Origin of the sequence: Brevundimonas naejangsanensis DSM 23858 (genome assembly GCF_000421705.1) — a bacterium.
GTDB lineage: Bacteria > Pseudomonadota > Alphaproteobacteria > Caulobacterales > Caulobacteraceae > Brevundimonas > Brevundimonas naejangsanensis.
Window position 1 is genome coordinate 613,890 of the sequence record NZ_ATXN01000002.1, and the last position, 113,888, is coordinate 727,777.

The following is a 113,888-nucleotide window of genomic DNA, read 5'->3' on the forward strand; positions in this document are numbered from 1 at the left end:
GAACATCAGGCTGGTGGCGAACACGGACGAAATCACCCCCGCCCAGATCAGCGTGCCCCATACCAGCGGCGTCGCGGCCTTGGCCGCTTCCCACTGCCCGTTCTCGAACAGGGCCGACCCCAGGGTCAGCACCGGAAATGCCATCAGGGCCAGCAGGCCCTGCATCTTCAAGGGCGGGATCGAGGTCGTCCGGCGCGCGATCACTGTCGTCAACGCCCAGGCCGATGCGCCCAGCGCGCCCACCAGAATGGCCTTCCAGTCGTTCAGGGCGTGGGGGTCCAGCGTCATCCACGCCACGCCTGCAAAGGCGATGACCAGGCCGACGGCGGCCATTCTCGAAATCCGCTCTCCCAGCATCAGGAAGGCGAACAGGGACGTCAGGGGAATCCACAACTGGGTGGCGATGGTCACCGGGCTGACGTCATGAGCCAGCCAGAAGGCCAGGTAGATCAGCCCATAGTGGATCGGGCCGCCCACCACGGCGATGATCAGCAGGCTTTTCCAGTTCGGGAACGGCGGCCGCACGAACCAGACCAGACAGGCGGCGGCGATGGCGAAGCGCAAGGCGCCCGTCATCAGCGGCGGAAGCATCTCGGTGGCGACCTTGGCGGCGGCGTTGTTCACGCCCCAGATGACCAGAACGGCCACGATGGCGGCGATTTCAAGCGGCGTCAGCGCGTGCGGGGAGGAGGAGGAGGAGCTGGACACGCCTCCATGCTTGCCACAAGGCGCGACGTTTTGCCTCTCACGAAGCATGACCACAGGTTACCCTGCCGCACGTCATGCCCCACGACCGCGAACCGGCTATAGAAACCGCTATGAAGATCCCTGCCCTGTTGTCCGCCCTCGCCGTCCTGACCGTCTGCATCAGCGCTGCGCCTGTGAGCGCCGAGCCGACCGTCGTGGTTTCGCCTCAGCCCCTGCCCATCGACAACGACCGTCCGCGCGTCTTCCTGGGCGGCAGCATCGACATGGGCGGCGCGCCCGACTGGCAGGGGGCGCTGACGCAGGCCTTGTCCGACATGGACGTCACCGTACTGAATCCTCGCCGCCCCGACTGGAACCCCGCCTGGCGGCCCGAAGCGGACGAGCCTGAATTCCTGCGTCAGGTCGAATGGGAGCTGGCCGCGCTGGAAAGCGCCGACGTCATCGTCATGTATTTCGCGCCTGGCACGCAAAGCCCGATCAGCCTGCTGGAAATGGGCCTGCACGCGCGCGGCGGAAAGCTGATCGTGCTGGCTCCCGAAGGGTTCTGGCGCAAGGGCAATGTCGACATCACCGCCCGCGCCTATGGGGTGCGTCAGGTGCAGAGCATGGACGAACTGACCGCCGCCGTCCGCCAGTCCCTGACCGAAGCCGCCGAGAAAGGACGCTTCGCGCGCTAGAAAACCGGCTTGGCCACCATCAGCCAATAGATGCCGATCACGCCCGCAAAGGCGGGCCAGCCCAGGATGAACCAGCCCCAGAACAGACGATAATAGGCGGCAGGCAGAGCCTCGCCCGCGTCCGCGGCCGTCTGCGCCAGGCGCGCCATCTTCATCTGCATCCACACCACCGGCAGCCAGCAGACGCCGATCAGCACATAAAGCGCGTAGGCCGCCAGCAGCCACGGCTCGGTCAGGCCGTATCCCTGCAGGTGGATCAGGCCCAGCCCGCTGAGCGGCTGAACCACCACGGCGCTTGCGGTGAAGACGAAGTCGGCCAGCACGACGATCTTGCCCACCGAAGCAATGGTCGCAACGTTGCGGCTCATGTGGGCGCACAGCATGAAGAAGGCGATGCCCGCTCCCGTGCCGAACAGCACCGCGCCCGACAGAATGTGGATGACCTTCAAGGTCAGGTACAGCATCAGCGCCTCGCGTCCGTCGCCGCCACGAACAGGCACAGGGCCATCATCGGCAGCACCTTGAGCCACGGCCCCAGCGGGTCGATCCAGTAGTGCGGCAGGCTGAGCGTCCCGGCGATCAGATAGCCGACCGTGGCCAGGCACATCAGGATCGCCACGCGCGCCGTCCACGGCCGCACGAACAGCGCCAGCCCCAGCACCACGTCCAGCAGCGCGCCCCACCAGGCGATCGCCCCGGCCCAGCGACCGAAGCCGCCTTCATGAAGGATGGCGATCGCCCCGCTCCAGCCCGGCCCAAAGCTGATCAGGCCGGTGATCAGCCAGAACAGGCCCAGCGTCAGGATGGAAATCGGCCGTACGAACCACAGCCGTGCGTGCCACACGTCCTGAACCGATGCAGGCGTTTCGGCCAGGAAACGGCGAAAACCCCGCGCCTTGACGCCCAGACACTCGGCCCAACCATTGTCGACGCCTGACACGTCGTGATCCATCTGGCGCATCGCCGTGGTGCGAATCGGCGAGGACCAGCCCAGCCGTCCCAGCAAGTCGCCGATCATCAGCGCAGGCCCAGCCAGAACGCGCGGAACCCGCACGACCGGCGCAGGTGAAAGACCCAGCCAGCCGCGATACAGACCGACCGTCTCGATCATGCTGACCGCCTCCGGCCCCGGCATATCGAACGTCTCATGCACCGGCGCGCCGGGTTTCAGCGCCGCGACGACCGCCTCGCCCAGATCGGACAGGACGATAGGACGGAACAGTTGATCTCCGCCCACCACCGGGCTGAACAGCGGAAATGCCGCCAGCGCCCGGATCAGGCCGGTTCCGCCGAACGCCGCCCGATCGACCACCAGCGACGGGCGCAGGATCAGCCAATCCAGATCGGCGGCGCGGACCAGCCGCTCGGTTTCGGCCTTGGTGCGCGCGTAGGCCGTGCCCGCGGCATCATCGGCGCCCACGGCGGAAATATGGATCAGGCGACGCACGCCCGCGCGCTTACAGGCCTCAATGAGCACGCGCGGCCCTTCGACATGGGCCAGCGTCGTGTTGTCGCCCGCACCATCCTGCAACACGCCGACACAGTTCACCACAGCGTCGACGCCGTCCAGCAGCGGGGCCCAGGCTTCGGGCGTCTTCAGCTGTGCGAAATCCGCCTTGATCCAATCAAACGTCGGCGCTCGGCGCGCAGCCTCATCGGGCCTACGCGCCCCGGCTCGGACCCTCCAGCCCGCAACCGACAGAGCCGCCGCCAGGTGCGATCCGATGAAGCCGTTGGCTCCCAGAACCAGAACGCATGCCGTCATGATCTCACCCCAGAACCCGATCGGTCATGTCTACGCCTTCAGGCGGCATGGCGCACCAGGCCTCACCAGGAAAGCGCCGCCTATGCCGCGCGACCCAGCCATAAAGCCCATCCCGTACGGGCCGAGGGATCAACCGCCCCGCCGTCGCCAGTCGATAGGGAAACGGCATGGACGCCGCCAGATGCAGCACGCCGTCAGAACGGCCGACGGCGCGACCGTCTTCGATCACCAGCATGGTCGAGGGGTCATCCGGCGAGAGGCCGTAATGTCGCAACAGGGCCCGTCCCAACTCCGACTGTGTCGGCGCCAGACGGAAGCGGGCCCCATGCTTCAGCAGCGTTCGTGCGGAATGGGAGCACAGGGCGCAATCGCCATCGAACAGGACCAATGGCCGATCGTCCGGAAAGGACGGCACGGCCGGGTCATCGCGATAGCTATAGGCCCCCTGCCCCACGCCGCGCCCTTTCGCGCCGGGCTTAGAACGGAATGTCGTCGTTCAGGTCGTAGCTTTCCTTCGGACCCGAGGGCTTGTTGGCGCCGCCGGTCGAGAAGCCCGAGGAATAGTCGTCGTCGCGACCGCCGCCGTAGCCGCCGCGATCACCGCCACCCTGGCTGTCGCCACGGCCGCCCAGCATGGTCAGCTGGCCGTTGAAGCGCTGGATGACGATCTCGCTCGTGTATTTCTCGACGCCCTGCTGATCAGTCCATTTGCGGGTCTGCAGCGAACCTTCGATGTAAACGGTCGAGCCCTTCTTCAGATAGTTCTCGACCACCTTGACGATGTTGTCGTTGAAGATGACCACCGAGTGCCACTCGGTCTTTTCCTTGCGCTCGCCGGTCGACTTGTCGCGCCAGGTCTCCGAGGTGGCGATGCGCAGGTTGGCGACGCGGTCGCCGTTGTTCAGCGAACGGATTTCCGGATCGCGGCCCAGATTGCCGATGAGGATGACCTTGTTGACGCTGCCCGCCATGACGAATGTCCTTTTATGTTCTTGCGCCGAGTCCTAGCGGATTTCGACGAGATGTTCCAGTTTTGTTCACGCCCAATTCCGGGCGCTGAAATCAGTTCGGAGCGACCGCGACCGGGCTTCCGTCGATCTGTCGCTGAATCGCGCCGGGAATGGCCAGGCGGCCGTCCCCGGTGCGCGCCAGGGCGAAGAACCGGGGGCCGTCCAGGCTCTTGCCGAACTTGACCCCAGCGCGGTCGATGAAGATGAACTGCCCCTGATAGGCGCCGACCATCTCGGTCTTGCTGCCGCCCAGACGCAGGAATTTCAGACGCATCTCTTCCAGTCGCGCGGCGCAGAACTCGATCTGCGGCTGATCGCGGGCGACGACGTTGAAGCGCACGCCCCCGCCCTCGGCGTCCTGTCCCATATGGTAGCAGACGCCCGTCCCGCCCGGCGCCTCCGCCTTCTTGGCGCAGGCGCTCAGAGCCGCAGACGCCGCGACAATCGCCAGCAGGGTGATCGAAGCGCGGCTCATGCTCACAGCTCCGGGAACTGACATTGGCGGTCCTGCTGGGCCAGGGTGCGGAAACGGTTGTTGTCGGTCGACTGCTCCACGCGGCGCGGGACCAGACGCAGGGTCGTGTCGCCCCACCGCCCGTAACGCGCCTCGCCCGGCGCGACGCAGGTTCCCGAATAGAGAGCCTGAACACAGGCCGCCAGGCTCATATTGCCCGACACCTGGCGCCATTCCGAACCCGTGTGACGCAGGCAGGCCGTGCCCGAGGTAGAAGGCGCCGCGCGCGTCTCCTCGGCGGCGCCCGGCTGGCCCGCAGGGGCGATCTCGACGGCCGGGGTCGAAGGCAGTTCCGGCGGCGGCGCGAAGGAGGCCGTCGGCGCCGCGACCAGCGAGCCGGAAGCGTCCAGCCCCACATCCAGGGCGCTGGTGGCCACGCCGTTGCGCTTGGCGCAGTCGGCCAGGGTGGCCAAGCCGACGAACTGGCCGTCCACGAAGCAGCGCAGTTCGCGGGTCGGCTCCAGCGTCGGGGCCTCGGCCACGTCGATGGTCAGTCCGCCCTTGGACGCAGGCGGCGGCTCAGATGGCGCGCCCTTGCCTCCGCTGAAGACCAGGGCGGCGGCCACGGCGCCGACGACGGCCAGACCCGCGCCGACGATCAGAACCGTACGATTGTCTTTCGAAAGGGCCATGCAGCTCTCAACGCGCCAAAGAAGGCCCCACTAACCCCGAGCGCCCCACAGCCGTCAACCGAAAGCGCCCTCAACCCCGGCTTAGCCTGTGAGTCTCGCCAGAGCAGCCTGATAGTTGGCCAGCTGCGCCTGCAGATAGGCCGGAGCCTGGCCTGTCACCTTGGGCTTGTCGCTTGCGGGGTCCAGGGCGCGATAGGCGTCGCGCATGGCCTTGATCGCCAGTTGCACCTGATCCCGCGACTTGGCGATGGCCTCTGCGCTGGACAGGTTCAGCAAGGGCGACAGGTCGATCCCGAAGGTCTTGGTCTTGTCCTGCGTCTTGCCGATGAAGCCGGGCGTCAGGCCCAGTCCCGCCAGGGCGTCCCGCCCCGCCTCGCCCGGCGTCAGAACAGCTCCGGCCCTCCCGTCGGCGCTGGTGATGGAAAGGCGTTGGACCCCGCCGCTGGTCACCCGTGCGTCGCCGTCCATGCCGGTCACATAGTCGCGGTCGGTCTTGATCGTGACCTTCAGATAACGCCCCGACGCCATTTCGATCTTGCGCGCCAGCGACTGCAGCGTGTCCTTGGCGTCGATCGTCACGGCCGTCTTCCGGCCGGTCAAAGGGTTCTGCACATAAAACCGGTCGCCCGCTCGGACGGCCGTCGCATCCACCAGGGTCTTGGACTGGCTCTGGCTGATCTCGCCCTGCGGCAGGCCCAACCGATCCAGCACGCTGGCGCCGCCCGAAGACACGGTCAGGGCCAGGGGCTTGGCCTGGCCGTCAGCCGCCGTCCATGTCTGGCTCCACTCTACCTGCCCCGTCTGCACGTCCAGTCGCGCCAGATAGCCGCGCGAGGGGTCTTCGGCCTTGGCCCCGACGGCGCGGTCCGACACGCCGGTCAGCCAGACCTTGCCGTCGTGCACCTTGACGTCGGCGGCGGTGTCGTCGCCCGCCCCGCCGTAATAGGTCACCCGATCCGCGCCCGAGGCGGCCAGGTCCGTGGACAGGACAGCGACAAAGGCGTCCTGACCTCCGGCATGAGCATTGGCGACCTGGCCCGCATTCAGGGCGCCGTTGCCGGTCGCGCCCGAGATAATCAGTCGCCCGTCCGCCACCGCAAGGCCAGCGATCTCGCCGCCCGAAGAGGAGCCCAGATTGCGCACGCTCAGAAGCTCGGGCGCGCCCGTCGCGCCGATACGGAAATGACGCACGACAAAGGCGCCGTTCTCGACGCCCGCCGTGTAGAGATTGTCGCCGTCGACGACCATGGCCTGGACGTTGTCGTCGCCGGCCGTGCCGAACTGGGTCGCACCTGTCGCCGTCGCCGTGATCGGCGCCAGACTGTGGATCTGACTTTCGCTGAAGGCCTGAACATAGCCGTCCCAGCCGCCCACGGCCAAGGTCCCCGGCATGGCCGACTTGGCCCGCCCCGCCACATAGACCCGCCCGTCGGCGCCGAAGGAGACGGCGGTCGCTTCATCCTCGGCCTTGGCGCCGCGCCTCTGGGTCCACTGTTCGCGCCCCTGAGCGTCGAAGACGGTGACGAAACTGTCGGCCGTCGTGGCGGAGGCGCCTGCCTCGCCGGGCACAAGAGCGCCGATCACCGATCCGGCCACGGCCACCCGCCCGTCCGCATCCACGGCGATGGCGTAGCCGCTGGCCTTGGACGCCGCGCCCAAAGCGCGACTGACGACCACATTGCCCGCCGAATCCAGCTTCATCAGAACGACGTCGCCCTGCCCCTTGATCGGCTGGGTCGAGGCGCCGGCGCTGACATCGGCCACAATCCACATCGAACCGTCCGGCCCGGCCGCGCTGGCCCGCACCGTCTCGACGCCGTCCGGCAGGGACGAGACGCCGCTGCGGCCCTCGACCCAGAACCCGCCGCCGGAGCCCGCCACCGGATTGCCGTCCGGGTCGAACTTCAGCACCTCATGGGCGCCCTTGCTGCCTGCGCCCTGTACGACCTGAATCGAATCCCGCGCCTCGGCGGGGGTGAAGCTGATCGTCTCCAGCGAGACGCCGGCGACCGTCAGCCCCCAGCGCGCCGGCCCGGCCGGAAGGGTGATGGTCTTGTCGCCCGCCTTGACCGTGCGCGGCTCGGCCTCAATCGTCTGCCGATGGATGCGGGTCTGCACGCCCGCCTCTTCCAGCTTGCCGTTGATGTGCTGCACCACCGCATCCATCGTACGCGGCGTCGCCCCCATCTCAGCCAGGTCGATATCGACCGTCTGGCTTCCGGTCGTGGTCTTCACCGTGATGCCGAAACGCACATCGCCTTGGAAAGCCGCGACCTCGTCGGTCAGGGCGCCGTCGTGAATCGGGCCGGTCAGATATTTGGGATTGTCGCGCGGCACCGCCGCTGTCGACTGGCTCTGCGAGGCCGAGACGCCCTGAACCACGCGCACGCCTTCGAACTGAGCGGAATTCAGGAAATCCATCACCTCCGTCATGCCGGAAGCGAACCGTCGAGACAGTTGCTCGGATTCCATACGGGTGACCCCGCGTTCGCCCGCGCGGTTCGTCAGGGCCTCAAGCATGGTCAGCCCCTGATACAGGGCGAAAATCTTGCGGTAGTCGCTTGAGGAGACGCCCTTGACGTCAAGAACGGCATTGTCCTCGTTGACGAGCTTTCGCCCGCTCAAGGCCGTACGCAGAAGGTCCGACTGGCTGGGCTTTTCCTTGCCGCTCAAGGTCCACGGCGCGGTCGGTTGCGTCTTCGGCTTGGGCGCGGACTGCGCGGACGACGAGGCGCCCGCTCCTCCGGCGAGACCGTAAAGGCCCAGCAGATAGCTGTTGTTGATCACCGCCACGAAAGCCTCCGCAGGCCAGCTTGCCGCAGGCACGGTAACGAATTGTTTAACCCCCGCACGCAACCGCCCCGCGTCAGCCGCAGTTCACTCTTGTCTGCAGCCTGATGTGGAGATGTTCATGTCGCGCGTACGCTGGCTTTTAGTGCGGCTGATGAGCCTTTACGGCCTGATGCCCCGCCCCGCGCCGCGCCGCCGGCGCCCGCCCGTCACTCTGGGCTATGGGCCGACCCGGCGAATGGGTTAGCGGCTTCAGCCCTTGAACAGCGACAGGATGATCTGCGGCGCCTGGTTGGCGATCGACAGAGCCTGAGCGCCGAGTTGCTGCTGCACCTGCAAGGCCTGCAGACGTGCGCTTTCACGCGCCATGTCCGCGTCCACCAGATTGCCGACGCCGACTTCCAGCGAATCCATCAGCTTGGTGACGAACAGGGTGTGCTTCTCGATCTGCTTGGACTGAGCGCCCAGTTCAGCGAGCTTGCCGCTGGCGCCGGTCAAAGCGGTTTCAACCAGAGCCAGCGCAGCCTCAGCGTCCGCCTGCGTTAGCAGCTCAGGCATAACGTCCGGGTCCGTCGGCGCAGCGCCCGCGACAGCTAGACCAAGCCCGCGCAACGACAGGTCCTGCCGGTTCATGGTGATGGTTTCGGACGCATCCGCATTCGCCAGGAAGTTCAGCGGCGTCAGAACCCCCGGAGGCGTTGCCGAGTAATCAGGCCGCACCCCGCCGACCTTGCCGTTCAGGATATTCTCGCCATCGAATGAGGCGTTATCCGCAAACGACTGCAAGGACTTCAGCAGCGACTGAAACTCATCGTTGTAAGCCTTGCGCGTCGCATCCGACGCCGACGGATCGGCCGCCGCAGTGGCTTTCTGACGAAGTTCGACGAGGATATCTGAAATCTGCTGACCGGCCGCCAGGGCCACATCGGCGACCGAGGTCGCCCGGTTCAGGCTGGTCTTGACCGATTCAAGCGCGTTCATGTCGGCGCGCTGGTTCTGGGCGATGGCCCAGGTGGCGGCGTTGTCCTTGGCGCCCTGGACCTTCAGCCCGGTGTTCACCCGGCTCTGGGTCGCCGCCAACTTGGAGTTGGTGGCGTTCAGATTCTGAAGCGCGATAAGCGCCGACGCATTGGTGATTACGCTGTTGGTCATGGCCGTTCTCGCCTCAGATCCGATTCTGGCGAGTAGTAATGACGCTGATTCCTGAGCGTATGGTTAACAGCGCCGCAACGCCTGTTAACGCCGCCCGGCGCCGCCGAGGGGCGTCAAGCCGCCTTCCGTCGCCCAGACCGCCGCTCAGATCTCGGTCTTGATGATCTTGCCCACGTCATAGGCCGGGCTCTGACGCAGCTTCAGGACTTCTTCACGAGGGAACTGGCGAACCACCTCCCCGGTAACCCGATCCAGGGTCTTATAGACGTAGCCGGTCGACTCGCGCTCGATCGTCAATCGGTAACGACCTGCGTCGTCGCTATCTTTCTGCGCGCCCTGCACAGGTTGCTGCGCCTCGATAGCGCCGCCCTGCGGCTCGCGATCGAGGTAGGTTACGCTGGACACTCCCGCGACATTGTCAGCCATATCCTTTCGCGCGGACGCGCCGCGCCTCCCGTATCGAACGACACGAGAAAGGGGCGAACCTTGCGGCCCGCCCCCTTCCTAATCGCGTCGGATTAGCGGAACAGGCCCAGCAGGATCGAGCTGGACTGGTTCGCAATCGACAGCGCCTGCACGCCCAGCTGCTGCTTGGTCTGCAGAGCCGTCAGGCGAGCGCTTTCCTTGGCCAGGTCGGCGTCGACCAGGTTGCCGATGCCAGCTTCAAGAGCGTCCTGGAGCTTGCTGGTAAAGGTCAGCTGACGATCCAGAGACTTCGACTTGGTGCCGAAGTCGGCCAGAGTAGCCGTGAAGCTCTTGATAGCATCTTCCACGGCGGCAACCGTTCGCGTCCCCGCCGCAAGGCCGAGACTGGTGGCATCGGTTGCATCCGCAGCGATTGCCTTCAGCTCGAATTTGCTCGTGGTCGAGTTGGTGATTTCGATCTCGGCAGTGTTGGCGGCAAAGAGATTCACGCCGTCAAAGTTAGCGCCGCCCAACGCATCGCCGATTTCCTTAACGATCGCGTCAAAATCAGCCTCCAACGCCAAGCGGGTCGCGTTAGCCTCTCCGGCCGTATCCGGATCGGTTGGGTCATAATCATCCCCGTGCGCTGGCGCGTCAGCTATAGCCACGGCCAGGCTTTTCAACTCCGTCAGAGCAGCCGTAACCGTGTCACCCGCCGCCATGGCGACATCGACGATCGATTGACCGCGCTGGATGGATTGCTTGACCGCGTCCAGAGCGCCCATTTCAGCACGCTGGTTGGTGGCGATAGCGAAAATCGCCCCGTTGTCTTTGGCGTTCGCAACCTTGAAGCCGGTGTTGATGCGATTTTGGGCAGTTTCAAGCGACTTGTTGGTCGCGTTCAGGTTTTGCAGCGCAACGAGGGCGCCAACGTTCGTGTTGATGCTGTTAGCCATTTTGGCTGTCCTTTGTCTTCAGACGATGTCCGACGCCATTTTGGCTGCCGGGAGCTTTCTGCTCGGAAGGTCAGGTCGCAAGTGGCGGGCCAACAGAGCGTCGCTGGTTCCAAAAGCCAGCGCATTGATTTTTCAATGTTAGATTCTGGAAACCATATCAGAACGCCCGGCACTTCCTGCCGTCAGCGAGCGTAGGCGGCAATAAGTGCCGGGCTTATCGGCAAAAAATGCCGCCTGCTGTCCTATCGAAAAGACAAACTCACGGACGGGAATGCACCCATGCGTCGATCAGGGCGCGTTCGGCCTGAAGCGTCTCAACCGCCAGTCGCCGCGCCGCATCGCACGTCAGGATCTGCCCGCCGCGCCGTACATAGGCCTCCTCCAGATCCGCAGTCTTGGCCGCCTCGGGCAGCACCGCCAGATCACAGGGCCGCGTCACGGCGTCAGGAAGGATCAGACGCGGCGGCGCAACCGGCGACGGCTGGGGCAAGGCGGCACAGCTCGCGGTCATGATCACGCAGGCGCTGAGCGCGAGCGGGATCCAGAGGCGTATCGGCGTCATCGGCGGTCCTTGCTCGGGTTTCGGCCGTCGCGGTCGCCCGCGCCACGGCCTCGGCATGATGGTGAAAGGCGTCCAGAGCCTCGACCTGGCGACCGCGCGCGGCGGCCTCCAGGGCGCGGGCGGCCGCCAGGGCCTCGGCCTGATCCGCGCGGCGCTGAACAGTTTCAAGACGGCGCGCCTGCAGATGCAGCGGATCCCACCGCACCCCGAGTCCTCGCCCGACGATCAGGATCAGGACTACGACGACGCCGAACGCCGCCAGCCAGCCCAGCGGCGTCAGGGTGCGAAGAACGCCGCCGCTCATGGATAGGCCCCCCGGTCCAGTTCGAAATGCGGGCCGTCGCGCAGACGCGGCCAGTCGCCTCCCCAAATCAACCGCACGCCCCGCCCTTTCGCCGCCGCCTTGAAGGCCTCGGCGATGCGCGGATAAAGCGGCCAGTCCCAGCGGACCTGCCCATCGACCCAGGCGGCCACATCGATGGCGTGCCCGGTCAGGTGGCGCGAGTTCAGCGTCCGGCTGGCCCCTGCCCGCACCAGTTCCGCCTGACGCGCCGCCGTGCGCAGGCCCTCGGTGACCATGAAATCCACCGGCGTCAGCTCGATGGCGGCCTCGACCACGGCCACCAGGTCGGGATGCACCCCCTGCAGCGCGGCGCGCGAGCGTTGCGAAAGCCGGAAGCTCATGGCCGCCCGCCCGCGCGCAGGCGCATCATATTGACGATCTGCTGGGCGCTTGGCGCCACCAGATAGAGCAACAGCATCAGGGCGATCAGTCCCATCAGGCCGTCAGCAATACGCGGCAGGTCCGAGGCCTCAGCCCGGTTCACCGCCAGCCGCAGCAACAGCCACAGGGCCAGGCTGGCGCCATAGACATAGATCCGCCGCCACAGCCAGCGGCCCTCAGCGAGATCATGCGTCGGTTCCTTGGGCGTCATCATTGGTCGTCCTCCGGATCAAATGGCGCGGCGGAGACCCGCCAGTCGGCGCCCAGATGGTCGAAACAGTCGTCGGCGCTGAGCCGGTCAGGCGCGGACCAGGTCTCCTCGTCCGGCAGTTCAGGCAAAGGAGGCGCGGTCTCGTCCCACGGCTCCACAGTTTGAATGATGCGATGCAGGCGCTGGATCATGACGTCACCCGATCGCCGTCAGCCGGACCACGCCGGGCGCGCCCGCGCCGCCTGCGCCCGCCGCCGTCACGCCCGCGCCGCCCCCGCCGCCGCCGCCGCCGTAAAGGCCCCCGTCGCCCCCTGCACGCCCGGCTCCGGACGCCTGAGCGCCGCCCCCCGCGCCGCCGCCGCCCGCCCAGTGCAGATCGTTCAGAGGCGCGTTCTGTCCGGCGTTTCCGACGCCAGCGCCGCCCGCCCCGCCGGTCGCCTTGACCGACAACAGGCCGCCATCTCCCCCGGCGCCGCCCGACTGGATGATATTGGCCGCGCCGACGCCCCCTCCGCCGCCGCCGCCGCCCGGTCCATCAGGCCGCGCGCCGGACTGGCCAGCCATGCCCATCGCCGTGACCGAAGAGGCTCCGCCCCCATTGGATGCCATCAGGCCGCCGCCGCCGGCGCCGCCAAGCCCGGCCGCGGACGCGCCGCCCGCCCCGCCGCGCCCGCCCTCGCCGGTCAACAGCGTCACGCCGCCCAGCGTGATGCGGCTATCGGCCCCCGGCGCGCCCGCAGCGGCCGAGCCGGAACCACCGCCCCCGCCTGCCCCGACGACGATGCTCAATCCGGCGCCTAGCGCCTCGACAGGCCAAAGGGCGCTCATCACCCCGCCCGCGCCGCCGCCGCCGCCGCCGTGGCGGCTTGTCCCGGCCGGACCGGCCAGCCCGGCCCCGCCTCCTCCGCCGCCGCCGACGCAGACCGCTTCGACCCAGCGCGCCCATTCAGGCGGGGACCAGGCGCCATCGGTCGTCAGGGTCGTCGTCTCACGTCGCGTCGCGCCGCGGGCGAACCAGGCGCGGCCGGTGTGCCGGTCGGCCATCAGCACCTCGCGCCAGGTCCCGCCGTCCGCGCTGACCTTCAGCCGCAGATCGTCGTCGCCGATCAGGCCCAGTTCGGCCCGGCCGCCCCAGCCGCTCTGGAACAGCAGGGACAGCACGTCCGCGGATGTCTGCTTGTTGAAGGTGAAGCGCAGGTCGCCGTCGCCGCCGCTCTCGCTTTCCAGCGCGGTCCACAGGGCCTTGTTCGCCCGCACCGTCACCACGTTGGTCGCATCCGCCGTGGCGTTCACGCCCAGGCGGGTGATCTGCTGCAGTTCGTCCGGCGTCGCGGTCTGAAGGGGCGTCCAGTCGCCATCACGGCGCACGACGATCTCTTCACTGTCCAGCACCACGGCCAGATGTCCATCCGGCGTGGGCGCCACGGTCCAGCCGCCCATCTCATGACGCATCAGCGCCCCCGCCGCCCGGCCCGACCAGTCATCGCCCGTCGCGCCTTCCGGCAGAATGTAGAGGTCGCCGTCCGACGCCTCGGCCGGCTGGGTCGCCGTGGTGCGGCTGACCACCGCCGTCTGGGTCAGGGCGTCCAGAAAGGTCAGCGCCTCGTTCAGAGTGACGTGCTTCTGCAGTTGTCCGGCCGCCAGATAGGGCAGGCCCAGCCGCGCGCTGGCGTCGATGCTCATGTTCAGTCTCCGTGGATCAGGAGACGTCAGTCTGGGCAGAGGTCCCATGCAGGTGCGTCGATACGGTCGAGGCGTCGCCAAAGCCGGGAATTTTCAGGCATCGGCGTATTCAGTCGCGATAGCCGCGCCGTTTCTGCGCGCGGAACGGCCGCCTAGACAGCGCCCGTATCGGCGGCTAACCGGAACAGCCCTCTGCCGCCTTTCGCGATCTGCTGCATGACCCTGTTTCAGGCCCTGACGCGCCTAGCCGCCTTGGCCGTTCTGGCGCCGCCCGCACTGGTCGCGGTCTCAGCGCTCAGCCGTATCGGCCACCGGCTGCCTGATCTGCTGACGCAGTTCACCGCTCCGGCCCTGATCGCGACGGTGGCGGTGTGCGGGGTCTTCCTGTTGCTGAGGCTGTGGGACATGGCGGCGCTGGGCGGGGTCGTCGCAGGACTGCTGCTGGTCGCCGTCTGGCCGCAGTGGGCGCCGCCGCGCGGGACGCCTGCCGATGGCGCCGAAACGCTCACCCTCTATTCCGCCAACCTGTGGGCGCGGAACAATGATGCGGACGCGGTCGCCCGCTCCATCGCCGCCGCAGACGCCGACATCGTCATGCTCATCGAGCTGGGCGACGGCCCCAACGCCCGGCTGGACGAGGTTCTGGCGGGCTATCCCCACCGCGTCGCCACCCCGCGCAAGGATCGGCCCAGCGGCGCGGCGCGCTCGGTGATCGCCTCGAAACGGCCGCTGCACCGCGTGCGCGACGCCGACGGTCAGGGGCTGGCCGCCCTGGTCGCCGAGGCCGAGACGGCGCTGGGGCCGGTCCATCTGATCGCCGTCCACATGACCCGCCCTTGGCCCTTCCAGCATCCCTATGGCCAGATCAGCCAGGCTGAACGGCTGGCCGGACTACGCCAAGGACTGACAGGGCCGGTCGTCATCGCCGGGGACTTCAACAGCGTTTCCAGCGGTCGCATCGGCCGTCAGATCAAGGCGCAAACCGGCCTGATCCCCGCCCCGGCCTGGCCCGGCACCTGGCCCGCCGTGGCGCCCTCGCCGCTGGGCGTCACCATCGACCATGTATGGCGCTCACCCGATCTGGCCCTGCTCGACCGGCGGCTGGGCGACAGGACCGGCTCGGACCACCGTCCCGTCATCGTCGAGCTTACGCGGGCGACGTAATAAGCGCCTTCAGCCGCGCCTCATGACCCTGATCGGGAAAGTCGTCGGCGATCCAGCCGTCTTCAAAGGCCTTCAGGACCCGCCCTGTCTCGGGGCCCGGTTTCAGACCCAGTCGCGCCAGATCACGCCCGCCGACCGGCAGCTTCGGCGGCGTCCAGTCGGCCGCGAGGGCCAGCAACGCCTGCATCCTCGCCGCCTCGGCGCCCCCCGCCCAGGCACGCATCACGCGATCCTCGAACGCTTGTCGCCCCTCGCGCCAGATGACGGCGCGCGCGCGCGCGTCGCTAATATCCGGGTCAAGCGGCGCTCTAGCGGCGGCGATCAGCCGGTCCTTCTGGGCGTTGGACAGCCGCAGCCGGTTCGCGGATGCGCGCACCGTCTCAACGTCCGCCGGCAACAGGGCCGACAGCCGCAGCACCGGGTCCGGGCTGACCCCGACCATCGCCTCGAACAGCGTCACGCCTTCGGGTTGCGGCACAATACGGCCCAGCACACCCGCATCCTGCATCAACCGCACCGCCGGGCGCGGATCGGGCGCGGCCAGCAGCTTGAGCATCTCCTTCGACACCCGCTCGGCCGACAGCCGCTCGACCCCTTCGGCGAGGGCGGCGCAGGCGGCCACCGCCGCCGCATCCGGCGCGCCTCGCCCATACCAGGCGAAGAAGCGATAGAAGCGCAGAATGCGCAGATAGTCCTCTTCGATGCGCTGTTCCGGCTCGCCGACGAAGACGATCCGTCCCGCCAGAGCGTCGTCATAGCCCGCCCCGGTCGGATCGAGGATCACGCCTTGCGCATCGGCATAGAGGGCGTTCAGGCGGAAATCCCGCCGCGCCGCGTCCTCGGCCCAGTCGTCGGTGAAGGCGACCGTGGCGCGCCGTCCATCCGTCGAGACGTCCCGGCGCAGGGTGGTGATCTCGAACGGCTGGCGCTCCGATATGGCCGTGACCGTGCCGTGCTCCATGCCGGTCGGCACGCTCTTCAGCCCCGCCGCCTTCAGCGCCCGCACCACCGCCTCGGGCGTCAGGACGGTGGCGATGTCCACGTCGTCGATCGGCGCGCCCAGCACGGCGTTGCGCACGCAGCCCCCGACGAAGCGGGCGCAGTCCGCCCCGCCCGCCGCCGCCAGAGCCGCCATCACTGCACGCGTGGCGTCGGCCGTCAGCCAGTCCTGCCCCTCAAGGACGCGGCTCATCCCACGCGCTCGCTCGCGTCGGCCTCGGCGGCCTGATGCGGCGCGGCCTCCTCGCCATAGAGGCGGTTGAACAGCCCCTTCAGAATGCCCGCCGTCACGCCCCAGATGTAGCGCTCGCGATAAGGCATGGCCCAGAACCAGCGGCGCGGCCCGTTCTCCTGATCATAATAGTCGCGGCGATGGTTCACCGGGTCCATCAGGAAGTCCCACGGCGCCTCGAACACCTCGGCCACCTCGGCGGGCGACGGCGTAACCAACGGCGGCGCCGTCAGCCAGCCGACCACCGGCGTCACCAGAAAGCCGGTGCCCGTCTCATACGGATCGCCCAGCCCCAAGGGCTCGACCACGGCCGGGTCCAGCGCGATCTCCTCCCACGCCTCACGCAAAGCCGCGTCCAGCGCCGTCTCGCCCGGATCGAGTCGTCCGCCCGCAAAGGCGATCTGCCCCGTATGGCTGGCCAGACTGTCGGATCGCCGCGTCAGCAGGACGCTGGGGCCGTCCTCGCGCGCGATGATGGGGATCAGCACCGCCGCCGGTCTCAACTTGACCTTCGGACGGCTGAAATCGGGGTTCAGGTCATAGTCGGACCGCACCGCCCCACGCTGCGGCGACCACGCCGATACCGGGTCCAGCCTCTGTTGCAGCCGCGACTTCAAGCCGGAACAGGTCAAAGCCCCGCCCCTTCCGGCCCCAGCGGAAACGTCACCCCGCCCGAACGCACCGCCAGCCGTCCGTCCGTCTCCTGCGCCCGCTCGACCAACTCATAGAAGACGGGCCGCGCGATCCGCGCCCACAGATCGCCGCGCACATGAACACGCGGCGCAGGCTCGCCGGTCGCCGCGTCCGTCTCGACGATGATGGCGTGATCGGAACCCGCGACGGCCTCATCCCCCTGATCCGTGATGAATACCAGCGCCTCACCCTCTTCGCGCACGGCTACGGCGCGGAACGGCAGATCCTCGACCGCGATCTTCAGCTTCTCGACCGGCGTGACCAGGTGATAGCCGTCCGGATCCTTCCTCAGCACCGTCGAGAACAGCCGCACCAGCTCGGACCGGCCAATGGGCGATCCTTCATGCGTCCACACCCCGTCGGCGCGGATCAGGATGTCGATCTCGCCGCAATGTTCAGGATGCCACAGATGCACGGGCGGCAGCCCCCTGCCCGGCGCCTGACGGGCAGCCTCGGCCACGCCTGTCAGACCCGAGGATGTCGGTGGGTTCGTCATGTCTCAACTATGGGATGCGTCGCCCTGCAAAGGAAGGCCGCGCCCGGCTCAGGCGTCGGGGCGCACCGCTCCGACCGGCGCCGCATCAGTGAAAGGCAGCCACATGACCCGGCGCTGGTCCACCGGCCCCGGCAGCACGGCGTCCGGCGCCGGCTCAAACCCGAAGCGCGAGAAATAGGGCGGATCGCCGACCAGCAGAATACCGTCCAGCCCGAGCGCCTTCGCCTCTTCGATGCAAGCGCGCACCAGTTCTCCGCCCAGCCCCGTGCTGCGGCTGGCCTTGTCCACGGCGATCGGCCCCAGAAAGACCGAGCGCGCCTCGCCCGTCAGGACCGACCACAGCCTCACCGAACCGATTAGGCGGCCGTCTTCATGCAAGCAGAACCCGGCCGCCAGCGGCGCCCGCTCGCGCAGACGCTCGGCCGTCTTGGCGAAGCGGCCGGGGCCGAAGGCGGCGATGACAAGGGCGTCGACAGCGGCCGAATCGGCTGTCGTCTCACGCGTGATCGGCCCCGCGATCTGCGGGTCGTCTGAAGAAGCGGAGGCGGGCGCGGCGTTCATGCGCGGCCCCTAGTCCCCCGCGCCCGCCGAATCAATCGCGATCTTCGGCGAAACCGCGAGAAATCAGCCCAGTTTGGAGAAGTCCGGAGCCCGCTTCTGGCTGAAGGCCATGAAGGCCTCCATCGCCTCGGGACTGCGCATCTGAGAGCCGAACGCCTTGGCTTCCATCTGCATCACGCCCCACAGGGCCTCGGCGTCGCGCATCAGGGCCTTGGTCTTGCGGATGGAGTTGGGCGCCCGCGCCGCCAGCTTGCTCGCCAGATCCGCCGCCGTCGTCTCGACCTGATCGGCCGGAACCGCGCGGTTGGCCAGCCCCCAGGCCAGCGCCGTCTTGCCGTCGATCGCCTCGCCCAGGGCGAACAGTTCAAACGCCCGCTGATGCCCCAGCACGCGCGGCAGCAACAGCGACGACGCCGCCTCCGGCGCCAGCGCCAGATTGACGAAGGGCACCGACAGCAGGGCGTCTTCGGCCGCCACCACCATGTCGCAGTGCAGCAGCAGCGTCAGGCCGATCCCCACCGCCCGGCCGCGCACCGCCGCCACAGCAGGTTTGTCCAGATCGGCCAGCGCCTTCAGGAAGCGGAACACCCCCATCTCAACCAGATCGCCTTCGGTCTGGCCTAGGGAAATGAAGTCGGCGATATCGTTGCCCGCCGAGAAGGAATCGCCCTCGCTTCGGAACAGGATGACTCGGACGGCGTCGTCGGCCTTCGCCTTCTCCGTTGCATCGGCCAGCGCCGTATACATCGCTTGCGTGATGGCGTTCTTCTTGTCGGCGCGATCGAAGACGACCGTCAGGACGCCGCCCTCTAGATGGGTCCGAATATGTTCGCTCATTGGCCTGTCTCCGAAAGGCTCCACCAGTCCACGCCGTCCCCGTCCCGCTCGCGGCGGACACGTCCCTGGCGTTCAAGATAGTTCAGGTGCGCCAGCGCCTCGCCGGTCGCCATGCCCAGCACGGCGTCGCCCACCGGCCGCGCGAACAGGGCGCCGAACACGTCCACGGCGCGGCACGGCGTCCGCAGCGTCTTCTCCAGCCGCTTCAGCGCCACCTCATGCCCGCGCATCAGCGCTTCCAGCCGCAGGGTCACGCCATAGAACGGCTCCCCATGCGCCGGCAGCGCCAGCAGATCGCCCGGCAACCGTTCCTTCAGCGCCGCCAGCGACCGGAGCCAGTCGCCCAGCGGATCGGCCAGCGGCTCCGTCGGCCAGATCGAGATGTTGGAGGAAATGCGCGGCAGGATCTGATCGCCGGCGATGAAGACGCCGTCCTTCTCACGCCACAGACAGACGTGTTCGGGGCTGTGGCCCTCGCCGACCACCACGCGCCATTCGTCGCCGCCGATGATCAGCGCCTCGCCGTCCTGCACCCGACGATAGTCGCGCGGAAAGTCCTGCACCATGCGGCCGAAACCGCCATAGCCGTCGCGCCAGCGCGCCACCTGCTCGTCCGACCAGCCAGCCGCCCGATAGAAGGCCTCAGCGCTCGCTGGAGGCCCCAGGGCCTCGTCGCCGATCAGCAGTCGCGCGGTCACATACTCCGTCCGCGACATCAGCAGCGGCGCGTCGAACCGCTCGCACAGCCAGCCCGCCAGCCCGATGTGATCCGGGTGCATATGGGTGCAGATCACCCGCGTGATCGGCCGCCCTCCCAGCACGCCCTCCAACGCCGTGTTCCACCCGTCGCGCGACGCATCCGTCGCCAGCCCCGCATCGACGACCGCCCAGCCCTCGCCATCTTCGATGGCGTAGAGGTTGATGTGGTTCAGCGCCATCGGCAGCGGCAGGCGCAACCACAGGACGCCAGGCGCCACGACGGTCGCTTCGCCCGCTGCGGGCATCGCCAGGGCGGGATAAGTCAGACCGCGCTCCGTGCGGGTTCCTGCAAGGGTTTCGCCGTCAGACAAGTCCGTCTCCAATCGCAACTATGGTTCTTATGACGGATTCCAGGTCGCGTCTATTCTTGACCCGAGGCGTCAGCGCGGTCAGGGATATGCAACTTTCTCAAGGAGCGCCCCCGTGTCCCGTAATGCTCGTACTATGATCGCTGTGACCGCGGCGGTCCTGATCTCCGGCCTGACCTCGCCCGCCTTCGCCCAACGCTCCGCCCAGGATCAGGACGGCGTCCGGGTCACCGAGGCGCAGAGCCGCACTTCACGCAACCGCGAACGCCAGCCGCGCAACCAGCCCAAGCCGCCCAGCGCCGAAGAAATTCAAGCCGGCGCCCAGGCCGTGCTGACGGCGACCAACACCAACTGCCAGATGACCGAGTCCAAACTGCTCGGTCAGTCCGCGGCCAAGGAGTCGTTGTACGAAGTGTCGTGCGCCACCGGCCCCGGCTATCTGCTGCTGACCTCGACGCCGCCGCAGGCCACGGACTGCCTGGTGCTGGCCTCCTCGGCCGAACAGGCCCGCGCACGCGACCCCAACGCCGATGTCGGCTCGCAGTGCACCCTGCCCGCCAACGACAACGCCATGGCCGTCTTCACCGCCTTCGCTCAGGAAGCCGGTCTGACCTGCACGGTCGACGAGGGCCGCATCATCGGCGCCAAGCCGGGCGGCGCGGTGGTCTATGAAATCGGCTGCGCCGGCGTCGACGGCGCCCAGATCAACAAGAGCGGCGCCGGCTGGGAAGTCGTGGACTGCCTGGAACTGGCCTCGGCCGGTTCGACCTGCCGCTTCACCACGGAGCAGGAGCAAGCCGCCACGGTCAAGACCATGCTGGTGGGGTCGGACGCCGCTTCGTGCGACGTGACCCAGGTCCGCTACATGGGCAAGAACGCCAACGGCGCCTTCTATGAAGCCGCTTGCAACGGCGCCGACGGCCTGATCGCCCGCGTGAACACCGAGAACGCCGTGCAACAGGTCTACCCTTGCGAAACCGCCTCCCAGATCGGCGGCGGCTGCAAGCTGACGACCACGCCTCCGGCCGCAACGCCGAACAGCTGATCCTTCGCATCAGACTGAGGTTTCAGACGCCGCCGGAGCGATCCGGCGGCGTCTTTGTTTTGCGCGCCCCTCTTCCCGAAAGGGGCGGCTCACCTTAGCCTTGCGTCTCATGCGTATCGCCACCTGGAACGTGAACTCGGTCAACGCCCGCCTGCCTACGGTGCTGGAGTGGATTCAGGCCGCCAACCCCGACGTCGCCTGCTTCCAGGAGATCAAATGCGTGGACGAGAAGTTCCCGCGCGAGGCCTTTGAAGACCTGGGCTACAACGTCGAGACGCACGGCCAGAAGAGCTACAACGGCGTCGCCCTGCTATCGAAGTATCCGCTGTCGGACGTGCGGCGCGGCCTGCCCGGCGACGGCACGGACGAACAGGCCCGCTATATCGAGGCCCTGATCGAGGCGCCCCGGCCGATCCGCGTCGCCTCCATCTACCTGCCCAACGGCAATCCCATCGGGACGGAAAAGTTCACCTATAAGCTGGCGTGGTTCCAGCGGTTGCAGAATCACGCGCGCGAACTGCTGGCTCTGGAAGAGCCGCTGGCCCTGTGCGGCGACTACAACGTCATTCCCGAGGCCGAGGACGCCAAGAACCCCGTCGCCTGGGCCGAGGACGCCCTGTTCCAGCCGCAGAGCCGCGAGGCGTTCCGCGCGCTGAAATGGCTGGGCCTGGCCGATTCACACGAACTGGGCCGCGAACCCGCCGGAACCTTCACCTTCTGGGATTATCAGGCAGGAGCCTGGCGTCGCGACCATGGCATCCGCATCGACTTCGCCATGCTGTCGCCTCAGGCCGCAGACCGCTTCCGCGCCATCGAGACGCACCGCGACGCGCGCGACATGGACAAGCCCAGCGACCATGTCCCCGTCGTGGTTGATCTGGATCTGGAGGCCTGATCCATGGGCGACACGTTCAGGGCTATTCTGCTGATCGCCCTGATCGCCGCCTTCCTGACCACCGGCGTCCTGCTGTTTTCCTGGTGGATGGAGTCCGAGCGGCGACTGCGGCGGGCGATGAAGAAGGCGCTGGGCGCCCCGGCCGACACCGTGGCTCTGTCGGCCCATGAAGGCCGCGCGGCCGGGCTGGACCTCGAAGGCGGCCAACTGGTCGTGCTGTGGAACCGGGGCGCAATGGGCCTTGTCTACGCCTTCGAAGAAGTGCTGGGCGCAGAGATCATCGTCGACGGCCATGTCGTCGCCCGCGTCCTGCGCGGCCAGATGCGCAAGGAAATCAACCTGGACGCGCCCGACGCCGAACTGGTCGTGTTGCGGCTGATCTTCAGCGACCCGCACAACGCCGAGTTCGAGCTGGCCCTGTGGAACGGCACGCGCACCGCGCCCGCCTCTGAGGCCGAAAAAACCAGCGGCGCCCGCTCGCCGGGCGAGGGTCTGCGGCTGGGGCGCCGCTGGTTGTCGCACGTCGAAGCCCTGATGCAACGCTGATCGCCCTTCACGGCTTGAGTCCGGGCGGCTAGAACCCCTCGTCCTGCCTTTTACTTTCTTTCATCAGGAGCCCCCGTGGCCCGCCTTTTCGACGCCTACATCATCGCCAACTGGACCGCCGCCGAAGGCAAGAAGCTGGGCGAACAGACCCTGTGGGTCGGCGTCGCCAAGCGCGACGTGCGCTTCCGCCTCTATGCCGAGACGCACAACGTCGCCACGCGCGCCGAGGGCGAAAAGCTGATCGCCGACCTGCTGGCCGAACACCGCAAGCGCGGCGACCGCGTGCTGGTGGGCTTCGACTTCGACTTCGGCTTCCCGGCCGGGACGGCTGCGCGTCTTAAGCTGGACGGCCGTCCGTGGGACGCGATGGGCAGGTTCCTGGCCGCCAACATCGTCGACAAGGCCGATAACGCCAACAACCGCTATCAGGTCGCGGCCAAGATGAACCGCCTGATGACGGACGAGCCCTGGCCCTTCTGGGGCGCGCCCGCCAGTCAGGCCCAGCGCTGGCTGACCACGACCAAGCCGCCCGAAGGCGCCGGCGCCGACATCCCCGAGTTCCGCGCCACTGAACTGGCCGCGCGCAAGGACAAGCTGCCGCCCAAGAGCGTCTGGCAGATGCACGGCGCGGGCGCGATCGGCGGCCTGACGCTGGTCGGCGTGCCCATGCTGCGCCGCCTGCTGGACACTCTGGGCGCCTCTGCGGCCGTCTGGCCGTTCGGCACCGGCTGGCGCGAACTGACCGAGGCCGACATCGCGCCCCTGTCGGCCGTCGTCGTCGAGGTCTGGCCCGCCCTCTATGAAGCCAAGCGCAGCGTCAACGCCGAGGGCGTCAAGGAATACAAGACCCAGGCCCAGGTCCGCGCCGCCGCCGAGGCCTTCGCCCGCATGGACGACGCCGGAGAAATGCAAAAGGCGTTTGCGCCACCTGCGAGCGCGGACGACGCCCTGATCGCTCAGGTTGAGAGTGAAGAGGGCTGGATTCTGGGAGTCTGAGCCTTCCTTCTCCCCTTGTGGGAGAAGGAAAGGGTCAGCCGATCAGCACCCGCGCCGCCGCGCGCGCCTCATCGGTGATCTCGGCGCCGGACAGCATCCGCGCGATCTCTTCCTGACGCGGGCCCTCCTGCAGCACGTCGATGGAGGTCCGCGTATGGCCCTCCACGTCGGCCTTACGCACCTTCCAGTGGGCGTGGCCGCGCGCCGCGACCTGCGGACTGTGCGTCACCACCAGCACCTGCGCCCCGCGCGACAGGCGTTGCAGGCGTCCGCCGACGGCCTCGGCCACGGCGCCGCCGACGCCCTGATCCACCTCGTCGAAGATCATGACCGGCTGGCGCTGGTCCTCACGGCTGGCCAGCGCCGCCTTCATCGCTAGCGCGAACCGCGCCAGTTCTCCGCCCGAAGCCACCGTGTCCAGCGGGCCGAAGGCGGTCCCGGCGTTGGTCGCCACCTCGAAGCGCACCGTCTCGACGCCCATCGGGCCGCGACGCCCTTCGACCGGCTCCAGCGTCACGCGGAACCGCGCCCGCTCCAGCTTCAGCGGACCAAGCTCGTCCATGACGGCGGCGACCAGGCGATCGCCCGCCGCCTCGCGCGCCGAGGTCAGCAGCAGGGCGGCGACGTCATAGGCTTCGATCGCCGCAGCGACGTCGCGGCGGGCCTTGGTCAGGGCCTCTTCCCCGTCCTCGATCAGGCGCAGTTGCTCGCGCAGTTTCACCCGCAGCGCCGGCAAAGCCTCGACCGTCGTGTTCAGTTTGCGTGCGGCGGCGCGCAGGGCGAACAGCCGCTCCTCAGCCTTGTCCAGACGGCCAGGCTCGAAGTCGAAGGCGTCGGCGGCGGCGTCGACGCAGGCCACGGCCTCGGTCGCCTCGACCAGGGCGCGGTCCACCGCTTCGGCGGCCTGGGCCAGTTTGACGATGATGGGGTTGTCGCCCTCGGCGCCCGCCTGCACCGCCCGCTGGCGCGCGTGCTCCACTGCACGCAGGGCCGAAGCCAGACGCTGGCTCAGCTTGTCGCCGCCCAGCAGATTGCGCGCGTCGGCCAGATCGGCGACCGCCTTTTCCGCCGCGCCGAGGATGGCCCGTTCGCCCGCCAGTTCCGTCTCTTCGTCCGGCTTGGGGTCCAGGGCGTCCAGATCCGCCAAATTCAGAGCGATTTCCTCAGCCTTGGCCGCCGCCTCGGCTGCGGACGCCTCAAGCTCGTCCAGATGAGCCTGCGCCGTTTTCAGGCGCTCGGCCGCCCCCGCCACGCCCGTCAGCTGCGGCTGTAACCCGCCATAATTGTCGAGCAGGGTGCGGTGCGTCTTCCAGTCCAGCAGGCCGACCGTCTCATGCTGGCCGTGCACCTCGACCAGCAGGGCGCCGATCTCGCGCAGAGCCGTCACTCCGGCAGGCTGGTCGTTGACATAGGCGCGACTGCGGCCGTCGGCAGACACCACCCGGCGCAGGATCAATTCCTCGCCCGGCGCGACCTCGAAGCCGCGTTCGGACAGCAGGGCGATCAGGGCTTCATCATCAGGCGCTGTGAAAACAGCCGTAGCCGAGGCCTGTTTGGCGCCGTTGCGCACCAGTCCGGCGTCGGAGCGGGCGCCCAGCGCCAGGCCCAGCGCGTCAAGGATGATGGACTTGCCTGCCCCGGTCTCGCCCGTCAGCACAGTCAGGCCGTCCTCGACCTCCAGGTCCAGGGCGTCGACAAGAACGATGTCGCGGATCGAGAGCGTGGTCAGCATGGACGATCTGATTCTAGGTTTCGCCGCATCCTAGCCGGAAACAGAACAGGAACGCAGCGACTTAATCACCGCGCGCCTGTTTTGCTGCGACCGGATCAGGCGCCGCCGGGAATCAGGCGTTGCAGCCAGGATTCGCGCTTGCCCTCAGGCTTGACGTCAAGGCGCTGACCCCGCTCGTTCAGCAGGGCGTAAGCCTCGGCGTACCAGGGGCTGCCCGGATAGTTGTGGCCCAGGACGGCGGCGTTGCGCGTCGCCTCCTCGGTCAGGCCAAGACTCAAATTGACCTCAACCAGACGGTAGAGCGCTTCGGGCGTATGCGAGGTGCGCTGGAAGGCCTCGTTGTTGATCACCGCCTTATAGCGGTTCAGGGCGCCCAGCGGCTGATTGGCGCGCTGATAGAAGCGGCCCACGGCCATTTCCTTGCCGGCCAGCTGGTCGTTGACCATGTCGATCTTGACCCGCGCATCGGTGGCGTAGGTCGAACCGGGATAGCGGCGCACCACATCGCGCAGGCCCGCCAGAGCGGCCTCGGCGTAACCCTGGTCCCGGCCCACATCGACGATCTGCTCGAAGTTGCAGACGGCCTTCATGTAGAAGGCGTAGCCCGCCGAGGGATTGCCGGGGAACAGGGCGATGAAGCGGTCCGCCGCCGCGATCGCGTCCTGATAGGCGTTGTTCTGATAATAGGCGTAGACCTGCATCAGGATCGCCCGGCGCGCCCATTCCGAATAGGGGTGCTGGCGTTCGACTTCCTGGAAATAGTCGACGGCGTCCATCCAGCGCCTGGACTGCAGCCGCTGATAGCCCGTGTTGTACAGGGCCTCGACCGGACGCTCTTCATAGGCCAGGCGCTGGCGGGGCTTGGTGCCCGAGCAGGCCGAGACCGTCAGGACCGCAGCAGCAGCCGTCAGCAGGATCAGGCCGGACCGGGTTTTCGAAGCGAGCCGAGTGTTCGAAGCAGGCAAGTGCGACCTCATCAAGATGCCTTCGGGACGCGGACACGCGACACGCGCCCTCGTTAGCAGGATGCGTCCTCTATAACAGCGCCCGCGTCCAAGCCAATCGGCTGAAATCGAAGATACGTCCGGAACACGGCTGGACGCCGCCCCGTTCGCCGCCTAGAGAGCGCGTCCAGAAACGCCTCCGCGACTATTGGCGGGGCGATGACGGCGAAAGGATGACCGGTCAATGAAGCTGCTCGCAGGCAATTCGAACCGGACGTTGGCCCAGGCCATTGCTTCCCATCTGGACATGCCGCTGACCAAGGCCCAGGTGAAGCGTTTCGCGGACAATGAAGTGTTCGCCGTCGTCGAGGAAAACGTGCGCGGCGAGGATGTCTTCATCATCCAGTCGACCTCCTATCCGGCCAACGACAACCTGATGGAAATGCTGATCATGACCGACGCGCTGGTGCGCGCCTCGGCCAAGCGGATCACGGCCGTCATGCCCTATTTCGGCTACGCCCGTCAGGACCGTAAGACCGGGGGCCGCACCCCGATCTCGGCCAAGCTGGTCGCCAATCTGATCACTCGCGCGGGCGCCGACCGCGTCCTGACCATGGACCTGCACGCAGGCCAGATTCAGGGCTTCTTCGATATCCCCACCGACAATTTGGTGGCCACGCCCGTGCTGGCGCAGGACATCAAGGAAAACTATCCGCGCGGCGATGATCTGATGATCGTCTCGCCCGACGTCGGCGGCGTGGTGCGCGCCCGCACCCTGGCCAGCCGCCTGGACGCCGACCTGGCCATCGTCGACAAGCGCCGCCCCAAGGCGGGCGAGAGCGAGGTCATGAACATCATCGGCGACGTCGAAGGGCGCCGCTGCATCCTGTTCGATGACATCGTCGATTCGGGCGGCACGCTGGTGAATGCGGCCAAGGCGCTGATCGACCGGGGCGCCACCGAGGTTTCGGCCTATATCAGCCACGGCGTCCTGTCCGGCCCGGCGGTGGATCGCGTCACCAACGGCCCGCTGAAGGAGCTGGTGATCACCGACTCCATCGAACAGCCTGACGAAGTTTTGAACTGCCCCAAGATCCGCCGCGTGTCCGTGGCGCCGCTGATGGGCGAGGCCATTCGGCGCATCGCCAACGAAGAGTCGGTCTCCAAGCTGTTCGATTAAGGTTCGGCTAACCATTCCCTCGGCGATATAAGGGCCTGTAGTCTGAGGCGGCGCGCGCCTCGGACGCTTGTCCAAGTGCGTATCGCTTAATCAAGGGAAGACCGCCGATGACCCAGGCCTTCTTGCGCCACGGCCTCTCTGTCGCCGCCGTCGCCGCAGCCGCCGTCCTGGCCAGTTGTTCGACGCCGGAACCGGAAGCCCCGCCGCCGCCGCCTCCCCCGCCGCCGCCTCCGGCGCTGGCGCTGAATCAGAGCGTGGCCGAGGCCGCATCGGTCTATGTCGCCTTTGTGCGCGAAGTCCGCTCGATCCAGGCCGGTTTCCCTGACGCCGAGACCATTCAGGCGGCTGTGCGCAAGGGCGCCGCCGTTGAGGCGAGCCAACTGTCGCGCGGCATGATCGCCTACGGCGCCATCCTGGCCCTGCAGTCGCCCGAGTATGTCGCCGGCGTTCGCCAGTACGCTGCTGATCCGGCCCAGCGCCAACAGATGGTGGCGCGAATCGTTGCCGATCCCGCCTACGCCGCCACCCTGCCCGGCGCCGAATCAGCCGCAGGCCTGATCGCCAGCACCATGGGCAAGGACGCCGAAATCATGACCGCCCTGGCCGAGGCGGTCGAGACGGACGCCTATACGATTCAGGAGCGCACCGACCCGCGTCGCCGCTGGGCCACCCAGCCTGTCGCCGACCGCAACGGTCGGCTGGAGAGCGCCAAGTCCCTATCGGCCGTGCCTCGCCTGCCCTCGGCCGAGGATAGCGCCCGCCTGTTCGCCGCCGCCAACAGCGGCTCGGGCCTGAACCTGTCCGCCGCCCAGCGCGGCGCGCCCTTCACCCCGGCCATCGTCAACTCCCTGGCCATTGCAGCCCTGGCGGCGCTTGGCGCGGCGGGCGAGGACGCCAAGGCGAACACCGACGCCCTGACGACCGAATCGAACAATGAGTTCTGCCTCAGCATGTCCAAGCTGATGCTGTTCCAGTGTCTGGCGGCGGCCAAGCCGAACTATGAGGACATCTTCTGCGCCGGTCGCCACATCGTGCGCGACATGGCTCAGTGCACGGCCCAGTACACAGGCCCCATGCCGACCATTACCGTGGCCGTGCCGCCTGCTGGCGCGCCCACGCCGATGGCGCAGGCGCAGAACCAGTCGGCGCCGACGCCTTCGCCGCACGGTTGAGGCTGAATATCGCTGCGGGCTGAACCGGGGCGGTTGCGTCCGCCCCGTGTTCCGTGTAATAGCCCGCCCTCTTGAATTCGAAGGGTTCATGACCCCGCCGCGCGGGCCCCGGTTCCGCGCAGGCGTTTACTTGTATTGAAGGCGAGCCCGATGGCCGAGATCATTCTGAACGTTGATGTCCGCGAGAACGTGGGCACCGGCGGCGCCCGCGCCGCGCGTCGCGACGGCGCTGTGCCCGGCGTCCTGTACGGCGGCGACAAGGCCCCGGTGGCCATCTCCGTGAACGAACGCGAGTTCCGCAAGTCGCTGTACACCGGCAAGCTGATCGGTCACCTGGTGACCCTGAAGCATGGCAAGGAATCGCAGCCGGTCATCGCCAAGGACATCCAGTTCGACCCGGTCAGCGACCGCCCGCTGCACTTCGACCTGATGCGCGTCGGCGCCAAGGAAGAGATCAAGATCGAAATCCCGGTCGCCTTCGTCAACGCCGACGAAGCCCCCTACACCCGTCAGGGCGGCATGCTTGAAGTCGTGCGCCATACCGTCGAGATCATGGTCCGCGCCGACCGCATCCCGTCGGAACTGGTCGTCGACCTGAAGGGCCGCGAGATCGGCGAGAACATCCGCATCTCGGACATCCAGCTGCCGGAAGGCGCCGCGCCGACCATCGCTGACCGCGACTTCATGATCGCCGCGATCAAGAACTCGGCCGCTGGCCAGTCGGACGTCGGCGACACCACCGCGGAAGCCGAAGCCGAAGAGGCCTGATGTTTCTTCCCCTATCGCCCTGCGCGCGGCGCAGGGCTGCTTGAGGGGTTTGAACAACAAGACACAGCCCCGCCGGGTTCACCCGGCGGGGCTTTTCTTTGTCTGAACCTCGGGGCATGAGGACCGCATGATCATCATCGCAGGCCTGGGCAACCCCGGCGCCAAATACGAAAAGAACCGCCACAACATCGGCTTCATGGCCGTGGACGAGATCGCCAGCCGCTGGCGCTTCGGCCCGTCGCGCGCCAAGTTCCAGTCGATCGTCGCCGACGGCGAGGTCGATGGGACCAAGGTCCTGCTGATGAAGCCCCAGACCTATATGAATGAGAGCGGCCGGGCCGTGGGCGAGGCGGCGCGTTTCTACAAGGTGAAGCCCGAGCACGTCATCGTCTTCCACGACGAGATCGATCTGGCGCCCGGCCGCTTCCGCATGAAGCAGGGCGGCGGCGCAGCGGGCCAGAACGGCGTGCGCAGCCTGATCAGCCACCTGGGCGCCGACTTCCGCCGGGCCCGCATGGGCATCGGCCACCCCGGCGAGCCGCAGTTGGTCATGCACCACGTCCTGGGCGACTTCCATAAGGCCGACAAGCCGTGGCTGGACGCGCTGCTCCAAGCCTGCGCCGACGCCCTGCCCTTCGCGGTGAAGGGCGACGACGAGCGCTATCAGGGCGAAGTCATGCGCCTGGCCCCCGCGCCGAAGTTCAGCCCCAGACAGGCGGCCAGGGGCGAGTAGTACAAAGCCTCTCCCTCCCCTTCATGGGGAGGGTGGCTGAGGCCGTAAGGCCGAAGTCGGGTGGGGGCGGCGAGAGGCTGAGGGTCGATCGCCTAGCCCTCCCCACCCGGTCGCTGCGCGACCACCCTCCCCATGAAGGGGAGGGAGAAACACAGCTCAATCCGTCGTCGTCCACGCCGCCTTCAGCGTCGCCGCGCCGTTCGCGGGCACGGTCAGCGTCCACACCGGATAGCCGGTGTCATCCACCCGGCTGCGCACCGACTGACTGCGGATGCGGAAGCCACGCTGCATGGCGGCGTTGGCGACCAGTTCCACAGTGACCGCCTCCGAGCGGGCGTTGGTGACCGTAGTCTCGATTTCGGAACGCTGCGTCGTCACCGCCCCCCGTCGGGAACTCTCGCTCTTCACCAGCCGCGTCTGCACCTGCACATCCGGCGACTGGCCGAAGTTCAGCCGTACCGGCAGGCCCACGCCCTTGTCCTCGAATCGGTCCTGACCGGCCAGCAGCACGCCGCCCGCGCCATCCGGCTGCATCACCGCCACCGAGCCGCCCGGCAGGGCCACGCCGAGCCCCGCGCGGGTCTCATTACGCAGCTTCAGGACCACGCCCATCGGACGGGATTCCTCGTCCTGATCCAGCAGTCCGGCGCGATAGACCCGCTCATAGGCCACGCTGTCGCGCTCTAGGAAACGCACCTGCTTGGTCTGGCGCGCCGCGACGGTCGTCGGTTCGGGCAGGGAGTAGATCTTGTAGTCGCCCAGTTCGCCTTGCCGGGCGATCCGGCTTCCGGTCACAACCACTGCATCCATCGCCTCATTGGCGACCATCCGCAGCATGGGAGCAGAAGGCGCCGGAGGCGGCGGAGGCGGAGGTGGCGGAGGAGCCCCGCCATAGCCCGCGAACTGTCCCGATCCGAACGTCGTCGTCCCCTGTGGCCAGCACTGGTTCTGCTGATATCGGACCAGAGGCTCGACCGGCGTGGTGCCCGCATCCTTCCTCAGCGTCCCCGCCACCACCTGCACCGGGGCGTCGGGGAATCCCGTGCCGCCGAAATTGGCCAGCGTCACCCAGCCGGCCAGGTCCAGCGTGCCGTCCGTGGGGTCCAGACGCGCCACATAGTCGGCCGACCACTGCAGCCCCGTCGTCAGATAGGCCAGAGTCACCGTGTGCCGCCCCGCCCGCTCCGCGCGCGTGCGCACCGACAGGGTCGGCTGGTCGCCCAGCCCCTCGGGGATGCGGTCGAACACGACCCGCTCGGTCTGGCCAGAGCAGTCCAGCGCCTCGAACTGGCCGTCGATCTCCAGCACCGTCCCTTGGCCGCCCGCGCGGATGACGGCGGCCTTCTCGACCTGTTCGCCGGTCGCAGGGTTGGTACGGACGACGCGCACCACCTCGCCCACCGACTTCTCCATCAGGCTGGCGGGCGACAGAAGGTCGAAGTCGGCGTTGCGCTCGACCACATGGGCGGGCAGCCCCTCCAGCACCGCGCTCTGCGGCACGACGCCGGTGGCCAGTCCGCGAAAGCGGATGATCCCCTCCCCGGCGGGAAGATCGACCGTGCGCGTCTCGACGATCAGGGCCAGCCCCTGCCGGTCCAGCCGGTTCCACGACTGCCGCGACTGTTCCATCAGGGCGACCGTATCGACCGGCTGGTCGCGATAGATGACCACCGTCGCCCCGTCGGGACGCGCGGACACGCTTTCCGTCTGCGCCCATGCGGAGGGCGCCAGAAAGCTCAGCGCAGTGGTTATCGCCAGAAGGCGGCGCACGGGTCAGCCGCCCGTCGTGATGGTCGCGGTCAGCCTGGTCTCGCTGTTGGCGGGTACGGGCACACGCCAGACGACGGTGCGCGCGTCGCGCATCTCGCCCTCGATGCTCTGGTCCGTCAGCTCCGTGTCGCGGCCCAGACCGCGCTGGCGCACCTCGACCGTCACCGGCTCGGGCCGGGCGTTGCGGACGGTGTACTCCATCGCATAGCGGGTGCGGAAATAGTCGACCAACCGCTTGGACACCCGCTCGGACGACACCAGACGCGGCTGCACCGTCACGTCGAAGGCGTCGCCGGTCGTCACCACGATCTCGGACCCGGCAGGCGAGTGATCAACCTGGCTTTCGCCGATGAAGCGCGGCTCGCCCGCCTCATCCTTCACATAGACGCGGATGACGCCCGCAGGCAGGGCGCGCGCCGCGGCGCCTGATCCGTTGGCGAAGATGACCCCGACCTCGGCCGCTATCGGCTGTTCGGCGGTGGAGAAGCCGTTGATGACCCGCAGATAGCGCTTGGTCGCCGGCACGCCGGCCGCGTCGATCAAGCCGACCTGCTTGGTCTGGTTGTTGGCGACCGTCACCGCCTCAGGCAGCGGATAGACATAGACGTCAGCCAGAGCGCCTTCTCCGCCCGACTGGGTTCCATTGCCGCGCACGCCGCCGCCGCGAACCGGCTGGCGCGGATTATAGCCGCCCTGATTGCCGATCAGATTGACGTCGCCCGCCACCACCCGCGTCTGGGCGTTGCTGAAGGTCGCGCCGGAATTGTTCGTCAGCGTCACCCAGCCGGTCAGGTCCAGCTTGCCCGCCTTCTCGTCGAAACGGGCGACATAGTCCGCCTTCCACGTCAGGCCCGAGGTCAGATAAGACAACGTCGTCTCGCGCCGCCCTGCCCCTTCGGCGTCCAGAGTGACGCTGAGCGTCGGGCGGGGGCGCAGGTTCTGCGGCACCCGGTCGAAGATGACGCGCGTCGGCACGCCGTCGTCGCGCAGCACCTCGATACGGTCGCCGATCTGCAGCACCACGCCTTGATTCGCCGCCAGCACGCGCGCGCGCTCGGTCGTTTGCGCCCCCGAGCCGGGGTTGGTGCGGACGATGCCGATCTCATTGCCGACAGCGCTTTCCATCAGCTTGCCGGGCGTCAGCAGGTCATAGTCGAAGTTCTGCTCGACCACCGACAAACCGCGCCCCGACAGCCCCACCGTCTCGGGCCGGATGCTGGCGGATACGCCCGGAAACTCCTGGCGAGAGCGTCCGGCGGGCACGTTCAGGTTCCGCACGTCCTCAACCAGGGCGATGTTCTGATTATAGACCGTCAGGGAGACGCGGTCGGGACCGCCCGGCCCCTCCTCCACCTGTTGCGCGTTTGCGGGCGCCGCGAGAAGCAGGGCGAGAGCGAAGGGTCCGATGGCGCGGATCATGCGTATCCTCGATGGCTGTTCGACCGCCACGCTGGCACGGGTAAAGCGGCATTGTCGAGGCGCCGCGCGACCGTCGGTCGCTCCGCATGGTCTGGCTTCCCCGTATGGGAAGGTTTAAGGGGCCTGCATCGTGACCCGCTCTCAGGCAGAAAACTGGTCGACCTGGCGCTCGCTGGCCTTCCTGGCCGCGACGTTCGCCATCGTGATCGGCAGCCTGATGCCGTTCGCGGCTCTGGCGGCCTCCACGCCCGGCCAGCCCATCGTCATCTGCTCGGCCGACGGTCCCCAGACCATCCAGTCCGGCGGCGTCGATGGCCCGATCAAGGCCGAGATGGGCGCCAAATGCGCCGCCTGCGTCATGCCCTTGCTGGCCGCCCTGCCTGCGCCTCCTGCGCCGGAGCCGTCGCCGGTCGTGCGTCTGTCGCAGGCCGTCGTCTACGCCCCCTTCATCGCCAGCCCGCCGCCCCCGGCCCGGGCTCCGCCGCGTCCGCCGTCGCGCGCGCCGCCTCACGCCTGAAAACCAGAAACCCCTGCCGCCTCGCCCGCGTCCAATAGCGACGCCTGCGACTGCACCTCTGTTCTCAGGACTTCAGTTTCATGTTTCTCAAGACCGCTGCGGCGCCGTGCGCCCTGCTGATCGGCGCCTGCCTGGCGCCCGCCCTCGCCCACGCCGACGACCTGCCCGGCGCTGACAGCCCCACCGTCGTCGACAGCATCATCGTCACCGGCCGCCGCAACGCCGAAGACCCGACTGTCGTGGCCGAGGCCCGCGATCGTCTCAGCCGCACCCCCGGCGCCGTCGCCGTGGTGTCGGCCGAAAGCTATTCCGACCGCTTCGTGCAGGGCTTTTCCGACACTCTTCGCAATGTCCCCGGCGTTCTGGCGCAAAAGCGGTTCGGCGAGGAAAGCCGACTGTCCATTCGCGGCTCGGGCATCGCCCAGGGCTTCCACCAGCGCGGCGTCCTGTTCGCCCAGGACGGCGTGCCCTTCGCCGACGCCGACGGCTTTTCCGACTTCCAGAGCGTGGACTCCCTCAGCGCCCGCTATGTCGAGGTGTGGAAGGGCGCCAACACCCTGCGCTTCGGCGGGGCGCAACTGGGCGGGGCGATCAACCTGATCACCCCCACCGGCCGCACGGCGAACCAGCGCGCCCTGATGCAGGTCGAGGGCGGCAGCTACGGCTTCGTGCGCGCCCACGGCGCCGTCGCCGAGTCCTATGGCGACTGGGATGTCTACGCCGCCGCCACCGCCATGCAGGGCGACGGCTGGCGCGACCACAGCCAGCAGTCGCAGGGGCGGCTGACGGTCAATGCGGGCCGCTCGTTCGGCGAGGACCGCGAGGTGCGCCTGATCGCTCAGGCCGCTGGCATCAAACAGGACATGCCCGGCTCCCTGACCCTGAAACAGGCGCTGGAGACCCCGCGCATGGCCTCGGCCAGCGCCCTGTCCGGCGATCAGGCCCGCGACCTGACGGTCAAGCGGCTGACGCTGCAGACCCGCTGGCGCTTCAATGAATCCACCCTGTTCGAGGGCGCCGTCTGGGGCTGGGAGAAGTCACTCTATCACCCGATCTTCCAGGTGATGGATCAGGACAGCACGACGCGCGGCGCCTTCGCCCGCATCGACTGGACCGGCCAGATCGGCGGCCTACGCGCCGACGCCTTCTATGGCTTCTCATGGCGCGACGGACAGACCGAGGCCCTGCGCTATGTAAACCTGGCGGGCCAGCGCGGCGCCCAGACCGCTGATGCGCGTCAGGACGCCTCTGGTCTGGACGTCTTCGCCGAGGGGCGGCTGTTCGTCACCGACCAACTGGCGCTGGTCGCGGGCGGCTCCTGGGGACGCGCCACGCGCGATTATCTGGACCGCATGACCCCGGTCAACGACGCTAGCCGGGACTATGAGTGGTTCTCGCCGCGTCTGGGCCTGTTGTGGGAAGCCGAGGACGGCGCCCAGATCTTCGCCAACATCACCCGCTCGGTCGAACCCCCGACCTTCGGCGCCCTGGTGCAGGCGCCGCTGACCGGCTTCACCCCGGTCGAGGTTCAGGACGCCTGGACCGGCGAGATCGGCACGCGCGGCCGTCGCGGGCCTCTGGCCTGGGATCTGGTCGCCTATCGCAGCCGGATCGAGGGCGAGATGCTGAACTTCATCACCGGCCCCGACATTCCCGCCGCCACCTTCAACGCCAAAAAGACCATCCACCAAGGCGTCGAGGCCGGGCTGGACTGGACCCTGCCGGTCGAACTGGCGGACGGGTCGCTGATGCTGCGTCAGGTCTATAACTGGAGCGACTTCCGCTTCGACGGCGACGCGCGCTGGGGCGACAACCGCCTGCCGGTCGTGCCTGAGCACCAATACCGGGCCGAACTGACGTGGCGCCATCCGACGGGCGTCTTCGTCACCCCGTCGGTCGAGTGGCGGCTGTCCAGCCCCTATGTCGACTACGCCAACACCATGAAGGCGCCGGACTACGCCGTGCTGGGCCTGACCGGCGGCTTCAGCATCGGCCCGAACGCCTCGGTCTACATCGACGCGCGCAACCTGACCGACAAGCGCTACGTCGGCGAGTTCTCGGCTGTGACGGACGCCAGCACAACACAGACGGCCGTCTTCTTCCCCGGCGAGGGCCGTTCGGTCTTCGTCGGCCTGCGGTTGGCCTACTGATGACCATCTCTCTCAAGAACAAGGCGCCGGACATGATGTCCGGCGCCTATCGGGCCGTCTGGCGCTGGCACTTCTACGCCGGAGTGCTGGTCATGCCGTTCCTGATGCTGCTGACGCTGACGGGCGGCCTTTATCTGTTCAAGGACGAGATCGACCACGCCGTCTATCGCTCCATGATCCAGGTTCCGGTCAGCGCCCAGCAGGCCGGTCCCGATCAGTGGCTGGCCGCCGCCGCGCTTGCAGGCGAAGGCCGGGCGGCGAATGTGCTGGTCCCTGACCGCGCCGATCAGGCCGTGCGCGTCCGCGTCGACCGGCCCGACGGCGCCCAGCGCACCGTCTTCGTCGATCCGCATACGGCCACGGTCACCGGCGTCACCGCCTATGGCGGCGTGACCGAGACGATCAAGAAGCTGCACTCCCTCAGCCTGTTCGGCGGCCCCATCGGCACGGCGCTGAACATTCTGGTCGAGATCGTCGCGGGCTGGGCCATCATCCTGTGCGCCACCGGCCTCTATCTGTGGTGGCCGCGCCGCCGCGCCGGCGCCGTGCTGAAGCCCAGCGAGACGGACGCCCGTCGACGTCCCTTCTGGCGCGATGTCCACGCCCTGACCGGCTTCTACGTCGGCGGGGTGATCATCTTCCTCGCGGCCACGGGGATGCCGTGGTCGGCCGTCTGGGGCGATCAGTTCATGGGCGTCATGCGCGGCACCGGACTGGGCCGCCCGCCCGCGCCCGCCGCCGCCAGCCCCTGGAGCCATGCCAAGCCTCACGACGCCCCGGCAGGCGTGGGTTGGACGCTGGAGAACGCCGTCCTTCCCGCCCATGGACACCTACATGACCATGCAGCCCCCAGCCTGAGCCGCGTCCTTCAAACAACGCGCGAGCAAGGCCTGCTCCGGCCCTTCACCGTCAGCATCCCCCAATCGTCCGATCTGGCCTGGACCGTCGCCCACCAGACTCGCAAGGCCGAGGACGCCCGCAGCCTCTATGTCGACGGCGTCAGCGGGGCTGTGAAAGCCGACCTGCGCTGGAGCCAGTTCGGCGTCATGGCCAAGGGCTTTGAATGGGGCATCGCCGTCCACCAGGGGATGCAATACGGCTGGATCAACCGCATCATCATGCTGATCGGCTGCATCGCCGTCTGGCTGCTGGCGATCAGCGGCCTGATCATGTGGTGGAAGCGCCGCCCGCCCAGCCTGTCGCGCCGCCGCTCCGGCGCTCCGACGGCGCCGCCCGGCCCGCGCGCAAGAATCGCCGTGCTGTGCATCGTCATCCCCCTGTCCATCCTCTATCCCTTGACGGGACTGAGCCTCGTGGCCGCCCTGCTGCTCGACCGGGCGGTGCGTGCGTTCACCGGGTCCAAGCCCGTCGCAGCCTCTTGATAAGGAGCTTCAACATGAAACGTCTGTTCGCCCTGACCGCCCTGTCGGCCGCCGCCCTCACACTCGTCGCCTGCGGCCAGCCCGCCGAGAAAACGGCCGAGGTCGTCGATGCGACGGTCGCCCCCGGCACGGTCCAGGTCGCCGACGCCTGGTGCCGCCCCACGCCCAACGGCGCCAAGGCCGGGGGCTGCTACCTGACCCTGACGGCGGGTTCCGACGACCGTCTGGTCAGCGTCTCGACCGCCCTGGCCCAGTCGGCCGAGGTGCATGAGATGAAGATGGAGAACGGCGTCATGAGCATGGCCCACCTGCACGACGGCCTGCCCCTGCCCGCCGGAACGCCGGTCGAGCTGAAGCCGGGAGGCAACCACATCATGCTGATGGGCCTGCGCGAACCTCTGGTCGACGGCCGGATCGCCTCCTTCACCCTGACGTTCGAAAAGGCCGGTCCGATCAGCGTCCACGCGGCGATCAAGCAGCCCCCGGTAGTGGATTCGGAGGAGTAAGCCTCTCTCTTGAAGGCGCGAGCCTGACAAACCGGCCCGAACCGGCTAAAGGCTCGCGCTCACGAGGAATACCATGGCCCTGAAAGTCGCGATCGTCGGCTTGCCCAACGTCGGCAAGTCCACCCTGTTCAACGCCCTGACCAAGACGGCGGCGGCCCAAGCGGCCAACTACCCGTTCTGCACCATCGAGCCGAACACCGGCGACGTGGCCGTGCCGGAACCGCGCCTGAACATCCTGGCCGGCATCGCCGGGTCCAAGGAGATCATCCCCTCGCGGATCACCTTCGTGGACATCGCGGGTCTGGTGCGCGGCGCGTCCAAGGGCGAAGGCCTGGGCAACCAGTTCCTTGCCAACATCCGCGACTGCGACGCCATCGCCTTCGTCGCGCGCTGCTTCGTCGATGACGACATCACCCACGTCGAGAACCGCATCGACCCGATCTCAGACCTAGAGATCATCGAGACCGAGCTGATGCTGGCCGACCTGGAGAGCCTGGAGCGTCGCCGCGTCCAGATCGAGAAGCGCGCCAAGGGCGGCGACAAGGAATCCCAGCTGAACCTCAAGCTGATCGACGCGGCGCTGGAAAAGCTGCGCGACGGCAAGCCCGCGCGTCTGGCCGAGGTGTCCAAGGAAGACCGCAAGGCCTGGGACATGCTGCAACTGCTGACCGCCCTGCCCGCCCTCTACGTCGCCAACGTCGAGGAAGGCTCGGCCGACAAGGGCAATGAGCTGTCGGACCTGGTCGCCAAGCGCGCCGCCGAGGACAACGCCAACTCGGTGGTCATCTCGGCCCAGATCGAGTCGGAGATCGCCGTCCTGGACGATGAGGAGCAGAAGGAGTTCCTCGAAACCCTGGGTCTGGAAGAGCCCGGCCTGAACCGCCTGATCCGCGAGGCCTACAAACTGCTGGGCCTGCAGACCTACTTCACCGTCGGCCCCAAGGAAGCGCGCGCCTGGACCATCCCCGTCGGCGCCACCGCGCCGCAGGCGGCGGGCGTGATCCACACCGACTTCGAAAAGGGCTTCATCCGCGGCGAAACCATCGCTTTCGACGACTATGTCGCGCTGAAGGGCGAAGCGGGCGCCAAGGAAGCGGGCAAGATGCGCGCCGAAGGCAAGGCCTATATCGTCAAGGACGGGGATGTGATGCATTTCCTGTTCAACAACTAACTCGAGCAAACAAGGTGGATGCTCCTTCCCGGAAGCGTCCACCCTTGACGATGACGGATTCGCCAATCAGTGATCCCCAACACGGTTCGATATCGAACCGCGGGGTTATTTCATGCTGTCTTTCCGTATCCTTCTTGGCGCCGTCGCGCCCCTGAGCCTGCTGCTGGCGACCTTGGCGGCCCCGGCCGAGGCTCAAGACTCCGCTCCCATTCCCCCCGCTGCCGAAACCGATGAGGACGCGGGACAGGACGTTGAAGTCGACGCCCCCGCATCTGTCGCTCCCTTGATCGGTGCGGAAAGATTTCTGGCCGAGGTCTTGGGTATGGAGCCGACCGGCGACCCCGTCGTCTCCGACGTCACGATCAAAGGGCAACCCTTTCTTACCGCGCCGCTTCGCCTGAAAAGCGAAGGCCGGTTGGGCGCGGATATCGCGACCGCCAGCCACCGGATGGCCGCGGGAGCGCCCGTCGTCCACCGCGAGTTCAAGCCCAGAACGGTCGACCAATCTGAATCCATCCAGGCCTGGTGCGGCCCGGGCGAACAACGCGGCATGTTCGGCTGGGCGCGCGGCTTTACCGTATGCATGGTCCACACCAGCGACGGCAAAGCCAATCTGGGAACGCCCGTGTTGGCTTACGGCCCCTGGTGGACGGCGCGTGAAGTCAGTTTCACTTCTGTGGACGCCAGAACGGAGCGGGTCGAGGTGGTTCCGGCGGAGGCCGCTTCAGCCTTCAATCTGACCATCGTCTATGAGCGCATGCGTAACGACGGCCTGGCGATCCGCGCCGGGATTGAAGGGCCCGGGATGACGGCAGACGCCAAGCCATATCGCTATACGATGCGGCGCCGCGTCCTGCCCTTGACCGACGGCGTGGCTCGAATGGTCTATGACGGCCAGTTGTTGCAACTCACGCCTCAGGGCGCGGGCGACTCCATAGAGATCAACTCAGAACGGGTCGCGCCTCCCGTCGATTTCAACGCACTGCTGAAACAAGCCGAGAACCGCGCCGCAACCGCACCCGCCCAAACGCCCGGCGAAGCACGCCAGACAGATGACAGTCGGCTGGCCCCCACGCCGTTCGTCATCGGCGGCGTAAGGTTGAAGCCGGAAGCGATGACAGCGGGTCAGGGCGTCATCAGTCGAGGCGGAGTCGTTCTGTCTGGCCCGGCGGAATATGCGCTTACGGGCCGTCTATCGAGACCCCTGAACCTGCGCGCGCCTCTGATCAATGATTTCGCGCCCGAGGGCATGATCCTGCATGAAGTCGAGTTTGCGCGAACCACCCCGCTGGGCGCGCGAACCATGACCCGCATCTGGTGCGGCCCTATCGGCGCGCCGACGATCTGGAGCAGCAAGCGCGTGACCATGTGCCTGCGGCGCGGCCAGTCGACCCCGCTTGAGGCTTTCTGGCCGTCCACTGGCCGTCCCTGGCTGGGCACGACCATGTCGTCCGGCGCTGTGGGCGCGCTTCCGGCTTACGACTTCGAGATCGAGCGGTCGCCTAGCTCGCTGCTTGAGCCCCTGGATGTCAGAGCCGAGATTCAGCGATTGACCGATGCAGCCGTCACGCTGCGGATCTTCGCTCGCAAGGGCGATGAAGACGCCCTGATCCTGGTCCTCTCGCCGGAGTTCAAGGATGGCGAAGCGGCAATCCCGCTTTGGAGCCACCGTCTGCTGCTGACGCGTTCGGACGCCGGCGTCACGGCGCGATTCAGCGCGGACGGCGATGGCGAAGGGCCGACCGCGCAAGGCGTCTATCCCTGACGCCCACCACGCCAGGCGAGGCCCGGGCTGGAAAATCCAGCACATAATGTTCCAAAAATAGCGAGAACACCCGGATCGGTTAGAAAATCTTACTGCCCAGCTGGAATTACTGCAAACCTATGCCCTTGCGAGGACCGGTAAAGCCCTGGATGAATCGGCCTGACTGACGCTGCCAATTCTCCCGGGGACCATCATGAAGTTCGACACCCTCGCCGTGCACGCGGGCTATGCGCCCGATCCGACCACCAAGTCGGTGGCCGTGCCTATCTATCAGACCACCAGCTATGCCTTTGACGACACCCAGCACGGGGCCGACCTGTTCGACCTGAAGGTGGCGGGCAACATCTACACCCGCATCATGAACCCTACGTCCGACGTGCTGGAGCAGCGTCTGGCGGCGCTGGAGGGCGGGGTCGCGGCCCTGACCGTGGCCTCGGGCATGGCGGCCATCACCTATGCCATCCTGACCATCGCCGAGGCTGGCGACAACATCATCGCCACGGGCGCCCTGTATGGCGGCACCTACAACCTGTTCGCCCACACCCTGCCCCAGTACGGCATTGAGGTGCGCTTCATCGACGCCGACGACTTCGCGGCGGTGGCGGCCAATACGGATGAGCGGACCAAGGCGGTCTTCTGCGAATCCATCGGCAATCCGCTGGGCAATGTGGTGGACTTCGCCGCCCTGGCCGACGCCGCCCACGCGCAAGGCCTGCCGCTGATCGTCGACAACACCGTGCCGACCCCCTACCTGACCCGGCCGATCGAGCATGGCGCCGACATCGTCGTTCACGCCCTGACCAAATATATCGGCGGCCACGGCACCTCGATCGGCGGCGCCGTCATCGACGGCGGGACCTTCCCCTGGGCCGAGCACAAGGAACGCTTCCGCCGCCTGAACGAGCCGGAAGTCAGCTACCACGGCGTAGTCTATACCGAGGCCTTCGGCCCAGCGGCCTTCATCGGCCGGGTGCGTACGGTGCTGTTGAGGAACACCGGCGCAGCCATCTCGCCGTTCAACAGCTTCCTGATCCTGCAGGGGCTGGAGACGCTGGCCCTGCGCATGGACCGCCACGTCGAGAACGCCACGGCCGTCGCCCAGTGGCTGAAGGCGCACCCCAAGGTGGACTGGGTCAACTATGCGGGCCTGGCCGAGCACAAGGATCACGCCCTGATCCAGAAGTATTTCGGCGGCAAGGCCTCGGGTCTGCTGACCTTCGGGGTGAAGGGCGGCCGCGAGGCGGGCGGCCGCTTCCAGGACGCGGTCAAGCTGTTCACCCGACTGGTCAACATCGGCGACGCGAAGTCGCTGGTCTGCCACCCAGCCTCGACCACTCACCGCCAGCTGTCGCCCGACGAACTGAAGAAGGCGGGCGTGACCGAAGACACCGTCCGCCTGTCGGTCGGCATCGAGCACATCGACGACCTGATCGCCGACCTGGAGCAGGCGCTGGCGGCGGTCTGACCGTCAAAGGCTGACATGAGAAGGCCCTCTGCCCGGCGATGGACAGAGGGCCTTTCTTCTTGCGCCTAAGCCGCCTCTAGCGTCTCGCCGCCGCGCTGCGGTCGCGGACCTGGCCGAACTCCGACGTCGGCTTCCACGTCGGCCACTCGTCGCCGTTGGCGAGTTCTAGCCCCAGGCGATACAGCAGGGTCAGATTCTCAACCGCTGAGCGCAGGTCCCAGTCCGCCGACCATTCGTCGCTGGGACGGTGATAGTCGGCGCCGAACTTGGCCTTCCACGCCGCCAGTCCCGCTTCGCGTCCGCCCTCGACCCAGTCCACGCCGTGCCACGGCATCAGGGCCGGAACCCCGGCGCGGGCGAAGGGGAAGTGGTCCGAGCGATAGTAGAAGTTCTGCTCCGGCTGGCCGTCCTCGGAGACATAGCGCCCCTCCTTCTCGGCCAGGGCCTGCAGGTCGTCCTCAAGGCTGTTCTGCCCCTTGCCGAAGATCGGCACGTCCTTCGTCGGGCCGCTGAGAGGCAGCATGTCGATGTTGATGTCGGCTACAGTCGTCTCCAGCGGATAGACCGGATCGGCGACATAGGCGTAGGCGCCCAGCAGGCCCATTTCCTCCGCCGCCATATGGGCGAAGACGATGCTGCGTTTCGGCGTCGGCGCGGCCTTCAGCTGACGGGCCATTTCGACCACGCCGATGGTGCCCGAGGCGTTGTCCCAGGCGCCGTTGAAGATCTTGTCGTCGCCGGCGGTATTCTCATTGACGCCGACATGGTCCCAGTGGGCCGAATAGATGATGACCTCGTTCGGGCGCTCGCTGCCGGTGATGCGGGCCAGCAGGTTGTGGGTGCGCAGGATTTCGACCGTCTCCTCGGCCGCGGCGGTGATCCGCACATCCAGAGGGAAGGCGCGGAAATCGCCGGTCTGGAGCCGGGGCTTCAGCGTCGCCAGATCCACGCCCATTTCGGCGGCTGCATCACGGTTGACGGCGCCGCTGAGCATCAGTTCGGCCGAACCGGGCGTCAGGGTACGGGTGCGCGTCGCCCCGCCCGTTTCGCGGCGCCACGCAGCGGCGCCCGCGTCGCCGTCGATGATCGTCAGAACCGCGACCGCGCCGCGCCGCTCGGCCTCGTCGGCCTTGTAGGCGGCGGACTGATAGTTGGTGGCGTAGGGGCCATTGAACAGTTCGCCGTCCGGCTCGCCCGCCACGACCAGGACGACCGCCCCTGTCACATCCAGATCGCCATAGTCGTCCCAGCCCCGCTCGGGCGCATGGATGCCGTAACCGGCGAAGACGACGGGCGCGTTCGCCACCTGACCGGCCGCCGCATCGTTCATCGCGCGCAGGGTGAAGTCCGTGCCCGCGATCAGGGCTCGCCCCTGAGACGTCGCGCCAGACCAGGTCAGCGTCGGCTGGCCCTTGGGCGTCAGCCGCTTCAGATCGATGATCTGCAGCCATTGGCCGTCAGGACCGCCTGGCTCCATCCCCATGGCTTCATACTGAGCCTGCAGCCAGTCCAGCGTCTTCTTCTCGCCCTCAGTGCCCGGATAGCGGCCCTGGAAATCGTCGGCGCTGATGATGCGGATCTCATCCGACAGGCGCTGGGCCGAAAAGTCCTGGGCCGAGACCGCGCCCGCGACCAGCAGCAGAGCGGCGGCGGCGACGCCGCGAATGAAGCGGTGGTGCATGGCGATTCCCTTCAGCCTCCCCCACGAGGCCCGTTTTGATAGTCATAGGGCGGCCTCTTGCGAGGCCGCCCCTTACATTTTCGTCATGTTCGTCGCGAAAGACGGATCAACGGCGCTGAGCGGCGCTCTTGGCGCGCTCGGGGCCGAACTCCGAACCGGCCTTCCATTCGGGCCAGTCACGGCTGTTAGCCAGGTCCTGGCCGACCTTGAACATGACCTCCAGGTCCTGAAGCATGCCGGCGTAGTCCCAATCGGCCTCCCACTCATCCGCCGCCTGGTGGTAGCGGTTGGCGCGATAGTCGGCAGCCTTGGCCTGACGCGGCTCGATCGGCGCATCGACGAAATCGCCGGTCGACGACAGATAGGCCATCGGCACGCCCTTCTTGGCCAGCGGGAAGTGATCCGAGCGGAAGTAGATGCCCGCTGCGGCCCCAGCATCGCCGACGAAGCCGCGTCCCTGCGCCGCCGCCGCCGCGATCACCGGCTCGTCCAGCTCCGAATGGCCATAGCCGGTCACGCCCAGCTTGTTCATGCGGCCGAACACGGCGGCCGAGTCCAGGTTGAAGCCGCCGACGGTCTTCTCCAGCGGATACAGCGGGTTTGCGGCGTAGAATTCCGACCCCAGCAGGCCGCTTTCCTCGCCGGTGAAGCTGATCATGACGATGGTGCGTTCCGGCTTCGGTCCGGCCGACCACTGACGCGCCAGTTCCAGCAGGCCGGCCGTGCCCGATGCGTTGTCGATGGCGCCGTTGAAGATGCGGTCGCCGTTGGCGTCCGGCTCGCCCATGCCGATGTGGTCCCAGTGGCCGGTGTACAGGATGGTCTCGTCCGGATGGGTCGAGCCTTCCAGCTTGGCCACGACGTTGTGGGTGACGATGCGGTCGGTGGCGACGTCGAAGCTGGCGTCGACCGTCGCGCCCTTCAGCTCAACCGGCTGGAAGTCTCGGCTGCGCGCCTTGATCTTCTCCTGCTCGAAATCGAGCCCGGCGCGGCGGAACAGATCGACCGCCAGATCACGCTGGATCCAGCCTTCCATCGCCACGCGTTCGGACGCCGGATCAGCGCGCACGATGTCGAACTGCGGCACGCCCCAGGAGTTGGCGACCGTGGTCCAGCCGTAGGAAGCAGGCTTGGTCTCGTGCACGATCAGCACGCCCGCAGCGCCCTGACGCGCGGCTTCCTCGAACTTGTAGGTCCAGCGGCCGTAGTAGGTCATGGCCTCGCCGCCGAAGGTGTTCAGCGACGGGTCTTCAAAGTCGGCGTCGTTGACCAGGACGACGATGACCTTGCCGCGCACGTCGGTCTTGAAGTCGTTCCAATCACGCTCGGGCGCGCTGATGCCATAGCCGACGAAGACCAGCGGCTTGTCCTTCAGGTCGACCGCAGCGCCCGGCAGGCGCGTCGTCATGGTGACTTCCTGGCCCTGGGTCAACGACTGGCTCCAGTCGCCCAGCTTCAGCCGGCCCGTGACGTTGGAAACGGCGAAACGGTTCAGCCCGACCGCCTGGGTCCAACCGCCGTTCTCACCGCCCGGCGCGAAGCCAGCGGCGGCGTACTGGCGGCTCAGATAGTCGATTACCTTCTGCTCGGCCGGGGTGGCGATGCCGCGTCCCTCGAAGCTGTCATCCGACAGGACGCGGATATCTTCGGAAATGCGCGCGGCGTCGAAGGCCGGCGCGGTCTGGGCCTGTGCGGCGGCCGCCGCGCCCAGGGCGGCGGCGAAGGCCAGAACGGCGATGGAAGATGAAATACGCATACAGGCTCACCCCTCGGAGAATTCGATGCTGGGACCGTAGTCAGCCCGCTCGCAGGTGTCGACTGCCGAAAGGCGCTGAGCAGCCATGAAAAAACCCGCCGGATCGCTCCGGCGGGTTCTTTCGTTTCGATCAGACAATCGCGCCTTAGTGGGCGACGCCCTTCCAGATGCGGCGGTAGCTGGCGTAGGTCACGCCCGCGAAGGCCAGCAGGAAGATGATGACGCCGAAGCCCATCTGCTTGCGCTCGACCATCTTAGGCTCGGAGGTCCAGGCGATGAAGGCGGCGACGTCCTTGGACATCTGGTCCACCGTCGCCTCGGTGCCGTCGTCATAGGTGACCTGGCCGGCGCTCAGCGGCGGCGGCATGGCGATGAAGCCGCCCTTGGGCACGTCGCCCTTGCCGGTCCAGAACGGGGTCATGTCGCCGGCCATATAGGGGTTGTAGTGCTGGGTCTCGGTCATCTTCAGGCCAGCCGGCGGAGCGGAATAGCCCGACAGCAGCGAGTAGATGTAGTTGGCGCCGTCGTGACGCGCCTTGGCCATGACCGACAGGTCCGGCGGCATGGCGCCGCCGTTGGCCGCAGCCGCAGCCGTCGGGTTCGGATAGGGGTTGGGGAAGCGGTCGGCCGTGGTGGCGTCGCGCATCAGGGCCTCGCCCGTTTCCGAGTCGATGTCGCCGACCTGGATTTCCTTGGCCAGCGCCTTCACGACCGGGTTGTCGTTCGGGTTCGGATACTTCGGATTCCAGAACGGGCCGTGCTTATCGCCCAGGTTGCGGAAGTGCACCATATCCATGCCGTGGCAGGAGGCGCAGACTTCGCGATAGACCTTATAGCCGCGTTGCAGCTGGCCCTGATCGAAGGTGCCGAACGGCCCGGCGAAGCTGAAGCCGCCGTCGCGCGGATGCTTGGCGCCCCCGGCGGCCATCGCCGGAGCGGCGATGGCGACCAGGCCGACAGCGGCCGTCACAGAGACAAGGATCTTGCGGAAGGACACGGTCTTTTTCTCGTTGCTCATCATCGCGCTCACGCCTTCTCGGCTGCGGTCGACGGGAGCACGGGCTCCGAGATCGTCGCCGGGATCGGCAGCGGCTTTTCCTTCAGTCCCACGAAGAACATGATCGGCCCAAGGAAGGCGAAATAGTACAGCGTGAACAGACGGGTCAGCCACAAGTAGGAGTTCAGCTGGCCGTCGATCAGGTTGAAGCTGGGCATGCCCGGCACGACCGGAGCGTCCGGCAGTTGCGCGCCGCACCAGCCCAGTCCGAAGCAGACGAACAGGAAGATGATGAAGAAGGTCCGCATCGTCGGGCGGTAACGCATCGAGCGCACCTTGGACGTATCGATCCACGGCAGGACGAACAGGATGCCGATCGCCGCGAACATGGCCACCACACCGCCGAACTTGTCGGGGATGGCGCGCAGGATCGCGTAGAAGGGCAGCATGTACCACTCAGGCACGATGTGCGCCGGAGTCTGCAGCGGGTTGGCCGGGATGTAGTTGTCGGCGTGGCCCAGGGCGTTCGGCTGATAGAAGACGAAGACCGCGAACAGGATCAGGAACAGGATGATCGCGAAGCCGTCCTTGACCGTGAAGTACGGGTGGAACGGCAGCATGTCCTTCTTGGCGCGGTCCTTCGGGATCAGGATGCCGACCGGGTTGTTCTGACCGGCGGCGTGCAGGGCCCACAGGTGCAGCACAACGCAGCCGGCGATGACGAACGGCAGCAGGTAGTGCAGCGAGAAGAAGCGGTTCAGCGTCGCGTTGTCGATCGCCGGGCCGCCACGCAGCCAGATCAGGATCGGCTCGCCGACGACCGGAATGGCGCCGATCAGGTTGGTGATGACCTCAGCGCCCCAGAAGGACATCTGGCCCCACGGCAGGACGTAGCCGAGGAAGGCGGTGGCGATCATCAGGAAGAAGATCACGCAACCGACGATCCAGATCATCTCGCGCGGCGCCTTGTAGGAGCCGTAGTATAGGCCCCGCAGCATGTGCAGATAGACGGCGATGAAGAACATCGACGCGCCGTTGGCGTGCACATAACGGATCAGCCAGCCGCCGTTCACGTCGCGCATGATGCGCTCGACCGAGGCAAAGGCCATGTCGACGTGCGGGGTGTAGTGCATGGCCAGGACGATGCCGGTGATGATCTGGGTCATCAGGCAGAGCGCCAGGATGCCGCCGAAGGTCCACCAGTAGTTCAGGTTCCTCGGGGTCGGCAGGTTCGCATAGTCCATGCCGAAACGGATGATCGGCAGGCGCGTGTCCATCCACCGCTCGACAGCGGTTTTCGGGACGTAAGTGGATTCGTGATCGCTCATGGTTCCTCTGTCCGTCCTCAGCCGATCTTCACGCGGGTGTCGGACATGTATTCGTAGTTCGGCACGATCAGGTTCAACGGCGCCGGGCCCTTACGGATACGCCCCGAGGCGTCGTAGTGCGAACCGTGGCACGGGCAGAACCAGCCGCCGTACTCGCCGGCGTTGAAGGTCGGCACGCAGCCCAGGTGGGTGCACGAGCCGATGACGACGAGATATTTCTCGTGACCGGCCTTGGTGCGCTCGGCGTCGGTCTGCGGCGGGCTGCCCACGGCGCCCTCGTCGATGACCTTGGTCAGCTCGGCCGGAGTGCGATAGCGCACGAAGACCGGTTTGCCCTGCCACTTGATGACGACCTGCTGGCCTTCCTGAACCTTGGTCAGATCGAATTCGATCGACGCCAGGGCCAGGGTGTCGGCCGCCGGGTTCATCTGGTTGATCAGCGGCCACGCCACCATCACGCCAGCGCCGGCCGCAGCCGCACCTGCCGCAATGTGGATGAAGTCGCGGCGGGTGGCGTCGCCACCCCCGTGTTGGCCGTCAGGCCCGTCAGCATTCACGACCGATTCGGCCACGCGTTTCACCTCTGCATCGCCGGTCGTCCGCCCCAAGATGGAACGTCAACCGAATGGAACCCTTTGTGCGAAGGCAAACCCCTGCCCGTCCGGCCTTGGTTTCGGCTGCTTCAGACAAGTCGCGAAAGCGATTTGCGAAACAGTCGCAACAAAAGCCGCGACAAGGCCCCGCCCCGCGCGTATGAGGGCCTTAGAATGCGTCTCGCCCTTTTTCAACCTGACATCCCCCATAATGTCGGCGCCTGCATCCGTCTGAGCGCCTGTTTCGGCGTGGAATTGCACGTCATCGAGCCCACGAGCTTTAATTTCGACGATCGGGCGATGAAGCGGGCGGCTCTGGATTACGGGCCTCTGTCCCATATGACGCGCCATGCCGACTGGGAGACTTTCCAGCGCGACCGCGCGCCGGGTCGGCTGGTGCTGTTCACGACGCGCGCGGCCGAGCCGCTGACGGATTTCGTATTCCAGCCCGACGACGTCCTGCTGTTCGGCAAGGAGAGCGCCGGATCGCCCGACTACGTCCACGCGGCGGCCGATACGCGAATCTATATTCCGATCCGGCCGGAAGCCCGGTCGCTGAACCTGTCGGTCAGCGCCGGGATCGGCCTGCATGAGGCGCTGCGGCAGATGCAGGGGTTGCCGAGGCGATAGACGCCACGCCTCTCCCTCCCCTTCATGGGGAGGGTGGCTGAGGCCGCCAGGCCGAAGACGGGTGGGGGCGGCTTGGCAAATCAAGCGACGGGGCCAGGATCTCCTGGTCCTCCCCACCCGGTCGCTACGCGACCACCCTCCCCATGAAGGGGAGGGAGAGAAGCTGGCTTATTCCGGCGCGCCGTCGTCGGGCAGCTTGGCCAGGCTCGGTCGCTCAGCCCGCTTGGACTCGGCCACCCGCTCCACTGCCCGCATGACGCGCAGCAGGTTCTCGCCCGAGATCTTGCGGATGTCCGCCTCGCTCCAGCCGCGGCGCATCAGCTCGGCCAGCAGGCGCGGATAGCCGTCCACGCCCTCCAGGCCGACCGGCAGGCTGTCCACCCCGTCATAGTCGCCGCCCAGACCAATGTGGTCGATGCCCGCCACGTCGCGGACGTGCTGGATGTGGGCGATGACGTCCTCCATCGTCGCCTTGGGCGCCGGGTTGGCGGCGTTCCAGGCGTCCATGCCCGCCTTGACTGCTGCGGGATCGCCGGGGTTGAGGGCGCTGAGCCGCGTCATCTCGGCTGCCCGCGCCGCGCCGGAGGCGCGCACCGCCTCGCTGATGAAGCCCGGCACGAAGGTCACCATGACGATGCCGCCGTTGCCCGCCATCTGGCGCAGCACCGCGTCAGGCACATTGCGCGGATGGGCCGTCACCGCTCGCGCCGACGAGTGAGAGAAGATCACCGGCGCCGACGACACGCGGATGGCGTCGACCATCGTGTCCTCGGACACGTGGCTGAGGTCAACCATCATGCCCAGCCGGTTCATCTCCCGGACCACGTCCTCGCCGAAGGCGTTCAGCCCGTTCCACTTGGGCGCGTCGGTGCCGCTGTCGGCCCAGGTGGTGCTCTTGGAGTGGGTCAGCGTCATGTAGCGCGCGCCCGAATCATAGAACTCGCGCAACAGGCCCAGGGAATCGTCGATGGAATAGCCGCCTTCCATGCCGATCAGGCTGGCGATCTTGCCCGCGCGGTGGATACGGACCAGGTCATCGGCCGTCGTGGCGATCTCGAAAGTCTCGGGATAGGCGGCGGCGATCCGCTTGACGGTGTCGATCTGCTCGAAGGTGGCCTTGGCGGCCTCCACCGGCGCCATGCTGGCCGGGACATAGACCGACCAGAACTGACCGCCCACGCCCCCGGCGCGCAGGCGCGGAATATCCGTATGCAGGCGCGTCGACGCTGACAGATTTGCATTCAGATCAACGCCGTGCGGATCATTCCCAAAGCCCTGCCGCAAGGCCCACGGCAGGTCGTTGTGGCCGTCGATCAGCGGCGTGCGTTTCAGAATCTGCATTACCCGCGCCTCTTGCGGCTGGGTTTGAGCCAAGGCCGGTCCCGCCAGAACGGCGATGGAAGCGGCGGCCAGCAGACTGGCGCGCAGTCTGGCGTTCAGGGCGATGCGGATCATGGTTTCCCCTCTTTGAGATACTAGGCCCGCCCGGTCGCCCTCGGCGCTGCTTCTTGCGGGTGCGGCAGGCTGGCACAGCCGGACCGTGGATGGAACCGTTCGCATACCGCCTCGACGCCAAGGGATTGTGATCTGGATCAAGGCCCCTTCGCCTCGCCTGCGGCATGAGGCCGTCGTCCGCGCACCCCGCCGGACTGTTCAGAAAGGCCGCGTCATGGTTGAAGCCCTCATGATCCAAGCTGACCCCGCCCTGCTGATTGAGCGCCGCGAGCGCGCCCGCGCCTGGTTCGAGACCCTGCGCGACAAGATCCACGCCGGTTTCGAGGCGCTGGAGGACGCCGCCCCCGCTGAACTGTTCACCGGAGAGCCCGGTCGTTTCGTCCGCACGCCCTGGGATCGCCCCGAAGGCGGCGGAGGCGTCATGGGCATGATGAGCGGCCGCCTGTTTGAAAAGGTCGGCGTCCACTGCTCGACCGTCCACGGAACCTTCCCCGCCGACTACGCCAAGAACGTGCCCGGCGCCGAGGAAGACCCGCGCTTCTACGCCACCGGCATCAGTCTGATCTGCCACCCGGTCAGCCCGCGCGTGCCCGCCGTGCACATGAACACCCGCCTGATCTCCACGACGAAGACCTGGTTCGGCGGCGGCGGCGACCTGACGCCTGTTCTGGATGTCGATCGCCGAGACGATCACCCCGACACCGTCGACTTCCACGCCGCCATGAAGGGCGCCTGCGACGCCTTCGACCCGGCCTGGCACGCCAAATACAAGCAGTGGTGCGACGAGTATTTCTTCCTGCCCCACCGCAACGAGCCGCGCGGCACCGGCGGCATCTTCTACGATCACCACGACAGCGGCGACTGGGAGAAGGACTTCGCCTTCACCCAGGCGGTCGGCGAGGCCTTCCTGAAGGTCTACTCTGAAATCGTCGCCCGCCGGATGCAGGAGCCCTGGACCGACGCGGAGCGCGAGGAACAGTTGATCCGTCGCGGCCGCTACGTCGAGTTCAACCTGCTCTACGACCGCGGCACCATGTTCGGCCTGAAGACCGGCGGCAATGTGGACGCCATCCTCAGCTCCATGCCGCCCGTGGTGAAGTGGCCCTGAGCCGCACGGATCAGGCCGGAACCTGATCCGCCTCATGCATGACGGCCGCCTCGATCGCCTCGGTCAGGGCGGCCACGGTCAGAGGCTTGGTCAGGTGGCCGTCAGCGCCCGCTGCCTGCCCGGCCTCGACGTGCTCCCTCAGCGCATTGGCGGTCAGCATCAGCACGGGCGTGCGCGGCGCGTGCGTCGCCCGCTCATGCTCGCGAATGGCGGCGGTGGCGGTCAGGCCGTCCATGACCGGCATCTGCATATCCATCAGCACCAGATCGAAGCCATCCCGCCTGAAGGCCTCCAGCGCCTCAGCGCCGTTCTCAACGCTGACCAGATCGACCGGCATGGCCTCCAGCATGACCTGAACCACCAAGCGGTTGGCCGGATGGTCGTCGGCCAGCAGCACCTTCAGGCGCTCATGGCGCGCGATGGAGCGCGCGGCGGGCGCAACAGTCTGAACCTCAGGCTCCGGCGCAGGAGGCAGAGACAGTTCGAACCAGAACCGCGCGCCTCCGCCCGTCGGCGATTCGCAATCGAGACGCCCGCCCATCAGCCGCACCAGATCAGCCGAAATCGCCAACCCTAAACCGCTGCCCCCGAACCGCCGGGTAATGGAGCCATCCGCCTGCTGGAAACGATGGAAGATTCGCTGCTTGAACTCCTCGTCGAAGCCGATGCCGGTATCCGAAACCATGAACGAAGCCCGTCCATCCGCAGCGAGACGCGCTTCAAGCCGCACCTGACCTGTTTCGGTGAACTTCACGGCGTTGCTGACCAGATTGGTCAACACCTGCCGCAGGCGCACCACGTCGCCGATGAAGGCGGCGTCGAGAACGGGGTCCAGTTCAAGCGCAAGGTTGACGCCCTTCTGCATGGCCATAGGCGTCCACAAGGCCATGATTTCGCGCAACATGACGCCCAGATTGAAGGGCGCCGGGTCCAGCCTGATCTCGCCGGTCTCAACCCGAACCGTGTCGAGAATATCCGACAGCAACCGCTCCAGGGTGACGCCGGACGACCGGATGATGTCGACCAGTTCGCGATCCTTGGGCGTCAAATCCCGCCGTGACAGCACGTCGGTCATCGCCACGACGCCGTTCAAGGGCGTGCGGATTTCATGGCTCATATTAGCCAGGAACTCGCTTTTGGCCTGACTGGCCTCTTCGGCGCGAAGCTGGGCTGCGCGCAGGCGCCGGGACTGGCGTCTCTGCCAGATGACGACGAACAACGCCGAAAGGACGAACAGGAGGCCGATGCCCATGATCCAGTTCTGACCACGGATGACCGCACGCTGAAGCTGGGTATTGGCCCGCGCGGTCTGCAACTGACGACGGCGCTCGGCCAACTGTTCCTGCATGTCGCCGGTGACCTGATGGATGCCGGCGCTGAAGCGCTGCGCCGCCTGCACGGCGCGGCGCTGTTCATAGTCGCGCAGCACGTCAAAGGCCTCGGCCGCCCGCCCGGACGCCCTCAGCACCTCCGCCTCCACGAGGCGCTCACGCGGATCGACGATGCCGTCCGGCGCAAGCTCGCGCAGGCGCTCCAGGTCGCGCCGGGCGCCTTGGATGTCGCCCATACGCGCCCGCGCCACGCCGCGCAGCGGCAGGATGTCCAGCGACAGGAAGGCCTTGCGGTCAATAAGCCTAGCGTGAGGCGCCAGGCATTCCAGCACCTGGGCCGACAGTTGCCGCATATCGGCCACCGCAGCGCACAGGGCCGCGTCATAGGCGCGAATGGCCGCAATGCCGGACCGCTCAGCCAAGCGGTGGTGCGCCGCGTAGTAATGCTCGGCCCGCGCCAGGTCGCCGACCTGAACCGACATTCGCGTCAGGTTGTACAGGCTGTCGAAATCCGGGCGGGGATATGCCGGGTTGGAATAGTCGATTTCAAACCGATGGAAAGCAGCAGCCGCCCCGGCCACGTCGTTGAGCTTCATCAGCCCCATACCGGTCACTTCCCACACCCCGGCGCGAGCGGTGTCGGCGAAAGCGTCCTCGACCGGAATTTCGGTTTCAACGGCAGCCAGAAGACGCAATCCCTCGCCGACCCGATCCTGATCCATCAGAGCCAACGCGTACAGCCGAGCGGCGTGCGCCTTGACGAACCAGTCGCCAGTCGTCGACGCTGCGCCCTCCATTTCAGCGGCCACAGCCAGATCGCCCTGGTCATAGCGCGCCGTCAGCGCATTGAGATGCGCGATCGCCAGATAGCGACTATCGTTCGCCGCCCTTGCCTGCGCCGCCAAGCGACTGTTCCATAGAGCGGCCCGCTCGAAATCGCCCTGATTCAGAAACGTCCAGGCGACATGGTACAGGCGATTCAGCCCCTCGCGGTCGCTTCGCCTGAGGGCCTGATGGCCAAAAGCCTCAAGCGCGTCGAAGTTCGTGCGCATCGCCCGCTGCTCGACCGCGCGAGCCAGTTCGACGGTCGCCGGAGGAGGCGCCGTATCGGCCTGTATGGGCGGCTCGGCGACAGCGACCGAGGCCGCCGCAACGCCTGCGAGAACGAAGCCCCTGAACAGAACACGGCGCTTCAACATCTTCCTCCCGCCTGACATGGGCGCGACAGTGGGGGCGAGATATTGAGCAAGGCTTATCGCCCCGCCGCAATCAGGCCTTATTTTCACCTGCGTTCGATACGCCCAGATAGTTGCGGATCCAAGCGCCCAGTATCGCCCTGTCGTTGGCCTGCTGCAGGCTGGCCTGAGCCTCGTCCACCAGATGTTCGGCGATCCGTCCGCGCCGCCCCTCGGTCAGGGCTGCGGCGAAGGCAGGGTCAAATTCCGGATGGCACTGGAAGCTGATGGCGTCGTCCCCCCAGGCCACGCCCGCATTGGGCGTGAAGGGGCTGGCTGCGATCACCCGCGCGCCATCCGCCAGGGCGATCACCTGATCCTGGTGAGAGGCGGGAATAGATAAGGTCCCAGCGGGCGGCTGCATCCATGCCTCGTCGCCGGTGACCTCATAGGTATGCAGGCCTACGCCCCAGCCGCGCCCCGACTTTTCGACCCGGCCGCCGAACGCCTGAGCCATGATCTGATGGCCGAAGCAGATGCCCGTCAGGCGCGTCTTGCCGCGCGCATCGCGCAGCCACTGCGCCAGCGGCTCGATCCACGGCAGATCCTCATAAACGCCCGCCGCAGAGCCTGTGACGATGACTCCGGCGAAGGCCGCAGGATCGTCCGGCAGTTCGCCCGCCTGAACGTCAAAGCGGCGCGTGGCCACCCCGTCGCCCAGCAGGGCGCGGAACTGATCGACATAGTCGCCGTATCGGGCGGCCAGATCCGCTGGCGGTCGCCCGGTCTCAAGAATGGCGATGACGTTCATGCTCGGTTTTCACTCCCGCAGACGCACGATGAAGGAGGCGTCAGCCCCTGGATTGGGGTAGAAGATCAGCCAAGGCAATGGGACGAACCGTCATGACCGCAACCGATGATCCGGTCGTGCTGATCAACATCTTCAAGTGCGACCAGCGCCACCTGGACGAACTGATCGAGCGCCTTGCGGCTCTGGCGAAGGTGCAGTCCGGCCTGCCCGGCTTTGTCTCGGCGACCCTGCATCGCGGACTGAACGGCCGCGTCGCCGCCAATCACGCGATCTGGGCCAGCGCCACGGACTGGAAGGCCATGACGCGCCACCCCCAGATCGTCGCCGCCATGGGTCCGATCCTGGCCATCGCCACTTTCGAGCCTCACCTCTATGAACCAGGCGAGCCGACAAGCGGCTAGCCCGCGCGCCAGACCTCGGCCCGGGCCCCGGCGTCGCCCAGCGCCTGAACCGTCCAGCCGCAGATTTCAGCCGCCGCCGCTTCGGCCCCCGACGGCGCATTGACCACCGTCATCGCGCAGCCGTTCATCTTCATCGGATTGTTCAGTGGCCGCAGGCGCGCCTCGGCGACCAGCACCCGCGACAACCCCGCCTGCTCCAGCCGCCGGATGAAGCCGTCGAACGTCTCCAGGTCCTTCAAGGGCGTCCAGATCGCGACGCACGCCGTCGGATCCGCGCGCACCACCGCCGCCGCCGTCTCGGCCGAGCGGACATAGTCGTCAGGCCGCTCGAACGGCGGATCGATCAGCACCAACGGCGCCTTGACGCCTCTGGCCGCGCGCACCGCCTCTTCATAGCCGTCGCCCGCCCGTCCCGTCGCGTTCGGCCATGCAGCCAGAGCCTCATTCAGCAGGGCTTCGACAGGCGGGTTCAGCTCGAAACCGCGATAGGAATCCTCCGGCCGCAGCGCCCGCGCCGTCAGCACCGGCGAGCCCGGATAGAACCGCACGCCGCCTTGGGGATTCAGCGCGGCCACTTCAGCCGCCAGCGCTTCGATCAGCGGGGGCCGCGCCTCGGCGGTCATCAGCCGCGCCACCCCGGCCTCGGCCTCGCGCGAGCGCTGGGCGTCGCCCGACAGATCATAGAGGCCCGCCCCCGCGTGGGTGTCGAACACCGTCACCGGCCCCCTGGCCTGGCGATCCTTCAGCAGCCACAGCACCAGGGCGTGCTTGACCAGGTCGGCGAAGTTTCCGGCGTGAAAGCTGTGACGATAATTCATGCCGCTCCGTCCCTCGCCTGCGCCTTCAGGTCAAGCCATCGGCGAGACTCGGCTAAGGAACCGCTCGACGCGGCCGCCGTTGCCGTATGCCGCCCGAGAAGAGCCATGATGATCGACCACCCGGCCCTGTCCGACGAAGACCGCACGCCCGGAGCCGCCATCGCCAAGGCGGCCCGGCAAGGCCTGGCCCTTCGCGAACAACATGGACGCGGCGGGACCGAGGTCGGCGTTAGCCGCGCGGAACAACTGATGTCGCGCACGCCGCTCAGCGATCGCGACATCAAATCCATGTACAGCTATTTCGCTCGTCACGCCGTGGACAGGCACGGTCGCCATTGGGCCGATCCGATCAAGCCCTCGGCGGGCTACATCGCCTGGAACCTGTGGGGCGGGGACGAGGCCCGCGACTGGATCAACATCCTGCGCGCCCGCCTGCGCGAGGTCGGCGTGTGACGTCCCCTCATCCCCCACCGCCGAAAGGGCTGACCTGGTGCAGTGATGACAGCCCCGGCCTGACTCGCCGTCGCTCCGGTCGCGGCTTCTGCTATCGGGATGCGGACGGCGACCTGATCCGGGACGCCGCCATGCTCGACCGCATCCGCGCCCTGGCCATCCCGCCGGCCTGGACCGATGTGTGGATTTGTCCGCGCGCCACCGGCCATATTCAGGCGACGGGGCGCGATGCGCGCGGCCGCAAGCAGTACCGCTATCACCCCGACTGGACGGCTCATGCGGCCGAGAACAAGTTCGAGCGCCTGCCCGCCTTCGCCCGCGCCCTGCCCCGTCTGCGACAGCGCGTAGAGGACGACCTGTACCGGCGCGGCCCGTGTCGGGAAAAGGTGCTGGCCACCGCCGTGCGCCTGCTTGAGATCACCCTGATCCGCGTCGGCAACGCCCAGTATGCGCGCCAGAACCGCTCCTACGGCCTGACCACTCTCAGCAAACGCCACCTGGATGTGGACGGCGCCGCCCTGACCTTCGCCTTTCGCGGCAAGAGCGGGATCGAACACAGCGTCAGCGTCCGCGACCGACGCCTCGCCACGGTGGTCCGGACGCTGCGGGATCTGCCCGGTCAGCAATTGTTCAAATACCGCGATGCGAACGGCGCCCTGCATCCCGTCACCTCGGACGAGGTCAACGCCTATATCCGCGAGGCGGCGGGAGAGGAGTTTTCAGCCAAGGACTTCCGCACCTGGGCCGGTACGGTGTCCGCCGCCCGCGCCCTGCGCGACGCCGAGGCCCCGACCTCGGCCGCCGACGCCAAACGGAAGGTGACGATCTGCATCAAGGCTGTGGCGGGTCTGCTGGGCAATACGCCGACCGTCTGCCGCTCGTCCTACGTCCACCCTGCGGTCGTCACCCTGTTCGAACAGGGGCGGCTGGCGCAAAGCCTGCCGAAGTCAGAAGCGGCCTCTTTCGAGACCGCCCTGATCAAGCTGCTGGCGGCCTGATCCAGGCCGCCCCGCCTCAATCGGCCCAGTTCAGGACGACCTTGCCGGACTGGCCCGACTTCATGGCCTCAAAGCCCGCCTCGAAGTCCTGATAGGGCATCTGGTGGGTGATCAGCGGGGTCAGGTCCAGACCGGCCTTCAGCAGGCCCAGCATCTTGCGCCAGGTGGTGAACATCTCACGCCCATAGACGCCCTTGATGGTCAGGGCCTTCAGGATGATCGCGCCCCAGTCCGTCTCCATCGGCTTGCTGGGAATGCCCAGCATCGCCATGCCGCCGCCCATGATCAGGGTGTCGACGCACTGCTTGAAGGCGACGGGCGAGCCCGACATCTCCAGCGCAACATCGAAGCCGACCTTCAGGCCCAGTTCGTGCATCACGTCGCGCAGGTCTTCCTTGGTGGTGTTGACCGTGCGCACGCCCGGCGCGACCTTTTGGGCAAGTTCCAGCCGGAAGTCATTGATATCCGTCAGAACCACGGTGCGCGCGCCCGCATGACGCGCCACAGCCGCCGCCATCATGCCGATGGGGCCGGCGCCGGTGACGATGACGTCCTCGCCCAGCAGGTCGAACTGCTGCGCCGTGTGCACAGCGTTCCCGAACGGGTCGAGGATGGAGCCGATCTCATAGGGCACATCGTCCGGCAGTTCGATGACGTTGAAGGCCGGGGCCACCACGTACTCTGCGAAGGCGCCCTGACGGTTCACGCCGATGCCGCGCGTGTCGGGGTCCAGATGGAAGTGACCCGCGCGGGCCGCTTCGGAGTTCAGATCGATCACATGTCCCTCGGCCGAGACGCGCTGGCCCACCTTCAGACGGCGATCCACGTCCTTGCCGATAGCAACGATCTCGCCCGAGAATTCGTGGCCGGTGATCATCGGAACCGGCACGTTCTTCTGGGACCATTCGTCCCAGTTCCAGATGTGGATGTCGGTGCCGCAGACGGCGGTGCGATGCACCTTGATCAGCACGTCCTCGTCGCCCGCTACGGGGATGGGGGCGTCGATCAGTTCCAGCCCTTCGGCCGGTTTCGTCTTGGCCAGGGCCTTCATGGTGTCGGTCATCAGATAACTCCCAATTCCTTGCCGGCCGTCGTGAACGCCGCGACCGCTTGATCAATCTGTTCGAAGGTGTGGGCCGCCGACATCTGGGTGCGGATGCGAGCCTGACCGCGCGGCACCACGGGGAACGAAAAGCCGATGACGTAGACGCCCAGCTCCAGCAGGCGCGCGGCCATGTCCTGCGCCAGCTTGGCGTCGCCCAGCATGACCGGGATGATCGGGTGCTCGCCCGGCAGCAGGTCGAAACCTGCCTGCGCCATCGCCGAGCGGAAGCGCGCGGCATTGGCGAACAGTTGTGTCCGCAGCTTGTCGCCTTCCTCGCCCGCAGCGATACGGATGGCCTCCAGCGACGAGCCGCACACGGCGGGCGCGAGAGCGTTGGAGAACAGGTAGGGCCGCGCGCGCTGCTTCAGCAGTTCCACGACGTTCGACCGGGCGCAGATGAAGCCCCCCATCGCCCCGCCCAGCGCCTTGCCGAAGGTGCCGGTGACGAAGTCGACTTCGACCCCGCAGTGCGCAAACGAGCCCTTGCCCTTGTCGCCCAGGAAGCCGGTCGCGTGGCAGTCGTCGACCATGATCAGGGCCTGATACTGGTCGGCCAGGGCGCGGATCTGGTCGATCTTGCCGATATAGCCGTCCATCGAGAAGGCGCCGTCGGTGGCGATGATGATGTTGCGGGCGCCGGCGGCGCGCGCCTCCTTCAGCTTGGTCTCCAGATCGGCCATGTCCGAGTTGGCGAAGCGGTAGCGCTGAGCCTTCGACAGGCGCACGCCATCGATGATGGAGGCGTGGTTCAGGCTGTCCGAGACGATGGCGTCCTCGGCCCCGAACAGCGGCTCGAAGATGCCGCCGTTGGCGTCGAAGGCGGCGGCGAACAGGATGGCGTCCTCAAAGCCGAGGTAGTCGGCGATGGCGCGTTCCAGCTCCTTGTGGATTTCGAGCGTGCCGCAGATGAAGCGCACCGACGCCGTGCCCGCGCCCCACTTCTCCTGCGCCCTGATCCCGGCCTGGGTGACGCGCTCGTCGCCCGCTAGGCCCAGATAGTTGTTGGCGCAGAAGTTCAGCACGTCGCGGCCGTTGACGGAGATCACCGGCCCTTGGCGCGAGGCGATGACGCGCTCGGGCTTGGTCAGCCCCTGGGCGTCGATATCAGCCAATTCGGCGGAAACACGGTCGTAGAAAGCCTGGGTCATATTCTGGGTCATGTTTGCTCCGCTACGCTGAATCTCGGCAGGTTTGAACCCCTAGCCTGCGGCGGGCGCAGCCGCCTGAGCCGAGGCCTCAGCCACGGGGCGCAAGGGGCTGACCTCAACCTGCCCGCCGCAGGGCGTGAAGGCCAGCGGCAGGGCGATGGCGCTCGCCGCGCCCGGCGCCGTGACCCGCACCGTCTTGGCCGAAGGACAGGTCGCCTCGCCCTTGTCCTCATGCGGGATGACGCTCCAGGCCAGATCGAACCAGGCGGCCTGTTGCGGGCGGATCTCCACCGGCGTCGGCGCGCGCCCCTGCGCGAAATAGTTGCCCGGCCCCTGCGCCGCCCGAACGCCCGTCAGCAGCTTGCCGTCGCCGTCCAACAGGCTGACGGAGGGATAGCCCGTGACCGTGCAGGCGGACGGGCCTGTATTCCTCAGCGCCAGAGTGGTCACGCGGTGACCCATGCCAGCATCGCCGCCTTCGACCGCCAGACGCAGGTTCTCGGCGGCGCAGGGTGCGCCCGAAGGCGGCGGCGCCACCGCCGCGACCGGGCGGCTGCAGCGCTCGATGATGACGCCGCACGCCTGATCCCCCTGCCCCATACGGCTCAGCGTGCCGCTCTCCGTCTCTCCGCGGCTGGCTGTCCACCACTCCAGCCCCTGCCCCGCATAACGGGCGCCGCTGGCCGAGACGACGCTGGTCAGGGCGTAGTCCTTGCCTTCGTAGGAGACGCGGGCGGTCTGGGCGTCAGGATAGGCGACAACGACCGTCTTGCCGCTTTCGCAGGCATAGCCGACGGCCGCCGCGTCCTGCATCGCCGGGGCCTCGATCGGCGAGGTCGGCTCGGCTGGCTTCTCCTGCGAACAACCAGCGACCAGCAGGCCCAGCCCGGCGGTCAGGGCGATGGTCTGAAACGTAACGGTTCTGGTCATGGCGGCCCCCTTGAAACAGCGACCCTGCTGCAACGTCGCGGGCTTGTGAAGGCTCCTCCAAGACGAAATCGTCAAGGGGGTGGTTGCGTAATGATATACTATAACATATCAAGCCTCACATCATTGTAACGGGGATGCGTGACATGCGATTTCGGACCTTCCTGCTGACGGCCGCGGGGGCGGCGGCGGTGACCAGCCTGGGCGTCGCTGCGCCTGCTTTCGCCGAGGATGTCGTACAGCGTCAGTCACAGAACGACCCGCACGATCACGCCCCCCGCGCCGCCGACGCCTATGAGGTGGATGAGGTCGTCGTGCGCGCCCTGCCCCTGGGCCGCGCAGGCGACGACGTCGGCTCGCACGTCGCCCTGCTGAGCGGCGACGACCTGGTTCACCGGCGCCAGTCGACACTGGGCGACACCCTCAGCAGCATCCCCGGCGTCAACTCCGACACCTTCGGCGGGGGCGCCAGCCGGCCGGTGGTGCGCGGCCAGACCTCGCCTCGCGTCAAGGTGCTGAGCGAAGGCGCGGGCCTGATGGACGCTTCCGAAGTCTCGCCCGACCACGCCGTCAGCGGCGAGCCCCTGCTGCTGGAAGGCGTCGAGATCCTGCGCGGTCCGGCGGCCCTGCTCTATGGCGGCGGCGCTATCGGCGGCGCGGTCAATCTGCTGGACAAGAAGATCCCGACCCGCATCCCGGCTGAAGGCGGAGAAGGCGTGGCCGAATATCGTCTCGGCTCGGTCGACAATGAAGAAGCCGGCGTGGTCGGCATGACGGTCGGGGCCGGAAACTTCGCCCTCCGCGTCGAAGCGGCGGCGCGCAAGTCGGACGATTACAAGGTTCCGGGCTGGGACGAACCGCGCCTGGACGGCTCCTATAATGAAACCTCGACGGCGACTCTGGGCGCCTCCTGGATCGGCTCGCGCGGCTATCTGGGCGCGGCCTATACGGAACAGACCAGCCGCTACGGCCTGGCCGGTCACAGCCACGAATATGAGGGCTGCCACCCTCACGGAGACCACCTCCACTGCGGCGGCGGCCACGATCATGGCCATGACGACCACGATCACGGCGACGACGACCATGGGCACGACCATGAAGGCGACCACGACCACGCCGCCCCCGAAGTCCGCCTGAAGAGCCGCCGGGTCGATCTGCGCGGCGAACTGCGCGATCCGCTGCCAGGCATTGAGAACGTACGTCTGCGCGCCGGTTACACTGACTATGAGCACAGCGAGCTGGAAGAAGGCGTCGTCGCCACGACCTTCACCAACAAGGGCTATGACGGCCGGATCGAGGCCCAGCACCGCGAAATCGCCGGTTTCAAGGGCGTCGTCGGCCTGCAGTTGAGCAAGAGCGATTTCGCCGCCGTCGGTCTCGAAAGCTTCCTGGCGCCCAGCACGACCAAGAACACCGGCCTGTTCGTGATGGAGGAGTACGAGATCGGCCTATGGCACCTGGAGGGCGCCCTGCGTCAGGAATGGCAGGAGGCCTCGGCGCTCGGACTGGCCGATGTCAAACACAAGCCCTTCTCCATCTCGGGCGCAGCTGTATGGCACTTCACCCCCGGCTGGACGGGCGCCGTGTCGCTGTCACGTTCGCAGCGCGCGCCCTCGGCTCAGGAGCTCTATGCCGACGGCGTCCACCTGGCGACCAACACCTATGAGATCGGCGATTCCGATCTGAGCGTCGAGACGGCCAATTCGATCGAACTCACCTTGCGCAAGACCGAAGGCTCCCTGACCGGATCGGTCAGCGCCTATCACTATGTCTATGACGACTACATCTTCGCCCGAACGCTGGATCAATACGAAGATTTCCGTCTGATCCGCTACAGCCAGGCCGACGCGACCTTCACCGGCATCGAGGGCGAACTGACGCAACAGTTCACGCCGTGGCTGTCGGGCACGGTCTTCGGCGACTACGTCCAGGGCGAGCTGAAAGGCGACGGCGGGAACCTGCCGCGCATCCCGGCGGCGCGGGCGGGCGTGCGTCTGGCCGCCTTCCAGGGACCTTGGTCGGGCGACGTCGAATACAGCCGCACCTTCAAACAGACCGACATCGCCGCCTTCGAGACCGAGACGCCGGGCTACGACATGGTCAACGCCACGATCGCCTATGACGTCGATCTGGGGCCGGTCCGCTCGCAGATCTTCCTGCGCGGGACCAATCTGCTGGACGAGACGGCGTTCAACCACGCCTCCTTCCTGGCCGAGACGGCGCCCCTGCGCGGGCGCAACCTGACGGTCGGCGTGCGCGCCCGCTTCTAGGTTTCTTCCACGCTGCAAAAAACAGGGGGCGGGATCCGACGGATTCCGTCCCTTCGTCCGTTGGACCCATGTCGGTTCTGACGGGACTAAGCCTCTTATTACAGGAGTTTAATTCCTGAGTGCGATTGCGCCCCTTTTCGGCGCACATTGTTCTCTATCTGGGCCGATGCGGTCGATGAGACAGGGCTTCGACCGCGAGCGTGCCTATTTCCCGGTTGCCTTTAGGACTCGACATGTCGCCAGTCGCCTTGCTGTTCGCCCTCGCCTCCCTGTCTCCTGCCGACACGGCGGCGGCTTCCTCTCCTCCCGCCCAGGCTGCGCCCGCCCAGACCGCAACCCCTGTGCCGCAGGAAGAGATCGACGATGACGCCTATGACCTGGGCACGCTGGAGGTCGTGACGACCGCCCGGCGCGGCGCAGCCTTAGGCGATTACGAGCCGGAACTGGTCCTCGACGAAGAACAGATCAAGGCTTACGGCGCCAGCAGCATTCAGGAGCTGATGACCCTGCTGGAGCCGGTGACGCGCAGTTCGCGGGGCGGCTCGCCGGTCTTCCTGGTCAATGGCCGCCGCATCTCGGGCTTCCGTGAAATTCGCGGCATTCCGCCCGAGGCGATCGAGCGCACCGAAATCCTGCCCGAGGAAACCGCCCTGTCCTACGGCTACAGCGCCGACCAGCGGGTGGTGAACTTCGTGCTCAAGGCCGATTTCCGCTCCCTGACGACCCAGGCCAGCGTGCGCCGCCCCGAGCAGGGCGGCCGCACCTTGACGCAGATCGACAACAACGTCCTGCGCATCGCCGGCAAGCAGCGCTGGACGCTGGACCTCGGCTATCAGAACGACAGCCCCCTGTTCGAGACTGAGCGCAACATCCGCCGCGACGGCGTTCCCTATGACCTGATGGGCAATATCACGGCGCCCGGCGGCGGCGAGATCGATCCCGCCCTGTCGGCCCTGCTGGGCCAGAGCGTGACGACCGCTTCGGTCGGCGCGGGCGCGGCAGGCGGCGCCGGCCTGGGCGACTTCGGCGTCGGGCCGCGCACCGACGACCTGACCGCCTATCGCACCTTGTCGCCCCAGCGCGAGAACAGCTCCATCACCGGCTCGCTGGTGCGTGACCTGAACCAGACCATGTCCCTGACGCTCAGCGGGGAACTGTCCGATACCACCAGCTTCTCCTATCTGGGCCTGCCGGGCCTCAGCCTCGCCCTGCCCTCGACCAGCCCGTATTCGCCCTTCGCCAGCGATGTGCTGCTGCACCGCTATGTCGATGCGCCGGGCGCCTTGGGACGGAGCAGCGACACCCTGTCGGGTCAGCTGGGCTTCCTGGTCGACGGCTATCTGGGCGACTGGCGCTGGACGGTGAACGGCGGCTATGACCGCGCCGAGACCAAGACCCGCACCGGACGCGGCCTCAACGACGAAGCCCTGCAGGCGGGGGTGACTGCGGGGGTCATCGACCCCTTCGGCGACCTGGGCCAGTTGCCGACCAATCCGTTCGACACCGCCCGCTCCGTCTCCAGCAAGTCCAGCATCGAAGGCGTCATCAACGGCACGGCCTGGGAAGGTCCGGCCGGATCGCTGACCTCGACCTTCAAGATCGGTTTCGACAGCCAGTCGCTCGATTCCGAGACCCTGCGCTTCTCTGAACAGGAACAGGCCAGCGTCTTCTCCGAACGCTCCCTGTCGCGCGACCGCACCAGCGCCTCGGGCAACTTCAACCTGCCCATCGCCAACCGCGACCGCGAAGTGCTGGGCGCGCTCGGCAATCTGTCGGCCAACCTGAACCTGGCCTATGAGGACCTGTCCGACTTCGGCGGCCTTTCGGCCTATACGGTCGGGCTGAACTGGTCGCCGTGGGAGCCGGTCAACTTCAACGCCAGTTGGGCCGACGAGCAGAAGGCCCCGTCGATGTCGCAGTTGAACGACCCGACGCTGTCGACCCCCAACGTGCCGGTCTATGACTTCGCCACCGGCCAGTCCGTCACCATCACCCGGATCGAAGGCGGCAACCCCAACCTGTCCGAGGAGACCAAGCGCGTCCTGAAGTTCGGCGTCAATCTGACGCCGCTGAAGGACAAGGACCTGCGGTTCACAGCCAACTACACCCGCACCGAAACCGAAGGCTCCATCACCTCCTTCCCGACCATCACGCCGGAACTGGAAGCCGCCCTGCCCGAGCGCTTCACCCGCGATCTGGACGGCAATCTGCTGTCGATCGACGCTCGGCCGCTGAACTTCCAGAAGGCGGAGCAGCAGGAAATCCGCTGGGGCCTGAACTTCTCCACCGCCTTCGGCAAGCCTGACCCGGCGGCCATGGCCCGGATGAACGCACGCAGCGGCGGCAGTCCGCGCGGATCGGGCGCGCCGGGCGGCGCTGGCGCCGGCGCTCGGCCGGGCGGCGGCGCTCCGGATGGCGCGCCGACCGTCATGCGGGTCGAGGGCGGTCCGCCCCCTGGCGGCGCTCCGGGCGCAGGCGGCCCTCCTCCGGGTGGAGCGGTGCGGATGCAGGCCGGCGGGTCGGGCGGCCCCGGCGGACGGGGTCGCGGCGGCGGCATGATGCCGGGCCAGGGCCGGTTCAACGTCTCGCTGTATCACACCTATCGCATCCAGGATGAGATCACGATCCGCGACGGCCTGCCCGTGCTCGACCTGCTGGACGGCGCCGCCATCGGCGCGCGCGGCGGCCAGTCCCGCAATGAAGTCCAGTTGCAGATGGGCGCCTTCAAGAGCGGCATGGGCGGGTTCCTGAACGCCAACTGGAAGGAATCCACCCGTATCAACGGCGGCTCCTCGCCCGACGACGACCTCAGCTTCTCGGACCTGACGACGGTGAACCTGAACCTGTTCGCCGACCTGTCGTCGCGCGAAAACCTGGTCTCGCGCTATCCGTGGCTGAAGGGGACGCGCGTCAGCCTCGGCGTCGAGAACATCTTCGATCAACGGCTGGATGTGCGTGACGGTCTGGGGAACACGCCGCTGTCGTATCAGCCCGACTACCTCGACCCGATGGGCCGGACGTTCAGGATCAGCCTGCGGAAGATCCTGTACTGATCGGCGTCACGCTGCTCACCGTCATAGAAAAGGCCCGGTCTCGCGACCGGGCCTTTTGCCTGTATCGGTTTTACAAAACCGGAGCTCAGTGCGCCTCTTTCGGCGTCTCCATCAGTTCGATCAGCACCCCGCCCATCTCCTTGGGATGCAGGAACACCACCGGCGTGCCATGCGCGCCGATCCGCGGCTCGCCCGTGCCCAGGATGGTCACGCCCTTGGCGCGCATTTCAGCGATGGCGGCATGAATGTCCGCCACCTCAAAGCAGACGTGGTGCTGCCCGCCCTTGGGGTTCTTGGCCAGGAAGCCGGTAATCGGGCTGGTCTCGTCAAACGGCTCGATCAGTTCGATCTGGGCCGTCGGCGTGTCGATGAAGCAGACCTTCACCCCCTGCGCGGGCAGGTCGAACGGCTCGCCGATCTTCGTCGCGCCCAGCACGTCGCGATACAGCTTGATCGACTCGGCGATGGAGGGCGTGGCGACGCCGACGTGGTTCAGGTTGCCGATCACTTCTTCGTCTCCCCCATGTTCTGGACTGGCGCGGGCTGAGCATAGCCCAGGCGCTGGTTCAGCTTCTCGATCAGGTCCACGGCCGTCTCGGCGATGACCGAGCCGGGCGGATAGACGGCCGCCGCGCCCATATCGATCAGAGGCTGCACGTCCGACGGCGGAATGACGCCGCCGACCACGATCATGATGTCCTCGCGCCCCAGCTTGGCCAGTTCGGCCTTCAGCTCGGGCACCAGCGTCAGGTGCCCCGCCGCCAGCGACGAGGCGCCGACCGCGTGGACGTTCTTCTCGACCGCATCGCGCGCGGCCTCCGCCGGCGTCTGGAACAGAGCCCCCGCCGTCACGTCGAAGCCGATGTCGCCGTAGCCGGTGGCGACGACCTTCTGGCCGCGATCATGGCCGTCCTGACCCAGCTTGGCGATCAGGATGCGCGGCGGGCCGCCGTCGTTCTCGACGAAGGCCGCAACCATCGAGCGGGCGCGGGCGACCTTGGGATCGTTCCCAGCCTCCTTGGCGTAGACGCCCGAGACCATCTTCACCGTCGCGATATGGCGGCCGAAGGCGGCCTCCAGCGCGTCGGAGATTTCGCCCACAGTGGCCTTGGCGCGGGCCGCCCGCACCGCCAGCTCCATCAGGTTCTCATTGCCACGCGCGCCCTCGGTCAGAGCGTCCAGCGCGGCCTGCGTCGCCGCCTCGTCCCGCTCGGCCTTCAGGCGTTGCAGCTTCTCGATCTGACGGGCGCGCACCTCGGCGTTGTCGACCTTCAGCATCGGAATGTCGTCGACCACGGGGTTCAGATATTTGTTCACCCCCACGACCGTCTGCTGGCCCGTGTCGATGCGGGCCTGCGTCTTGGCGGCGGATTCCTCGATCCGCAGCTTGGGGATGCCCGCTTCAATGGCCTTGGCCATGCCGCCGTAGGCCTCGACCTCCTCCATCAGGGCGCGGGCCTTGGTCGCCAGCTCCTGCGTCAGGCGCTCGACGTAGAAGCTGCCGCCCCACGGGTCGATGACGCGCGTCAGGCCCGTCTCGGCCTGCGCCAGGATCTGCGTGTTCCGCGCGATCCGAGCCGAGAAGTCGGTCGGCAGGGCCAGGGCTTCGTCAAGCGCGTTGGTGTGCAGGCTCTGCGTCTGGCCGCCCGCCGCCGCCATGCACTCGACCATGGTGCGCGGCACATTGTTGAACACGTCCTGCGCCGCCAGCGACCAGCCCGAGGTCTGGCAGTGGGTCCGCAGGGACAGCGACTTCGGATTGACGCCGCCTTCCCGCTTCACCGCCTCGGCCCACAGCAGGCGGCCGGCGCGCATCTTTGCCACCTCCATGAAGTAGTTCATGCCGATGGCCCAGAAGAAGCTCAGGCGCGGCGCGAAACGGTCGATCTCCATGCCCGCCGCCTTGCCCGCGCGCAGGTATTCGATCCCATCCGACAGGGTGTAGGCCAGCTCGATATCCGCCGACGCCCCCGCCTCCTGCATGTGATAGCCGGAGATGGAGATGGAGTTGAACTTGGGCGTTTCCTTCGCCGTCCACTCGAAGATGTCGGCGATGATCCGCATCGAGGGCGCAGGCGGATAGATGTAGGTGTTGCGGACCATGAACTCCTTCAGAATGTCGTTCTGAATGGTCCCGGTCAGCTTGGCGTGGTCGACGCCCTGCTCCTCGCCCGCCACAACGTAGAGGGCCAGGATCGGCAGCACCGCGCCGTTCATGGTCATGGACACCGACATCTGGTCCAGCGGAATGCCGTCGAACAGGGTGCGCATGTCCAGAATGCTGTCGATGGCCACGCCGGCCATGCCGACGTCGCCCTTCACCCGCGGATGGTCCGAGTCATAGCCCCGGTGGGTGGCCAGATCGAAGGCGACCGACAGGCCCTTTTGCCCCGCCGCCAGGTTGCGGCGATAGAAGGCGTTGGACTGCTCGGCGGTCGAGAAGCCCGCATATTGGCGGATGGTCCACGGCGCGCCCGCATACATGGTCGGATAGGGCCCGCGCACGAAGGGAGCGAAGCCCGGCAGGCCGTGGATGAAGTCCAGCCCGTCCAGCGCCTCCGGCCCATAGGCCGTCTCGACCGTCAGCCCCTCGGGCGTGGTCCACGGCGCGCGCTCAGGCCCGGCGTCGGTCGCGCGCAGATCAAGGGGGACCTTGGAGAAATTAGGAAAGCTCATTGGGCGGCCTCCTCGAAGGCGGCGGCGAAGCGAACAGGCGCCAAGGCCTCGAACGCTCCGGCGACGGCGGCCACGGCGGGCGCGGGCGTCACCGGCGCGGAACGCACGTCCGGGTCGACAAATTTGGTGACGCCGACGATCTGGGCGGCGCCGTCCTTGAAGGCCTTCTCAGCCATGTCGCGAGCGCGGGCGATGCGGGGTTGGATCACCCCGCCTTCCAGACAGGCGATGACGCCGCCTTCGGCCTCATAGACCTGAAACTCGGCCCAGGCGGCCTCGGCCAACTCACGCGTGCGGGCGTCCAGATACCAGGAACCGCTGGCCGGATCGTCCACGCGGCCCAGATTGGACTCCTCCATCAGGATCAGCTGGGTGTTGCGAGCCTGACGCTTGGCGAAGTCGTCCGGCAGGCCCGCCGCGCGGGTGAAGCCGTCCAGCACCACCGCATCAGCCCCGCCCACGGCCCCGGCGAACCCGGCGGCGGTCAGGCGCAGCATATTCGGCCACGGATCGCGCGCCGACAGCATCCGTCGCGACGAGCGCGCCTCGATGACCGCCGGAACCTCGGCGCCGAACGCCCTAGAAACGCTGGCCCCGATCAGGCGCAGCGCGCGGATCTTCGCCAGGGAGTCGAAATAGGCCTGATCGACGGCGACACCTAGGACCACGCCTTTCAGAGCCGCCTCGACCGACAGACCCGCCTCAACCGCTGCCTTCACATAGGCCACAGCCGACGACGCGGCGAAGGCCAGTTCCTGGGCGATGGAGCCGCCCGCCTCGTGCGCTGCACGGCCCGAGGCCATGAACAGCGTCGCCTCGGGATAGGTCGCGGCGTGGGCCGCCGCCGCCTTGGCCGTCGCAGCCATGAGGGCCGCGAAGTCGCCCGGCGCCCCGCCCGCCTCGGCATAGGCCGAGATCGGATCGAGGTGGAAGGCCAGCTTGGCGCGGGGCGAACCCTTGGCGACCGCCGACAGGGCCTCGGCCGCCTTCACCCCGTCGAACCCGGCGTCCAGCGCCACCGGCGCCAGCTCCAGCGCCACCCCGTCCAGCGCGCGCGCCAGACGCCCGACATCCGCCGCGACCGGCCCGGCGATCAGGATGGAGGCCGCCCCGTTTTCCAGATCGGTCAGGATGGCGCGGTTCAGGGCGTCCGCGTCCTCGCCCTCGTTCAGCGCCCGCACGTCCCACGCCCGACCTTCGGAATCCGAGGGCCGGGGCGCAAACACCGACTCGCCGCCGTTCGCCGCCCCATACAGGGGCTTCGTCGCCAGATGATCCGCATCCAGATGGATGAGGCTCTCCAGCGAACGCTCCTTCAGCGCCTTTACGGCGGCTTCGCGCCACTCCAGCGGGGTCGGGTTGGGGAAGGTCATGCGGCCGCTCCTTCTTCCTTCGTCATCCTCCGGCCAGCCGCGCAGCGGCGCAGACTGGGGGACCCAGCGGCGCGCGAAAGCGCGAAGCTGTCACGCACGCCGTGCGCCCCATCGAAACACGGCGTTGTCGCCTTCGCTTCGCTGCGGCGCCGCTGGGTCCCCCGGTCGCTCCTGCGGAGCGCCGGAGGATGACGAAAGAGGGAAAGCATCACTCGAACTCCACCAGCACGTCGTCGGCCGCCACCGGATCGCCGGCCTTGGCCTTGACGGCCTTCACCTTGCCGTCGCGCTCGGCCTTGAGGATGTTCTGCATCTTCATGGCTTCGATGATGGCGACGGTCTCGCCGGACTTGACCTCCCGCCCCTCGGTGACGGGGATGTCGACCACCAGACCCGGCATCGGCGACAGCACCAGCTTGGAGGTGTCCGCCGCCTGCTTCTCGGGCAGCAGAGCATAGAGGTGCGCCACGTCGGGACGCAGCACCCGCACCCGCGCCTTGGCCGCGCGGTGGCGGATGTCGAAGCCGTCGGCGGCGCGCTTCACCTCGGCGGTGAAGGCGTCGTCGTCCAGCACCGCCTTGAACAGCGACAGGCCCGGCCGCCAGTCGATCTCCGACAGGGAGACCTCCTCGCCGTCGATGGCGACGATCAGGTCCTCGGCCTCGTCATAGCCGACCTCGACCTCATGGGCCGTCTTGTCGACCAGCACGGTCCAGTCGGTGCGCTCGCTGGGGTCGCCGTCCTGTTCGGCGATGACCTCGTTCATGGCCACGGCCGAGGCGATCAGGATCTTCACCTGCTCCGGCGTCGGCGCCAGACCGTGGAAGCCCTCGGGGAACTCGTCCTTGATGTAGCTGGTCGACAGCTGGCCGGACTGGAAGCGTTCCTGGTCCATGACCGCCGCCAGGAAGGGCACATTGTGGCCCAGCCCCGACAGATGGGTGTCCTCCAGCGCGCGGGCCATGCCGCGCACGGCGTCCTCGCGCGTCTCGCCCCAGGCGCACAGCTTGGCGATCATGGGGTCGTAGAACATGCTGATCTCGTCGCCCTCGCGGACGCCCGAGTCATTGCGGACGATGTAGTCGCCCTGATCGCCTTCCTCGGGCTGCTCATAGCGCACCAGACGGCCGATCGACGGCAGGAAGCCGCGATAGGGGTCCTCGGCGTAGATGCGGCTCTCGATGGCCCAGCCGTTGATCGAGAGGTCTTCCTGCCTGATCGCCAGCTGCTCGCCCCAGGCCGAGCGGATCATCTGTTCGACCAGATCGACGCCGGTGATCAGCTCCGTCACCGGATGCTCGACCTGCAGACGGGTGTTCATCTCAAGGAAGAAGAAGCTCTTGTCCTGACCGGCGACGAACTCGACCGTGCCCGCCGAGTCATAGTTCACCGCCTTGGCCAGGGCGACGGCCTGCGCCCCCATGGCGGCGCGGGTGGCCTCGTCCAGCAGGGGCGACGGCGCCTCTTCGATGACCTTCTGGTTGCGGCGCTGGATCGAGCATTCGCGCTCGAACAGGTGGATGACGTTGCCGTGCTTGTCGCCCAGCACCTGAATCTCGATGTGGCGCGGGTCGACGATGAACTTCTCGAGGAAGACGCGGTCGTCGCCGAAGGCGTTCAGCGCCTCGGCCTTCACGGCGGCGAAGCCCTCGGCCATGTCGTCGTCCGAATGGGCGACGCGGATGCCCTTGCCCCCGCCCCCGGCCGAGGCCTTGATCATCACCGGATAGCCGATCTCACGCGCGATCTTCACGGCCTCCTCCGGCGTTTCGATCAGGCCCATATGGCCCGGCACGGTCGAGACGCCCGCCTCGGCCGCGAACTTCTTGGACGTGATCTTGTCGCCCATGGCGTCAATCGCCTCGGGGTTCGGCCCGATGAAGGCGATGCCCTCGGCCTTCAACCGCCGCGCAAACCCGGCGTTTTCCGACAGGAAACCGAAGCCGGGGTGCACGGCCTGCGCCCCCGTCTGCTTCACGGCGTCCACGATCTTATCCTGGATCAGATAGGACTGGGCAGCGGGCGACGGGCCGATGTGAACCGTCTCATCCGCCATCTCACACGCCAGCGAACCAGCGTCGGCGTCGGAATAGACGACGACGGTTTTGATGCCCATCTTGCGGCAGGTCTTGATGACGCGAACAGCAATTTCGCCTCGGTTGGCGATGAGGATTTTGGAGAACATGGTCAGTCTCGGATTCTAGTTTGTCTGCCTAAGCCGGGAAGCGATTTCGCGAGAAATGATGCCTTGAATGACATCATTCGCTCGCTGAACGAGTACTCGGCGCCTTAGCCATTCTTCGCCCCTTTTCTCGGCCAACTTCGCGAAGACTTCGTCAGCGAAGCTGCTGCTGATCACCGAGATGTCCGCAAACGATATGATCACGCCGCCCCCATCATCAGCGGCGGCGGCCAAGTTTTCAACTAGATTTCGGAAACGTTCTCCGCCAGCTCTAGTTGATATGTCGCCAATACGGTCTCTAACAAATATAGTATAATGATCTTCATCATGATCAAAAGTCTTGTCTATGAAGTCGAAATATATTTCATGGGATTTTCCTTCAAATACCAATGCGTTTTTTAGCAGATCTGGATCGTCGAGGCCGACCGACCAGTGCACCAATGTTCCTGAGAAGGGAATTTTCTCTGAAGACGAAGAAACCGAGTTGTTCATTCTATTGTAGAACAATCTTGCATACCCGCTATCCATAAGGAAATGCCCCTTGGATTTCATCGCAATCTGGGATGTACCAAATAGGCCGTTCCCTTTGTTGTATCCTTTGTTGCTTGTCACGCCCTCTTTGATTGACTGGCTTAGGGCTTCGGGGGCGTTATGAATTCCAATCCTTTTCATAGACTCTGGAATTCCTTTGCCGGAGTCTCCGACAACAAACTCAACCACCCGCTTTTTCTTGAAAATTGTCGCTTCTAGATAGGCCCCGTTTCGGGATCCTCCGTGGTTGAATACATTGTCGACTACCTCATTCAGAGACCATTCGAGTGCTTGAAGTTGAGGTCGACCAACCCCCGGAACCGCAGTCAGGATGGTCCTGAGAACCTGATCCACGGCCAAGTGCACTTGCTTGCTCGACATAACGTGGATGAGTGAAGTGCTTCCCGAAACTGATTTCGGAATATCGTCGAACGGCTGACGAAGGATGTGAAATTCCCAGCAGTTCTTCTTGAATATGGACGCGAGCTTTTTGTCTTCGGGAGCTACGAAAAGATACGAAATCTCAGGAGATAGCTGAGATATCAAACCAATCATGGCGCTAGGCATAGCTTTCTTAGTGTTGGAAAAATCAAGGATTATGTCCTTCTTCCCAGATCTTTCGAGCCCATGAAGTCCGGCCAAAAGAAACTTGTAGGACTTCAAATCCACCTCAGCAGGAAACGTGATAGTTCGGTCCACGATATGATCGCCTACAGCGGGATGTTGTCGTGCTTCTTCCAGGGATTTTCCTGGGTCTTGTTCTTCAGCGTCTTCAGGGCCTTGATCAGGCGACGGCGGGTGCCGTGGGGCATGATGACGTCGTCGATGTAGCCGAGGCCGGCCGCCACGAACGGATTGGCGAAGCGTTCCTTGTATTCGGCCTCGCGCGCGGCCAGGGCCTCGGGGTCGCCGGCCTCCTTGCGGAAGATGATCTCGACCGCGCCCTTGGCGCCCATGACCGCAATCTCGGCGGTGGGCCAGGCGTAGTTGACGTCGCCGCGCAGGTGTTTGGAGCTCATGACGTCATAGGCCCCGCCATAGGCCTTGCGCGTGATGACCGTCAGCTTGGGCACGGTGGCCTCGGCATAGGCGAACAGCAGCTTGGCGCCGTGCTTGATCAGGGCGCCGTACTCCTGCTTGGTCCCCGGCATGAAGCCCGGCACGTCGACGAACGTCACCAGCGGGATGTGGAAGGCGTCGCAGAAACGCACGAAGCGCGCGGCCTTGCGGCTGCTGTCGATGTCCAGCACCCCCGCCAGCGTCTGGGGCTGATTGCCGACGATGCCGACCGGCTGGCCGTCCAGACGGCCGAAACCGCAGATGATGTTCTTGGCGAAGTCAGCGCCGATCTCGAAGAAGTCGGCCTCGTCGACCGTCTTCAGGATCAGCTCCTTCATGTCATAGGGCTGGTTCGGATTGGCCGGGACCAGGGTATCCAGCGAGGCCTCGTCGCGATCCGGCTCGTCATAGGTTTCGCGGACCGGCGGCGTCTCGCGGTTCGACAGCGGCAGGAAACCGATCAGGCGGCGGACCTCCGACAGGGCCTCCAGATCGTTCTCGAAGGCGCCGTCGGCGACGCCCGACTTGCCCGCATGGACGCGGGCGCCGCCCAGATCCTCGTGGCTGACCACTTCGTTGGTGACCGTCTTCACCACGTCGGGGCCGGTCACATACATGTAGGAGGTGTCCTTCACCATGAAGATGAAGTCGGTGATGGCGGGCGAATAGACGTCGCCGCCCGCGCACGGGCCCATGATGACCGAGATCTGCGGGATGACCCCCGAGGCCAGCGTGTTCTGCAGGAAGATGTCGGCGTAGCCGGCGAGGCTCTCCACCCCTTCCTGAATACGGGCGCCGCCTGCGTCGAACAGGCCGATGATCGGCGCGCCCGCCGTCAGGGCCATCTTCTGGATCTTGACGATCTTGGCCGCGTGGGCGCCCGACAGCGAACCGCCGAACACGGTGAAGTCCTTCGAGAAGACATAGACCAGACGGCCGTTGATCGTGCCGCGCCCGGTGACGACGCCGTCGCCGGGGATGCGCTGGTCCTGCATCCCGAAGTCGTGGCTGCGGTGCTCCACGAACATATCGGTCTCTTCGAAGGAGCCTTCGTCCAGCAGGACGCCGATGCGTTCGCGGGCGGTCAACTTGCCCTTGGCGTGCTGGCTGGCGATGCGCTTCTCGCCCCCGCCCAGCTTGGCGGCGGCGCGGCGGCGCTCGAGTTCCTCGAGGATGGCCTGGCTCATGGTTGGGCGACTCCCTGACTTCGTTCAGGGTCCAACAAGCCGCTTCGTTGCAAAAAGGCAATCGCAACTTTGCAAAAGGTGCGTAAGTGCGTAAGCCTGCCAAGGCGCACAGGCGTTTTTGCAAAGTTGCAACGCCGATGACCGATGCAGGGCGATGGCTGAAAAACTCTACCTCGGGACCAAGGTCCGCAAGCTGCGCGAGACGCGCGGCTGGACGCTGGAGCAGTGCGCCGGGCGGCTGGCGCTGTCGCCGTCCTACCTGTCGCAGATCGAGACCAATCAGCGTCCGGCGACGGCGCGGGTGCTGATCGCCCTGACACGGGCCTTCGACGTGGACGCCAGCCTGTTCGACCTGGACGGCGACGCCCGCCTGATCGCCGACCTGCGCGAGGCGACCACCGACGTCGCGGGCCACGCCGAGGCGCCGACGGCGGGCGAGCTGAAGCAGGCGGCCATGAACGCGCCCCGGCTGGCGCGACAGTTTCTGGCCCTGCATCAGGACTATCGCCGTCTGGACGAGCGGCTGAAGACGCTGAACGAGACGCTGGGCCGCGACGAACGCGCCACAGTCGCCGCCCCCGCCCTGCCCTATGAGGCGGTGCGCGACTTCTTCCACTATCGCGACAACTACATCGACGCCCTGGATCGGGCGGCCGAGGATCTGGCCGCACGGCTGAACCTGGGCGACGGCGCCCACCCTGAGCGCGAGTTGGAGGCCGCCCTCAACGACCTGTGCGGCGTGCGCGTCGCCACAAGTCAGGGGCGCGGCGCCATGCGACGCTTCGATCCAGGCGCGCGCATCCTCTATGTCGACGCCAGCCTGCCGGGCGCCACCCGCGCCTTTCAGATGGCGCACCAACTGGTTCGCTTACGGTTCGAGGACCTGATCGAGCACGAGCTGGACCGCGCCGCCTTCGACATTCCCGCCGCGCGCGACGTGTGTCGGGTCGGTCTGGCCAACTATGCGGCGGGGGCGCTGCTGCTGCCCTATCGTGCGTTTCTGGAGGCGGCGCGGGAGCTGCGGCACGACGTGGACCGCCTGCGCAACCGCTTTCACGTCAGCTTTGAACAGGCCTGCCACCGGCTGAGCACGCTACAGCGCCCCGGCTGGCGCGGCGTGCCCTTCTACTTCGCGCGGGTGGACATGGCGGGCAACATCACCAAACGGCACAGCGCGACGCGCTTCCAGTTCGCCCGCTTCGGCGGCGCCTGCCCGCTATGGAACGTGCATGAGGCGTTCAGCGCCCCGGACCGAATTCTGGTCAATCTGTCGGAAATGCCCGACGGCGCCCGCTACGTCTGCCTCGCCAAGAGCGTGTCCAAGCCCGGCGGGTCGTTCCTGGAGCCGGACCGGCGCTATGCGCTGGGTCTGGGGTGCGAGATCGAGCACGCGGCCCAGTTGGTCTATGCGGACGGGCTGGACCTCAACGGCCCACCCACGCGCATGGGCGTCAACTGCCGCATCTGCGAGCGGACGGACTGCACGCAACGGGCGTTTCCGCCAATCGACCGCACGCTGGCCGTGCCGGAGAACGAGCGGGGGGTGATCCCGTATGTTCTCAGTTGAATCCTTCCCCCGATGGGAGAAGGTGCCCCGAAGGGGCGGATGAGGGTTCTCGGCCTCAGTCGGCGTAAGCCGTCGCAAAACGGCTGACTTCGGAACCCTCACCCTTTCGCCTGTTCCAATCGCCTTCGGCTCTTGGTGGCTCAAGCCCTCTCCCATCGGGAGAGGGTCAGAGTCAGCTCATCGTCGGGATGATGAAGCTGGAGTCTTCATGCTCCAGAGCGCTGTCGGGCCAGCGGGCCGTCACCGTCTTGGTCTTGGTCCAGAACTTCACGCCTTCCATGCCGTACTGGTTGGTGTCGCCGAAGCCCGAACGCTTCCAGCCGCCGAAGGAGTGGTAGGCCACCGGCACCGGGATCGGCACATTGATGCCGACCATGCCGACGTTGACGCGGGCGGCGAAGTCGCGGGCCGCGCGGCCGTTCTGGGTGAAGATGGCGACACCGTTGCCGTACTGGTGCTTGCTCGGCAGGCTCAGGGCCTCCTCAAAGTTGGCGGCGCGGACGATCTGCAGCACCGGGCCGAAGATCTCTTCCTGATACGACGACATGTCCGTCGTCACATGGTCGAACAGCGACGGGCCGATGAAGTAGCCTTTCTCATGCCCCTGCAGGCTGAAGTCGCGCCCGTCGACGACCAGTTCGGCGCCTTCCTCAACGCCCTTGCTGATCCAGCCGGCGACGCGGTCACGGTGCTGGGCGGAGACCACCGGGCCATAGTGAGCCTGGTCATCGGTCGAGACGCCGACGCGCAGGGTCGGGATTTCGGCGACCAGACGCACGCGCAGTTCATCGGCGGTCTTCTTGCCGACCGGCACGACGACCGGCAGGGCCATGCAGCGCTCGCCGGCCGAGCCATAGGCCGCGCCCGACAGGTCCTTGATGACCTGATCCAGATCGGCGTCGGGCATGACGATGCCGTGGTTCTTGGCGCCGCCCATGGCCTGGACGCGTTTCCCGTGCTGGGCGCCCGTCTGATAGACGTAGTGGGCGATGTCCGACGAGCCGACGAAGCTGACGGCGTGGATGTCGGGATGGGCCAGGATGGCGTCGACCGCCGTCTTGTCGCCGTGGACGACGTTCAGCACGCCCTTGGGCGCGCCCGCCTCCATCATCAGTTCGCCCAGACGCACCGGCACGGACGGGTCGCGCTCGGACGGCTTCAGTATGAAGGTGTTGCCGACGGCGATGGCGACGCCGAACATCCACATCGGGATCATGGCCGGGAAGTTGAACGGGGTGATGCCCGCCACCACGCCCAGGGCCTGACGCGAGGAGTAGACGTCGATGCCCGGACCGGCGCCCAGCGTGTATTCGCCCTTCAGGGCGTGCGGGATGCCGCAGGCGAACTCGATGACTTCCAGACCACGCTGGATGTCGCCCTTGGAGTCGGCGATGACCTTGCCGTGCTCGCTGGACAGCATCTCGGCCAGTTCGTTCATGTTCGCCTCGACCAGGCGCTTGAACTCGAACATGACGCGGGCGCGGCGCTGCGGGTTGGTCGAGGACCAGCCTTCAAAGGCGGCCTGCGCCGACTGGACCGCGCGGTCCATCTCGCTGACGGTCGCCAGTTGGACGCGTGCCTGAACCTCGCCGGTATTGGGGTTGAAGACGTCGCCGAAGCGGCCCGACGCCCCCTCGAAAGCCGCACCGTCGATGAAGTGGCGAATATCGCGCATTGAACGTCTCTCCCGATGATTATGGTTCTTCGTCAACCTGCCCTAGCAGAGCGGGTCGATCAGGCCCATTGCAATCTTGCAGGTGATGATGTGCATATCTGCATATGTTCGACTGGGATGATCTGAGGGTGTTTCTGGCCGCCGCCCGCGCCGGGTCTCTGGCCACGGCGGCGCAGCGGCTGGGCGTGGATGCGGCCACCGTCGGGCGGCGTGTCGCGCGGCTGGAGACGGCGCTGAAGTCGACCCTTCTGGTGCGCTCGGCCGCCGGGCTGCACCTGACGGCCACCGGCGCCCAGTTGCTGGAGCGAGCGCTGGACGCCGAAAGCGCGATGGAGGCCGCCGGGCGCGTCACCCAGCCCGACCTGATCGCGGGCGCCGTGCGGATCAGCGCCTCGGAAGGCTTCGGCGGCGCGGTGTTGGCTCCCGCCCTGCCGGGCCTGCTGGCGGCGCATCCGGGACTGAACGTCGAACTGGCGGCCAGTTCCGGCTTCCTGTCGCCCAGCCGGCGCGAGGTGGACATGGCCATCACTCTCAGCCCCGCCGACAGCCCGCGCCTGATCGTCGAGCCGCTGACCACCTATCAGCTGGCGCTCTACGCCGCCCCCGAACACCTGGAACGGCACGGGGAGCCCGATAGCATCGACGATCTGAATCGTTTCGACATGGTCGGCTATGTCGACGACCTGATCTATGCCCCCGAGCTGCGCTATCTGGAGGAGATCCGGCCCAACCTGCGGCCGCGACTGGCGTCCTCGTCCATCCGCGCCCAGCGGGACATGGTGGCGGCGGGCGGCGGCATCGGCGTCCTGCCGTGTTTTCTGGCCGAAGGGCTGACGCGGATTCTGGCCGATCAGGTGCTGATCGAACGGCGCTTCTGGCTCAGCACCCACCGCGAGGTTCACGGCGCCGCCCGGCTGAAAACGGTGCGGCGCTGGATCAAGTCCCTGTGCCGGGATCAGGCTCCCCGCTTGACCCCACTGCCAGGCTTGTCACAGTGAATTTCAACCTTTCCGCGAGGTGACCATATTTTACATTTTACACTCACCTAATCCGCCACTTCCACGGCTATGGTTCAGCCATTCCCCGGAGCGTGCAGAACTATGAAAATCGCGGTGTTGGATGACGATCCTGTCCAGTTGGAGTTCATCTCCGACGTGGTCGAGGACGCCGGTTATCGCGCCACTCTTTTTTCGCGAGGCCAGGCGCTGATCTCGGCGCTGCGCAAGGACACCTTCGACATGATCATTGTCGACTGGAACCTGCCGGATCGGTCGGGGCTGGAAATCCTGACCTGGGCGCGGAACAATCTGAAGCCCGCGCCGCCCATGCTGCTGGTCACCAGCCGCGCCGAGGACGAAGACGTGGTCGCAGGCCTGGACGCCGGGGCTGACGATTACCTGCCCAAGCCCTTGTCCAAACCGGTGCTGGCCGCGCGCATCAACGCCCTGATCCGCCGCGCCTACGCCCAGCCGGTCACGCCGGGGATAGAAACCTACGACGACATCGTCTTTCACGAGGCGGCAGGCAGCGTGGCGCGCAATGGCGAGACAATCGCCCTGACGGCCAAGGAATACGCCCTGGCCCTGCTGCTGTTCCGCAACCTGCACCGGGCGCTGTCGCGGACCTATATTCTGGAGACGGTCTGGGGCAACGAGCCCAACCTGAACAGCCGCTCGCTGGACATGCACGTCTCGCGCGTCCGCAACAAGCTGGAGCTAAGGCCGGAGCAAGGCTTCCGCCTGACCCCCATTTACAGCTACGGATACCGCCTGGAGCGCGTCGCGGGGGCCGAAACCGCCGTCGACGCCTGAGTATAGGCGGAATGAGACGAGGCATGAGCAACAACTGGGCCAGTGTTCTGGCGGCTGCGGTGCTGCTGTCGGCGGCACCGGCGGCGGCGCAGTCGACCGCCCCTTCACGCCAGGCCGAGACCCTCGACTATGTGGTTCGCCCCGGCGACACCCTGATCGACCTGGCGACCGCCTATATGAACCGGCCGCTGGATTACCGTCGGGTGCAGCGCGAGAATAGGGTGGCCAATCCGCGCCGCCTGTCGATCGGACGCACCCTGGCTCTGCCCGTGGATCTGCTGCGCGCCGATCCGGATGAGGCGCGCATCGCCGGCTTTCGCGGCGCCGTCAGCCTGAATCAGGGCGGCGTTTCGGGCGCGCCCACAACCGGTCAGATCGTTCGTGAGTCCGCCGTCCTGAGCACCGGCGCCAACGCCTTCGTCCGCCTGGCCCTGTCGGACGGCAGCCATGTGGTCGTGCCTTCCAACAGCCGCGTGCGCGTCAGCCGCCTGCGCCGCTACGCCATCAACGGCGCCGTCGATCACGCCCTGACCGTCGAAACGGGCCGCGCGGAATCCAGGGTCACGCCGCGCACCCGCCCGGGCGGCTTCGCCATCCGCACCCCCGTCTCGGTTTCGGCCGTGCGCGGCACCGACTTCCGCGTCTCCTTCGACGAAGCCAGCGAACGGTCGGCCACCGAAGTGCTGGAAGGCGCCGTCGCCGTGGCCTCTGGCGAGGCTGAGCAACTGGCCGCCGCCGATGAGGGCGTCAGCGCCGCCGCAGGCGCCGTTCGCCTGCTGCCCCTGCTGCCCGCCCCCGCCCTCGCTCGCCCCGACGCGCCTCAGACCCAACCCCAGGTCGTTTTCGAGGTCCAGCTTCTGCCCGGCGCCGAACGCTATCGCGGCCGCGTCGCTCAGGACGCCGGCATGATCGAGGCCTTCGCCGAGGCCGACAGCCCGCCCGGCGGCCCGCTGGCGTTCGGAGACATGGAAGAAGGCGCCTACTTCCTGCGCCTGACCGCCCTGTCGCCCGAGGGGCTGGAGGGCAAGGCCACGACCTACAGTTTCATCCGCGCCCGTAACGGCGTCGGCGGTCTGGCCTCGGCGATGGACCAGCGCGACCGCAGGCGTTTCTATCGCTTCCGCTGGGAGGCCGAGGGCGTGGGCGAAGCCTCGTTCCGCTTCCAGCTGTGGCGCGAAACCGAGGAGGGCGGCGTCGACGGCCCCCTTCTGATCGACCAGCCCGGCCTGACCGACGAGGCCTTCACCCTCAGCGACCTTCCGCCAGGCGTCTACAGCTGGCGGGTACAGGGCGCGCGTCACCGCTTCGGCCGCCTGCTGGAAGCCTGGTCCGAGCCGCAACAGCTGCGCATCGGGCGCTAGGGTGGCGCCCGCGCCTTCCGGGCTGAGAGGCGGCTGGAAACGCTGGTTCGGCGCTCGCCTCACCGGCCGCCGCGCCCTGGTCGAATGGGTCGTCGTTGCGGCTTCATCCGCCCTGCTGGTCAGTTGGCTGGCGCTGACGCCCGTGGCCGACGGGCCCGACCACCTGGCCTATGACGTCCTGATGCGGGCCAAGGCCGGGCCGGCTGACGAGAACATCGTCATCATCGCCATCGACGACCGCAGTCTGGAGGCCCTGGGGCAATGGCCCTGGCCGCGCGACCTGCACGCCCGCCTGATCGACCGCCTGACCAAGGCGGGCGCCGGGCCGGTCGCCTATGACGTCCTGTTCACCGAGCCGTCTTCGCAGGATGACGCCCTGGCCGCCGCCCTGGCTCGCAACGGCAAGGTCCGCCTGCCTGTCGTCGTGGATGCGCCGGGTCTGAACGACGCCGCCTTTCGCGAAGACGCCCCCGCCCCCATTCTGGCCACGTCGGCAGCGGGGATGGGCCACGTCAATCTGACGGTCGACAACGACGGCGTCGTGCGTCGCCTGCCCCTGTATCTCCAGTCGGGCGATCAGAGCTGGCCGCATCTGATCCTGCCTCTGGCCGCCACGAGAACCGCTATCCCGCCGCCGCCCGCGCCACAGGCCGACGACGCCCTCTATCCCGCCGCATCGGAGGCTGTCGTCTATCGCGGCCCGCCCGGCGCCTTCCGCACCCTGTCCTTTGCCGATGCATTGACCGGCGAGACGCCCGCCGCCTTTCTGAAGGACAGACTGGTGCTGGTCGGGGCCACCGCGCCGGGACTGGGCGACCGCTACGCCACCCCGGCCACGCCGCACGGCGAGCTACGCCCCGGCGTCGAGGTGCAGGCCGCCCTGTTGCAAACCCTGCTGGACGGCGGCGGCCCTCGCAGCCTCTCGCCCGGCTGGGTGCTGGTCCTTTCCCTGCTGCCGCTCAGCCTGCTGGTCGTCGGCTTTCTGATCCTGCGCCCGGCGGCCAATATGGCGCTGGGCGTCGGTCTTATCATCCTGACCCTGTTCGCCACAGCGCTGGCCTTCCTGGCGGGCGGCCTGTGGTTCCCGCCCTCGGCGGCCGTGGCCGGGCTGGCTCTGGCCTATCCGCTGTGGAGCTGGCGCCGCCTGGCCGCCGCCTCGGCCTATATGCAGAGCGAGGTCGAGGCCTTCGAGCGCGACGGCGTACGTCTCAGCGGCCCGGCCCGAGGCGGCGACGTCGTGGCCCGTCAGGTCGACGCCCTGCGCGCCGCCGTGCGCCAGGTCCGCGACCTCGAACGCTTCATCTCCGACGCCCTGCGCAGCCTGCCCGACGCCACGGTGGTGGCCGACCCCTACGCCCGCATCATCCTGTCCAACGACCGGGCCGAGGCCCTGTTCGGCGACCAGTTGCAAACGGACGCCGACCTGCCCCTGCTGTTCCAGTCGCTGGGCGAGCCCGCCTGGCGCCGCTTCCTCGACCCGGACGGCGATCCCGGCGAGATCACCACGCCCGACGGCCGCATCCTGAAAGCGGCGGCCTCTGTCCTGACCGACGCCGAGGGGCAGCCCGTCGGCCACATCGTGCGCTTCGCCGACATGACCCGTTTCCGCGCCGCCGAGCGCCAGCGGACCGAGGCGCTGCAACTGCTCAGCCACGACATGCGCGCGCCCCAGGTGTCGATCCTGACGCTGCTGGACGGCCCCGCGCCGCGTCTGGACGCAGCGGTCCAGAAACGCATCGCCGATTACGCGCGCCAGACCCTCGACCTGGCTGAAGGCTATGTGCAGCTGGCCCGCGCCGAGAGCCAGCCCTATCGCTCAGAGCTCATGGACCTGGGTCAGGTGGCGATGGACGCCGCCGACATCCTGTGGCCCCAGGCGTCGAAGAAGGGCGTCCGCATCCTGACGCCCGACGGCGAAGAAGAATTCCTGGTTCAGGGCGATCCCGCCCTGCTGCGTCGCCTGACCACCAATCTACTGGACAACGCCCTGAAATACGGCCCCAGCGACGGAACCATTCAGGTCAGCCTGAGCGGCGCCGAAGAAAACGGCCGCCCGGTCTGCGTCCTCAGCGTCAGCGATCAGGGACCCGGTCTGTCCGAAGACGCCGCCCGGCGCCTGTTCCAGGCCTTCGGTCACGGCGGCGCCGACCATCGAGGCGCGGGCCTCGGCCTCGCCTTCGTCCGCACGGTCGCCGAGCGTCACGGCGGAACCATCAGTCATCAGCCCGGCACGCCAGGCGCGACCTTCGTCCTGACCTTGCCCAGGATCATTGAGACAGAGTCGCCCGCGACCAGCTCCGCAGGCTAGTTCGCGGCTTCCAGTTGCGCCACCGCCGCCTCGGCCAGCAGGTTCGCCGCACCGTCCGCCTGACGACGCCCCAGCACCGCGACCGCCGACGCGCGATAGGCGCCCGCCTCATCGCCCGGTCCCGTCAGGATCACGCTCAGGGAGTGGATCTGACGGTTGCGGCTCCACCATTGCGGCAAATGCGGCGCCTCGGTCCATTCGCCGCCCCGCGCATCGACATCGGTGAAGACCCCGGTCTTCTGCGGCCGCACGGCATAGGCCGTCTCAACCCGCCAGGCGGTCTTGTCGTCCACCTCGCGCCAGCCGCGCGCGGCCAGCGCCTGGCGCACGGCGTCGCTCGCCGCGCGATCGGCCGCAGTCGGCGCTTCGCCCTCGAACAGGCGATAGGCGGTCACAGCGACAGGCACGACGGCCGACAGGCGGGTCTCGACGCGCGGCGCCGAGGCGCAGCCCGCCAGAACGGCCGCACTGATCAGGGGAAGAGCTGCACGTGAGAACATGACTGCGATACCTGCCCCGGCGCGCCGCCCAAGTCCACAACCGTCGAAGGGAGCAGGTTGAAAAGCGCTCTAGGCGCCCGAGGCCAGCGCGCCGCTGACGCCCAGCGTTCCGTCAGCATTTTCGACCACGCCCAGTTCCTCGATCCGCGCACCGCCCTGCTCCAGCGCCGCCAGCCAGCCGAAGGCCTGGGTCGTCGTCACGCGATCCAGTCGAAAACCCAGCCGCCCGCCTTCGGACATGCCCAGCGCCGGCTGAACGCCCGCCGCCGATGCCGTCGAAGCGACGAGCGCCTGAAGGTCGACAGCCTCGGTCGGTCGCGCGCCTCGCTGGGCCACAGCGGTCTGAACCTGCGCCATCTGCCGCTCGGCCGCGACGCGGGCGCGCGCCTGATCGGCCCTCCAGCCGTCCAGCGGCCGCACCACGCCCAGCCAGGCGATGACGCCCAGCACCACAACGCCCATGACCGCCAGCATCCGCCGTTCGCGCAATGACCGCCCGTCCCACAAGGCGACGACGGATGTGAAGGAGGTCCTCATCGGGCGCCTCCGATCGTGAGCGTGCTGATCATCCGCCCGCCCTCCTCAGCCGAGGTTTCATCGACCACCGCCAGACCGGCCTCGACCAGGTCGACGCGCACGCCGTCCAGATCATTGAAGGCCGCGTGGTTCATCGTGACCCGCAGCCCTTCGCCGCCCAGCGTCGCATCATCCAGTTCGGCGCCCGGCACACGCTCGACGGCGGCGAAGACGGCGGCCATGGCGCGCGCAGTTCCGCCCGGCGGCGGGCCAGCGTCCAGACGGCGCAGAGCTTCGGGCGCCGCATCCTTCATCGTCGCCAGTTCGGGATACAGCTTCACCGCCCCGGCCCTTGCGTCCGCTCCGGCGCGATCCGCCGCCGCACGGTCACGCAGCCCTTCAGCCGCCATCAGGATCAAAGGCGAGACCAGAAGCGCCGCCGCCAGACCGGCCGCCAGCCGCCAGCCCCTGGCCGCCTGCCCCCGCTCGCGCCGGTCATGGACCTGCAACAGATCGACCGACGCCGCCATCGCCCCCGCCGCCATCGCGACGTCCAGCGCCTCGCCCTGCAGCCAGTCGAGCGCGCGCCCGGCCGCAATCGCCTCGACGAGATCAGGCTGCACCGTCGCAGCGAAGGTCGAACCGCGCAGAGCCACGTCCGCGCCCACCTGCGCAGCGGCCAACATCTCGCCTTCCAGCGGCGCGGGCAGGCAAAGATTGTCCGGCACAACGACTTCGGGCCGAATGTCGAAGGTCTCCATCCACCGCAGCCAGGCCTGCAACAGCTTAGCCGACACCGCCGCCGTCAGGCGCGGGCCGCCGTCGACAGGCGCGGCGCCCAGCGCGACGTCCAGCCCTTCGACCTCGCCCGCCGCCTGATCACGCAACGTCCAGCGCGCGGCGGCTCTGGCCTGGGCCATATTGCCCGGCGGCAGGTCCAGCCAGCGCGTCATGACGTCGGCGCCCGGCGCTACGGCGATGGTCCGGATCGGCGGCGGGGTCTCGGCCTGATGCGGGTCCAGTTCGCCGCGCCCGACGACGCGGCCTTCGCGATCGACCAGCAGGAAACGCGCGGGCAAGGTCGCGTTGGTCGGGATGAACAGGATGCGGGCGTGGCTCATTCTTCCATGCTCATTCTTCAGGCGTCCAGCGACGGATGACGGTGCGCGCCACGCCATCAGGCGCGACGTGGATCAGGGCGGTGCGGACGGCGCGGGCGTCGCCGTGCTCGATCTCGACCCTCAGGTCGAAATAGCGGGTAGCCAGGGTGATCTGGCCCTTGGCCTCTTCTTCTACGACGACGCTGGAGAGGGCGGGCTGAGCCCAGAAGGCGTCCGGGCTGCTCCACCCCGCCGCCGGGCGCGCGGCGATAGCCGCCTTGGCCGCGTTCAGCCCCACCACGCCCCGACTGATCGCGACCAGAAGCACGGCGTCCTGCGGCTCCAGCGTATTGACGTTCAGCGGCGACAGCCTCGCCTCCGGCAAGGCGCACAGATGTGGCCTCAGGCGGCGATAGAGTGCGTCGTCCACCTCCGCCACGGCGCGCAGTTCGCTAACCTCGGCCAGCATGACTCCGCCGGTGCGATAGGGCGTAGGGCGGCTGGCGTAGGCGGCGTCCTCGGCCCCCTGCGGCGAGACCTCGTCGTCGCCGTCCATCCAGTCGGTCAGGGCCGCCGCCACCGTCGCCATCCGCCCGCGCGGCGCGCCCAGCGCCTCGCCGAGCGCGATGAACTGCGCCGCTCCTTCCGGCCGGGCGATCAGATCCTCGCCCTGCCCCAGCACCAGACTGTTCAGGTTGAAACAGGCCTGGCCGTCGCGGATCACCGCACGCCCCTCGCCCTCTTCCAGCGGCAGGGCGAAGACGCGGCCGTTCCACTGGGGTTGAAGCGGCGTGCGGGCAGGATCAGCGCGGACCAGATCGGACAGCCGCCGCCGCGCCAGGGCCTCCGCCCCCGCCGCAAAGCCTTGCGCCTGCGCCTGGCTCTCGGCGTTGGTGGTACGCCGCACGGAAAAGCGCACATCGTCCAGCAGCACCACGCACAGCGCCGCCATCACCGCCACCAGCAGCAGGACGGTCAGCAGGGCCATGCCCCGGCGGTCACGCGCGCCCGGCTTCATGCGGCGGCGACCATAAACAGCTGCTCGACCGGGCCGAAGCCGTCGAGCGTCAACGTCACCCGCACGGCGTCCGGCAGGGGCCGGTCGCTGCTGGCGGAAAAGGCGGGCGCCTCGGACCCGTTCTGGATGAAGGCGACGCGGGCGTCCTTCACCCCGCGATACAGCACCTGCGGCGGCCCGGCTCGCGTTCCATCCAGATAGGGGGCGACGCGGCGCTCCAGCCGGTCCTCGACCAGTCGGTATTCTACCCGCTGCAACGAGGCGCGCGGCGCGCCGTCCGGGTTGCTCCAGCCGCTGCGGGCCAGCACCAGCAGGGGATCGCCCGGCCGTTGCGGCCCCATGATCGCCTGAGGCGCCGGACGCCCCGTCGGCCCGCGCACCCGACGCCCCGTCGCCTGCGCCAGATCAGCGCGCAGCAGTGCCCGCGTGCGTTGCAGAGCTGCTACTCGGTCAGCATTGGCCTTCACCGCAAATCGGTTGTCGATCGACTGCCCCAGAACCAACGCGCCCGCCCCCGCAAGCAGGGCGAAGATCAACAGAGCGATCATGACTTCGACAAGGGTGAACCCTTGTCGGCTTTTCGCGCTATCGCTCGCGCCACGGGCGCTCGCTGCTTGAGCGCGTTTGGAAGCGCTACCGCTCGCCGCGCGGCGGCTCGCTGCTTGAGCGGATAGGCGATCTTTCGTCATGCCCCCGCCGCCCGGAACAGCACCCGCTCGGCGGCCTGTTCCTCGTCGGCGAAGACGCGCACGACGATGGCGCCTACGCCCGGCATATCCGTCGCGCTGACCACCCGCACCCAGCGCCACTCGCGCCCGCCCAGCGACGCCTGACCGCCCGTGCTGCCGCTGGGCAGGTCGCGCGCGATCATCGCCTCGGCGGCCACATTATCGGCGACGATGCCGCCCAGCGTCCGCGTTTCGACCCGCGCCGCCGAGCGGGTGCTCTCGCCTGACAGGTTCAGCAGCGCCATCGCCGCCAGACCGAACACGGCCAGCGCCACCAGGCATTCGATCAGGGTGAAGCCCGCACGGGACGAACCCTCACTCATGGATCGTCACCTCGCCCGCGCCGTCGATGGCCACGGTGACGGCCTGACCCTCGCGCTCCAGCCGCACACTGGCGGCGTCGGCGCCGCCGGTGGGGTCGAACACGGCGCGGGCGGCTCCGGCGACGGCGGCGCCCTCGCCCCACGCCTTGGGCGCCAGAACGCCGGTTAAAGGCGTCCAGACGGCGCCGTCGAAGCTCTCGAAACCATAGCCCGCCGCATCGGCGCGCAGGGCTACCGGACGGTTCGTCATCACCGCCTCCTCCCGCGCCAGCGTCAGGCGCGCAGCGAACCGCTCGGCCTCGACCGCCAGCGTCGGACGCGGGTCCGGCATGGATAGCATCACCGCCCCCGCCGCCACGCCGATAATGGCGATGACCACCATTAACTCGACAAGGGTAAACCCTTGTCGCGCGCTACCGCTCGCCGCGCGGCGGCTCACTGCTTCAGCGCGTTTGGGCGTGTCCACGGCTGTCGAGCGAGCCGAACGGGAATGCGCCTCAGCCCTGCCAGTTGCCGATGTCGGCGTCATTCCCCTCGCCCCCTTCCTGACCGTCGGCGCCGAAGGACCAGATGTCGAACTGGCCGCCATGGGCGCTGCGGCGGCGGTACTGGTAGGGATTGCCCCACGGATCTTCCGGCAGGCGACGGACATAGCCGCCCTGGCGATAGCGTTCCGGCCGCGCCAGATCGGCAGGCGGCGCGGTCAGGGCTTTCAGCCCCTGTTGGTCCGTCGGGAAGGTCAGATTGTCGAGGCGATAGGTCTCCACCGCCTGCTCCAGCACCGAGATGTCGGCCCGCGCCTTGCCGACCATCGCCTTGTCCTGACTGGGCAGGACGTTGATCGCCACCACCGTCGCCAACAGGCCGATGATGACGATGACGACCATCAGCTCGACAAGGGTAAACCCTTGTCGTGCGCTACCGCTCGCCGCGCGGCGGCTCGCTGCTTGAGCGCGTCGGGCGCGCGCTTGGTGGACATGGCGCAGGCGTCGGGCGCAGGTCTTGAGAACGGACATCAATGCCTCTCTCACCCCAAAGCCAGGGTGTTGATCTGAAGAATGGGAAGCAGGATCGACAGCACGATCACGGCGACGATCCCGCCCATGACCACGATGATCGCTGGCTCCAGCAGGCTGAGCATCACGGCGGTGAAGTTGGAGAATTCGCGCTCCAGATAGTCGGCCGCACGCTCCAGCATGGGCTCCAGCCGACCGCTGCTTTCGCCGGATGCAGTCATGTAGACGAGGATGGGCGGGAAGACCTCGGCGCGGCGCATGGCGGCCGACAGGCCCCCGCCTTCGCGCACGGCCTCGGCCATCTGTTCGGTGGCGCGGCGCAGGGCGCGGTTGGAGACGGTGCGGGCGGTGATGGTCAGCCCCTCCAGCACCGGCAGGCCCGCCGCGATCATGGTCGACAGGGTGCGGGCCATGCGCGCTCCGTGCAGATCGCGCGTCAACCGCCCGACCAGCGGCAGCCTGAGAACCCAGGCGTCCAGCTTCAGCCGCACCGCCTCGCGACGCCGCGCGATCAACCCAGCGACAACCACGACGGCGACTATCAGCACCATCAGCCAGCCCCAGTCGCGCATCAGGTCCGACAGGCCGATGACCAGCCGCGTCAGCAGCGGCAGGGTCTGGTCCATGCTGTCGAACTGATCGACCACCTTGGGCACGATATAGGTCATCATGGCGACGATGACGCCCAGCGCCACGACCGCCAGCACGCATGGATAGACCAGCGCCGTCAGCACCTTGCCGCGCACGACCTCGTCCCGCTCCAACCCGTCGGCCAGCCGTTCGAGAATGGGCTGGAGCGCGCCCGACTGCTCGCCCGCCGCCGTCATGGCGCGATACAGCGGCGGAAAGGCCGCGCCCTGCTGGCCCATAGCGTCGGACAGGCGCCGCCCCTCGATCACCCCAGCGTGGACGCCTTCCAGCACGCGGCGCACGTTGGGCCGGTCGGCCTGAAGCATCAGGTTCCGCAGCGCCTCCTCCAACGGAGAGACGGAGATCAGCGTCGCCAGCTGCCGCGTCGTCAGCGCCAGCGCCTTGGGCGACAACCGTCCTGCCTTGCCGACCTTCGACGCCGCGACCGCCCCCGCACGACCGGGCGACAGTTGCAGCGGCGCCAGCTGACGCTTCGCCAGCGCCTTGCGCGCGGCGGCCTCATCGGCGGCGCTCAGCGAGCCGCTGACCATCCGCCCGGCCGCATCGGCGGCGATGTAGTCGAAGGCCGCCATCAGGCCGCGACCTCTTCGGCGGCGGTTTCCTGACGCGCCACGCGCAGGGCCTCCTCGACCGAGGTGACGCCTTCCAGCACCAGCGCCCGCGCCCGGTCGGCCAGCGTCCCGCCGCGCGCGAAGGCGGCGTCGAACACCGCGTCCTCATCGGCACCCGAGGCGATCAGGCGGCGCACCTTCTCGTCCACCGTCAGCGTCTCATAGAGGCCGATGCGGCCGACATAGCCGGTCGAGCCGCAGTCGGCGCAGCCGTGCGGGCGCCAGACGCGCACGCCCTCTTCGGCGCCGATCAGACGCGCCGTCGCCCTGTCCGCAGTCTCCTCGATCCGGCAGTGCGGGCACAGGCGCCGCACCAGCCGCTGCGCCACCACCAGCCGCAGGGTCGAGGCCAGCAGGAAGGGCTCGACCCCCATGTCGCGCAGGCGCGTCACGGCTCCGGCCGCGTCATTGGTGTGGACCGTCGACAGCACCAGGTGGCCTGTCAGCGACGCCTGCACGGCGATGGCCGCCGTCTCCGTGTCGCGGATCTCGCCGACCATGACCACATCGGGATCCTGACGCAGGATGGCGCGCAGACCGGCGGCGAAGGTCATGCCGACCTTGGGGTTCACCTGCGTCTGGCCCACGCCCTCCATGGCGTATTCAACCGGGTCTTCGACCGTCAGGATGTTGCGCGAGCCGTCGTTCAGCAGCGACAGTCCGGCATAGAGGCTGGTCGTCTTGCCCGAACCGGTCGGGCCGGTGACGAGGATGATGCCGTTCGGCTCGGCCAGCGCGTGACGGAAGGCCTCCAGCGCCGCCGGATTCATGCCCAGCCGATCCAGCGTCAGCCCGGCCTGATCCTTGTCCAGAATCCGCAGCACCACCCGCTCGCCCGCCCGCGACGGCAGGGTCGAGACGCGCACGTCCAGCGACTTTCCGCCCAGCGTCAGGGGAATGCGCCCGTCCTGAGGTTTGCGCTTCTCGGCGATGTCGAGACGCGCCATGACCTTGATACGCGACACCAGCAGCGGCGCCACGCGTGGGTTCAGGCTCAGCGCCTCGCGCAGCACCCCGTCCACCCGCATCCGCACCAGCAGGCGCGTCTCATAGCTTTCCAGATGCACGTCCGAGGCGCCGATGCGGGCGGCCTCGGCGATGACGCCGTTGATCAGGCGGATGACCGGCGCGTCGTCCGTGGCGTCCAGCAGGTCCGCCGCCGCCGGAATGTCGTCCACCAGACTGTCCAGCCCCACCGGCAGGGACAGGTCGTCGCCGTCGGCCGCCGTCAACTGCTCGCCCGCATAGACTTCCGACAGCTTGCGATCGAAGGCGGCGGCGCTGAGCGGCGTCGCCTCCAGCGGGCGGCCCAGCGCGCGGCGCGCCTCGACCAGCGCCAGAGGGTCTGCGCCCTCGCGCACCCCCACCGCCATCACCTCGCCCGCCGCCAGCAGCAGGACGCCGTGAGTCTTGGCGAAGCCGTAGGGCAGACGCGGATCGACGACGGTGATCACCGCGCGCCCCCCGATACCGGCGGCAACGGCCGGGCCGCGACCGGCGCCACAGGGGCGATGACCAGCGGCTCGCCTGCTGCCGGGGCCGCAGGCGGCTGGGCCTGCATATAGTCGCGCAGCAGGGCGTCGAGGCTCGGCTCGCGATCTGGGTGAACGCGCTGCTGCTCGCCGCGCATATAGCCCCAGCGATCCGCCGCCAGCCCCTGCGCGTCCGCCGTGGTGCGCAGGATGGTCGGGCGCAGGAAGACCATCAGATTGGTCCGTCCCCGCTCGCGGCTGGTCGAGCGGAACAGGACGCCGACGCCCGGAATGTCGCCCAGCCCCGGCACCTTGCTGGTCTCCAGCCGATCGTTCTGATCCAGCAGGCCGCCCGCCACGGCGATGTCGCCGTCATCGACGACCAGCGTCGTCTCCAGCTCGCGCTTGTCCAGGATCAGGTCGTTGGCGCCGCTGGTCAGCAGGCCGTTGATGCTCGACACCTCCTGCCGCAGGGTCAGGGTGATGGAGCCGCCCGCATTGATCTGGGGCCGCACCGTCAGGCGCACCCCGATGTCCTTGCGCTCGGTCGTTGTGAAGGGGTTGGAGTTGCCGTCCAGAATAGCCCGGCCGGTGGTGATCGGCACCTCCTGCCCGACCAGGAAGGTCGCCTCTTCGTTGTCCAGCGTCATGATCGACGGGGTCTGCAACAGGTTGGAGCCCGCGTCCGTCTTGGCCGCATTGATGATGAAGCCGAACAGGCCGTCGCCCCACTTGCCGCCCGCCCCGCCGACAAAGCCGTTGGCGCCCAGCAGGCTGTTCAGAGCCAGGTTCTGCAGCCGTTCGCGCAGGGGATCGTCCTTGTCGAGCTGGCCCGCCGCCGCCCCGCCCGCAATGGGGACCAGCGGCGCCGCGCGGTCGGAATAGTTGGTCAGACCGACGCCGTTTTCGCCCGCCATCAGCCACTGCACGCCCAGATCGCGCACGGCCTTGTCGCTCAGTTCGACGACGATGGCCTCGATCAGCACCTGCTGGCGACGCACGTCCAGTTGGCGGATCACCTCCGTCAGGGTGCGTTGCAGGTCCGCCGGGCCGGAGATGACCAGAGCGTTCGCGCCGGGGAAACGGGCGATCGTGGCGCGCTGGCCGGTGGCGGTCACCGTGGTCGAGCCGATCGGCCCGCTGTCGCCCTCGCCCGTCGTGGTCAGGCCGCCCTGCCCCATGCCGCTGGTCGTCTGGTTCGTCCCGGCGCGGGCGGTCCGCAGGCGCGGGGACGAGGTCGCCGCCGCATCCGCAGGCTGCCCCACGATCTGTTGCAGGACCGGCAGAAGCTGCTCGGCGTCCGCGTGCTCCAGAAAGACGACATTGACGTCCTGACTGGCCCGCGCCCGGCCGTCCAGATCGGCGATCAGGCCGCGCACCCGCGCCAGCGCCTGACCGTCCCCGCGCAGCACCAGGGCGTTGGAGCTTTCGACCGGGGTGATCGTCACCAGGCCGGGACCGCCGGGACCGCCCGTCACCTGTTGCAGCACGCCTGCGATCTCGCGCGCCGAGGCGTTCTCCAGCGCCACGACCTCATAGGCCGAACGGTCCACGTCGATGCGGCCGACCAGCGCCCGGATGCGCGCCAGGTTGTCGGCGAAGTCGGCCACCACCACGCTGTTGGCGCCGGGATTGGCCAGCACCTGCCCCTGCGCTCCAACCAGAGGCCGGATCGTCTCGGCGGCCGAGGCGGCGTCGATGTGGCGAAGGGTGAAGACCTCGGTCGAGAACCGCTCGGCGCCGACCGTGGCCGGACCCTGCGCCGCACCCTGCGCCGGACTGATGCGATAGGCGCCTGACGACGTCGGCGTCACGACGAGGCCATTGGCCCGCAGCGTCGACAGGAAGACCTCAAATAGTTGGGCGCGGGTCAGGGGACGCGGGCTGGACACCGTCACCGTGCCCATCACCGCCGGATCGACGATGAAGGTGCGCCCCGTCGTGCGCGCCACATCCTGCACGAAAGCGCGGATGTCGGCGTTCTGGACGTTCAGCGTCTGGCGCGTCTCCTGCGCCATCACCGGCGCGGCGGCCAGCGGCTGGACCGCCAGAACAGCGGCCAGAACGCCGGTAAGCAGGGAGCAGCTTCCAGAGCGACGACTGGGGGCCTTCATGGGCGCGTCCTTAGGGTGGTGGAGCGGACCTGACCGTCGCGCTCGAACTGAATCTGGGCCGAAGGGGTGTCGGCCAGCTGGCCGCGCAGGGCGGCGAGCGCCTGAGGGCTGTTCAGGGCCGTGCCGTTGACAGACAGGATGACGTCGCCCGAGCGCAGCCCCGCATTGCGCAACTCGCCCCCGTCGCCCGATGCGGAAACGGTCAGGCCGTTGACGCCCAGCCCCTGGATGCGGGGTCGCAGCCTCGCCTGGGCGATCAGGCGCTGAGGATCGACCACCGCGTCCTCGGCCGAGGCGGGTTCAGGCGCCGTCACAGCGGGTTGCGGCGTCGTTGCAGGCGCTGCAGGCACGGCGCCCGAGACCATATCGGGAAAGTCGAGACGGAACGGCGCGCCGCCGCGCGACAGCATGACATGATCAGGGGCGACCGAGGTCAGGGTCAGACCCGCCTCCAGTTCCTCGCCCGCGCCGACCGAGACCTGGCGTCCGTCCGACAGGCCGATGATGGCCGAACCGCCGCCCGCGCCGTCCGCGCGCACGCCGAACAGGGTCAGGCCGCCGCCGTCCGACGGAGATGTTTGCGCACCTCCACCGCCGTTACGGAAGAAGGCGTCGAAGCGCGACAGGATGCTGAGATCGACCTCCGGCAGAAGACGCGCCTGCACGGCCTGCGGCGCCGGAGCCGCGAACAGCCAGACCAGCCGCCCGCCCTGCGCCAGAAGAAGCAGGATCAGCGCCGCTTCGACCACGCGCCGCAGCGGCAGATGACGAAGGGATAGGCGGCGAAGAGACAGGCCGTCCCGGCCCCATGAAACGCCGCTCAGTTTGCGAAGGCCAGCGAGCAAGGAAGACATCCCCCACGGCCTCTCGCGGCCGCAACGCCTCCCTAGGCGGATGCTCCGTACCCGGCTCGCTCCGAACCATGACAGCGCCGAGAAGTTGTCACGACAGATGCAGCGGGTTCGGAGCGAATGACGTGCAAACGTCACCCTCCCACAGCGAGAGGGCGAATAAAAAAGCCGGGAGGCCGCTAGACCTCCCGGCTCAAATGTCAGTCGTAACCTGCGCTTAGAAACGCGCGGTCAGGCTAACCGAGGCGCTCTGGCCCAGATCGTATTTGTTGATACGGATCTTGTTGCCCTTCTCCTGGTATTCCTCGAACCCGGTTCCCAGCAGGTTGCGCAGCTCGAAGGCGAAGCCCAGATCGCGGCCCTTCACGGTGAAGTCCTTGCGATAGACGAAGTCGAGGAAGGCGCCCGGCTCCTGCAGATAGTCAGGCTCGCGGGCTTCATACAGACCCGCGCCACGCGCCGTGATCCGCTCCGACACATAGTTCAGGATCAGCGTCGCCTGCGACCGCGCCGTGTCGTCTTCCCAGCCCAGTTGCAAGTTGGCGACGTGTTCGGACTGGCCCTGCAAACGGCTGCCGTCTTGCAGGAAGGCGCGGGCCGGTTGCGGGGCGCCCGCGCCGCTCAGAGTGATGACGGTGTCGTTCTCCCCCACCGAAATCTCGGAGTCGGACCAGGTGTAGTTGGCCTGCACCAGCCAGCGCTTGTTGGAAATGAAGGCCGTCTGATCGGCGAACTCGAAATACTTCTTCACCTCGGCCTCGACGCCCATGACGGTCGCTTCCGGCGCATTGAGGAAGGACTGCTGGCGCTGATTGCCGACGTCGACGATCATCGCTTCGACCGGCTTGTCCAGCTTCTTGTAGAAGACGCCCGCCGTGACGAACTGCTGGCGACCGAAGTACCATTCCCAGCGCGCGTCCAGGTTCAGGATCTCGGTGTCCGTCAGATAGGGGTTGCCGATGAAGACGCGGTCGCTTTCCGGATCGGTGTAGGCCTGAGGCGCCAGCTCGCGGAACTGCGGGCGGCCGATGGTCTTGGACGCCCCGAAGCGCAGTTGCTGATCCTCGGTGAAGTTCCACGTCGCGGTGAACGACGGCAGCCAATACTGCTCCTTGATCTCGGTCGCCTCATAGGACGAGGTCCCGCCGAACAGGTCGCGGGGGGTCACGCTCTGCTGTCCGTCCTCGAAACGGACGCCGAAGGTGGTGCGCACGGTCGGCACGAACTCGGCGTCGACCATGGCGTAGATCGCGTTGACCTTGAGGTCGGCGTCATAGGCGTTGGCGCCGTTCGAGCCTGCGACCTCACGCAACTGCAGGGTCCACGGATTGATGTTGAAGTCCGAGAACAGATAGTCGATGCGCGCGCGGCGCTGGCTGTCGGTCAGGCCGTTGACGGCCTCGAACTGCAGGTCGTGACGCTCGGCCGAGCGGGTGTTGTCCAGCGTCGATGCGCCGACGCTGATGGTTGCTTCGCGCCCCGCCGCCATCGGCAGTTTGTAGGCCAGGTCCGCGCCGCCGGACCAGACTTCATCGTCCAGTTCGCTGAACGAGATCTGGTTGCCCTGAACGTTGTGGATGAAGCGGTCCTGGGCGTCGACACCGTACTGGAAGCGCGATTCATAAGGGGCGTCGCGCGAGGTCTTGGCGTAGGCCGCACGCCAGTCCAGCTTCCACGCGCCGTCAGCGCCGAAATAATGTTCGCCCGCGAGCTGGCTGGTGAACAACTGGCGCACGAACCATTCCGTGTAGTCGTTGCGGATGATGCTGTCGCCCGCGTCGAAGTCAGGGCCGCTGGAGATGCGGGCGCGCTTGGTCGTGGTGCGGACATAGAGGTTCGTCCACTTCACCTCATGATCGTCGGTCGTCAGCGACAGGCCGCCCAGTAAGTTCAGGCGCACATCGTTCTGATTGGACTCTACATCCTTGGTCGACCGGGGGATCAGGATGTCGCCTTCGAACTGCGACTTTTCCTGGATCGCCTGACGGGTGCGCCACGAGTTGTCATAGCCGGCGACGGCGATGACGCCCATGTCGCCGATCTCGGTCGGGGTGCGGAAGCCGCCCGCCAGCTCCAGACTGCCGTCGACCGGCGTCTGCTGACGCTGCATCAGACGCAGCGGCGCATTGACCAGCGAGCGGCCCATCGCCTGAACTTCCGACGCCGAGAAGTTGGCCAGGTTGATCTGTTTGCCGAGACGGAAGGCCTGGGCGATCTGGCCCGGAACCTTGCGGGTGTCGTCGTCGAACCCGGTCCAGTCGGAATCCGAGCCGTAGTAGACGAGGTTGTCGCGCGCGGTGGTCTCGGTGTTGCCGCCGACGCCCGCCTTGAAGGTCAGGAAGGGCTCGGCCGGGGCGTCCACCGTACGCAGGTCGATGACCCCGCCGCCGAACTCGCCCGGATAGTTGGGAGAATAGGACTTCTGAACCGTCACGCCCGCCAGGATGCTGGAGGGGAACAGGTCCAGCGGCACCACGCGTTGCAGCGGTTCGGGACTGGGCAACGGCGAGCCGTTCAGCAGGGCCGAGGAATAGCGCTCGCCTAGGCCGCGTACATAGACGAAGCGACCATCGACTATCGACAGGCCGGTCACGCGGGTCAGGGCGGCGGCGGCGGTGGAATCGCCGGTGCGTTGCAGGTCTTCGGAGGTCAGGAAAGCAGCCACCTCGGCGCTCTGACGGTTCGGCTCCGGGATATTGCGCCCCAGGACGACGATGTCGCCCAACTGGGTGGCCGGGGTCTGCGTCACCTGATCCGGGCTTTCCGGATCGGCGGGCAGTTCAGTGCTCAGCGCCACGGCGGCGGCGGGAGCAGCCGCCTGTGCGACAGCCTGGGCGAGCGCGAGACTGGGCGCGCCGAAAGCGGCGACGAGGGCGCTGCTGGCCAGCAGCACCCCGTTACGGGTCAGGGTCTTGTTCTTCATGTTCGGCTGCCTTGCGAAGGTCGAGAGAGGCTGAGCGCTCAATGGGTCGGCGGCGGCCCTTTCGGACCGCCGCCTCGCCAGAGGGTTCATCAGCACTTCGAGTTGGCGGTCAGGCCGCAGGTCCAACCCTGCCACCAGGTGTCCGAGGCGTTCTTCACGGCGCCGATGTAGTCGGTATCGACAAAGAAGGGATGCACGCCCGAGGCCTTGACCGGGGTCACGGCGGTTTCATTGGCGCCGTTGATGAAGGTCAGAACCTGATTGGTGATGGTGACGCCCGAGGTCGGCGCGGTCAGGGTCGAGGTTCCCTTGACCGTGTTGTTCGAACCGGCCGTGAAGATCGGCTCCGAACGCGCAGCGCCGCTGGCGCGGTAGGGAATGCCGCAGGACATGAAGACCGAGTTGAACACCGGGTTCACGCTGGCGGTGTCGGCGTCAGCAATGTCCAGGCAACCGGCTGCGGAACCCGCCACGCTGGTGAAGACCGAGTTGACGACGGTGGCCTTCACGCCCGTGTCGAAGTGGGCGACGGTGTGGGCGTCGGTCGGCGAGTTGCGGCCCACCAGGGTCCAGTTGGCGATCTTGGGCTGGGAGTTGTAGCGCTGGGCCAGCGGCGTCGAGGCCGGGGCGGCCGAGAACTCGAAACCGGCCGAGCGGCTGGTCGCATTCGGAGCGCGCTGGGTCACGATGCCGAACTGGGCGCCGCCGCGCCAGCCGGTGTCGGTGTCGAAGCCATCGTCGTCAGCGCCGTTGATGACGATGCGGCTCAGGTTGACGTTGCCGCCGAAGATTTCGATGCCGTCGTCCGACGAGTTGTAAGACTGGACGTATTCGATGACAGTGCCCGCGCCGACGCCCGCCAGGGTCAGAGCCTGCAGTTCGTTGCCGGTCGAGATTTCAAAGCCCGAATAACGGATCTGCACGTAACGCAGACGCCCCGAGTTGTCGTTGGCGTTGCCGCCGCCGTAGAAGGCGTTGGTGCCCTCGACCTGGCCGGTGCAGGTGACCGGTGCGGTCAGTTGGCAGTTGGCCTGAGGCGCGCGGCCGGCGATGACGATGCCGCCCCATTGGCCGTGCGAGTTCTCGTTCGTCGCGCCTTCGACGTTCTGGCGGCTGGTGAAGATGATCGGCTGCGAGGCCGTGCCTTCAGCGTAAATCTGCGAGCCGCGGTTGATCAGAAGATAGTCGCCGCCGCCCGAGGCGAAGATGGTCACGCCCGCCTCGACCGTCAGTACGCCCTGAGTGCCGGTGTTGGCCGAGGCGTCGACGCCGCCGTCCACGCCGACGGCCGTGCGGCCCGAAATCGAATAGATGGTGCCGGCGCGCAGCGGCACGGTCAGCGGACCGTTGATCTGCTGCGGCAGCTGACAGTTGCGCAACGTGCCGTTGGCCATGGTGCCGACGTTGGCGAAACCAGCGGGGCAGTCCGCCGCCGCCTGGCCGTTGCCGCCATTGCCGTTGCCATTACCGCCGCCATTGCCGCCGCCATTGCCGAAGTCGCCCTCGCCGGGCGAAGCCACCTCGGCCGAGCCGCCGCAGGCCGCCAGAGCCAGGGTGCTGGCCGCCACCACGAGCAGGGTCTTGAAGCTGCTGTTCATCGTCGTTCCACCGATTGATCAAAAATCTGCGGCGGGGGGCCGGCCATACCGACCGGTAATGACATCGGACCCCTCCTGCCCGACGGCGAGGGATAGAGAAAAGCGCGATGGAAGCTTGCGCGTGCCGGTGACGGATCGGCCTCGTTTTCGTGCCGTTTCAACGGTGAAACCGTGACGAAAATTCCGCCATCGGATCAGAAATCCGGACGGGTCGTCCGCTGGCGCGCCCGAGCCCCTTGTATTGCCGCGGCATCCACCGCAAACCCGCTGGCTTCATGACCTTCCCCAGACAGGAGCCACCGATGGGCGGCCCAGACGCGCTACCGCGCCCCAATCCAGAACCGGGCCCCCAGACCCTCGCTCGCAGCCTGAGCTGGCCGCATCTGGTGGCGATGGGCGTAGGCGCCATCGTCGGCACCGGCATCCTGACCCTGATCGGCATCGGCGCGGACAAGGCGGGCCCCGCCGTCCTGCTGTCCTTCCTGATCGCCGGTTTCGTCTGCGCCTGCGCCGCCATGTGCTACGCAGAGATGGCCAGCACGGTGACGGCGTCGGGCAGCGCCTATACCTATTCGCGCGTAGTGCTGGGCCAGATGGCCGGTTGGGTCATCGGCTGGAGCCTGATCCTGGAATACAGCCTTGTGGTCAGCGCCGTGGCCGTCAGTTGGGCAGGTTATGCGGCCCCGCTGCTGCATGATTGGCTGGGCCTGCCGATGGCACTGATGCAGGGGCCGCACGCGGGCGGAATCGCCAACGTCCCCGCCCTCTTCATCATCATCGTCGTGGCCGCCCTGCTGCTGACCGGCGCCAAGAAAAGCGCAACGCTGAACCTGATCCTGGTGGCGGTGAAGCTGTCGGCCCTGGCCCTGTTCGTCTGGTTCGCCCTGCCTCACTTCAACGCCGCCAACCTGGAGCCCTTCAGCCCCTATGGTTTCGCCCGTCACATGGGGCCTGACGGCGTCGAGCGCGGGGTCATGGCGGCGGCGGCCATCATCTTCTCGGCCTTCTACGGTTTCGACGCCATCGCCACGGCGGCCGAGGAAACGCGCAATCCCAAGCGCGACCTGGCCATTGGGATCATCGGCTCCATGCTGGCCTGCGCGGCCATCTACACCATCATCGCCACCGTCGCCCTGGGGGCGACACCCTTCACCCGCTTCGCCAACAGCCCCGAGCCGCTGGCCCTGATCCTGCGCGAGATCAGCCAGCCTGGCGCCGCTCATTTCCTGGCGGTCACGGCGGTCCTGACCCTGCCCACGGTGATCCTGGCCTTCTTCTACGGCCAGAGCCGCATCTTCTTCGTCATGGCGCGCGACGGCCTGCTGCCGCGCGGCCTGGCCCGCGTCTCCAGGGGCGGCGCCCCGGTGCGCATCACCGTGTTCACCGCCTGCGTGGTGGGAACCATCGCCCTGTTCTTCCCGCTGGACGAAATCGTCGCCCTCGCCAACGCGGGCACTCTGGTGGCGTTCAGCGCGGTGGCCCTGTGCATGTTGATCCTGCGTCGTCGCGCGCCGGACATGGCGCGCGGCTTCCGCACGCCGCTGGGCTGGTTCGTTGGTCCCGTCGCCATCGCAGGCTGTCTGTACCTGCTCGCGAGCCTGCCGCAGAAGACACAGATCTGGTTCGTGGTCTGGAACCTGGTCGGCCTCGTCGTCTACTTCATCTATGGCCGCAGCCGGGCCGCGAAGGCGGCGCAGGCGGACGCCTCCAAAGACTGATTCCCGACGCTTCCCGCAGCAAAAAGGCCGCCCCGCAGACGCCGGGCGGCCTTTTCATTCTTCGTGCAGGTTCGCCGGGCTTAGCGGTCGTCCCTAGCCACGGCAGGACCATAGAACAGGGCGTTGAAGAGCAGTCGCGACGACGCTCGCGCCTGGGCGCGGTTCACTACATCGGGACCCAGAACGATGACCCGGCCCTGGCCGTGCTCCAGGTCCAGCACGGCGTCGGCGCCCGACAGCCGTTCCGGACCGATCGCCCAGCCGCTGGAGACGGCGACCTGTTGCGGATAGCGCACCAGGCTGGCTCCTTCGCCCGCATGGCGGAAGCCCGTGTTGCGGTTGAAGAAGACGTTCATCTGACGCGGGGCGCCGAAGGTCAGGGGGCGGCTGTTGTCGACCTCGGTCTGCATCACCGCGCCGGGGATGAAGAAGTCGGTCGAGGCCAGGGGCTTGCCGTCGGCGCCCGTCAGCACGTCCTGCACCGGCGCGCCCATGGCGGCGGCCAGGCGGTGGGCCGAGCCGATGGTGACGACGCTGCCGCCCGCCCGTGCAAAGGCGTCCAGCTGGGGCACGGTCGTCTCGGCGGTGATGTGGCCCAGCCAGCCGCGGTATTCGGCGGGGATGCTCTCGGGCGCCGGCTGCGGGCGCTGGGCGGCGGCGGACAGGTCGGCCGGGATCATGTCCGAGGCGAAGACCAGGACGTCGAAATCCTTGTTCAGGTCGCCTGCGTCGAGGCGCTGCGGGTAGACCACCTCGAACGGATATTCGAACTGCTCCAGCATCCACTGGGTCCAGCCCGAGGCCATGGAGCCGCCGTAGCGGTCGACCAGGCCGATGCGCACCGGCTTCAGGGCGATCTGCTCGCCGCCCGGCGCGCGGGCGACTGCGTGGGCGGTCAGGCCCAGGTCGCGCACGGCCGCCTCGACGATCGGGCGGGCCTTGTCGTCGGCCGGAATCCACAGGGCGCCGGGCGGCAGGGTCGCGCGACCGGCGCGGGTCTCGCCCTCCTGCCAGTAGACGGGCAGACCCGCCGCCAGCAGGCGGTTGGTCAGGACGTAGCCATTGATCGGCGCATGATCGATCAGCCAACCTGCGCGACCATTGCCTTCAATCCGCCCCGGCGGCGGGGCCATGACGTCGGCGACGCGTTCGGTCGGCGCCTCGAAGCCGTCCAGGATGCGGTCGAACTGTACGCCCATCTGCATGGCCAGCGTGTAGCCGGTGGCGTCATAGGGCAGTTTGGGCGGGCCGCCCGGATACTGCAGGTCGTGCGGGTGGTCCTGCGGCTCGAACATGTCCAGCACGTGCGGGCGATAGGCCTGGGCCGTCTTCACCACATAGGAGCCCGCCGGATAGGTCTTGCCGCCCACGGTGAAGGCCTGGGTGGCGCGATCCACATCCACGCCGGTCTTGATCAGGCTGTTGAGGAAGGCGACGGCGGTGGGCAGGTCGGCCTGATCCGCCGGGATGACATAGCCGCGCGGATCGCGCCGGGCCGGGTCGCGCAACACGCTTTCATACAGCGCCGGATCGACTCGGCGAGCGTTCTCGCCCGCCGCTGCGTTCAGGGCGTCGATCGCCGAGGGCGTGACCCGCCAGGTGTCGGCATTACCCTTGTCGATGGCGTTCTGGCCCATACGCCAGATGTTGAACAGCACCCTGTCCTTGTTGCGCGAGGCGTAGTTCAGCACCGCCCGGTTGATCGATTGCGAGTACTCAATCGACTGGGCGAAACGCCAGGTCTGGGGCGCCACCGGCATGGGCAGGTCGTTGCGCGGCAACTGGTTGTCCGGGATCAGGCTGATCTGGCTGGGCGTCGGGTGGCCTGTGATCTCGGTCAGCAGGCCGACCGCATTGTGGAAATAGGTGACGGAGCGCTCCATCCCGTTGTTCCACGTCGAATAGTTCGCCCCGCTGCGCATGGTCGAGCCGGGCTTGCCCTCCTCGATCAGGCGGCTGTGCATGGCGGCCCCGACCTCGGAGAGGGTGCTCATGACCAGCGGATCGTAGTTGTAGTTGAAGGGGTCGCGGAACGGCGGCATGAAGACCACGGTCCCCGCCGGCGCCGTCTGGTGGTGGTTGTAGATGATCTGAGGGAACCACTCGCGGAAGAACTGCCGATTGACGTTGGTCGTCTCGGTCATCGCCGACAGGTAGTAGTCGCGGTTGTTATCGTGACCGACGTACTTCTGATACAGGCGGGGAATAGACGCGTATTCGCGCTTCAGCGGGTCCGCGTTGCGCATGTACCAGGTCGAGACCAGCTCCCATCCGTCCGGGTTCATCGGCGCGAACAGGATGACCACGTCGTCCAGGATGCGCCTGGCCTCGGCGTCTTCGGCGGTCAGCCATTCATACAGGGCGGCGATCAGGGCCTGGGGCGGCACGGTTTCGGTGGAGTGCAGACCGCCGTCGATCCACACCACGGCCTTGCCCTCGGCGGCCAGGGCGCGGGCTTCGTCCTCGCTGACGCCCTCGGCCTTGGCCAGGCGCCGCGCGATCTCCTGATAGCGGTCGATGTTCGCCAGGTTCTGCGGCGAGGAAACGACCGAGAGGTACTGCGTCCGCCCTTCGGAGGACTTGCCGATTTCCAGCAGCTTCATCCGGTCGGACTGGCCGGCCAGGGTGTGCAGATAGCGCTCGAACTGGCTGTAGGTGATCAGATGATAGTCCGCCCCCACCTCATGGCCGAACGCCTCCAGCGGCGTGGCGAGGGTGCGGGCGGGGGCAGCTTGGGCGACTATCGCCGCCGGGGCCGAACCGGCCTCCAGCGCCAGGGCGCTGACGGAAGACAGGGCCCAAAAAGCCAAACTGGCCGCAAGCACGGCGGACGGACGGGTCATGCGATCTCCTGATGCGTTCACTCTCAGCCTTCTGCGAGGCTTGGCGACAGCTTGGCGTCTTCGCGGCCCGGACGCAATTTACCCGCAGCCTGAAAAGGCCTGCGACAGGGATTACCCACAGCCAAGCCGCGGCGAGGCAAAAAGAAAGGGCGGCCGGATCGCTCCGGCCGCCCTTTCGGCATTTCAGCAGTAAAGCCTGAAATCAGGCCTCGTCGTCGCCCTCGATGGCGAAGACCGGACCGGAGTCCTTGCCCTTGGCCTCGACGTCGCGATCCACGAACTCGATGACGGCCATCGCGGCGTTGTCGCCGTGACGGAAGCCCGCCTTCATGATGCGGATGTAGCCGCCGTTACGCTCGGCGTAACGCGGAGCCAGCGTGTCGAACAGCTTGCCGACCTGCGGCACGTCGCGAACGGCGCTGATGGCCTGACGACGGGCGTGCAGGTCGCCCTTCTTGGCCAGGGTGACCAGCTTCTCGACGAAGGGACGCAGTTCCTTCGCCTTGGGCAGGGTGGTCGTGATCTGCTCGTGCTTGATCAGCGAGGCGGCCATGTTGGCGAACATGGCCTGGCGGTGGCTGACCGTACGGCCGAGCTTACGATAGGCGGCGCCGTGGCGCATCGGGGTCTCTCCTACTCGACCCTGGTTTCTCGTCCCTACTTGGCGGACGAGACCTGGGGCCTCTCATTCTAACCGCCCCAACCGATCCACGCGGGACCTGGGCGGAGGGGTTAATGATCAGATCTGGTCGTCGAACTTCTTGGCCAGATCTTCGATGTTTTCCGGCGGCCAGTTCGGCACATCCATGCCGAGGCTCAGGCTCATGGACGCCAGAACTTCCTTGATTTCGTTCAACGACTTGCGGCCGAAGTTCGGGGTGCGAAGCATTTCGCCCTCGGTCTTCTGGATCAGGTCGCCGATGTAGACGATGTTGTCGTTCTTCAGGCAGTTGGCCGAACGGACCGACAGCTCCAGCTCGTCCACCTTCTTCAGCAGGGCCGGGTTGAAGGGCAGTTCGGGCTTGCCGTCCGACTGCTCGACAGCCTTGGTCGGCTCATCGAAGGTGATGAAGATCTGCAGCTGGTCTTGCAGGATGCGCGCGGCGTAGGCCACGGCGTCAACCGGCGAGACGGCGCCGTTGGTTTCAACTTCCAGGATCAGCTTGTCGTAGTCCAGCGACTGGCCCTGACGGGTCGGCTCGACGCGATAAGCGACGCGCTTCACCGGCGAATACAGGGCGTCGACGGCGATCAGGCCGATCGGAGCGTCTTCCGGGCGGTTCAGTTCGGCGGCGACGTAGCCCTTGCCGTTCTGGACCGTCAGTTCCATGCGGACCGAAGCGCCGTCGTCCAGGGTGCAGATCACGTGATCCGGGTTCAGCACCTCGATATCGGCCGGCAGTTCGATCTGAGCCGCAGTCACCGGGCCGGGGCCCGTGGCGCGCAGGGTCATCCGCTTCGGACCTTCTGCGTGCATGCGCAGGGCCAATTGCTTGATGTTCAGAACGATGTCGACGACGTCCTCGCGAACGCCTTCCAGCGACGAGAACTCGTGAACAACGCCGTCGATCTGAATGGCCGTGACCGCCGCGCCTTGAAGCGAAGACAGCAGAACGCGACGAAGCGCGTTGCCGAGCGTCACACCGAAACCGCGCTCGAGAGGTTCGGCGATCAGACGCGCCTTGTGCTGCGGGTCAGACCCGCCCTCGACTTGCGGTTTCTCGGGACGGATCAGCTCTTGCCAGTTTCTTTCGATCATAAAGTCCCTCGAACGGGTTTCGACGGCTCCGTGTCCTCACGTTCAGGACAACAGGAGCCGCCGGGAGAAGGGGTAGGCGGCGTGAACCTTAGACGCGACGGCGCTTGGGCGGACGGCAGCCGTTGTGCGGCATCGGCGTCACGTCGCGGATGGTCGTGATCGTCATGCCGACGGCCTGCAGGGCGCGCAGGGCCGACTCACGGCCCGAACCCGGACCCGAGACGTTCACTTCCAGCGTCTTGACGCCGTGCTCGGCGGCCTTCTTGCCAGCGTCTTCCGCAGCCATCTGAGCGGCGTACGGCGTCGACTTGCGCGAGCCCTTGAAGCCCATGTGGCCGGCCGACGACCAGGAAATCGCGTTCCCTTGAGCGTCGGTGATGGTCACCATGGTGTTGTTGAACGAAGCATTCACGTGGGCGACGCCCGAGGTGATGTTCTTACGTTCGCGGCGCTTAACGCGACCCGGTTCCTTAGCCATCGGTCAGGCCTCTCTCTTACTTCTTCTTGCCGGCGATCGGCTTGGCCGGACCCTTGCGGGTGCGAGCGTTGGTGTGAGTGCGCTGGCCGCGGACCGGCAAGCCCTTACGGTGACGCAGGCCGCGATAGCAGGCCAGGTCCATCAGACGCTTGATGTTCATCGACGTCTCGCGACGCAGGTCGCCTTCGACAGTGTAGTCGCGGTCGATGGCTTCGCGGATCTGCAGAATCTCCGCGTCGGTCAGCTGGTTCACGCGGCGAGCCGGCTCAATGCCGATCTTGGCCGTGATCTCCTTGGCGTTATGCGCGCCAATGCCGTGGATGTACTGAAGCGCGATTTCAACGCGCTTGTTGGTCGGAATGTTGACGCCTGCGATACGGGCCACGAAATTCTCCAAGTACGCGTTAATCAGACGCAGAAACCGCTCCGGTCAACAGACCAGGAGCGTGTACGCCCTTCGCGGAAGTCCGCCCTTATACAGGGGATTCCCGATGCGTCAACGGGCAAGCGCCGTGAGCAGGATGGTTCAGGGCCATTCGACCCCCACCCGGACCTCTCGACCATCAATCGGCGCTCCGTTCTGCGTCGGAGGACGAAAGCGGAAATATCGCGAGGCCGCAAGGGCCGCCTGACCGAATCCCATCCCCGGCGGCGTTTCGTCCACCAGGCGGCAGTCGCTCAGGGTGGTGTCCAGCCGAACCCGACAGGCCAGTGTCGCCTGCCCGCCCCTCCGCTGGCGGAAGGCTTCGCGCGGATGCAGGGCCCGCAGTTCGCCCACCGTCGGGCCGCGAATGATGCGCGGCGGGCCGTCGCCCTCGCCGGGGCCGACGCCGGAACCGCTGCCGCCGCCGCTGCCCGTCCCCTGCCCGCCCTGGCCCTGACCCGGCGTCGGACCGGGCTCTGGCGCCGCGCCGAGGACCAGTGGCTGTTCATGAGCGGGACGCGGGGGCGCGACGACTTCGGGCGGAGGCGGCGCCGGACGCGGTCGCGGGGGACGCACGCTTGAGGCGGCGGCGGGCGCTCCGCCCCCTTGCGTGACCGCCGGTTCCGCAGGCGGGGGCGGAGGCGGCTCGGGACGTTCAAACGGAATCAGGTCGACAATGATAAGCGGCGGCGGCGCGTCCAGGGTCGTCTCGGGCCGCCCTACGCCCAAAAGCACAAAGGCGCCGAGGTGCAGAAGAGCCACAAGCCCCGCCGCGCCCCAGCGCCATTGTTTCATTCGTTCCGGTCGCAACCGCCTCTCCCGCACAGGCTTCCGAACGCTAACGCTTCAGAAGTCGAGGAGATCAGACCGCGCGTTCGATCAGGCGTCCAGCGCCGCGTCGATAGCGGCGGCCACGGCGGCGATATCGCCCATGCCGTCCACCTCGGTCAGCTTGCCCTGGCCTTCATAGTAGGGAAGCAGCGGCGCGGTCTGGCGGTTGTAGACGGCCAGACGGTCCTTGAAGGTCTCGGGATTGTCGTCTGCACGGCCCTGTTCGGCGAACCGCTTGCCGATCCGATCCGTCAGGGCGGCGTCGTCCACCTTCAGGCGGATGACGCTGTCGATCTTGGCGCCGCGCTTGGCCAGCATGGCGTCCAATGCTTCAGCCTGAGCCACCGTGCGGGGGAAGCCGTCAAAGATGGCGCCGCCGGCGGCCTCGGCCTCCGGCAGACGGGCTTCGATCAGGGCGATGACGATCTCGTCGGTAACGAGGTCGCCGCGCGCCAGCACGTCCTTGACCTTCAGCCCCAGCTCGGAGCCGGAAGCGATCGCCGCGCGCAGCATGTCGCCGGTCGAGAGCTGGACCATGCCCCGCCCCTCGACCAGCCGCTTGGCCTGGGTGCCCTTGCCGGCCGCAGGCGGCCCGAACAGGATCAGGTTCATTATGTCTTCGGGCCCCCTACCCGATCAGCGACGGGCAGGAGCGGAACCGCCCCGGCCACGGCCGCGCAACTTGGCCTTCTTGATCAGCCCCTCATACTGGTGAGCCAGCAGGTGCGACTGAATCTGGGCGACAGTGTCCATCGTCACCGAGACCACGATCAAGATAGACGTTCCGCCAAAGTACAGGCTGTTCCCCAGGCTGCTGACCAGGAACTCCGGCAGCAGACAGACGGCGGTGATATAGGCGGCGCCGATCACCGTCAGGCGCGTCAGGACATAGTCCAGATACTCGGCCGTGCGCTTGCCCGGACGGATGCCCGGCAGGAAGCCGCCGTACTTGCGCAGGTTCTCGGCCGTGTCCTCGGGGTTGAAGGTGATCGAGGTGTAGAAGAAGCAGAAGAAGATGATCAGGACGGCGTACAGCACCATGAAGACGGGCTTGCCGTGCGTCAGCTGCGCCGTCACCAGCGGCAGCCAACTCATCCATTCCGGCAGATTCGCGTTCGCCGTGAACTGAGCCACCGTCGTCGGCAGCATCAGCAGCGACGAAGCGAAGATGGCCGGGATCACGCCTGCGGTGTTGACCTTCAGCGGCAGGAAGCTGCGCTCGCCGCCGGTCATGCGGTTGCCTTCCTGGCGCTTCGGATACTGGATCAGAAGACGGCGCTGGGCGCGCTCCATAAAGACGATGAAGACGATGACCGCCACCGCCATGATGGCGATGAAGAACAGGGTGAAGGCCGACATCTGACCCTGCTGGGCCAGGCCCAGCATCCGCGCCACCGTCGACGGCAGAACCGCCACGATGCCCGCGAAGATGATCAGGGAGATGCCGTTGCCGACGCCGCGCGCCGTCACCTGCTCGCCCAGCCACATCAGGAACATGGTGCCGCCGGTCAGGACGGTGACCGTCGAAATGATGAAGAACAGACCGGGCTGGTCGATCAGGCCGGGCTGGGCGTTCAGGCCCACCGCGATGCCGAAGGACTGGGCCAGGGCCAGGAACACCGTCAGATAGCGAGTGTACTGGTTCAGCTGCTTGCGACCCGACTCGCCGCCTTCCTTCTTCAGCTTCTCCCACGGCGGATAGACCGCGCCCATCAGCTGGACGATGATCGACGCCGAGATGTAGGGCATCACGTTCAGAGCGAACACGGCCATGCGCTCGACAGCGCCGCCCGAGAACATGTTGAACATGTCCAGGATGCCGCGTTGGCCATCCGGATTCTGGAAGAAGGCCAGGAAGGCCTCGCCATTGATCCCAGGGATCGGAACATAGGTGCCGATCCGATAGACCAGCAGCGCGCCCAGCGTGAACAGCAGGCGCTTGTGCAGCTCGGTCGCTTTCGCGAACGAGCCGATGTTCATATTGGCAGCAAGTTGTTCAGCGGCCGAAGCCATCAGGCGCTCCCCACACGGTCACCATTAGTCATGCCCGTGCTCAGATAGGCGGAAAGCGGCGCTCTTGCGAGGGCCGCTTTCGGAAAATCGTCATCCCGTTCCGGACCTTCCCGGCGAAGGCGCGAGAGTCGCGCCCCCGTCGGGATGACGATATCGGATTTAGGCCTTGGCCGCGGCGCGCTTGGCGCGAGCCGAGATCTTGTTGGCGTCGCCCAGCGGAGCCTTCGGCGCCGGGGCCTTGCCGCGAGCCGCATTGCGCTTCTCGAGACGGGCCGCAGCCTTGGCTTCAGCTTCGATGCGCTCCTGCTTGACCGAACCGCCGGCGGCTTCCACCGCCTTGATGGCGCCGGCCGAGGCCGACCAGACCACCAGGTTCAGCTTGGCCTTCAGTTCACCTTCGCCCAGCACGCGCACGCCGTCCTTGACGCGGCGGATCACGCCGGCGGCGACCAGGGCCGCGCCGTTGATCTCGGCCTTGGCGTCCAGCTTGCCGCCGTCGATGGCCTCTTGCAGGCGCCACAGGTTGACTTCAGCCAGCTTCGGCGCGTTCGGCACGTTAAAGCCGCGCTTCGGCATACGCATGTACAGCGGCATCTGGCCGCCTTCGAAGCCGACCTTGCCGCCGCCCGAACGCGAGTTCTGGCCCTTGACGCCGCGACCAGCGGTCTTGCCCTTGCCCGAGCCCGGGCCACGGCCGACGCGCATGCGCTTCTTGGTTGCGCCTTCGTTGTCGCGGATTTCGTTCAGTTTCATTGCCTGATCCTTTCGGGTTCTAGCGCCAGGTCCGCTAGGCGGTCCTGACTCGGCGTTGTAAAAATGAAGGGTCGCTGATTAAGCGACCCGCGTCTGCATCGCAAGATGCTTCTTCACAAAGCGAAACGCCCTCCCCCGCGAACGGGAGAGGGCGAAGCGTCTTATTTCTCGACCACTTCCACCATGTGGGCGACCTTGGCGATCATCCCACGGACGGAGGGGGTGTCTTCCAGGGTCGACTCACGGCCGATCTGGTTGAGACCCAGGCCCACCAGGGTGGCGCGCTGATCGCCCTTGCGGCGGATCGGGCTCGCCGTCTGACGGACGGTCACAGTCTTCTTTTCGGTCTTGGCCATCTATCAGCCCTCCACGGCTTCCGGCGCCGAAGCGCCGTCATTGCGGCGGCCCATCAGGTCGGACACCTTCTTGCCCCGCTTGGAGGCGATCTGGCGCGGCGACGACTGGACCTTCAGAGCTTCGAAGGTGGCGCGGATCATGTTGTAGGGGTTCGACGAGCCGGTCGACTTGCCCACGACGTCCTGGACGCCGAGGGTTTCGAGGACTGCACGCATCGGACCGCCCGCGATGACGCCGGTGCCCGGAGGCGCCGCACGCATCATGATCTTGCCAGCGCCCCAACGGCCGTTGCCGTCGTGGTGCAGGGTGCGGTTCTCGCGCAGCGGAACCTTGATCATGGTCTTCTTCGCTTCTTCGGTCGCCTTGCGGATGGCTTCCGGCACTTCGCGCGCCTTGCCATGACCGAAGCCGACGCGGCCCTTGCCGTCGCCGACGACCATCAGGGCCGCGAACGAGAACCGGCGGCCGCCTTTGACGGTGGCGGCGACGCGGTTGATGTGCACCAGCTTCTCGACGATGTCCGAATCCGGACCATCAACGGGAGCGTTGCGGTTGTCGCGACGGTTGCGGTCGCCGCCGCCGCGTTGGGGTTCACGAGCCATGCTTGCCGTTCCCTTAGAAGTTCAGGCCGGCTTCGCGCGCGGCTTCCGCCAGCGCCTTGACCCGGCCGTGATAGATGTAGCCGCCACGATCGAAGACGACGTCGGTGACGCCCTTCTCGATGGCGCGCTCGGCGATCAGCTTGCCGATCTTGGCAGCGGCTGCGACGTCCGAACCCTTGGACCCCTTGCCGCCTTCCAGCGACGAGGCGGAGGCCACCGTGACGCCCTGGGCGTCGTCGATGATCTGGGCCGAGATGTTCTTGTCCGACCGGTGAACCGACAGACGCAGGCGACCGTTGGCGACAGCCTTCAGGCGGCGGCGAGTGCGCTCGGCGCGGCGCTTGGCTTGTTGTTGAAGAGAGAGAGCCATGACTTACTTCTTCTTGCCTTCCTTGCGCCGGACGAATTCGCCCTGATAGCGCACGCCCTTGCCCTTATACGGCTCCGGCGGACGCATCTTGCGGATGACTGCGGCGATTTCACCAACGACCTGCTTGTCGGCGCCCGAGATCTTGATCTCGGTCTGCTTCGGAACAGCGAAGGTGACGCCTTCCGGCGGAGCGATGTCGACGTCGTGCGAGAAGCCGAGCTGCAGCGAGAGATCCTTGCCCTTCAGGGCGGCGCGGTAACCGACGCCGACCAGTTCCAGGGTCTTCTCGAAGCCGTCGGTCACGCCGGTCACCATGTTGGCGACCAGGGTGCGCGACAGGCCCCACATGGCCTTGGCGCGCTGCGTGTCCGAACGCGGGGTCAGCGACAGTTCGTCGCCTTCCTGCTTGACTTCGATCTCTTCGGCGACGGTCCAGGAGCGTTCGCCCTTCGGACCCTTCACGGTGATGTCCTGGCCGTTGAGCGTGACGGTCACGCCCTTCGGCACAGCGATGGTTTTCTTGCCGATACGAGACATATCAGTAGACCCTGCAGAGGACTTCGCCGCCGACGTTAGCGTCGCGGGCGGCGGCGTCGGACATGACGCCCTTCGAAGTCGAAAGGATCGAGATGCCGAGGCCGTTCTTGACCGGCTTCAGATCGCCGATGGCCGAATAGACGCGACGGCCGGGTTTCGACACGCGGGCGATCTCGGCGATCACCGGCTGGCCGTCGAAGTATTTCAGCTCGATCTCGAACTGCGGGAATTCGCCGGGGTTCTGAACCAGCGAATAGCCGCGGATGTAGCCCTCGTCCTGCAGCACGTCCAGGACGCGCTGGCGCAGGCGGGAAGCCGGGGTGAGCACCGACGAACGCTTGCGGGTGGCCGCGTTCTTGATGCGAGCGATCATGTCGCTCAGGGGATCGTTGATCATCATGTCTGTTCGCTCCCCTTACCAGCTCGACTTCGTCAGGCCGGGGATCTGACCCATGTTGCCCAGCTCACGCAGGGCGACACGGCTCATCTTGAGCTTGCGGTAATAAGCCCGCGGACGACCCGTCACTTCGCAACGGTTGCGAATGCGGCTCGGAGCCGAGTTGCGCGGCAGGGCCGCCAGCTTCAGGCGCGCGTCGAAACGCTCCTCAAGCGGCAGGCTCTCGTCGTTGGCGATAGCCTTCAGGGCGTCCCGCTTCGCGGCATACTTCGCAACCAGGGCCTTGACGGCTTCGTTGCGGTTTACGGCGCTTTTCTTAGCCATTGTTCTCTTCCCTTCCCGCTCAGTTCACGAACGGGAACTTGAACTCGGTGAGGAGAGCCTTGGCTTCCTCATCGGTCTTGGCCGTGGTGCAGACGATGATGTCCATGCCCCACATCTGGTCGATCTGGTCGTAGTTGATCTCGGGGAACACGATGTGCTCCTTCAGACCCGTGGCGTAGTTGCCGCGACCGTCGAACGAGGTGCCCTTCAGGCCACGGAAGTCCTTCACGCGCGGCAGGGCGATCGTGATGAAGCGGTCCAGGAACTCGTACATCTGGGCGCCACGCAGGGTGACCTTCCCGCCGATGATCATGCCTTCGCGCAGCTTGAAGCCGGCGATGGAGTTACGAGCCTTGGTCGGCACGGCCTTCTGACCGGCGATGGCCGTCAGGTCCTTGAGGGCCGCAGTGGCCTTCTTGGAGTCCGCGACGGCTTCACCGATGCCCATGTTCAGGACGATCTTGTCCAGCTTGGGGATCTGCATCTCGTTCGTGTAGCCGAACTTTTCCTTCAGGGCGCCGCGGATGCGGTCCTGATAGTCGGTCTTGAGACGCGGCGTGTACTTGGTGTCGGCCATCAGATGACGTCTCCCGTCGACTTGGCGAAGCGGACCTTCTTGTCCCCCTCGACCTTGAAGCCCACGCGGGTCGCCTTGCCGTTGGCGTCGGCGATCGCGACGTTCGACAGGTGAAGCGAGGCTTCCTTGTGCTTGATGCCGCCTTGCGGGTCAGCCTGGGTCGGGCGCGTGTGGCGCTGGACCATGTTGACGCCTTGCACGACGACGCGGTTCTCGGTCGGCAGGACCTGCAGCACCTGGCCGGTGCGGCCCTTGTCCTTGCCGGTCAGGACGACGACCTTGTCGCCCTTTTTGATCTTGGCGGCCATGTTACAGGACCTCCGGAGCCAGCGAGATGATCTTCATGTGGTTCTTGGCGCGCAGCTCGCGCGGAACCGGGCCGAAGATACGGGTGCCGACAGGCTCGTTTTGCTTGTTGACGATGACGGCGGCCGACTTGTCGAAACGGATGACAGAGCCGTCCTTGCGTTGGATGTCCTTAGCGGTGCGCACGACGATGGCGCGAACGACGTCGCCCTTCTTCACGCGGCCGCGCGGAATCGCTTCCTTCACCGAGGCGACGATGGTGTCGCCGATCGAGGCGTAGCGGCGCTTGGAGCCGCCCAACACCTTGATGCACATGACCCGGCGAGCGCCCGAGTTATCGGCGACCTCCAGGTTAGTTTGCATCTGGATCATGGGATCCGATCCTTCTTCTTACGAAGCCGAAGACGGGGAAATGA

General features: G+C 67.2%; 109 protein-coding genes (2 of these 109 cut by a window edge). 30 read left to right on the top strand and 79 right to left on the bottom strand.

All coding sequences use genetic code 11. From position 1 onward, the window contains the following. Positions 1-756, bottom strand: partial view of a DMT family transporter gene (locus H556_RS0103185; protein WP_051130203.1) — the 5' portion only. It extends 204 nt beyond the left edge of the window; 756 of the gene's 960 nt are visible here — the first part of the coding sequence; the start codon lies at positions 754-756; the stop codon falls past the left edge of the window. A gap of 62 nt (positions 757-818) precedes the next feature. On the opposite strand from H556_RS0103185, the gene H556_RS0103190 reads away from it, so the two are divergent. Continuing rightward, complete coding sequence (locus H556_RS0103190) at positions 819-1,385, top strand: nucleoside 2-deoxyribosyltransferase domain-containing protein (RefSeq protein ID WP_024353073.1); 567 nt, start codon at positions 819-821, stop codon at positions 1,383-1,385. On the opposite strand, the gene H556_RS0103195 is transcribed toward H556_RS0103190, so the two are convergent. The 16 genes from H556_RS0103195 to H556_RS16710 all read right to left on the bottom strand — a co-directional run bounded on the left by H556_RS0103195 (position 1,382) and on the right by H556_RS16710 (position 13,789). Next, positions 1,382-1,849 carry a DUF2269 family protein gene (locus H556_RS0103195; protein ID WP_024353074.1) on the bottom strand — a complete coding sequence of 156 codons (468 nt, stop codon included), beginning with the start codon at positions 1,847-1,849 and terminating at the stop codon, positions 1,382-1,384. The genes H556_RS0103190 and H556_RS0103195 overlap by 4 nt on opposite strands. Next, complete coding sequence (locus H556_RS0103200) at positions 1,849-3,150, bottom strand: SDR family oxidoreductase (protein ID WP_024353075.1); 1,302 nt, start codon at positions 3,148-3,150, stop codon at positions 1,849-1,851. The genes H556_RS0103195 and H556_RS0103200 overlap by 1 nt, the downstream gene beginning before the upstream one ends. A 4-nt stretch (positions 3,151-3,154) precedes the next feature. Beyond that, positions 3,155-3,604, bottom strand: coding sequence for a thiol-disulfide oxidoreductase DCC family protein (locus H556_RS0103205; RefSeq protein WP_024353076.1), 450 nt, complete (start codon positions 3,602-3,604; stop codon positions 3,155-3,157). Between the two features lie 22 nt (positions 3,605-3,626). Further along, positions 3,627-4,121 carry a single-stranded DNA-binding protein gene (ssb, locus tag H556_RS0103210; protein ID WP_024353077.1) on the bottom strand — a complete coding sequence of 165 codons (495 nt, stop codon included), beginning with the start codon at positions 4,119-4,121 and terminating at the stop codon, positions 3,627-3,629. A 91-nt stretch (positions 4,122-4,212) separates the two neighbouring features. Next, positions 4,213-4,635 carry a hypothetical protein gene (locus H556_RS0103215; protein ID WP_024353078.1) on the bottom strand — a complete coding sequence of 141 codons (423 nt, stop codon included), beginning with the start codon at positions 4,633-4,635 and terminating at the stop codon, positions 4,213-4,215. 2 nt (positions 4,636-4,637) lie between these two features. After that, entirely contained in the window at positions 4,638-5,306 is a 669-nt protein-coding gene (locus tag H556_RS0103220; RefSeq protein WP_024353079.1) for a hypothetical protein, read from the bottom strand. Between the two features lie 81 nt (positions 5,307-5,387). Beyond that, positions 5,388-8,099, bottom strand: a complete 2,712-nt coding sequence (locus tag H556_RS0103225) for an NHL repeat-containing protein (protein ID WP_169469160.1) — start codon at positions 8,097-8,099, stop codon at positions 5,388-5,390. 249 nt (positions 8,100-8,348) lie between these two features. After that, positions 8,349-9,248, bottom strand: a complete 900-nt coding sequence (locus H556_RS0103230; RefSeq protein WP_024353081.1) for a flagellin N-terminal helical domain-containing protein — start codon at positions 9,246-9,248, stop codon at positions 8,349-8,351. Between the two features lie 144 nt (positions 9,249-9,392). Then, positions 9,393-9,674, bottom strand: coding sequence for a flagellar protein FlaG (locus tag H556_RS0103235; protein WP_024353082.1), 282 nt, complete (start codon positions 9,672-9,674; stop codon positions 9,393-9,395). A gap of 92 nt (positions 9,675-9,766) precedes the next feature. After that, positions 9,767-10,609: a flagellin gene (locus H556_RS0103240; RefSeq protein WP_024353083.1), complete on the bottom strand. Its 843-nt coding sequence runs from the start codon at positions 10,607-10,609 to the stop codon at positions 9,767-9,769. Positions 10,610-10,868: 259 nt separating this feature from the next. Then, entirely contained in the window at positions 10,869-11,048 is a 180-nt protein-coding gene (locus H556_RS0103245) for a hypothetical protein (protein WP_029673157.1), read from the bottom strand. Between the two features lie 4 nt (positions 11,049-11,052). Continuing rightward, on the bottom strand, positions 11,053-11,475 hold the full coding sequence (locus H556_RS0103250; RefSeq protein ID WP_029673158.1) for a hypothetical protein: 423 nt from the start codon (positions 11,473-11,475) through the stop codon (positions 11,053-11,055). Further along, positions 11,472-11,855 (bottom strand): M15 family metallopeptidase, encoded by a 384-nt coding sequence (locus tag H556_RS0103255; RefSeq protein WP_024353084.1) that lies wholly within the window; start codon positions 11,853-11,855, stop codon positions 11,472-11,474. The genes H556_RS0103250 and H556_RS0103255 overlap by 4 nt, the downstream gene beginning before the upstream one ends. Beyond that, the gene (locus H556_RS0103260; RefSeq protein WP_029673159.1) at positions 11,852-12,109 is read right to left on the bottom strand and encodes a hypothetical protein; all 258 of its coding nucleotides are present in this window, start codon (positions 12,107-12,109) and stop codon (positions 11,852-11,854) included. Before H556_RS0103260 ends, H556_RS0103255 begins: the two co-directional genes overlap by 4 nt. After that, positions 12,106-12,297: a hypothetical protein gene (locus H556_RS0103265; protein ID WP_024353086.1), complete on the bottom strand. Its 192-nt coding sequence runs from the start codon at positions 12,295-12,297 to the stop codon at positions 12,106-12,108. The genes H556_RS0103260 and H556_RS0103265 overlap by 4 nt, the downstream gene beginning before the upstream one ends. Before the next feature lie 4 nt (positions 12,298-12,301). Next, entirely contained in the window at positions 12,302-13,789 is a 1,488-nt protein-coding gene (locus tag H556_RS16710) for a DUF2793 domain-containing protein (RefSeq protein ID WP_024353087.1), read from the bottom strand. A 216-nt stretch (positions 13,790-14,005) separates the two neighbouring features. Here H556_RS16710 and H556_RS0103275 point away from each other — a divergent pair, with 216 nt between their 5' ends. Continuing rightward, the gene (locus H556_RS0103275; RefSeq protein ID WP_024353088.1) at positions 14,006-14,953 is read left to right on the top strand and encodes an endonuclease/exonuclease/phosphatase family protein; all 948 of its coding nucleotides are present in this window, start codon (positions 14,006-14,008) and stop codon (positions 14,951-14,953) included. Here the strand turns inward: H556_RS0103275 and H556_RS0103280 are convergent. The 6 genes from H556_RS0103280 to H556_RS0103305 form a co-directional block, all read right to left on the bottom strand. Further along, positions 14,937-16,145, bottom strand: coding sequence for a CCA tRNA nucleotidyltransferase (locus H556_RS0103280; protein WP_024353089.1), 1,209 nt, complete (start codon positions 16,143-16,145; stop codon positions 14,937-14,939). The genes H556_RS0103275 and H556_RS0103280 overlap by 17 nt on opposite strands. After that, positions 16,142-16,816 carry a CoA pyrophosphatase gene (locus H556_RS0103285; protein WP_024353090.1) on the bottom strand — a complete coding sequence of 225 codons (675 nt, stop codon included), beginning with the start codon at positions 16,814-16,816 and terminating at the stop codon, positions 16,142-16,144. Before H556_RS0103285 ends, H556_RS0103280 begins: the two co-directional genes overlap by 4 nt. Further along, positions 16,813-17,373 (bottom strand): DUF1285 domain-containing protein, encoded by a 561-nt coding sequence (locus H556_RS0103290; RefSeq protein ID WP_024353091.1) that lies wholly within the window; start codon positions 17,371-17,373, stop codon positions 16,813-16,815. Before H556_RS0103290 ends, H556_RS0103285 begins: the two co-directional genes overlap by 4 nt. 48 nt (positions 17,374-17,421) lie before the next feature. Next, on the bottom strand, positions 17,422-17,934 hold the full coding sequence (locus tag H556_RS0103295; RefSeq protein ID WP_024353092.1) for a GNAT family N-acetyltransferase: 513 nt from the start codon (positions 17,932-17,934) through the stop codon (positions 17,422-17,424). A gap of 63 nt (positions 17,935-17,997) precedes the next feature. After that, complete coding sequence (locus H556_RS0103300) at positions 17,998-18,771, bottom strand: enoyl-CoA hydratase (protein ID WP_024353093.1); 774 nt, start codon at positions 18,769-18,771, stop codon at positions 17,998-18,000. Further along, on the bottom strand, positions 18,768-19,841 hold the full coding sequence (locus H556_RS0103305) for an MBL fold metallo-hydrolase (protein ID WP_051130228.1): 1,074 nt from the start codon (positions 19,839-19,841) through the stop codon (positions 18,768-18,770). Before H556_RS0103305 ends, H556_RS0103300 begins: the two co-directional genes overlap by 4 nt. Positions 19,842-19,974: 133 nt before the next feature. On the opposite strand from H556_RS0103305, the gene H556_RS0103310 reads away from it, so the two are divergent. The 4 genes from H556_RS0103310 to H556_RS0103325 all read left to right on the top strand — a co-directional run bounded on the left by H556_RS0103310 (position 19,975) and on the right by H556_RS0103325 (position 23,320). Beyond that, positions 19,975-20,883 carry a hypothetical protein gene (locus tag H556_RS0103310; protein WP_024353095.1) on the top strand — a complete coding sequence of 303 codons (909 nt, stop codon included), beginning with the start codon at positions 19,975-19,977 and terminating at the stop codon, positions 20,881-20,883. A gap of 109 nt (positions 20,884-20,992) precedes the next feature. Then, entirely contained in the window at positions 20,993-21,778 is a 786-nt protein-coding gene (gene xth, locus H556_RS0103315; RefSeq protein ID WP_024353096.1) for an exodeoxyribonuclease III, read from the top strand. Positions 21,779-21,781: 3 nt separating this feature from the next. Next, on the top strand, positions 21,782-22,324 hold the full coding sequence (locus H556_RS0103320; RefSeq protein WP_024353097.1) for a hypothetical protein: 543 nt from the start codon (positions 21,782-21,784) through the stop codon (positions 22,322-22,324). 75 nt (positions 22,325-22,399) lie between these two features. Next, a complete protein-coding gene (locus H556_RS0103325; protein ID WP_024353098.1) occupies positions 22,400-23,320 on the top strand; it encodes a hypothetical protein in 921 nt (306 codons plus the stop codon). Positions 23,321-23,354: 34 nt separating this feature from the next. Here the strand turns inward: H556_RS0103325 and recN are convergent, their stop codons facing one another. Both recN and H556_RS0103335 read right to left on the bottom strand, forming a co-directional pair. Continuing rightward, entirely contained in the window at positions 23,355-25,052 is a 1,698-nt protein-coding gene (gene recN / locus H556_RS0103330; protein ID WP_024353099.1) for a DNA repair protein RecN, read from the bottom strand. 95 nt (positions 25,053-25,147) lie between these two features. Further along, positions 25,148-26,029, bottom strand: coding sequence for an outer membrane protein assembly factor BamD (locus tag H556_RS0103335; RefSeq protein ID WP_029673162.1), 882 nt, complete (start codon positions 26,027-26,029; stop codon positions 25,148-25,150). 211 nt (positions 26,030-26,240) lie between these two features. Between H556_RS0103335 and H556_RS0103340 the strand changes: the two genes are divergently transcribed. The 4 genes from H556_RS0103340 (at position 26,241) to pth (ending at position 29,849) form a co-directional block, all read left to right on the top strand. Beyond that, positions 26,241-27,176, top strand: coding sequence for a ribose-phosphate pyrophosphokinase (locus H556_RS0103340; RefSeq protein WP_024353101.1), 936 nt, complete (start codon positions 26,241-26,243; stop codon positions 27,174-27,176). Between the two features lie 107 nt (positions 27,177-27,283). Further along, on the top strand, positions 27,284-28,348 hold the full coding sequence (locus H556_RS0103345; protein WP_024353102.1) for a hypothetical protein: 1,065 nt from the start codon (positions 27,284-27,286) through the stop codon (positions 28,346-28,348). Between the two features lie 150 nt (positions 28,349-28,498). Further along, positions 28,499-29,116 carry a 50S ribosomal protein L25/general stress protein Ctc gene (locus H556_RS0103350; protein ID WP_024353103.1) on the top strand — a complete coding sequence of 206 codons (618 nt, stop codon included), beginning with the start codon at positions 28,499-28,501 and terminating at the stop codon, positions 29,114-29,116. Positions 29,117-29,243: 127 nt separating this feature from the next. Beyond that, complete coding sequence (pth, locus tag H556_RS0103355; RefSeq protein WP_024353104.1) at positions 29,244-29,849, top strand: aminoacyl-tRNA hydrolase; 606 nt, start codon at positions 29,244-29,246, stop codon at positions 29,847-29,849. Between the two features lie 156 nt (positions 29,850-30,005). Here the strand turns inward: pth and H556_RS0103360 are convergent, their stop codons facing one another. Both H556_RS0103360 and H556_RS0103365 read right to left on the bottom strand, forming a co-directional pair. Beyond that, on the bottom strand, positions 30,006-31,547 hold the full coding sequence (locus H556_RS0103360; RefSeq protein WP_245559405.1) for a DUF4139 domain-containing protein: 1,542 nt from the start codon (positions 31,545-31,547) through the stop codon (positions 30,006-30,008). A 75-nt stretch (positions 31,548-31,622) separates the two neighbouring features. Beyond that, positions 31,623-33,038 carry a DUF4139 domain-containing protein gene (locus H556_RS0103365; RefSeq protein ID WP_024353106.1) on the bottom strand — a complete coding sequence of 472 codons (1,416 nt, stop codon included), beginning with the start codon at positions 33,036-33,038 and terminating at the stop codon, positions 31,623-31,625. 130 nt (positions 33,039-33,168) lie between these two features. Between H556_RS0103365 and H556_RS0103370 the strand changes: the two genes are divergently transcribed. The 7 genes from H556_RS0103370 (at position 33,169) to H556_RS0103400 (ending at position 41,994) form a co-directional block, all read left to right on the top strand. Continuing rightward, on the top strand, positions 33,169-33,555 hold the full coding sequence (locus H556_RS0103370) for a DUF2946 family protein (protein WP_024353107.1): 387 nt from the start codon (positions 33,169-33,171) through the stop codon (positions 33,553-33,555). 80 nt (positions 33,556-33,635) lie between these two features. Continuing rightward, complete coding sequence (locus H556_RS0103375) at positions 33,636-35,705, top strand: TonB-dependent receptor family protein (protein WP_024353108.1); 2,070 nt, start codon at positions 33,636-33,638, stop codon at positions 35,703-35,705. Beyond that, positions 35,705-37,087, top strand: a complete 1,383-nt coding sequence (locus H556_RS0103380) for a PepSY-associated TM helix domain-containing protein (RefSeq protein ID WP_024353109.1) — start codon at positions 35,705-35,707, stop codon at positions 37,085-37,087. The genes H556_RS0103375 and H556_RS0103380 overlap by 1 nt, the downstream gene beginning before the upstream one ends. A gap of 14 nt (positions 37,088-37,101) precedes the next feature. After that, the gene (locus tag H556_RS0103385; RefSeq protein WP_024353110.1) at positions 37,102-37,593 is read left to right on the top strand and encodes a copper chaperone PCu(A)C; all 492 of its coding nucleotides are present in this window, start codon (positions 37,102-37,104) and stop codon (positions 37,591-37,593) included. A gap of 73 nt (positions 37,594-37,666) precedes the next feature. After that, positions 37,667-38,764: a redox-regulated ATPase YchF gene (gene ychF / locus H556_RS0103390; protein ID WP_024353111.1), complete on the top strand. Its 1,098-nt coding sequence runs from the start codon at positions 37,667-37,669 to the stop codon at positions 38,762-38,764. 112 nt (positions 38,765-38,876) lie between these two features. After that, a complete protein-coding gene (locus tag H556_RS0103395; RefSeq protein WP_024353112.1) occupies positions 38,877-40,529 on the top strand; it encodes a hypothetical protein in 1,653 nt (550 codons plus the stop codon). Between the two features lie 193 nt (positions 40,530-40,722). Beyond that, positions 40,723-41,994 (top strand): O-acetylhomoserine aminocarboxypropyltransferase/cysteine synthase family protein, encoded by a 1,272-nt coding sequence (locus tag H556_RS0103400; RefSeq protein ID WP_024353113.1) that lies wholly within the window; start codon positions 40,723-40,725, stop codon positions 41,992-41,994. A 76-nt stretch (positions 41,995-42,070) separates the two neighbouring features. On the opposite strand, the gene H556_RS0103405 is transcribed toward H556_RS0103400, so the two are convergent. From H556_RS0103405 to petA, 5 genes are all read right to left on the bottom strand, one after another. Next, entirely contained in the window at positions 42,071-43,675 is a 1,605-nt protein-coding gene (locus H556_RS0103405) for a M28 family peptidase (RefSeq protein WP_024353114.1), read from the bottom strand. A gap of 106 nt (positions 43,676-43,781) precedes the next feature. Beyond that, on the bottom strand, positions 43,782-45,431 hold the full coding sequence (locus H556_RS0103410) for a M28 family metallopeptidase (RefSeq protein WP_024353115.1): 1,650 nt from the start codon (positions 45,429-45,431) through the stop codon (positions 43,782-43,784). Positions 45,432-45,576: 145 nt separating this feature from the next. Then, positions 45,577-46,452: a cytochrome c1 gene (locus H556_RS0103415; protein ID WP_024353116.1), complete on the bottom strand. Its 876-nt coding sequence runs from the start codon at positions 46,450-46,452 to the stop codon at positions 45,577-45,579. A gap of 5 nt (positions 46,453-46,457) precedes the next feature. After that, positions 46,458-47,756, bottom strand: a complete 1,299-nt coding sequence (locus tag H556_RS0103420) for a cytochrome b (protein WP_024353117.1) — start codon at positions 47,754-47,756, stop codon at positions 46,458-46,460. Positions 47,757-47,773: 17 nt separating this feature from the next. Then, positions 47,774-48,328, bottom strand: coding sequence for a ubiquinol-cytochrome c reductase iron-sulfur subunit (petA, locus tag H556_RS0103425; RefSeq protein ID WP_024353118.1), 555 nt, complete (start codon positions 48,326-48,328; stop codon positions 47,774-47,776). A gap of 195 nt (positions 48,329-48,523) precedes the next feature. Here petA and H556_RS0103430 point away from each other — a divergent pair, with 195 nt between their 5' ends. Continuing rightward, positions 48,524-48,979 carry a tRNA (cytidine(34)-2'-O)-methyltransferase gene (locus H556_RS0103430; protein ID WP_024353119.1) on the top strand — a complete coding sequence of 152 codons (456 nt, stop codon included), beginning with the start codon at positions 48,524-48,526 and terminating at the stop codon, positions 48,977-48,979. A gap of 168 nt (positions 48,980-49,147) precedes the next feature. Here the strand turns inward: H556_RS0103430 and H556_RS0103435 are convergent, their stop codons facing one another. After that, positions 49,148-50,434 (bottom strand): dipeptidase, encoded by a 1,287-nt coding sequence (locus H556_RS0103435; RefSeq protein WP_029673165.1) that lies wholly within the window; start codon positions 50,432-50,434, stop codon positions 49,148-49,150. Between the two features lie 229 nt (positions 50,435-50,663). Here H556_RS0103435 and hemF point away from each other — a divergent pair, with 229 nt between their 5' ends. Further along, positions 50,664-51,542: an oxygen-dependent coproporphyrinogen oxidase gene (gene hemF, locus H556_RS0103440; RefSeq protein ID WP_029673166.1), complete on the top strand. Its 879-nt coding sequence runs from the start codon at positions 50,664-50,666 to the stop codon at positions 51,540-51,542. Between the two features lie 10 nt (positions 51,543-51,552). Here the strand turns inward: hemF and H556_RS0103445 are convergent, their stop codons facing one another. Next, a complete protein-coding gene (locus H556_RS0103445) occupies positions 51,553-54,072 on the bottom strand; it encodes a hybrid sensor histidine kinase/response regulator (protein WP_024353122.1) in 2,520 nt (839 codons plus the stop codon). Between the two features lie 70 nt (positions 54,073-54,142). Beyond that, positions 54,143-54,859: a type 1 glutamine amidotransferase gene (locus H556_RS0103450; protein ID WP_024353123.1), complete on the bottom strand. Its 717-nt coding sequence runs from the start codon at positions 54,857-54,859 to the stop codon at positions 54,143-54,145. Positions 54,860-54,951: 92 nt separating this feature from the next. On the opposite strand from H556_RS0103450, the gene H556_RS0103455 reads away from it, so the two are divergent. Next, positions 54,952-55,260: an antibiotic biosynthesis monooxygenase family protein gene (locus H556_RS0103455; protein WP_024353124.1), complete on the top strand. Its 309-nt coding sequence runs from the start codon at positions 54,952-54,954 to the stop codon at positions 55,258-55,260. Here the strand turns inward: H556_RS0103455 and rlmJ are convergent. Then, on the bottom strand, positions 55,257-56,078 hold the full coding sequence (gene rlmJ / locus H556_RS0103460; protein ID WP_024353125.1) for a 23S rRNA (adenine(2030)-N(6))-methyltransferase RlmJ: 822 nt from the start codon (positions 56,076-56,078) through the stop codon (positions 55,257-55,259). The two genes, H556_RS0103455 and rlmJ, sit on opposite strands and share 4 nt — an antisense overlap. 105 nt (positions 56,079-56,183) lie before the next feature. Between rlmJ and H556_RS0103465 the strand changes: the two genes are divergently transcribed. Both H556_RS0103465 and H556_RS0103470 read left to right on the top strand, forming a co-directional pair. Further along, entirely contained in the window at positions 56,184-56,531 is a 348-nt protein-coding gene (locus H556_RS0103465; RefSeq protein WP_211216092.1) for a hypothetical protein, read from the top strand. Beyond that, on the top strand, positions 56,528-57,529 hold the full coding sequence (locus H556_RS0103470) for a DNA topoisomerase IB (RefSeq protein WP_024353127.1): 1,002 nt from the start codon (positions 56,528-56,530) through the stop codon (positions 57,527-57,529). Before H556_RS0103465 ends, H556_RS0103470 begins: the two co-directional genes overlap by 4 nt. 16 nt (positions 57,530-57,545) lie before the next feature. Here H556_RS0103470 and tdh read toward each other — a convergent pair whose 3' ends face one another. The 3 genes from tdh to H556_RS0103485 are packed head-to-tail and all read right to left on the bottom strand — an operon-like array spanning position 57,546 to position 60,712. Continuing rightward, positions 57,546-58,592 carry an L-threonine 3-dehydrogenase gene (gene tdh / locus H556_RS0103475; protein ID WP_024353128.1) on the bottom strand — a complete coding sequence of 349 codons (1,047 nt, stop codon included), beginning with the start codon at positions 58,590-58,592 and terminating at the stop codon, positions 57,546-57,548. Then, positions 58,592-59,782: a glycine C-acetyltransferase gene (locus H556_RS0103480; RefSeq protein ID WP_024353129.1), complete on the bottom strand. Its 1,191-nt coding sequence runs from the start codon at positions 59,780-59,782 to the stop codon at positions 58,592-58,594. The genes tdh and H556_RS0103480 overlap by 1 nt, the downstream gene beginning before the upstream one ends. A gap of 51 nt (positions 59,783-59,833) precedes the next feature. Beyond that, positions 59,834-60,712: a DUF4232 domain-containing protein gene (locus tag H556_RS0103485; protein ID WP_024353130.1), complete on the bottom strand. Its 879-nt coding sequence runs from the start codon at positions 60,710-60,712 to the stop codon at positions 59,834-59,836. 143 nt (positions 60,713-60,855) lie between these two features. Between H556_RS0103485 and H556_RS0103490 the strand changes: the two genes are divergently transcribed. Both H556_RS0103490 and H556_RS16715 read left to right on the top strand, forming a co-directional pair. Continuing rightward, positions 60,856-62,979, top strand: a complete 2,124-nt coding sequence (locus H556_RS0103490) for a TonB-dependent receptor domain-containing protein (RefSeq protein WP_245559406.1) — start codon at positions 60,856-60,858, stop codon at positions 62,977-62,979. 233 nt (positions 62,980-63,212) lie between these two features. Next, positions 63,213-66,032, top strand: coding sequence for a TonB-dependent receptor (locus tag H556_RS16715; protein ID WP_024353132.1), 2,820 nt, complete (start codon positions 63,213-63,215; stop codon positions 66,030-66,032). Positions 66,033-66,117: 85 nt separating this feature from the next. On the opposite strand, the gene mce is transcribed toward H556_RS16715, so the two are convergent. The 6 genes from mce to H556_RS0103530 form a co-directional block, all read right to left on the bottom strand. Continuing rightward, positions 66,118-66,540, bottom strand: coding sequence for a methylmalonyl-CoA epimerase (gene mce, locus H556_RS0103500; protein ID WP_024353133.1), 423 nt, complete (start codon positions 66,538-66,540; stop codon positions 66,118-66,120). Further along, positions 66,537-68,708: a methylmalonyl-CoA mutase gene (gene scpA / locus H556_RS0103505; protein ID WP_024353134.1), complete on the bottom strand. Its 2,172-nt coding sequence runs from the start codon at positions 68,706-68,708 to the stop codon at positions 66,537-66,539. The genes mce and scpA overlap by 4 nt, the downstream gene beginning before the upstream one ends. Further along, on the bottom strand, positions 68,705-70,081 hold the full coding sequence (locus tag H556_RS0103510; RefSeq protein WP_024353135.1) for a methylmalonyl-CoA mutase family protein: 1,377 nt from the start codon (positions 70,079-70,081) through the stop codon (positions 68,705-68,707). Before H556_RS0103510 ends, scpA begins: the two co-directional genes overlap by 4 nt. A gap of 208 nt (positions 70,082-70,289) precedes the next feature. Continuing rightward, positions 70,290-72,266, bottom strand: a complete 1,977-nt coding sequence (locus H556_RS0103515; protein WP_024353136.1) for an acetyl-CoA carboxylase biotin carboxylase subunit — start codon at positions 72,264-72,266, stop codon at positions 70,290-70,292. A gap of 15 nt (positions 72,267-72,281) precedes the next feature. Continuing rightward, positions 72,282-73,457 carry an STAS-like domain-containing protein gene (locus tag H556_RS15985; protein WP_155802401.1) on the bottom strand — a complete coding sequence of 392 codons (1,176 nt, stop codon included), beginning with the start codon at positions 73,455-73,457 and terminating at the stop codon, positions 72,282-72,284. Positions 73,458-73,504: 47 nt separating this feature from the next. Next, the gene (locus tag H556_RS0103530) at positions 73,505-75,040 is read right to left on the bottom strand and encodes an acyl-CoA carboxylase subunit beta (RefSeq protein ID WP_024353138.1); all 1,536 of its coding nucleotides are present in this window, start codon (positions 75,038-75,040) and stop codon (positions 73,505-73,507) included. 154 nt (positions 75,041-75,194) lie between these two features. On the opposite strand from H556_RS0103530, the gene H556_RS0103535 reads away from it, so the two are divergent. Next, the gene (locus tag H556_RS0103535) at positions 75,195-76,607 is read left to right on the top strand and encodes a short-chain fatty acyl-CoA regulator family protein (RefSeq protein ID WP_024353139.1); all 1,413 of its coding nucleotides are present in this window, start codon (positions 75,195-75,197) and stop codon (positions 76,605-76,607) included. A gap of 172 nt (positions 76,608-76,779) precedes the next feature. Here the strand turns inward: H556_RS0103535 and H556_RS0103540 are convergent, their stop codons facing one another. After that, the gene (locus H556_RS0103540) at positions 76,780-78,282 is read right to left on the bottom strand and encodes a CoA-acylating methylmalonate-semialdehyde dehydrogenase (protein WP_024353140.1); all 1,503 of its coding nucleotides are present in this window, start codon (positions 78,280-78,282) and stop codon (positions 76,780-76,782) included. Positions 78,283-78,386: 104 nt separating this feature from the next. On the opposite strand from H556_RS0103540, the gene H556_RS0103545 reads away from it, so the two are divergent. The 4 genes from H556_RS0103545 to H556_RS0103560 all read left to right on the top strand — a co-directional run bounded on the left by H556_RS0103545 (position 78,387) and on the right by H556_RS0103560 (position 83,762). Continuing rightward, positions 78,387-79,280: a LysR family transcriptional regulator gene (locus H556_RS0103545; RefSeq protein ID WP_024353141.1), complete on the top strand. Its 894-nt coding sequence runs from the start codon at positions 78,387-78,389 to the stop codon at positions 79,278-79,280. A gap of 102 nt (positions 79,281-79,382) precedes the next feature. Then, positions 79,383-80,093, top strand: coding sequence for a response regulator transcription factor (locus H556_RS0103550; protein WP_024353142.1), 711 nt, complete (start codon positions 79,383-79,385; stop codon positions 80,091-80,093). 23 nt (positions 80,094-80,116) lie between these two features. Next, positions 80,117-81,454 carry a FecR family protein gene (locus tag H556_RS0103555; protein WP_035302736.1) on the top strand — a complete coding sequence of 446 codons (1,338 nt, stop codon included), beginning with the start codon at positions 80,117-80,119 and terminating at the stop codon, positions 81,452-81,454. A gap of 1 nt (position 81,455) precedes the next feature. Then, positions 81,456-83,762 carry a CHASE2 domain-containing protein gene (locus H556_RS0103560; RefSeq protein ID WP_024353144.1) on the top strand — a complete coding sequence of 769 codons (2,307 nt, stop codon included), beginning with the start codon at positions 81,456-81,458 and terminating at the stop codon, positions 83,760-83,762. On the opposite strand, the gene H556_RS0103565 is transcribed toward H556_RS0103560, so the two are convergent. The 14 genes from H556_RS0103565 to H556_RS0103630 all read right to left on the bottom strand — a co-directional run bounded on the left by H556_RS0103565 (position 83,759) and on the right by H556_RS0103630 (position 99,183). After that, positions 83,759-84,262, bottom strand: a complete 504-nt coding sequence (locus tag H556_RS0103565; RefSeq protein ID WP_024353145.1) for a hypothetical protein — start codon at positions 84,260-84,262, stop codon at positions 83,759-83,761. The genes H556_RS0103560 and H556_RS0103565 overlap by 4 nt on opposite strands. A 69-nt stretch (positions 84,263-84,331) precedes the next feature. Continuing rightward, the gene (gspM, locus tag H556_RS15810; RefSeq protein ID WP_024353146.1) at positions 84,332-84,799 is read right to left on the bottom strand and encodes a type II secretion system protein GspM; all 468 of its coding nucleotides are present in this window, start codon (positions 84,797-84,799) and stop codon (positions 84,332-84,334) included. Beyond that, a complete protein-coding gene (gene gspL, locus H556_RS0103575) occupies positions 84,796-85,899 on the bottom strand; it encodes a type II secretion system protein GspL (RefSeq protein WP_024353147.1) in 1,104 nt (367 codons plus the stop codon). Before gspL ends, gspM begins: the two co-directional genes overlap by 4 nt. A 10-nt stretch (positions 85,900-85,909) precedes the next feature. Beyond that, positions 85,910-86,896, bottom strand: a complete 987-nt coding sequence (gene gspK / locus H556_RS0103580; RefSeq protein WP_024353148.1) for a type II secretion system minor pseudopilin GspK — start codon at positions 86,894-86,896, stop codon at positions 85,910-85,912. After that, the gene (gene gspJ / locus H556_RS0103585) at positions 86,893-87,585 is read right to left on the bottom strand and encodes a type II secretion system minor pseudopilin GspJ (protein ID WP_162140892.1); all 693 of its coding nucleotides are present in this window, start codon (positions 87,583-87,585) and stop codon (positions 86,893-86,895) included. The genes gspK and gspJ overlap by 4 nt, the downstream gene beginning before the upstream one ends. Further along, positions 87,582-87,947, bottom strand: a complete 366-nt coding sequence (gene gspI, locus H556_RS0103590) for a type II secretion system minor pseudopilin GspI (protein WP_024353150.1) — start codon at positions 87,945-87,947, stop codon at positions 87,582-87,584. The genes gspJ and gspI overlap by 4 nt, the downstream gene beginning before the upstream one ends. Further along, positions 87,940-88,386: a GspH/FimT family pseudopilin gene (locus H556_RS0103595; RefSeq protein ID WP_419185420.1), complete on the bottom strand. Its 447-nt coding sequence runs from the start codon at positions 88,384-88,386 to the stop codon at positions 87,940-87,942. Before H556_RS0103595 ends, gspI begins: the two co-directional genes overlap by 8 nt. A gap of 58 nt (positions 88,387-88,444) precedes the next feature. Next, a complete protein-coding gene (gene gspG / locus H556_RS0103600) occupies positions 88,445-88,963 on the bottom strand; it encodes a type II secretion system major pseudopilin GspG (protein ID WP_081650868.1) in 519 nt (172 codons plus the stop codon). An 11-nt stretch (positions 88,964-88,974) separates the two neighbouring features. Beyond that, positions 88,975-90,186 carry a type II secretion system inner membrane protein GspF gene (gene gspF / locus H556_RS0103605; RefSeq protein ID WP_024353152.1) on the bottom strand — a complete coding sequence of 404 codons (1,212 nt, stop codon included), beginning with the start codon at positions 90,184-90,186 and terminating at the stop codon, positions 88,975-88,977. After that, the gene (gene gspE / locus H556_RS0103610; RefSeq protein ID WP_024353153.1) at positions 90,186-91,679 is read right to left on the bottom strand and encodes a type II secretion system ATPase GspE; all 1,494 of its coding nucleotides are present in this window, start codon (positions 91,677-91,679) and stop codon (positions 90,186-90,188) included. Before gspE ends, gspF begins: the two co-directional genes overlap by 1 nt. Continuing rightward, positions 91,676-93,811 carry a type II secretion system secretin GspD gene (gspD, locus tag H556_RS0103615; protein ID WP_024353154.1) on the bottom strand — a complete coding sequence of 712 codons (2,136 nt, stop codon included), beginning with the start codon at positions 93,809-93,811 and terminating at the stop codon, positions 91,676-91,678. Before gspD ends, gspE begins: the two co-directional genes overlap by 4 nt. Then, a complete protein-coding gene (locus H556_RS0103620; RefSeq protein WP_024353155.1) occupies positions 93,808-94,665 on the bottom strand; it encodes a type II secretion system protein N in 858 nt (285 codons plus the stop codon). Before H556_RS0103620 ends, gspD begins: the two co-directional genes overlap by 4 nt. 214 nt (positions 94,666-94,879) lie before the next feature. Next, on the bottom strand, positions 94,880-97,585 hold the full coding sequence (locus tag H556_RS0103625; RefSeq protein ID WP_024353156.1) for a TonB-dependent receptor domain-containing protein: 2,706 nt from the start codon (positions 97,583-97,585) through the stop codon (positions 94,880-94,882). 89 nt (positions 97,586-97,674) lie between these two features. After that, positions 97,675-99,183, bottom strand: a complete 1,509-nt coding sequence (locus tag H556_RS0103630; protein WP_024353157.1) for a hypothetical protein — start codon at positions 99,181-99,183, stop codon at positions 97,675-97,677. A 302-nt stretch (positions 99,184-99,485) separates the two neighbouring features. Here H556_RS0103630 and H556_RS0103635 point away from each other — a divergent pair, with 302 nt between their 5' ends. Further along, positions 99,486-100,901 (top strand): amino acid permease, encoded by a 1,416-nt coding sequence (locus tag H556_RS0103635; RefSeq protein ID WP_024353158.1) that lies wholly within the window; start codon positions 99,486-99,488, stop codon positions 100,899-100,901. Between the two features lie 80 nt (positions 100,902-100,981). Here H556_RS0103635 and H556_RS0103640 read toward each other — a convergent pair whose 3' ends face one another. From H556_RS0103640 to rpsQ, 19 genes are all read right to left on the bottom strand, one after another. Then, complete coding sequence (locus H556_RS0103640) at positions 100,982-103,744, bottom strand: M14 family metallopeptidase (protein WP_024353159.1); 2,763 nt, start codon at positions 103,742-103,744, stop codon at positions 100,982-100,984. Between the two features lie 202 nt (positions 103,745-103,946). After that, the gene (rplQ, locus tag H556_RS0103645) at positions 103,947-104,366 is read right to left on the bottom strand and encodes a 50S ribosomal protein L17 (RefSeq protein ID WP_003170003.1); all 420 of its coding nucleotides are present in this window, start codon (positions 104,364-104,366) and stop codon (positions 103,947-103,949) included. Positions 104,367-104,483: 117 nt separating this feature from the next. Further along, the gene (locus tag H556_RS0103650) at positions 104,484-105,503 is read right to left on the bottom strand and encodes a DNA-directed RNA polymerase subunit alpha (protein WP_024353160.1); all 1,020 of its coding nucleotides are present in this window, start codon (positions 105,501-105,503) and stop codon (positions 104,484-104,486) included. Positions 105,504-105,591: 88 nt separating this feature from the next. Next, positions 105,592-105,981: a 30S ribosomal protein S11 gene (rpsK, locus tag H556_RS0103655; RefSeq protein ID WP_003164390.1), complete on the bottom strand. Its 390-nt coding sequence runs from the start codon at positions 105,979-105,981 to the stop codon at positions 105,592-105,594. 16 nt (positions 105,982-105,997) lie between these two features. After that, entirely contained in the window at positions 105,998-106,366 is a 369-nt protein-coding gene (gene rpsM / locus H556_RS0103660; protein WP_024353161.1) for a 30S ribosomal protein S13, read from the bottom strand. 141 nt (positions 106,367-106,507) lie between these two features. Continuing rightward, a complete protein-coding gene (locus H556_RS0103665; RefSeq protein ID WP_029673174.1) occupies positions 106,508-107,200 on the bottom strand; it encodes an energy transducer TonB in 693 nt (230 codons plus the stop codon). A gap of 84 nt (positions 107,201-107,284) precedes the next feature. After that, entirely contained in the window at positions 107,285-107,848 is a 564-nt protein-coding gene (locus H556_RS0103670) for an adenylate kinase (RefSeq protein ID WP_024353163.1), read from the bottom strand. Between the two features lie 24 nt (positions 107,849-107,872). Then, on the bottom strand, positions 107,873-109,249 hold the full coding sequence (gene secY, locus H556_RS0103675) for a preprotein translocase subunit SecY (protein ID WP_024353164.1): 1,377 nt from the start codon (positions 109,247-109,249) through the stop codon (positions 107,873-107,875). Between the two features lie 159 nt (positions 109,250-109,408). After that, on the bottom strand, positions 109,409-110,002 hold the full coding sequence (gene rplO / locus H556_RS0103680; RefSeq protein WP_024353165.1) for a 50S ribosomal protein L15: 594 nt from the start codon (positions 110,000-110,002) through the stop codon (positions 109,409-109,411). Positions 110,003-110,163: 161 nt separating this feature from the next. After that, the gene (gene rpmD / locus H556_RS0103685; protein ID WP_024353166.1) at positions 110,164-110,358 is read right to left on the bottom strand and encodes a 50S ribosomal protein L30; all 195 of its coding nucleotides are present in this window, start codon (positions 110,356-110,358) and stop codon (positions 110,164-110,166) included. A gap of 3 nt (positions 110,359-110,361) precedes the next feature. Then, the gene (rpsE, locus tag H556_RS0103690; RefSeq protein ID WP_024353167.1) at positions 110,362-110,961 is read right to left on the bottom strand and encodes a 30S ribosomal protein S5; all 600 of its coding nucleotides are present in this window, start codon (positions 110,959-110,961) and stop codon (positions 110,362-110,364) included. Between the two features lie 13 nt (positions 110,962-110,974). Beyond that, the gene (rplR, locus tag H556_RS0103695; protein WP_003170019.1) at positions 110,975-111,331 is read right to left on the bottom strand and encodes a 50S ribosomal protein L18; all 357 of its coding nucleotides are present in this window, start codon (positions 111,329-111,331) and stop codon (positions 110,975-110,977) included. Between the two features lie 3 nt (positions 111,332-111,334). After that, a complete protein-coding gene (gene rplF, locus H556_RS0103700) occupies positions 111,335-111,868 on the bottom strand; it encodes a 50S ribosomal protein L6 (RefSeq protein WP_024353168.1) in 534 nt (177 codons plus the stop codon). A 1-nt stretch (position 111,869) separates the two neighbouring features. Further along, complete coding sequence (rpsH, locus tag H556_RS0103705) at positions 111,870-112,268, bottom strand: 30S ribosomal protein S8 (protein ID WP_003170021.1); 399 nt, start codon at positions 112,266-112,268, stop codon at positions 111,870-111,872. 15 nt (positions 112,269-112,283) lie between these two features. After that, a complete protein-coding gene (rpsN, locus tag H556_RS0103710; RefSeq protein ID WP_003170022.1) occupies positions 112,284-112,589 on the bottom strand; it encodes a 30S ribosomal protein S14 in 306 nt (101 codons plus the stop codon). A 19-nt stretch (positions 112,590-112,608) separates the two neighbouring features. Next, entirely contained in the window at positions 112,609-113,166 is a 558-nt protein-coding gene (gene rplE / locus H556_RS0103715) for a 50S ribosomal protein L5 (RefSeq protein ID WP_024353169.1), read from the bottom strand. After that, entirely contained in the window at positions 113,166-113,474 is a 309-nt protein-coding gene (rplX, locus tag H556_RS0103720; protein ID WP_003170025.1) for a 50S ribosomal protein L24, read from the bottom strand. The genes rplE and rplX overlap by 1 nt, the downstream gene beginning before the upstream one ends. A 1-nt stretch (position 113,475) precedes the next feature. After that, entirely contained in the window at positions 113,476-113,844 is a 369-nt protein-coding gene (gene rplN / locus H556_RS0103725) for a 50S ribosomal protein L14 (protein ID WP_003164378.1), read from the bottom strand. Between the two features lie 18 nt (positions 113,845-113,862). Continuing rightward, a protein-coding gene (gene rpsQ / locus H556_RS0103730; protein WP_003164377.1) for a 30S ribosomal protein S17 crosses the window boundary here: on the bottom strand, positions 113,863-113,888 show its final stretch. The gene runs 217 nt beyond the window's last position; 26 of the gene's 243 nt are visible here — the last part of the coding sequence; its start codon lies off the right edge, out of view; the stop codon is at positions 113,863-113,865.

Coding starts and splice junctions, on each gene's coding strand:
- H556_RS0103250 (WP_029673158.1), bottom strand. CDS start 11,475: ATGAGCGGCGGCGTTCTTCGCACCCTGACGCCGCTGGGCTGGCTGGCG.
- H556_RS0103235 (WP_024353082.1), bottom strand. CDS start 9,674: ATGGCTGACAATGTCGCGGGAGTGTCCAGCGTAACCTACCTCGATCGC.
- H556_RS0103340 (WP_024353101.1), top strand. CDS start 26,241: ATGAAGCTGCTCGCAGGCAATTCGAACCGGACGTTGGCCCAGGCCATT.
- H556_RS0103380 (WP_024353109.1), top strand. CDS start 35,705: ATGACCATCTCTCTCAAGAACAAGGCGCCGGACATGATGTCCGGCGCC.
- H556_RS0103625 (WP_024353156.1), bottom strand. CDS start 97,585: ATGAAGAACAAGACCCTGACCCGTAACGGGGTGCTGCTGGCCAGCAGC.
- H556_RS0103455 (WP_024353124.1), top strand. CDS start 54,952: ATGACCGCAACCGATGATCCGGTCGTGCTGATCAACATCTTCAAGTGC.
- H556_RS0103535 (WP_024353139.1), top strand. CDS start 75,195: ATGGCTGAAAAACTCTACCTCGGGACCAAGGTCCGCAAGCTGCGCGAG.
- H556_RS0103540 (WP_024353140.1), bottom strand. CDS start 78,282: ATGCGCGATATTCGCCACTTCATCGACGGTGCGGCTTTCGAGGGGGCG.
- H556_RS0103550 (WP_024353142.1), top strand. CDS start 79,383: ATGAAAATCGCGGTGTTGGATGACGATCCTGTCCAGTTGGAGTTCATC.
- H556_RS0103200 (WP_024353075.1), bottom strand. CDS start 3,150: ATGACGGCATGCGTTCTGGTTCTGGGAGCCAACGGCTTCATCGGATCG.
- rlmJ (WP_024353125.1), bottom strand. CDS start 56,078: ATGAATTATCGTCACAGCTTTCACGCCGGAAACTTCGCCGACCTGGTC.
- H556_RS0103335 (WP_029673162.1), bottom strand. CDS start 26,029: ATGAGGTCGCACTTGCCTGCTTCGAACACTCGGCTCGCTTCGAAAACC.
- gspL (WP_024353147.1), bottom strand. CDS start 85,899: ATGAGCCACGCCCGCATCCTGTTCATCCCGACCAACGCGACCTTGCCC.
- rpsE (WP_024353167.1), bottom strand. CDS start 110,961: ATGGCTCGTGAACCCCAACGCGGCGGCGGCGACCGCAACCGTCGCGAC.
- H556_RS0103265 (WP_024353086.1), bottom strand. CDS start 12,297: ATGATCCAGCGCCTGCATCGCATCATTCAAACTGTGGAGCCGTGGGAC.
- rplR (WP_003170019.1), bottom strand. CDS start 111,331: ATGGCTCTCTCTCTTCAACAACAAGCCAAGCGCCGCGCCGAGCGCACT.
- H556_RS16710 (WP_024353087.1), bottom strand. CDS start 13,789: ATGAGCATCGACGCCAGCGCGCGGCTGGGCCTGCCCTATCTGGCGGCC.
- rpsH (WP_003170021.1), bottom strand. CDS start 112,268: ATGATGATCAACGATCCCCTGAGCGACATGATCGCTCGCATCAAGAAC.
- H556_RS0103630 (WP_024353157.1), bottom strand. CDS start 99,183: ATGAACAGCAGCTTCAAGACCCTGCTCGTGGTGGCGGCCAGCACCCTG.
- H556_RS0103240 (WP_024353083.1), bottom strand. CDS start 10,609: ATGGCTAACAGCATCAACACGAACGTTGGCGCCCTCGTTGCGCTGCAA.
- H556_RS0103300 (WP_024353093.1), bottom strand. CDS start 18,771: ATGAGCGAACATATTCGGACCCATCTAGAGGGCGGCGTCCTGACGGTC.
- H556_RS0103215 (WP_024353078.1), bottom strand. CDS start 4,635: ATGAGCCGCGCTTCGATCACCCTGCTGGCGATTGTCGCGGCGTCTGCG.
- H556_RS0103255 (WP_024353084.1), bottom strand. CDS start 11,855: ATGAGCTTCCGGCTTTCGCAACGCTCGCGCGCCGCGCTGCAGGGGGTG.
- H556_RS0103345 (WP_024353102.1), top strand. CDS start 27,284: ATGACCCAGGCCTTCTTGCGCCACGGCCTCTCTGTCGCCGCCGTCGCC.
- gspK (WP_024353148.1), bottom strand. CDS start 86,896: ATGAAGCCGGGCGCGCGTGACCGCCGGGGCATGGCCCTGCTGACCGTC.
- H556_RS0103400 (WP_024353113.1), top strand. CDS start 40,723: ATGAAGTTCGACACCCTCGCCGTGCACGCGGGCTATGCGCCCGATCCG.
- H556_RS0103665 (WP_029673174.1), bottom strand. CDS start 107,200: ATGAAACAATGGCGCTGGGGCGCGGCGGGGCTTGTGGCTCTTCTGCAC.
- H556_RS0103485 (WP_024353130.1), bottom strand. CDS start 60,712: ATGACCAGAACCGTTACGTTTCAGACCATCGCCCTGACCGCCGGGCTG.
- H556_RS0103435 (WP_029673165.1), bottom strand. CDS start 50,434: ATGATCCGCATCGCCCTGAACGCCAGACTGCGCGCCAGTCTGCTGGCC.
- gspG (WP_081650868.1), bottom strand. CDS start 88,963: ATGTCCGTTCTCAAGACCTGCGCCCGACGCCTGCGCCATGTCCACCAA.
- gspJ (WP_162140892.1), bottom strand. CDS start 87,585: ATGACGAAAGATCGCCTATCCGCTCAAGCAGCGAGCCGCCGCGCGGCG.
- hemF (WP_029673166.1), top strand. CDS start 50,664: ATGATCCAAGCTGACCCCGCCCTGCTGATTGAGCGCCGCGAGCGCGCC.
- H556_RS0103365 (WP_024353106.1), bottom strand. CDS start 33,038: ATGATCCGCGCCATCGGACCCTTCGCTCTCGCCCTGCTTCTCGCGGCG.
- H556_RS0103430 (WP_024353119.1), top strand. CDS start 48,524: ATGCGTCTCGCCCTTTTTCAACCTGACATCCCCCATAATGTCGGCGCC.
- scpA (WP_024353134.1), bottom strand. CDS start 68,708: ATGAGCTTTCCTAATTTCTCCAAGGTCCCCCTTGATCTGCGCGCGACC.
- H556_RS0103555 (WP_035302736.1), top strand. CDS start 80,117: ATGAGCAACAACTGGGCCAGTGTTCTGGCGGCTGCGGTGCTGCTGTCG.
- gspM (WP_024353146.1), bottom strand. CDS start 84,799: ATGAGGACCTCCTTCACATCCGTCGTCGCCTTGTGGGACGGGCGGTCA.
- H556_RS16715 (WP_024353132.1), top strand. CDS start 63,213: ATGTCGCCAGTCGCCTTGCTGTTCGCCCTCGCCTCCCTGTCTCCTGCC.
- H556_RS0103280 (WP_024353089.1), bottom strand. CDS start 16,145: ATGAGCCGCGTCCTTGAGGGGCAGGACTGGCTGACGGCCGACGCCACG.
- H556_RS0103510 (WP_024353135.1), bottom strand. CDS start 70,081: ATGACCTTCCCCAACCCGACCCCGCTGGAGTGGCGCGAAGCCGCCGTA.
- secY (WP_024353164.1), bottom strand. CDS start 109,249: ATGGCTTCGGCCGCTGAACAACTTGCTGCCAATATGAACATCGGCTCG.
- rplQ (WP_003170003.1), bottom strand. CDS start 104,366: ATGCGCCACGGCGCCGCCTATCGTAAGCTCGGCCGTACGGTCAGCCAC.
- pth (WP_024353104.1), top strand. CDS start 29,244: ATGATCATCATCGCAGGCCTGGGCAACCCCGGCGCCAAATACGAAAAG.
- gspD (WP_024353154.1), bottom strand. CDS start 93,811: ATGAAGGCCCCCAGTCGTCGCTCTGGAAGCTGCTCCCTGCTTACCGGC.
- rplX (WP_003170025.1), bottom strand. CDS start 113,474: ATGGCCGCCAAGATCAAAAAGGGCGACAAGGTCGTCGTCCTGACCGGC.
- H556_RS0103295 (WP_024353092.1), bottom strand. CDS start 17,934: ATGAACGCCGCGCCCGCCTCCGCTTCTTCAGACGACCCGCAGATCGCG.
- gspF (WP_024353152.1), bottom strand. CDS start 90,186: ATGGCGGCCTTCGACTACATCGCCGCCGATGCGGCCGGGCGGATGGTC.
- recN (WP_024353099.1), bottom strand. CDS start 25,052: ATGCTGACCACGCTCTCGATCCGCGACATCGTTCTTGTCGACGCCCTG.
- H556_RS0103545 (WP_024353141.1), top strand. CDS start 78,387: ATGTTCGACTGGGATGATCTGAGGGTGTTTCTGGCCGCCGCCCGCGCC.
- ssb (WP_024353077.1), bottom strand. CDS start 4,121: ATGGCGGGCAGCGTCAACAAGGTCATCCTCATCGGCAATCTGGGCCGC.
- gspI (WP_024353150.1), bottom strand. CDS start 87,947: ATGAGTGAGGGTTCGTCCCGTGCGGGCTTCACCCTGATCGAATGCCTG.
- H556_RS0103670 (WP_024353163.1), bottom strand. CDS start 107,848: ATGAACCTGATCCTGTTCGGGCCGCCTGCGGCCGGCAAGGGCACCCAG.
- ychF (WP_024353111.1), top strand. CDS start 37,667: ATGGCCCTGAAAGTCGCGATCGTCGGCTTGCCCAACGTCGGCAAGTCC.
- H556_RS0103640 (WP_024353159.1), bottom strand. CDS start 103,744: ATGACCCGTCCGTCCGCCGTGCTTGCGGCCAGTTTGGCTTTTTGGGCC.
- rpmD (WP_024353166.1), bottom strand. CDS start 110,358: ATGGCCAAGACCGAAAAGAAGACTGTGACCGTCCGTCAGACGGCGAGC.
- H556_RS0103445 (WP_024353122.1), bottom strand. CDS start 54,072: ATGTTGAAGCGCCGTGTTCTGTTCAGGGGCTTCGTTCTCGCAGGCGTT.
- H556_RS0103565 (WP_024353145.1), bottom strand. CDS start 84,262: ATGTTCTCACGTGCAGCTCTTCCCCTGATCAGTGCGGCCGTTCTGGCG.
- H556_RS0103350 (WP_024353103.1), top strand. CDS start 28,499: ATGGCCGAGATCATTCTGAACGTTGATGTCCGCGAGAACGTGGGCACC.
- H556_RS0103465 (WP_211216092.1), top strand. CDS start 56,184: ATGATGATCGACCACCCGGCCCTGTCCGACGAAGACCGCACGCCCGGA.
- H556_RS0103490 (WP_245559406.1), top strand. CDS start 60,856: ATGCGATTTCGGACCTTCCTGCTGACGGCCGCGGGGGCGGCGGCGGTG.
- H556_RS0103635 (WP_024353158.1), top strand. CDS start 99,486: ATGGGCGGCCCAGACGCGCTACCGCGCCCCAATCCAGAACCGGGCCCC.
- H556_RS0103410 (WP_024353115.1), bottom strand. CDS start 45,431: ATGCGTATTTCATCTTCCATCGCCGTTCTGGCCTTCGCCGCCGCCCTG.
- H556_RS0103385 (WP_024353110.1), top strand. CDS start 37,102: ATGAAACGTCTGTTCGCCCTGACCGCCCTGTCGGCCGCCGCCCTCACA.
- H556_RS0103620 (WP_024353155.1), bottom strand. CDS start 94,665: ATGTCTTCCTTGCTCGCTGGCCTTCGCAAACTGAGCGGCGTTTCATGG.
- rplO (WP_024353165.1), bottom strand. CDS start 110,002: ATGAAACTGAACGAAATCCGCGACAACGAAGGCGCAACCAAGAAGCGC.
- H556_RS0103290 (WP_024353091.1), bottom strand. CDS start 17,373: ATGACGAACCCACCGACATCCTCGGGTCTGACAGGCGTGGCCGAGGCT.
- H556_RS0103450 (WP_024353123.1), bottom strand. CDS start 54,859: ATGAACGTCATCGCCATTCTTGAGACCGGGCGACCGCCAGCGGATCTG.
- H556_RS0103395 (WP_024353112.1), top strand. CDS start 38,877: ATGCTGTCTTTCCGTATCCTTCTTGGCGCCGTCGCGCCCCTGAGCCTG.
- H556_RS0103405 (WP_024353114.1), bottom strand. CDS start 43,675: ATGCACCACCGCTTCATTCGCGGCGTCGCCGCCGCCGCTCTGCTGCTG.
- H556_RS0103220 (WP_024353079.1), bottom strand. CDS start 5,306: ATGGCCCTTTCGAAAGACAATCGTACGGTTCTGATCGTCGGCGCGGGT.
- H556_RS0103375 (WP_024353108.1), top strand. CDS start 33,636: ATGTTTCTCAAGACCGCTGCGGCGCCGTGCGCCCTGCTGATCGGCGCC.
- rpsN (WP_003170022.1), bottom strand. CDS start 112,589: ATGGCTAAGAAAAGCGCCGTAAACCGCAACGAAGCCGTCAAGGCCCTG.
- H556_RS0103195 (WP_024353074.1), bottom strand. CDS start 1,849: ATGCTGTACCTGACCTTGAAGGTCATCCACATTCTGTCGGGCGCGGTG.
- H556_RS0103190 (WP_024353073.1), top strand. CDS start 819: ATGAAGATCCCTGCCCTGTTGTCCGCCCTCGCCGTCCTGACCGTCTGC.
- tdh (WP_024353128.1), bottom strand. CDS start 58,592: ATGACCGACACCATGAAGGCCCTGGCCAAGACGAAACCGGCCGAAGGG.
- rplF (WP_024353168.1), bottom strand. CDS start 111,868: ATGTCTCGTATCGGCAAGAAAACCATCGCTGTGCCGAAGGGCGTGACC.
- H556_RS0103480 (WP_024353129.1), bottom strand. CDS start 59,782: ATGACCCAGGCTTTCTACGACCGTGTTTCCGCCGAATTGGCTGATATC.
- H556_RS0103650 (WP_024353160.1), bottom strand. CDS start 105,503: ATGATCGAAAGAAACTGGCAAGAGCTGATCCGTCCCGAGAAACCGCAA.
- rplE (WP_024353169.1), bottom strand. CDS start 113,166: ATGGCCGACACCAAGTACACGCCGCGTCTCAAGACCGACTATCAGGAC.
- rplN (WP_003164378.1), bottom strand. CDS start 113,844: ATGATCCAGATGCAAACTAACCTGGAGGTCGCCGATAACTCGGGCGCT.
- H556_RS0103320 (WP_024353097.1), top strand. CDS start 21,782: ATGGGCGACACGTTCAGGGCTATTCTGCTGATCGCCCTGATCGCCGCC.
- H556_RS0103530 (WP_024353138.1), bottom strand. CDS start 75,040: ATGAGCCAGGCCATCCTCGAGGAACTCGAGCGCCGCCGCGCCGCCGCC.
- H556_RS0103275 (WP_024353088.1), top strand. CDS start 14,006: ATGACCCTGTTTCAGGCCCTGACGCGCCTAGCCGCCTTGGCCGTTCTG.
- H556_RS0103310 (WP_024353095.1), top strand. CDS start 19,975: ATGATCGCTGTGACCGCGGCGGTCCTGATCTCCGGCCTGACCTCGCCC.
- H556_RS0103260 (WP_029673159.1), bottom strand. CDS start 12,109: ATGATGACGCCCAAGGAACCGACGCATGATCTCGCTGAGGGCCGCTGG.
- H556_RS0103230 (WP_024353081.1), bottom strand. CDS start 9,248: ATGACCAACAGCGTAATCACCAATGCGTCGGCGCTTATCGCGCTTCAG.
- rpsK (WP_003164390.1), bottom strand. CDS start 105,981: ATGGCTAAGGAACCGGGTCGCGTTAAGCGCCGCGAACGTAAGAACATC.
- xth (WP_024353096.1), top strand. CDS start 20,993: ATGCGTATCGCCACCTGGAACGTGAACTCGGTCAACGCCCGCCTGCCT.
- H556_RS0103420 (WP_024353117.1), bottom strand. CDS start 47,756: ATGAGCGATCACGAATCCACTTACGTCCCGAAAACCGCTGTCGAGCGG.
- H556_RS0103415 (WP_024353116.1), bottom strand. CDS start 46,452: ATGATGAGCAACGAGAAAAAGACCGTGTCCTTCCGCAAGATCCTTGTC.
- H556_RS0103515 (WP_024353136.1), bottom strand. CDS start 72,266: ATGTTCTCCAAAATCCTCATCGCCAACCGAGGCGAAATTGCTGTTCGC.